Origin of the sequence: Streptomyces sp. NPDC015139, assembly GCF_043079785.1 — a bacterium.
Taxonomy (GTDB): domain Bacteria; phylum Actinomycetota; class Actinomycetes; order Streptomycetales; family Streptomycetaceae; genus Streptomyces; species Streptomyces albidocamelliae.
Window position 1 is genome coordinate 57,672 of record NZ_JBIBUW010000007.1, and the last position, 114,834, is coordinate 172,505.

The window sequence follows — 114,834 nt, forward strand, 5'->3', positions numbered from 1 at the left end:
GCCGTGTCCGCCGGTGGCGGGCCCGGCCGCCAGGGCGGCGGGGGCCGCCAGGGCGGCCGTGGCGAGCAGGGCGGTGGCGCCCACCAGAGTCGTGCGTACGCGCATGTCTTCCCCCAACCTGAGGTGTGCGGTGCGGTCGGGGGAAGGGACCCGGGGGTGTTGCGCGAAGGTTGCCTCGATGTGGACCGGTTGAGTGACTTTCAGCCCTTTTTCAGCACGAGCTCGGTGTTCCGGTCGGCCGCGCTGCCCGCGAGGGTCTTCTTGGCGCCGGGGGCGTTGTAGGACAGCTCGCGGTAGAGGGCGGCGAGGCCGGTCTGGGAGAGGTCGGCGTAGTCGGTGCGGTGCGGGGCGGCGGACTCGATCAGGGTGGTGAACAGGGAGACCGTGCCGTCCTTGTTGTCGACCAGCTCGATGACCCGGGCGAGCTGGGGGTAGTCGACGTGGGAGGCGGTGGAGATCTCCCAGAAGGAGCGGCCGCCGGAGGCCTTGTGCGGGGTGATGACGTTCTTGTGGATGTGCCCGTTCACCCAGGCGAGCACGTTCGTGTGGGCCGTCAGGACCGCGAGCACGTCGGCACCCTCGTGCCGCTTCTCCCCCGGGCGGGCCGGGTCGGGGCGGGTGTTGGTCATCGTCTTGCTGGTGTGGTGGCTGAAGACGACGGCGTAGGAGTCCTTGTTGTCCTTCAGCGTCCGCTCCAGCCACTTCAGCTGGGCGGTGCCGATGGAGCCCTCGTAGTGACCGCCGGCGTCGGTGGTGTCGAGGCTGATGCCGATGACGTCGTCGGAGATGCGGAAGGCGTAGTACTGGGTGCCCGCGTCCAGGTTCGCCGAGGAGTAGCCGTGCCCGACGGGGCCGACGCCCTGGTGGGCCGGGTCCAGGTGGGCCTTGAGGTAGTCGGCCTGGGTGTACGGGGCCCGCTTCTCGTCCGGGGTGACCGAGCGCATGGAGCGGGTGTGGGCCTTGAGGAAGTCCCGGTAGCCGCTGCCCTTGGGGTCCGTGGCCTGCTTGACGGCGTCCTGGAGCTTCTTGGCCTCGGCGGGGGTGGCGGTCATCAGCTTCTTGCCGCCGATGGCCGCCTCGGCGAGGTAGCCGTCGCCGTGAGAGCCGTAGCAGCCGAGCGGGAGCATGTCGTGGTTGCCGACGGTGGAGTACCACGGCAGCTTCAGGCCGGGGCTCTTCACCTCGCGGATCGCCGCGGCCAGGAAGCCCTTGAGGTGAGGGAAGCCGACCGCCTTGTCGTTGTCGCGGGTGGTGGAGTCCGGCTGCCAGTACAGCTTCAGGCCGCTGTTGTGCACGCCCTCGTAGTGCTTGGGATCACCGGAGTTGGGGGTGATGCGGCCACCGCTCATCACCTTCATGAACCACTCCAGTTCGGAGTGGGCGTTGTTGTCGGTGTTGTCGCCGGTGGTCATGACGAAGTGGAGCGGGGCGCCGGTCACGGGGGCGCCGCGCAGCGCGTTGACCCGCTCGACCAGCGAGATCGCGCCGGGCACGGTGAGCGCCTCGTGCGGGCGCCAGGCGTGCGGGTCGTAGGCGCGCAGGTACTCCAGCCGCAGCGGGTGCTGGACGTCCATCAGGTGCAGGTCGGTGAACTGCACGAAGGCGGCGAGGGCCTTACGGCGGCCGGCGCGGCCGGACTTGGGCGTGGCCAGCTCGCTGCGCACGACCCGCTTCCAGCCGGGCCCGTCGCCGAGACGGCGGTAGCCGGAACTGTTCCGCGGGGCGGCGACGGAGGCGACGGTGGTGCCCTTGGTGTAGGGGGCGAGTGGAGCCGCGGCGGCGGCCTGCCGGGAGTGGGCGACGGGCGCCTCCGCCGCGGAGGCCGCGGTGGCGGCCTCGCTGTCGGTGGGGCGCAGGGCGTAGCCGACGCCCGCGGAGAGCGAGACCGCTCCGGCGGCGGCAAGGACGGTACGGCGGTTGACCCCCGAAGCGGAGGTGGCGACAGAGCGTATGCGCGACATGGCGCGATCTCCCCGAGTGCGAACGCGTCGGCAGTGGTCGCGGGCCGTCGCTGGCGCGAACGCCCCGCTCGCTCTGGATGGTTGGCAGCGGGGATGACCTGCGCGTGAACGCGGCGGCAACGCGCAGCGCCGATCACCGTACGTGGATCTCGGGCGGGGAGTGCGGTCATGGACTGGATCGCGGGCGGCCGGGGACCGGTCACGCCCCGTTCATCTACCGGGGTAGGGGACGGTCCCCGGGCGGCAGATGGCCGGGGGCGGGACGTTCGCGCCAGAGCCGCAGCGCCACGTCGACCAGACGGATCCGGGTGAGTCCGGGTACCGCGTCCAGGTCCTGCCAGGCGGCGAAGTCGGTCGATCCGCCGATCTCGTGCCGGAGTTCACCGCCGGTGACCGTTCCCTCGTAGAGGACGCGCACGCCCTGGTGGTCGGTGCGGCGGCGCAGGCGGCCGCCGCGGAAGACGTGGCGGGAGGAGTCGATGCCGAGGAGACCGGTCACCTCGATGCGGTAGCCGGTCTCCTCGGCGACCTCGCGGCGGACGGTGTCGTACGGATCCTCGCCGTGCTCCGTGCCGCCGCCGGGCAGCACCCATTCGGGCGTGCCGTCGGGCCCCGGTGAGCGGGCGAGCAGGATCTGTCCGTCGCGGACGCACACGGCGTAGGCCGCCACCCTCAACTTCCGTCTCATTCCCCGACGTTACCGGTCGGGGTTGGCCGGTGAGTACTCCGGTGCGGACCAGCGCAGGGGCACGGCGGCGGGAGTGCGCACGACTTCGGTCACGGTGAAGCGGACCGTCCGCCCGCCCGCGTCGGAGAACTCGGTGCGGGCCTCGCCGGTGAGCTGGAGGGTGGTGCCCGTCTCCCAGTCGAGGAAGAGCAGCCCCGCGCGCGGGTCGGCGCGCAGGTTCCCGAGGGTCAGGAACATGGCGTTGCCCGGGTAGTCCGGCCAGCTCAGCTCGTCCGGCGAGGCCACACGGACGAAGCCGGGATTGCCGCCGCGATGGCTGGCGTCGGCGCCGGCCGGGTGCACGGTGGCCACGAAGAAGGTGTCGGCACCCCGGACGCACTCCATGCCGGCCCGGTCCAGCCGCCCGCTCCGCCGGGCGGGACCCGGCGTGCGTGCGCCGGTCACCTCGTACGACTCCCTGCGCTGGATGTACTTCGGGCAGTTCGCGAACACCTGGTCGGCCTCGACGGCGAAGCCGCGGGCGGTGGGCCGCAGCCTGCCGTTCAGACGCATGCGGCGGCGGGTGCGCGGATCGAGGGCGATGGTGCCGACGGGCGCGCCCGGGGTGGTGAGGGCCGTCGCGAGAGGGTCGGTCGGGGGTGGCCCTCCCGCGACGGACATCTGCCGGGACCCGGTGGCCCGGACGAACCCCGGAGTGCCCACGACCGGGGAGGCCCACACCCGGCCGGTCGCGGGATCCGCGGCGCCGACGACCAGCAGGGGCTGGAGTTCCAGGAAGGCCGCGGCGACGGGCTTGATGCCCTGGCCCAGGGAGCGGCCCACGTGCTCGGCGCGCTCCCGCACGCCCAGCTGCCGCTGCACGGCGAGCGAGCCCGCGCGATAGCCACCCATGACTAGAAGAAACCGCAGGTCGGAGCGGATCCGTGCGGGGCGGGGGCGTCCTCGGCGCCGTGCGGTACGGAGATCTCCAGGCGGGTGCCGTCCGGGTCGTGGAAGAAGATCCCGCCCGAGGCCGAGCCCTCCCGGTGGGCGACCACGCCCTCGTGGGCGAAGTCCACGCCGGCGGCCCTGAGGGCCGTCTCGTACTCCCGGACCCGGTCGACCGAGTCCGCGGCGAGGGCGAGGTGGTGCAGCCCGGCCCGGCCGCCCTCGTACGGCGCCCGCGCCTGCTGCCAGAGGGTGAGGACGGGCTGGTCGCCGCCGTCGCCCAGGAAGGCGTACCGCCGGTCGTCCTCCTTGCCCTCGGCGAGCAGGGCGAAGCCGAGGACGTCCCGGTAGAAGGCGAGCGAGCGGTCGAGGTCGGTGACGTTCAGGCCGATGTGCGCGGTGCGCAGGGTCATGACTCTCCCCTTCGAGGTTTCTAACCGTCGTAAACAACATTAGACAGTTAGGCCCAGCCGGGTCAACCGGTCACGTACGCTTGACCGGTTAGCAGAGAAGGAGAGCCCCATGTCCACCGCCCGCGACCCCCGCCCGCTCACCGGCGAGCCCCTCGCGCTCGACCTGCTCAACACCCGGTGGAACAAGGAGGGCGCCACCCAGGACCTGCTCGCCGCTCCCGACGGTCTCGCGGTGTGGCTCGCGAGCAACGGGCTGGCCGGAAACCACCCTGCCGACACCGCCGTACTGGACCACCTCCGCGAGGCCCGGGAGGCACTGCGGGCCGCGGTGGACGGCCCTGCGGAACAGGCGGCTCCGCTCGTGGACGCCGTGCTGGGACACGGGCGCATCCGCGCCCGGCTGACCGCCGGCGGCCCGGCCGAGGAGCCCGAGTTCGCCGACCCGTCGTGGGGGCCGGCCTGGCTCGCCGCCCGGAACTACCTGGACCTGCTGACCCGCGCCCCCGACCGGATCCGCGTCTGCGCCGGCGGCGGCTGCGTCCTGCACTTCTTCGACACATCCCGCAACGGCACCCGCCGCTGGTGCTCGATGGCGGCGTGCGGCAACCGGGCGAAGGCCTCCCGGCATTACGCGCGTTCGAAGGAGAACTGAGCAAATACCGGACCATCAGGGCCGGATACGCTCAAATCCCATCGGGGGTTTTCCCCATACATGCATATCGATTCGGTCAACGGGTCCCCAAATCATTGCCCTTCGGTAAAGCTGAGCGCTCTCGTCCGCTCGTTCCTTTACCTGAGGGATGCCGATGACCCACACGCCCGAGCGTGATCCCATATCCGGTCCCAGACGCCTGGCCCGCATAGCCGTGGCCGTGGGTGTGGTGGCCGCTCTCTCCGCGGCCGGGCCGGTCCCCCTGGCCCTCGCCGCGGACACGCCGCCCGCCCCGGCCGCGGACCCGGTCAAGTCCGGGCACGACAAGCTCGGTTCGGACGACGCCGACGTGCTCGCGGAGGCCAAGGCCGCCGGCGACAAGAACGTCACGATGATGATCGCGACGGCCCCGGGACAGACCGAGCAGGTCGCCGAGAAGCTCGACGCGGTCAAGGGCGGCTCGGTGGGCCGCAGCTACGACAAGGTCGGCTACGTCCGCGCGACCGTCCCCACCGCCAAGGCCGACGCGGCCATCAAGGCCGCGGCGGGACTCTCCTCGGTGCACGCCATCGACCTCAAGCAGGAGATCCCGCTCGACGACCCCGCGCCGAGCGGGGACACCGCCGGCAAGTCCGGCGCCGCCAAGGGCACCTACTCCGGACCGGGCAGGAACACCCCGGCGGAGAACCCGTACAACCCGTCCTTCGAGACCGGTGCCGTCGACTTCGTCCAGGACCACCCGAAGGCGGACGGCCGCGGGGTCACCATCGGCATCCTCGACTCCGGTGTCGACCTCGGCCACCCGGCGCTGCAGAAGACCACCACCGGCGAGCGCAAGATCGTCGACTGGGTCACCGCGACCGACCCGATCCTGGACGGCGACGGCACCTGGCGCCGGATGACCAACCCGGTCAGCGGCCCGTCGTTCTCGTACGGCGGCGCCGACTGGAAGGCGCCCGCGGGCGACTACCAGGTCAACCTGTTCCGTGAGTCCGCGACGGCCGGAGGGGACGCCGCGGGCGACGCGAACCGGGACGGCGACACCACCGACGTCTGGGGCGTCCTCTACGACCCGGCCGGCGGCACCGTCCGCGTCGACCTGAACAACAACTTCGACTTCACCGACGACACGCCGATGAAGCCGTACAAGGACGGCTACCAGATCGGTTACTTCGGCACCGACGACCCGAAGACCGACGTCGTCGAGCGGCAGCCGTTCGTCGTGCAGATCCGCAAGGACGTGCCCACCGACCCGTACGGCGGCGACTGGGTCGGCAAGAAGGCCGACTTCGTCAACATCGGCGTCATCGAGTCCGAGCACGGCACCCACGTCGCCGGCATCACCTCCGCCAACGGCCTGTTCGGCGGCAGGATGAACGGCGCGGCCCCCGGCGCGAAGATCGTCTCCTCACGTGCCTGCACCTGGAGCGGCGGCTGCACCAACGTCGCCCTCACCGAGGGCATGATCGACCTCGTCGCCAACCGCGGCGTCGACATCGTCAACATGTCGATCGGCGGCCTGCCGGCGCTCAACGACGGCAACAACGCGCGCGCCGAGCTGTACACCCGGCTCATCGACACCTACGGCGTCCAGCTGGTGATCTCCGCGGGCAACTCCGGGCCCGGCGCGAACACCATCGGGGACCCCGGCCTCGCGGACAAGGTGATCTCCGTCGGCGCCACCATCTCCAAGGAGACCTGGGCCGCCAACTACGGCTCGGCCGTGGAGACCCGGTACGCGATGATGCCGTTCTCCTCGCGCGGCCCGCGTGAGGACGGCGGCTTCACCCCGACCCTGAGCGCGCCCGGCGCCGCCATCAACACCACCCAGACCTGGCTGCCGGGCTCCCCGGTCGCCGAGGCGGGCTACTCGCTGCCGGCCGGCTACTCGATGCTTCAGGGCACCTCGATGGCCTCCCCGCAGGCCGCCGGCGCCTCCGCGCTGCTGCTGAGCGCCGCGAAGCAGAAGCACATCGACCTCACCCCGGCCGTCCTGCGCACGGCGCTGACCTCGACCGCCGACCACATCAAGGGTGTGCAGGCGTACGAGGAGGGCGCCGGCCTGATCAACATCGTGGACGCGTGGGACGCCATCCGTGACGACGCCACCGCCCACGACTACACGGTCAAGGCCCCGGTCGACACGGCGATCGACTACGCCCTGAAGACGCCGGGCTTCGGCACCGGCCTCTACGACCGCGAGGGCGGCCTGAAGGCGGGCCAGAAGAAGACGTACGACGTCACCGTCACCCGCACCTCCGGCCCGGACAAGGCCGTCCGGCACGAGCTGCACTTCGAGAACAACGCCGGGCACACCTTCCGGATCCTCGGCGACGACGTCGTGAAGCTGCCGCTGAACCAGCCGGTGACCGTCAAGGTCCAGGCCGCCCCGGGCTCCGCGGGCATCAAGAGCGCGATCCTGGAGGTCGACGACCCGCGCACGGAGGGCGTCGACAAGCAGATCCTCACCACCGTCGTGGTCGCCTCCCCGGTGGACTTCACCTGGTCGGCGTCGGGTTCGGTGCAGCGCAACGCCACCCGGTCGTACTTCGTGAACGTGCCCGAGGGCGCCAAGTCGCTGGAGGTCGCGATCGGCGGGCTCAAGGACAAGAGCCAGACCCGGTTCATCGCCATCCACCCGTACGGCGTCCCGTCCGACAACACCTCGACGCCCTACTGCTACAACAACTACCTGGACGGCAACGGCTGCAAGCCCGACGTGCGCGCGTACGCCGACCCGCAGCCCGGCGTCTGGGAGGTCGAGGTCGAGGCCCGGCGTACGTCCCCGCTGCTCGACAACCCCTTCCGGCTGGACGTCTCCGTCCTCGGCGCGGCCTTCGACCCGGAGACCGTGACCGTCCCCGAGGCCAAGGTCGGCACCCCGACCGCCGCCTCCTGGAAGGTGACCAACAAGTACGCCGCGCTCGACGGCAAGCTGGTCGGCGGCCCGCTCGGCTCCGCCAAGTCGGCCCGTCCGGCCATCAAGCAGGGCGAGACGCAGACCACCACGGTGGCGGTCCCGGCCGGCGCCAAGTCCCTGGACGTGGCGATCGGCGGCGTCTCCGACACTGCCGCCGACCTGGACCTGACGGTCTACGACGCGAGCGGCAAGCAGGTCGCGCAGTCCGCGGACGGCGACTCGGAGGAGGCGGTCTCCGTACCGTCCCCGGCCGCCGGCACGTACACCATCCAGGTCGTGGGCTACTCGGTCCCGTCCGGCTCCACGGACTACGACTACCGGGACGTGTTCTTCTCCTCCTCGCTCGGTTCCGTCACGGTCGACGGCTCGGCCCCGGTCAAGCTCGGCACCGGTGACTCGGCCACGGTGACCGGCCAGGTCACGGCCGCCGCCGAGGCCCCGGCCGGCCGCGAGTTCTTCGGCCGGGTCCAGCTGGTGAACGCCCGCGGCACGGTCGCGGGCAGCGGCAGCGTGAAGATCGAGAAGGTCACGCCGTAACGGAGTGACGCGCACGGCGGGGGCGGGTGTCCGACCGGACACCCGCCCCTTCCGTATGTGGCGCACCGGCCGCACCGGGGCCGGATGTCCGGCCGACCGCCACGCAGGGGCTCACGACCCGCCTTCCGGGGTGCAGGCCGTGTGCCGGGAACCGGGCAGGGCCCGGACGATCCAGGCGCGGTCGGCGGCCACCCGGGCGTCACCCACCGACCACAGACTCGCGCGCTCCTCGCCGCGGGCGACCCGCACGAGCACGTGCTGTCCGGTGCGGGGCGCCGGTTCCGCGGTGCCGTCGAGCAGGAAACCGACCTCGGCCGGGCCGTGCGCGGGCCGGTAGGAGCGGGTCACGGTCAGCGTGACCCGGCTCCACGAGGAGCCCTGCCGCCGCTGCACCTTCACCACCGTGCCCTCGACCACCAGCCGGGAGCAGGCCAGCTCGCGCTCCGGATCCGCCGGGCGCCCGGCGGCCTCCGGAGTCACCGCCTTCCCCCCGGCGTCGGCGGCGCTCTTCGCGTCCCCGCCGCTGTCGTCCGCGCCGAGGCCCGCCCGCGTGACCAGCCAGCCGAAGCCGACGACCAGCGAGCAGGCCGCGGCACCGGCGAGCGTGCCGAGCGCGATGCGCAGCGCACGGCGGGGGCCGGACGGACGGCCCGGACGCGGGGGCCGGGACGGCCCTGCGGGACGCGTGACGCTCCGCGGCCGTCCACCCGCCGGGCGTCCGGCCGCGGTCGGCGAGGGCGCCGGGCCCTCCGTCGGCGCCGGCGACTCCGGGGACCGGTCCTCGCGCCCCCCGGTCAGGGGTTCCTCGGTCAGCGCCCGGGCCAGCCGGTCCAGGTGCTCCCTCAGCAGCGACACGTCGGCCTCGGCCGCCCGGTGCTCGGCCAGGAAGGCGGGGTCCCGTCGGGCGTCCGCCGGCAGGGGGTCGCCGGTGATCGCCGCCATCAGGGCGTCCATGCCGCCGTACTCCCCGGCACTCTCCGCGCCCCGCGCACTGTCGTGTCCGGCGGTCACGTCACACCACCTCGTCGTCGTGCAGCCGCTCGCGCAGCGCGCGGACCGCCGTGTGCAGCCTGCTCTTGACCGTGCCCTCGGGGATGCCCAGCTCCTCGGCTATGCCCCGCACCGGCAGGTCGGCGAAGAAGCGCAGGACGACCACCTGCCGCTGCGCGGCGGGCAGTTCGTCCAGGCCCCGGGCGACGGCGAGGGAGAGCAGGCTGGTCTCCTCGCCGGAGGGGTGCGCGGGCTCGTGCAGCGCGGCCAGCCGCTCCCCCAGCCGTTCCCGGCGCCGCTTGGCCCGGTGCCAGTCCATGGCGAGGTTGGAGGCGACCACCGCCGCCCACGCCGACACGTCCCGCGGTGCCTCGCGGCCGCTCGCCGTCCGCTCCAGCAGCCGCAGCCGTACCTGCTGCACCCCGTCCGGCAGGTCCGACTGCGGCACCCCGCCCAGCGCGAGCACCGCCCGCACCCGGCGTTCCTGGGCCGCGTCCAGCGGATCGTCACCGGCACGTTCCGCACCGGCGTACGCCCCCTGGTCGCGGCGCGCCCCTCCGCGCAGCACAAGCCACCCCCTCACGCGTTTGCCCCTACGACGCCGCAGCCGGGCGGAACGTTCGGGCGCGCCCGGGATTTCCCCGCCGCCCGCAGAGGTGTACGTCACACCTCCGTGTGGCCGGAACCCGGACGGGCAGGAACCGCACAGCACAGCTTCCGGCGCGGACGGCTTGATGAGCGAATTTCTCCAGCTCAGCGGGGTGTCCGACGGAGTTGTGGAACCGTCCGCCGGGTGCCCGTGTCCCATTCTTCGGGCACGCGGCGCAAAGAATTGGACAGGTGGACCGGGGTCGGCCGCATGATGGAAAAGCCCCGGTCATGCGAGAGACACAAAGAGGGAGACGCTGTGAGGGTCGGAATCGTCGGAGCCACCGGTCAGGTCGGCACGGTCATGCGCAGGATCCTCGTGGAGCGGAACTTCCCGGTCACGGAGCTGCGCCTGTTCGCCTCGGCCCGCTCGGCCGGGACGGTGCTGGACGGCGTGACGGTGGAGGACGCGACGACCGCCGACTACACCGGCCTCGACATCGTGATCTTCTCCGCGGGCGGCGCGACCTCCCGGGCGCTGGCCGAGAAGGTGGCCTCGCAGGGTGCCGTCGTGATCGACAACTCCTCCGCCTGGCGCAAGGACCCCGAGGTCCCGCTGGTCGTCTCCGAGGTGAACCCGCACGCGATCGCCGACCGCCCCAAGGGCATCATCGCCAACCCGAACTGCACCACCATGGCCGCCATGCCGGTTCTGAAGGTGCTGCACGAGGAGGCCGGCCTGGAGGCGCTGATCGTCGCCACGTACCAGGCGGTGTCCGGTTCCGGTCTCGCGGGCGTGGCCGAACTGCACGGCCAGGTGCAGAAGGTCGCCGCCGAGGCCGACAAGCTGACCCACGACGGCGCGGCGGTCGACTTCCCCGAGCCGCAGGTCTACAAGCGCGCCATCGCCTTCAACGTCCTCCCGCTCGCGGGCAGCATCGTCGACGACGGTCTGAACGAGACCGACGAGGAGCAGAAGCTGCGCAACGAGTCCCGCAAGATCCTGGAGATCCCCGACCTGAAGGTCTCCGGCACCTGCGTGCGCGTCCCGGTCTTCTCCGGCCACTCCCTCCAGGTCAACGCCCGTTTCGCCCGCCCGATCCCCCCCGAGCGCGCGACCGAGCTGCTCGCGAAGGCCCCCGGCGTCGCCCTCTCCGAGATCCCGACCCCGCTGCAGGCGGCCGGCCAGGACCCCGCGTACGTCGGCCGGATCCGCCGCGACGAGACGGTGGACAACGGCCTCGCGCTGTTCATCTCCAACGACAACCTCCGCAAGGGCGCCGCGCTGAACGCGGTGCAGATCGCGGAGCTGGTGGCGGCGGAGCTGTCCGCGAAGAAGTAGGGCGCGCACGGCGTGTGCGGGAAGGGGCGGTCACGGCGACGTGACCGCCCCTTCCCCGTTCCCCGGCCCCGCCCGCACCGCCACACCCACCGCCACACCCACCGGCGGGAACCGGACATCGCCTTACCCCTCGATCGCATGGAAGGATGGCGCAACCGACACATAACGAGGAGATGACCGCGTGCCTGGCACAAACCTGACTCGCGAAGAGGCACAGCAGCGGGCCGAGCTGCTGACCGTTGACTCGTACGAGATCGATCTCGACCTCTCCGGCGCGCAGGAGGGCGGTACCTACCGGTCCGTGACCACGGTGCGCTTCGACGTCGCCGGGGACGGCGCGGAGTCGTTCATCGACCTGGTGGCCCCGACCGTCCACGAGGTGGTCCTCAACGGCGACCAGCTGGATCCCGCCGAGGTCTTCGCCGACTCGCGGATCGCCCTGCCGGGGCTGCTCAAGGGACGCAACGTCCTGCGGGTCGTCGCCGACTGCGCCTACACCAACACCGGTGAGGGCCTGCACCGCTTCGTCGACCCGGTCGACGAGCAGGCCTACCTGTACACCCAGTTCGAGGTCCCGGACGCCCGCCGCGTCTTCGCCTCCTTCGAGCAGCCCGACCTGAAGGCCACCTTCCAGTTCACGGTGAAGGCACCGACTGGCTGGACGGTCATTTCGAACTCGCCCACGCCGGAGCCCAAGGACGACGTCTGGGCCTTCGAGCCGACGCCCCGGATCTCCTCGTACATCACGGCCCTCATCGTCGGCCCCTACCACTCGGTGCACAGCGTGTACGAGAAGGACGGGCAGTCCGTGCCGCTCGGCATCTACTGCCGGCCCTCGCTCGCCGAGTTCCTCGACTCGGACGCGATCTTCGAGGTCACCCGGCAGGGCTTCGACTGGTTCCAGGAGAAGTTCGACTACGCGTACCCGTTCGCCAAGTACGACCAGCTGTTCGTGCCGGAGTTCAACGCGGGCGCGATGGAGAACGCGGGCGCCGTCACCATCCGCGACCAGTACGTCTTCCGGTCCAAGGTGACCGACGCGGCGTACGAGGTGCGGGCGGAGACCATCCTGCACGAGCTGGCCCACATGTGGTTCGGCGACCTGGTCACCATGGAGTGGTGGAACGACCTGTGGCTGAACGAGTCGTTCGCCACCTACACCTCCATCGCCTGCCAGGCCGCCGCGCCGGGCTCCCGCTGGCCGCACTCGTGGACCACGTTCGCCAACTCGATGAAGACCTGGGCGTACCGGCAGGACCAGCTGCCGTCCACGCACCCGATCATGGCGGACATCCGCGACCTGGACGACGTGCTCGTCAACTTCGACGGCATCACCTACGCCAAGGGCGCGAGCGTGCTGAAGCAGCTCGTCGCGTACGTCGGCGAGGACGAGTTCTTCCGGGGCGTGCAGGCCTACTTCAAGCGGCACGCCTTCGGCAACACGCGTCTGTCGGACCTGCTGGGCGCCCTGGAGGAGACCTCGGGGCGTGACCTGAAGACCTGGTCGAAGAAGTGGCTGGAGACCGCCGGCATCAACATCCTGCGGCCCGAGATCGCCACCGACGCCGACGGTGTCATCACCTCCTTCGCCGTCCGCCAGGAGGCCCCGGCCCTGCCGGCCGGTGCCAAGGGCGAGCCGACCCTGCGGCCGCACCGCATCGCAATCGGCCTGTACGACCTGGACGCCGCGAGCGGCAAGCTGGTGCGCACCGAGCGGATCGAGCTGGACGTCGACGGCGAACTGACCGCCGTACCGCAGCTGGGCGGCAGGCCCCGTCCGGCGGTCGTCCTGCTCAACGACGACGACCTGTCCTATGCCAAGGTCCGCCTGGACGAGGAGTCGCTGAGGACCGTCACCGAGCACCTCGGCGACTTCGAGGCGTCCCTGCCGCGCGCGCTGTGCTGGGCGTCGGCCTGGGACATGACGCGGGACGCCGAGCTGGCCGCCCGCGACTACCTCTCCCTCGTCCTGTCGGGCATCGGCAAGGAGTCCGACATCGGCGTCGTGCAGTCGCTGCACCGCCAGGTCAAGCTGGCGATCGACCTGTACGCCGACCCGGCCGCCCGCGAGGCGCTGCTGGCCCGCTGGACCGACGCCACGCTGGCCCACCTGCGGGCGGCCGAGCCGGCCGGCGACCACCAGCTGGCCTGGGCCCGGGCGTTCGCGGCGACCGCGCGCACCCCGGAGCAGCTGGACCTGCTGGAGGCCCTGCTGGACGGCACGCAGACCGTCGAGGGGCTGGCCGTGGACACCGAGCTGCGCTGGGCGTTCGTGCAGCGGCTCGCGGCGGTCGGCCGGTTCGACGAGGCCGAGATCGCCAACGAGTACGAGCGGGACCGCACCGCCGCCGGTGAGCGGCACGCGGCCACCGCCCGCGCGGCCCGGCCCACCGCCGAGGCCAAGGCGGAGGCGTGGGCGTCGGTCGTCGAGTCCGACAAGCTGCCCAACGCCGTGCAGGAGGCCGTGATCGGCGGCTTCGTGCAGACCGACCAGCGCGAGCTGCTGGCGGACTACACGGACAGGTACTTCGAGATCCTCAAGGGCGTGTGGGACTCCCGGTCCCACGAGATCGCCCAGCAGATCGCGATCGGTCTGTACCCGTCGGTGCAGGTGTCCGAGGAGATCCTGGCGAAGACGGACTCCTGGCTGGCCGCGGCCGAGCCGAGCGCGGCCCTGCGCCGCCTCGTCTCGGAGTCCCGTGCGGGCGTCGAGCGCGCGCTGCGGGCCCAGGCGGCGGACGCCGCGGCCGCCGCGTAACCGCCGGACCACGACGAAAGGGCGCCCGGTGACCCACCGGGTGCCCTTTCGCATGGGCCGCCACCGGGCCGCCGCGCCCGCTAGCCGCCGGCCCGGGTGGCGGCCGCGTCGTGCAGGGCCCGCAGGACACGGGTCACCGCGGTTCCGCTCTCCGCGCCCCTGCGCACCGCGCCCACCACATGGCGTACGGGCCGGTCCGGGCCCAGTTCGCGCAGGACCACGCCCGTACGGCGGCCGGCCGCCATCCTCGGTACCAGGGCGACGCCCATCCCCGCCTCCACCAGGGCGAGGATCGCGGTCCAGCCGGAGGCGGAGTGACCCTGGTGGGGGCTGAAGCCGGCCGCCTCGCAGGCCCGCCGGGTGATGTCGGACCAGGGTCCGCTGCCGCCGAAGATCCAGGGTTCCGCCGCGAGGTCCGGCAGCCGCAGCCCGTCGGCGCGGGCGAGCGGATGGCCCGGCGGCAGGGCGACGTCCAGCGGGTCGGTGAGCAGGGGCACGCGGGTGAAGCGGGGGTCCGCCGCGCTCGGCGCCTCGGCCGCGAGGGACAGGGCGAGGTCCACCTCTCCCGCGGCCAGCAGCTCGTAGGCCTCGGCGGCCTCCGCCTCCCTGACCCGTACCGAGATCCGGGGGTGCGACTCGCGCAGGGCCCGCACGGCCGGTACGACCAGGGCGGGCACCGCCGTCGGGAAGGCGCCGACGCGTACCTCGCCGGCGTCTCCCCGCGCGTACGCCGCGAGTGCCGCATCCGCCCGCTCCAGCTGCTCGAACACCGCCTCGGCGTGGGCCAGCACCAGCCGGGCCGCGTCGGTGAGCCGCACCCGGCGGCCCTGCGCCTCCAGCAGGGGTACGCCGAGCTGCCGGGCGAGGTTGGTGAGTTGCTGGGAGACGGCGGACGGAGTCATGTGCAGGGCCTCGGCCGTCGCCGTCACGGTCCCCCGCTCGCGCAGGGTGCGCAGGATCCGCAGCTTCCTCAGGTCCCACTCGGCCATGGCGCGCACGTTACCCGTCGTCACCGCGCCGGCCGGCCGCCGGGCTGCCGGGTCCCGCGCCGTGCGGCACAGTCCGGCGACCGGTGCCGGCGCCGAGGACGACGCCGCCCAGGATCAGTGCCAGGCACAGCAGTTGCGGCCATCCGGTGCGCTCGCCGAGTACCGCCCAGGACAGCAGGGCCACGCAGACCGGCTGGAGGTGGTAGACGACGCCGGCGCGGGTGGCGCCGATCAGGGCGACGGCCTTGTTCCAGGCGAAGAAGGCCACGGCGGAGGAGGCCACGCCGACGTAGAGCAGGGGCAGCACCGTCCCGGGGGACGGGGTGAAGCCGCCCTGCACGGCGAGACTGACGGCCTGCGCGGGCAGCAGCAGGACCGTGCCCGTCAGGAAGGTGGTGAACAGGAAGGCGGCTCCGCCGAGTTCCGCGGGCCGGCGGCGCAGCAGCGCGCTGTAGCCGGCGAAGCAGCAGGCGGCGCCGATCATCCACAGAGCACCGGCCGAGAGGTCCGCGTCGCCGCCGACGAGCAGCGTCACGCCCGCGCAGGCGACGATCAGTCCTGCGGTGCGCCGCCCGCCGAGCCGGACGCCGGCCAGCCGTTCGCACACCGCCATGAGCACAGGGGAGGCGGCCATGATCATGCCCATGGTGGCGGCCGGGGTGGTCAGACCGGCCTGGTTCACGAGGGTGTTGTAGACGGCCACGCCGAGCAGCGAGGCGCACAGGACGTAGCGGCCGTGCCGCCGGATCCGGGCCCGCGCCCGCCATGCCTGCCGGGCGCCGAAGGGAGCGACGGCGATCAGTGCGACGACCCAGCGCCAGAAGGCCTGCTGGACGGGCGGGACGCTGTCGTGCAGACCCCGGGAGGTGACGAAGCTGCCGGACCAGACGACCGTGGCGAGGGCGGCGCAGGCGAGTCCGGGGAGCGGGCCGGCGGCCCGGCGGGACGGAAGGCGGGACGGGAGGCGGGGCGGGAGGGTGGGGCGGGGCGGGAGGGTGGGGCGGGGCGAGGCGGTGGTCCGGTGCAGGACGGCGGCCACGGGGGTCCTTTCCGTGCGGGAGTGGGTGCTTCCTCACCGTCCCAGCGCCCGACCTGTCAGGTCCATCGAAACTTTTCGACCGTTCTCTTCAGCTGAACCGAACGGTCGCGGGGGTCGTCGGGCCGAGGTGGCGGGTGACGGCCGTCTCGATCTCCGCCGGTGTCGGCGCGTCGGCGGCCCAGGCCGCGTAGCCGTCGGGCCGCACCAGCACGGTGGTGCGGCGGCCGCCCGCCCGGCGGACCACGGCCAGCCGGTCCGCGCGGCCGGATCCCGCCTCGTACGGCTCCGGCGTGATCAGCACGAACCGTCCGCCGCGCAGCGCCTCGTACAGGCGGCCGCCGCCGGACAGCGTGACGTCCGCGACGCGGGCGCCGGTGAGGGCGTGGGCGCCGCGCGGTGCGGGATAGCGGTAGCCGATGCCGGTGACCTGGCCGGCGACCTTGCGGCGGGCCGGGCCGCACGCGTCGAGGAAAGCGGTGAGCGCGGCGCGGGCCGCCAGCGTCCAGGGGCGCTTGGCCATGGCGAGGCGCACGATCCCCCCGCTGCTGCGCAGCACCGCCCGGCCGACCGGGTGCCGTTCGTCCTGGTAGGTGGCCAGCAGGGCGGGGTCCGCGTGGCCGCCCACCACGGCGGCGAGCTTCCAGCTCAGGTTCGCCGCGTCCTGGAGGCCGGTGTTCATCCCCTGCCCGCCGGCCGGGGTGTGCACGTGCGCGGCGTCGCCGGCGAGGAAGACCCGGCCGACCCGGTAGGCCGGCGCCTGCCGCTCGTCGCTGTGGAAGCGGGACATCCAGCGGGCGTCGTGCATCCCGAAGTCCCGGCCGAGCGCGAGCCGCGTGATCTCCTTGACCTCCGCCAGTTCCAGGGGCTCGTGGTCGGCGACGTCACGGCCGCGGTGCCAGCCGATCACCCGGTAGTAGCCGTCGCCGAACGGCGCGAGGAAGGCGAAGGCGTCGCCGACGGCGTCGACGGTGAGCAGGGTCGGGGGCTTCTCGGCGAGCCGGACGTCGGCGAGCACGACGGACCGGATCACCGACCGGCCCGGGAAGGGCAGCCCGATCGCCTGCCGCACCGCACTGCGCATCCCGTCGGCGCCGACGACGTACGCGGCCCGGACCGTCTCCGTGCGCCCCTCCGGTCCCCGGGCCTCGACCGTCACGCCGGCCGCGTCCTGGGTGAGCCCGGTCAGCTCGGTCTCGTAGCGGAAGTCGGCGCCCGCCTCGACCGCGCGCCGCTCCAGCGCCTTCTCCACCTCGTACTGCGGGAGGACGAGGAGGTGGCGGTAGCGGGAGGGGAGGGCGGAGAGGTCCATGGTCAGCCGGCCGAAGAGACCGAGCCGGTCGAGGGGCTGCCCGACGGCCTCCAGGTCGTCGGCGAGGCCGCGGGCGTCGAGCTGTTCGAGGGTGCGGGCGTGCAGGACGAACGCGCGGGAGAGGTTGCTGATCCGGTGGGGGCGCTTCTCCAGGACGGTGACGGGGACGCCGGCGGCGGCGAGGTCGCCCGCGAGCAGGAGCCCGGTGGGGCCGCAGCCGACGATCACGACGCGGGGCGCCGGGGCGGTGTCGGTGCGGTGGGTGCCGGTGGGTTCGGTGGTGCCGCTCATGATGGCCTCCGGGGTGCCGACGCCTGTAGGTCAACAACTGTTGGTCAACGCTTGTTGGCAAGCGTAGGACGGCGGCGACGTCTGGTCAACACTTGTTGGCCCACGCGTGTTGGCCTACGCTCGTGGGCATGATGGGCAGCACGGAGACGAACCAGGCCGGGGAGCAGTCCGGCGCGCGGACGAAGCAGGCGGGGAAGGAGTCCGGCGACCGCGTCACCGGGCAGGCGCGCCGTTCCGGCGCCACCCGGTCGGCCATCCTCGCCGCGGCCCGGGAGCGCTTCGCCGCCGACGGGTACGAGCGGGCCACCATCCGGGCCGTCGCCAGGGACGCGCGCATCGACCCGTCGATGGTGATGCGCTACTTCGGCAGCAAGGAGGGCCTGTTCGCGGCGGCCGTCGCGCTGGATCTGCGGCTGCCCGACCTGGCACAGGTACCGCGCGAGGACATCGGGCGGACGCTGGTGGGCCACTTCCTGAACCTGTGGGAGGAGAACGAGGAGCTGACGGCCGTCCTCCGGGTGGGTGCCACCAACGAGGCCGGCGCCGAGCGGATGCAGGGCATCTTCCGGGAGCAGCTGCTGCCGGTGGCCCGGCAGGCCTGCCCCGATCCCGAGCAGGTGCCGGCCCGGGCCGCGCTCTGTGCCGCACAGCTGCTGGGTCTCGCGCTGACCCGCTACGTGCTGAGGCTGCCGCCGGCCCGCGCGCTCACCCGGGAGGAACTGGTGGCCTGGCTCGGGCCGACGGTCCAGCGCTACCTGACGGCACCGAACCCCTAGCCGAACCCCTGACCGGTCCCCCGGGCGGTCCCCCGGCCGAAAACACCGAGGGCGCCGGTCTCACCCCGGTACGGCGTGTGCGCGTACCGCGGGTGGGACGGGCGCCCCGGTGGGAGAAGCAGTCGTCAGGCCTTGGCCCGGACGTTGGACGTGGTGTCGTCCTTCTTGCCGTGCGACTTGTCCAGCAGCATCACCAGGCCGGCGATGACCACGAACAGCGCGACCGGGAGGAGCACGTAGAGGCCCAGCGTCTGGATGACGCTCAGGCCGGGGCCGGGGTCGTCGCCGTCGTCGCGGGTCAGCGCGAGCGCGGGGGACGACATGAGCAGCATCATCAGCGTCGTACCGGCGGCCAGGGCGCCGGCGCGCAGGGCGTTCTTCTTGTCCACGGAACTCAAGTTAGCGAACGGTCGTCGGGGCCGCGCGCCCGGGGTGCCCTAGCAGGACCTCCGCACCGGGCGGGACCGCGGCCTCGGGGCGGAAGCCCCGGGCAACGGCAGCACGCCGACCGCACGCCGACACCCCGCCGCACGCCGGCGCCCCGACCGCACGCCGACGGCCCCTGCCGTACGCCGGCGCCCTCCGCCGTACGGCAGTCCCTCCTCCTCACGCGCCCGGCGCGCCCGGCGCGGCCGACTGACCTCACGGACCTGACGGCCGCAGCACCTCCAGCAGGCCCCGCAGCCGCGGCGACGCCGTCAGCTCCTCCAGCGGCACCGGCCTGCCCTCCCGGTCGGCGATCGGCAGCCGCCAGTTGGGATACTGGTCCCAGGTGCCCGGCAGGTTCTGCGGGCGGCGGTCGCCCACGCCGTCCGGCAGCCAGACCCCGATCAGCCGGGCCGGAGTGCGCAGCAGGAAGCGGTGGACCGCGCGGATCTCCTCCTCCTCGTCGGAACCGGGCGGTCCGGCCGCCGGGCTGTCCAGCAGGCCGAGGCTGCCGAGCAGGGCGAGCCACTCCGCCGTGTCCGCCGCGGCCTCGGCGCGTTCCTCGACCGCCGAACGGGTGAGCAGTCCCAGGCGGTCGCGCAGGTCGACGTGGTCGCCGGTGAGCCGGGCGGCGGTGGGCGGCAGGTCGTGGGTGGTGGCGGTGGCCAGACAGTCGGCGCGCCACCGCTCGGGCGGCAGCGGGTGTCCGTCGCCCTCCCAGTCCCGCTCGAACCACAGCACGGAGGTGCCGAGCACCCCGCGCCGCTGCAGCGCCTCGCGCACGCCGGGTTCGACGGTGCCCAGGTCCTCGCCGATGACCACGACCCCGGCGCGGGTGGCCTCCAGGGCGAGGGTCGCGAGCATGGCGTCGGCGTCGTGACGCACGTAGGTGCCCTCGGTGGGCGGGCTGCCCTGCGGCACCCACCAGAGCCGGAACAGGCCCATGACGTGGTCGATGCGCAGCGCGCCCGCGTACCGGAAGAGGGCGCGCAGGAGTTCGCGGTAGGGGGCGTGGCCCAAGGCGGCGAGCCGGTCGGGACGCCAGGGCGGCAGGCCCCAGTCCTGGCCGCGGGCGTTGAAGGCGTCCGGTGGCGCGCCGACCGACATTCCGGCGGCGAACACGTCCTGCTGCGCCCAGGCGTCGGCGCCCACCGGGTGCACCCCGACGGCGAGGTCGTGCACGATCCCGACCGGCATGCCGGCCTCGCGGGCGGCACGCTGGGCCGCCCGCAGCTGGCCGTCGGTGAGCCAGGCCAGGCGGGCGTGGAAGGCCACCCGGCCGGCGAGTTCGGCGCGGGCACGGGCGGTGGCGGGCGAGCGGGGGTCGCGCAGCCCGTCCGGCCAGCCGTGCCAGTCGGAGCCGTGCACCTCGGCGAGGGCGCACCAGGTGGCGTGGTCGTCGAGGGCCTGGCCGTGAGCGGCGCGGAAGTCGTCGTAGGCGGCCTGCCGGCCGGGGCCGAGGGGGACGGCGAGGACCAGTTCCAGTGCCTCCCGCTTCAGCTCCCACACGGCGTCCCGGTCGATGAGCGCGCCCTTGTCGAGTACGTCCTCCCGCAGCCGCCCGGCCCGCTCCAGCAGGGCGGCCAGGCGCGCGCGGTCCTCGACGTAGCCGAACTCGGGGATCTCCTCGATCCGCAGGTGCACGGGGTCGGGGAAACGGCGGGAGGAGGGCCGGTACGGGGAGGGGTCGGTGGGAGCACCGGGCACGGCCGCGTGCAGGGGGTTGACCTGCACGAACCCGGCTCCGGCGGTGCGCCCCGCCCAGCTCGCGAGCTCGGCGAGGTCACCGAGGTCGCCCATGCCCCAGGAGCGGTGGGAGAGCAGGGAGTACAGCTGGACGAGAACGCCCGAGGAGCGTCCGGGCGGGGCGGGGAGGCGGTCGGGGGCGACGACGAGATGGGCCCGGCCGGTGCGCCCGTCGGGCGCGAGGGCGGTGAGCCGGTGGACGCCGAGCGGGAGGCCGGCGGTCCCTGAGCGCTCCTGCCCGTCCTCGGTCAGCACGTCCAGCCGGGTTCCGGGGGGCAGTGCGGCGAGGGCGGCGGGCGGCTCGGCGCCGGCCCACTGCACCACCGTCGGCGGCAGCAGGCGTTCGCGCAGTTCGCGTTCCCGCTCGGCGAGCGCGGCGCGGACGGCGTCCGGGGTGCCCGCGTCGACGCCGAGGGCGGTCAGGGCGGCGGCCACGGCGGAGGCGGGTACCGCGACGGTGCGGTCCGGCGCGGGACTGTAGGAGGTGGCGACCCCGTGCAGCCCGGCGAGCCGGGTGAGGTCCTCACCGGCGGGCGCGGACGCCGCGCCCGTGTCGCCGGGTCCGGCCGCGACGGTTCCGGCCGGCCCGGGCAGCTCCGCGTCGTCGTGCCCCGCGGCCATCTACAGCCCCGGGGCGTAGCAGTCCGGGACCGGGTCGGACTCGCTGGTCAGCGGGGCGGTCTCGGCGAGCGGGGGCTCACTGGTCAGGGGCTCGGCGTCGGGCAGCGGCGGTTCGCTGGTGAGGGGGGCCTGGGTGCAGGCGCTCTCCGCGCTGAAGACGCACAGGCGGACCGTGTCGGTGTCGGCGGACTGCTCCGCCACGGGTTTGAACTGGGCCGGGATCGTGGGTGCGGCCACTGGGGCCTCCTTTTCGATGGTGCGGCTTTTGACGGTTTACGGCAGGCCTACCCAATGACGGCGTCGGCACGCGTGGCCGTTGCCGGAGCACCTGATGGGGTGGCGGTGATCCGTTGCCGGGCCGGTGATCGATAGAGGAGGTGTGAGACTGTTCCGCCCCATGGGGGGCCAGCGGGAGAAGGACGACGGCGCGGACGCGGCGCTGTTGCGGGCCGTCGCCGCGGGGGACGCGGCCGCGATGGCCACCCTGTACGACCGGCACGCGGGCTGGCTGCACGCGCGGCTGACCCGGCGGTGCGCCGACCCGGAGGTCGTGCGCGAGGTGGTGCAGGACACGTTCGTCACGGTGTGGCGGTCGGCGGCCGGGCACCGCGGGGAGGACGCCGGCGGCTGGCTGTGGACGATCGCCGCGCGCCGCCTGGTCGACGCCCGGCGCGCGCAGGAACGGGTCGCGCGGTTCGCCGGGCCTCCGCTGGAGCCCGGTTCCGCCGGGCGGTACGAGCCCGCCGCCGCGCCGTCCGCGGAGGACCGGGTGCTGGCGGGGCTGGAGTACGGCGATGTCGGCGCCGCCCTCGACCGGATCTCGCCCGAGCTGCGCGAGGTGCTGCGCGCGACCGTCGTGGACGGGCTGACCACGCGGGAGGCGGCCCGGCTGCTCGGCATACCCGAGGGCACGGTCAAGTCCCGCGCCCGGCGGGCCCGCGCCGAGCTGCGGGCGGCCCTGGACCTGCTGCACCCGTCCCCGCTGGGAGGCACGGCATGACGAACGGCAACGCGCGCATCTGGCACGTGTCCGACGACCTCGCCGCCCGCTACGCCGAGGGCGTGCTGCCGGAGCCGGACGCGTGGTCCCTGGAGAAGCACGTGGAGGGCTGCGGGGGCTGCGCGGCCACGGTGTCGGAGGCGGTGCGCGGCACGGCCGCCGGGACGGTCCTCGCACAGGTGCGGGACGCGGTCCTGGCCTCGATGCCCCCGGCGCAGGCGGCGCCCGCCGTGCGGCGCAGCAGCCCGCGGAGGCCGCGCGTGCCCCACCGGTTCGCGAGGCTGCTGTGGGCCGCGGGGCCCGCGGTGCGCGGGGCGTGGCTGCCCGCGGTGCTCGTGGTGGCCGCCGGCGCGCTGGCCCTGGCGTACGGCACCGGATACCCCGGGGCGCGGGCACTGCTGCTGGCCGTCGCCCCCGTCGTGCCGGTCGCCGGGGTCGCCCTGTCCTACGGTCCGCACGCCGACCCGCTGCACGAGGTCACCGCGGCCACGCCGGGCGGCGGGCTGCGGCTCGCGCTCACCCGGACGGTCGCCGTCCTCGCGGTGAGCCTGCCGCTGCTGACCCTCACCGGTCTGCTGCTGCCCGCGTCCGGCGCCCCGGCCGCCGCGGCCTGGCTGCTGCCGGGGCTGGCGCTGGCGCTCGGCTCGCTGGCCCTGGCCTCCTTCGTGGGGTGCCGGACGGCTGCCCTGCTGACGGGCGGCGGCTGGCTGCTGGCCGTCCTCGGCCCGGTGCCCGCCGCACCCGGCGGCGCGGCCGGCGCGCGGCTGGCCGAGCAGCTCTCCCGCTGCTTCGACGGCGTCGGCGCGCAGAGCGCGTGGGCGTCGGCGGCCGTGCTGAGCGCCGTCCTGGTGACGGCCCGCCGCCCGGTGTACGACCGCCCGCTCGGCCGGTGACGGCAGGCGGCACACCCGCCCCCGCCGACCTCCGCCCTTCATCGCTTTCCTTGATCCGCCTGGAGAGACCTTGACTTCGATACGTGTGTCCGGCCTGCGGGTCCGGCACCGCAGAACGCTCGCCCTCGACTCCCTCGACCTCGGCCTCGGCCCCGGTGTGCACGGGCTGCTCGGGCCGAACGGGGCCGGGAAGACCTCGCTGATCCGGGTGCTGGCCACCGTCGCCCGGCCGGACGCCGGGCGGGTGGAGATCCTCGGCGAGGACACCGCCGGGCACCGCGGCCGGACGGAGGTCCGGCGCCGGCTCGGCTATCTGCCGCAGGAGTTCGGCCACTACCCGGGCTTCACCGTGCGGGAGTTCGTGGCGTACATGGCCTGGCTGAAGGAGATGCCCGCCGAGCGGGTGCCGGACGCCGTGGAGCGGGCCGTGGCCCGGGTGGGCCTCACGGACCGCATCGACGCGAAGGTGCGGACGCTGTCCGGCGGCATGGTCCGCCGGGTCGGCATCGCGCAGGCCGTCGTCAACGACCCGGCCGTCCTGCTGCTGGACGAGCCGACGGCCGGACTGGATCCGGAGCAGCGGGTGGAGTTCCGCGCGCTGCTGCGGGAGCTGGGTGTCACGGCGACGGTCGTGGTCGCGACGCACCTGGTGGAGGACGTGGCCGCCGCCTGCACCGAGGTCACCCTCCTCGACGCCGGGCGGGTCGCCTACCGGGGCACGCCCGAGGCGCTCTCCGCGCTCGGCGAGACCTCCGGCGGCCCCGGCGACCATCCGATCGAGCGTGGGTACAGCGCCGCACTGCGGGCCCACCGCGCGGCGGGCACGGGCGCGCGGGAGGCGGTGTGATGACCGCGGTCACCGAAAGGAGCGCGCCGGCGGCACGGCGGCGCGCACCGCATCCCGTCCGGGCGGAGGCCGTACGCGGCTTCGCGCCCTTCGCGGGGGCCGCGGTCCTGCTGACGTCCGGCGTGATGCTGGGCGGCAAGGCGGACCGGTGGCAGGGCGACTGGGGGGCGACCGCCGCACTCCTGCACACCGCGCTGCTGATCCTGGTGCCGCTGGCCGCCGCCGCGGGATGCTGGCAGGGCGGGCGTGAGCGGCGGCGCCGTACCGAGGAGCTGTGGGCCACGGCCGTACGGCCGCCGCTGACCGGGTTCCTGGCCTCGGCGCTCCCGACGGCGGCCTGGGTCGCGGCCGGCTACCTGGCCGGTGCGGCTCTGGCGCTGCTCGCGTGTTGGCCGTACGCGCTCGGCGGCGGGCCGCGGCTCGGGCTGCTGCCCGGGGACACGGTGGCCATGGCGTCGGCCTCGCTGGCGGGCCAGGTGCTCGGCCGGGTCGTGCCGACGCGGCTGGCGGCACCGCTGCTGGCCCTCGCCGGGTACGTGGGGCTCGCGCTGCTCCTGCGGGGCCCCTCGGACGCGAGCCATGAACTGAGTCCCGCCCGTGTCGTCGGCGACGCCCAGCTGCCCGTGTGGTGGCAGCCGGCGGCGATGGCCGCCTGGACGGGCGGCCTGGCCCTCGCCGCCGTGCTGGCGTACGCCGCCCGGCGCCGGGCGACGGCCCTGCTGCCGCTGGCCGCCGCCGTGGCCGCGGGCGTGCTGCTCGTGCAGACCGGCGACGGCCTGTGGCGGCACGATCCGCTGACGCGCCGCCAGGTCTGTGACACCTCGACCACGCCGGCGATCTGCGTCAACGCCCGGTACGCGGGTCTGTTGCCGCAGGTCAAGGAGGCCCTGTCGGGAATCACGGACAAGCTGGCGGGGGTGGAGAACCTGCCGGCGCGCTGGGACGACCTGCCGGGCGGGCCCGACGACCGGGCGCACCTGCCGATGGTGACGCCGATGGGGTGGTCGGTCGTACGGGGGCGGCTGACGGATCCGCGGCAGTACGCCTGGGAGGCGGCCGCCGCGCTGGACGGGCACGAGGAGTGCGACGACCCGCGGGTGCTGGAACTGGACGAGCTGGTCGAGCACTACCTGGCGCCCAGCCCCGCCGAGTCGCACTTCGACGACCTGTACCGGCACGGCACCAAGGCCCAGCGTGCCGAACAGCGCAGGAAGGAGGCCGCGCGGGCGCGCCTCGCGGCGATGAGCGGGAAGGAGCGCAGGGCATGGCTGTCGGCGTACTTCGCGACGGCGGGCCGCTGCGACGCCGAGGGGGTGCCGGCCCTGTGAACGCTCCCCCGCCGCACGGTCCCCTCCTGTACGCCCGCTCCCGTTCGCTGCCCCTCGCGCTGGCCGCCCTCGCCGCGACGACCGCCTTCGCGGTGTGGGCCGCCGGGCGGCTGGACGGCTCCCCGGACCCCTACCACCGGGTGGCGATCGTGACGTCGGCCCCACTGCTGGCGTCGGCGGTGATCGGGGCGAGTCTGTACTCGGCCTCGGCCGAGCTGGACGGCACGGCCGTACGACCGTGGTGGCCGCGGCGCATGGCCCAGCTCGCGGCGCTGACCGCGGTCGCGGCGGCGCTGCTGCCCCTGGCCGTCCTCGGGCACCCGGAGACGATCGGGCCGGGCGCGGTGATCCGCAACACGCTGGGCTGCACGGGCGTCACGGCGGCCGCCGCCGTCCTGCTCGGCGCCCGGCTGAGCTGGCTGCCGGCCTTCGCCTACGTCTCCGCCCTGTACCTGGGCTTCCACCGCGTCCGGGGCTGGGGGGCGACGGTGTGGGCGTGGCCGATGCAGCCGGGGGCGGAGCGGGGAGCATGGGCGACGGCCCTGGCCGCGTTCGCGCTGGGCACCGCCTGGTACGCGGTCCGGGGTGCGCGCCCCGAGCGGCAGCGCACCTGAGACGGTGGGCGGGGCAGCCGGCCGCGAGGAGGGGCTGCCCGCCCACATACAACGGGCCCGGAGCGACTAGGCGGAGATGCCGTCGATCCGGGCCAGAGCGTCGTCCGCGCCGTACGGCTGCAAGTAGGGCAGCCAGCGCGGATCCCTGTGACCTGTGCCGATGATGCGCCAGGCCAGACCGGTGGGCGGCGCCGGTTTGTGCCGCAGCCGCCAGCCGATCTCCACGAGGTGACGGTCGGCCTTCACGTGGTTGCAGCGGCGGCAGGAAGCCACCACGTTGTCCCAGACGTGCTTGCCCCCGCGGCTGCGCGGGATGACGTGGTCGACGCTGGTTGCGACGCCACCGCAGTACATGCACCGGCCCCCGTCGCGCGCGAACAGCGCCCGCCGGGTGAGAGGAACGGGCCCGCGGTAGGGGACCCGCACGAATCGCTTGAGCCGGACCACGCTGGGTGCGGGGACTGTGACGGTTGCGCTGTGCAGATAGGCGCCGGATTCCTCGAGGGAGACGGCCTTGTTCTCCAGGACGAGGACGAGCGCGCGGCGGAGCGGTACGACGCCGAGCGGCTCGTACGACGCGTTGAGGACCAGGACATGCGGCACGGGTGCCTCCTTGGGCGTCGGCGGCGCGTGGCTCGCGCCGGGACGATCTGCAGTCAGTCTCCCCTCATGCCTGGTGGAAGCGCCACCATGTCCCGGTAACGGGCTGGGAGTGTTTTCGACCACACCGCATTCATCCCCAGGATCATGACCTGTTCAAGCCAGGGTGAGCCCTGTCTCTCCTGCGCCGCTCCTCGACGGATCGGCCCGGGGCACACACAATCCCCCGTTAGTGTGGTGGTCCTGTCCGACCGGTGATCTTTTCGTGACCTTGCAGACCTTGACCGCCTTGCCGGTACGGACCGCGCAGCACCTTGGAGGTACCTGCCGTGTCGTCCTTGCCCGCCGCCGTGTCGGCCGCCGGTGCATCGCCGTCCCCGTCCCCCTCCGGTTCGACGCCTCCGGCCGTGCCGACGCTCCAGGACGCCCAGGAGAGCGCGACGAACGCGGCGAGCTGGGTCGAGCAGAACTGGTCGACGTGGCTCGCCATGGGGCTGCAGATCCTGCTGATCGTGGCCGTGGCGGTCGCGCTCAGAGCGGTGGTGCGGCGGTCGATCAGCAAGCTGATCGACCGGATGGGCCGCTCCGCGCAGGCGGACGCCGGCGCGCTGGGCGGGCTGCTGGTCAACGCCGAGCGGCGCCGGCAGCGGTCGGCCGCGATCGGGTCGGTGCTGCGCTCGGTGGCGAGTTTCCTGATCCTCGGCACGGCCGCGCTGATGGTGCTGGGCACCTTCAAGATCAACCTGGCGCCGCTGCTGGCCTCCGCCGGTGTCGCCGGTGTGGCGATCGGTTTCGGCGCCCGCAACCTGGTCACGGACTTTCTCTCCGGCGTCTTCATGATCCTGGAGGACCAGTACGGCGTCGGTGACGTGATCGACGCGGGGGTGGCCTCCGGCGAGGTGATCGAAGTCGGGCTGCGGGTGACCAAGCTGCGGGGCGCCGACGGCGAGATCTGGTATGTCCGCAACGGCGAGGTCAAGCGGATCGGCAACCTCTCCCAGGGCTGGGCGACCGCCGGCGTCGACGTGACCGTGAAGGCGAGCGAGGACCTGGACAGGGTCAAGAGCACGCTGGACGAGGTCGCCGAGAAGATGAGCAAGGAAGAGCCCTGGAACGAGCTGCTGTGGGGCCAGATCGAGGTGCTCGGCCTGGACTCCGTGCTGATCGACTCCATGGTGGTCCGCGTCTCGGCGCGGACGATGCCGGGCAAGTCGGTGACGGTGGAGCGGGAACTGCGCTGGCGCGTCAAGCGGGCGTTCGACGCGGCGAGCATCCGGATCGTGGGCGGGGCGACGGCCGTGGAGGACCTGGCGGACACCCCGGACCCGGCGGCGGCGATGGCGGCCCCGTCGGTGTACTCCAACGCGGACTCCCCCCAGTCGGCGGCGGCCTCCCCGATCGCCGCGCAGCGCCCGTCACCACCGGCGAAGTAGGGGCACGGTTCAGCAGGCTCGTTCGGGCGGACACGCGGGGCGTTCCGGCGCACGGGGTGCCCCGTCGTTCTGCCGGGGCGTCCGAAGACCGGTCCCACGACGCGGTCGTGACGCGCCCCGACGAAAGATCGTCTTCACAGGAACCCCGCGTCGCCTCCGCATTTCGTGATCACCTAGGGTCACCTCCACATCGGGCCCTTGCTCTGGAGCGCGACGCCGCCCGGGGGCCCGTCTCGAATGTGGGGAAACATGCGCAAGCTCGCCATAGGCGCCGCCCTGTCCGGCACCCTGGCACTGGCCGGCCTGGCCGCGCCCGCCGCCTCCGCGGCCGACGCGCCGGACCTGACGTTCGCGGGCGTGACCGTGAACAAGGGCAAGGCGGTGACCGTCGGCACCACCGACACGGTGACCGTGCCGGTCTCGTACACCCTGACCCGCCCCAAGGACCTGGTCATCGACCAGGAGAAGAACATCCAGGCGGTGATGCTGTACCGCGGCACGCTGCGGTCGGTCGACAACGAGCTCGGCCCCGACGCCCCGCCCGTCTGCACGACGGCCGCCACCACGGACACGACGGTCACCGAGAACTGCACCGAGAAGATCGTCGTCGACCCCGAGGAGGCGCTGTTCGACGCCGCCGACGCCACCACGTGGAAGGCCGCGGGCGTCTACGGCCACAGCGACAGCGTCTTCTCGGACGACTACCTGCACAGCGAGAACGACGTCACCATGTGGGGCAACCTCGCCTCGGTGAAGGTGCAGCGCGCCGCGCGGCTGACCGTGAACGCCAGCCCCGAGCCCGCGGTCAAGGGCCGGACGCTCACCGTCAAGGGCAGCCTGACGCGGGCCGACTGGGAGCACGGCACGTACCGCGGCTACCAGGGGGTGAAGGTCGTCCTGCAGTTCAAGGCGGACGGCGGCTCCTACGCGAACGTCAAGGGCATCACCTCCGGTACCCAGGGCGCCCTGTCCACCACGGTGAAGGCGACCCGGAGCGGCACCTACCGCTTCGTCTTCGCCGGTACGGCCACGACGGCCGCGAAGACGTCCGCCGGCGACCACGTGACGGTCAAGTAGCCGCCACGACCGCCGAGTAGACCCGGGCCCCGCACGGGCCCGCACGGCCACGCCCCCGAGGTAACGACTCTGTTGCCTCGGGGGCGTTGTCTATTGACGCCCCCTTCGTCCTGGGCTTACGTTCCTCCCACCCCAATAGGAAAGTTTCCTAACAATGATCTCCAGGCGGCCGGTGATCAAGACTGGACGTCCTGCGCAGGTCACTGAGAAGCTGGGCGGCTGGAAAGGCAGGTGTCGACCCCATGGCAGGAACCGCCGGCACGCCGGGCACCCCGCGCGTCCTGCGCGCCATGAACGACCGCGCCGCCCTGGACCTCCTGCTGGAGCACGGGCCGCTGTCGCGCACCCGGATCGGCAAGCTCACCGGCCTGTCCAAGCCGACCGCCTCCCAGCTGCTGGCCCGCCTCGAAGCGGCCGGGCTGGTCCGGGTCACCGGCACCAGCGAGGGCCGGCCGGGCCCCAACGCCCAGCTGTACGCGGTCGATCCCGGTGCCGCGTACGCCGCCGGGCTCGACGTCAGCCCGCACCGCATCCGGGCCGCGGTCGCCGACGTCACCGGCCGCACGGTCGGCGAGCACGAGCTGCCCACCCCGGGCAGACGGCCCGCCCAGCCGGTCGTCCAGCAGGTCACCGAGGCCCTCGACGGCGCCGTGAAGGCCGCCGGGCTCGCCCGGTCCGACGTGCACCGGCTGGTCATCGGCACCCCCGGCGCCTTCGACCCCAACACCGGGCGCCTGCGCTACGCCTCCCACCTGCCCGGCTGGCACTCCCCCACGCTGCTCGACGAACTCGCGGCGGCGCTCCCGATGCCGGTCGAGTACGAGAACGACGTCAACCTCGCGGCCATCGCCGAACAGCGGCTCGGCGCCGCCCGCGGCCACGCGGACTTCGTGCTGCTGTGGAACCAGGAGGGCCTCGGCGCCGCCCTGGTCCTCGGTGGCCGGCTGCACCGCGGCTGGACCGGCGGCGCCGGCGAGGTCGGCTTCCTGCCGGTGCCGGGCACCCCCCTCGTACGCCAGGTGACCAAGGCCAACAGCGGTGGCTACCAGGAGCTGGCCGGCTCCCAGGCGGTACCGAAGCTGGCCCGTGAACTCGGCATCACCGACATCCCGTCGGGGCCGTACACCGACGTGGCCGCCGCACTCGTGGCCCGCGCCGCCGATCACGCGGGCGGCCCGCACCGGGAGTTGCTCCAGACCTACGCGACCCGGCTGGCCACCGGTCTCGCCTCGCTCGTCTCCGTCCTCGACCCCGAACTCGTCGTACTCAGCGGCTCCGCCTTGACGGCCGGCGGCGAGGTGCTGCGCGCCCTCGTCCAGGCCGAGCTGGAGGAACTGGCGGCGGCCCGCCCCCGGCTGGTCGTCGGCGACGTCCACGAGCACCCCGTCCTGCGCGGCGCACTGGAATCGGCGCTCGCCACCACCCGCGACGAGGTCTTCGACACCTCGCGCTGAACCCCGCAACGCCCGGAAAGCACCTCCGCAGCACCTCGGTAGCACCTTCCCCCGCTCACCCACACCGCCCCGGGAGACCTCGCCATGCCCGAAGCCATACCCTCCCTTGCCCGAAAGACGGCTTTTGCCCTGACCGCGTCGCTGGCTCTGCTGGCCACCGCCTGTACCGGCCAGTCCGGCTCGGGCGCCACGGACGACGCCTCCAAGGACACGACGATCAACTTCTGGCACGCCTGGAGCGCCCCGAACGAGGTGAAGGCGGTCAAATCCCTGGTCGCCGGCTTCGAGCGGGCACACCCCAACATCCATGTGAACGTCGTCGGCAACATGACCGACGACAAGATCAACCAGGCGCTGCGCTCCGGCGGCGACCGGGCGCCGGACGTGATCTCCTCCTTCACCACGAACAACGTGGGCAAGTTCTGCTCCTCGGGCGCGCTGGTCGATCTGAACCCCTTCTTCGAGAAGTCGAAGATCGATCCGCGGACGACGTTCCCGAAGCCGATGAACGAGTACACCCAGTTCGACGGCAACCGCTGCACGGTCCCGCTGCTCGGCGACGCCTACGGGCTCTACTACAACAAGACCGCGTTCGAGAAGGCGGGCATCGCGAACCCGCCGAAGACCTGGTCGGAGTTCGCGGCCGACGCCAAGAAGCTGACCATCGCCCGGGGCGACTCCTACCGGCAGCTCGGCTTCATGCCGAACTACCACGGCTGGGAGTCGACGACCGAGCACTACTTCGGGCAGTTCTCGCCGACGTACTTCGGCAAGGACGGCAAGTCGGCCCTGGCCGAGGACCCGGCGTTCCAGAAGGGCTTCACGCTCCAGAAGAAGCTCGTGGACGAACTCGGCGGCTTCCAGAAGCTGGAGAAGTTCCGGGCCACCCTCGGCGACGAGTGGGGCCCCAAGCACCCCTTCCACACCGGCCAGGTGGCCATGCAGCTCGACGGCGAGTGGCGGCTCGGCATGGCAGAGGAGGCCAAGCCCAAGTTCGAGATCGGCGTGGCCCCGCTGCCCGTGCCCGACGACCAGGCCGCGCAGTACGGCAAGGGCTACATCACCGGCACCATCGCCGGCATCGCCGCCAACAGCCACAAGCAGAACGCGGCCTGGGAACTGGTGAAGTACATGACCACCGACACCGACGCGGTGGTCGGCTTCGCCAACGGCATCCACAACGTGCCCTCCACCCTGGCGGCGCTGAAGTCGCCGAAGCTGAAGTACGACCCGCGGTTCAGGACGTTCCTGGACATCGCCGCGAACCCGCACTCCACCACGACGCCCGCCTCCCTCAACGGCGGTGTCTACCTGGTGACGATCCAGCAGTTCGGCTACGACTACGAGAGCGGCAAGGCCACCGATCTGAAGGCCGGTCTGAAGACGACGGCCGCGCAGATCGACACGGACATCGCGCAGGCGAAGTAGCCCATGACCACGCTCACCGCGCAATCGAGGCGCCGGCGCTCGGCGCTGCGGACACTCGCCTTCATGTCGCCCTGGCTGATCGGCTTCGGGGTCTTCTTCGCCTACCCGCTGATCTCCACGGTCTACTTCTCCTTCATGCACTACGACGGCTTCCGGCCGCCGACCTGGAGCGGGGGCAGGAACTGGGCCTACGTCTTCCGGCACTACCCGCTCTTCTGGCCCGCCCTGCGCAACACCCTGTGGCTGGTCGTGATCATGGTGAGCCTGCGCGTGGTGTTCGGGCTCGGCGTCGGCCTGCTCATCACGAGGATCAGGACCGGCACGGGCGTCTTCCGCACCCTGTTCTACCTGCCCTACCTGGCCCCGCCGGTCGCGGCCACCATGGCCTTCGCCTTCCTGCTCAACCCCGGCACCGGACCCGTCGACTCGGTGCTGGAGAAGGTGGGCGTGCCGGCGCCGGGCTGGTTCAACGACCCCACCTGGTCCAAGCCGGCGCTGACCCTGCTGGCGCTGTGGGGCGTGGGCGACCTGATGGTCATCTTCATGGCCGCGCTGCTCGACGTGCCGAAGGAGCAGTACGAGGCCGCGGAGCTGGACGGCGCCTCGGCCTGGCAGCGCTTCCGGTTCGTCACGCTCCCGAACATCTCCCCCATCGTGATGTTCGCGGTGGTCACCGGCGTGATCCAGACGATGCAGTACTACACGCAGCCGCTGGTCGCCGGGAAGGTCGCCTCGGGCGTGATCCAGGGCGCCGGCACCCAGTTCGAGCCGGGCTACCCGGACAAGTCCACGCTCACCCTTCCCCAGCTCGTCTACAACCTCGGCTTCCAGCGCTTCGACTACGGGTCCGCCTGCGTGGTGGCACTGGTGCTCTTCGCCCTGTCGATGGCGTTCACCACGCTGCTGATGCGGCGCCGGGGCGGCCTCCTCCAGGCAGGTGACTGACCATGACCCACGTACTGGACCAGCCGGTCAAGCCGGCGCCCACGGTGCCGTACGGCGCCGAACGCACCGCCCGCCGCCGCGCCCTGCTGGAGTGGATCGCGGTCCACTCCCTCGGCGTCGCCGCCGCGCTGTTCTTCACCCTGCCGTTCGTGTTCGTGTTCCTGACCTCGCTGATGAGCGACAGCCAGGCCCTCAGCCGGGACCTGATCCCGCACACCTGGGAATGGGGCAACTACCGGAAGGTCTTCGACACCCCCGGCTTCCTCACCTGGTGGCGCAACACCCTGCTCTACGCGGGTCTCGGCACCGTCCTGACGGTGGTGTCCTCCGTCCCGGTGGCCTACGCGCTCGCCAAGTTCCGCTTCCGGGGCCGCAATCTGTCCCTCATGCTGGTCATCTCGATGATGATGCTGCCCCCGCAGGTGGTCATCATCCCCATGTACCTGTTCTGGGCGAAGCAACTGGACCTGTCCGGCACACTGTGGCCGCTGATCGTCCCGATGGCGTTCGGGGACGCGTTCTCCATCTTCCTGCTGCGCCAGTTCCTGATGACGATCCCGAACGAGTACCTGGACGCGGCGCGCGTGGACGGCTGCGGGGACCTGCGGACCCTGCTGAAGGTCGTCCTGCCCATGGCCAGGCCCGGGATCGCCGCCGTGGCCCTCTTCCAGTTCTTCTACGCCTGGAACGACTACTTCGGCCCGCAGATCTACGCCTCGGAGAACCCCGGTGCCTGGACGCTGAGTTATGGCCTGGAGTCCTTCAAGGGTGCCCACCACACCGACTGGAACCTCACCATGGCGGCGACGGTGCTGGTCATGGCCCCCGTGATCCTCGTGTTCTTCTTCGCCCAGAAGGCGTTCGTCGAGGGCGTCACCCTCACCGGAGTAAAGGGTTGATCCACGTATGAAACTCACCGTGGTCGGCGGCGGCTCGACCTACACCCCCGAACTCATCGACGGCTTCGCCCGCCTCAGGGACACCCTGCCCGTCGAGGAACTGGTCCTCGTGGACCCGGCGGCGGACCGCCTGGAACTCGTCGGCGGCCTGGCCCGCCGCATCTTCGCCCGGCAGGGCCACGCGGGGCGGATCGTGACCACCTCCGACCTGGACGCGGGCGTGGACGGCGCCGACGCCGTCCTGCTCCAGCTGCGGGTCGGCGGGCAGGCGGCCCGGCAGCAGGACGAGACCTGGCCGCTGGAGTGCGGCTGCATCGGCCAGGAGACCACCGGCGCGGGCGGCCTCGCCAAGGCACTGCGCACGGTCCCGGTGGTCCTGGACATCGCCGAACGCGTCCGCCGCGCCAACCCCCGCGCCTGGATCGTCGACTTCACCAACCCCGTCGGCATCGTCACCCGCGCCCTGCTCCAGGCCGGGCACCGCGCGGTCGGCCTGTGCAACGTGGCGATCGGCTTCCAGCGCAAGTTCGCCGGACTGCTGGGGGTGAGCCCCGCGGACGTCCACCTCGGCCACGTCGGCCTGAACCACCTCACCTGGGAGACGGAGGTCCGGCTGGGCGGCCCGGAGGGCGAGAACGTCCTGTCCAAGCTGCTCGGCGAGCACGGTGACGCGATCGCCGACGACGTCCGCCTGCCGCGCCCGCTCCTGGACCGCCTGGGCGTGGTCCCCTCCTACTACCTGCGGTACTTCTACGCCCACGACGAGGTCGTGCGCGAACTGCGCACCAAGCCTTCCCGGGCGGCGGAAGTCGCCGCCATGGAGGCGGAGTTGCTGCGCATGTACGGCGATCCGTCGCTGGACGAGAAGCCGGCCCTGCTGGCGAAGCGAGGGGGCGCCTACTACTCGGAGGCGGCCGTGGACCTCGCGGCGGCGCTGCTGGGCGGCGGCGGCAGCCCCTACCAGGTGGTCAACACCCTCAACCGGGGCACGCTGCCGTTCCTGCCCGACGACGCGGTGATCGAGGTGCAGGCCGCGGTCGGCCCGTCGGGCCCCGCGCCGCTGCCGGTGCCCGACCTCGACCCGCTGTTCGCGGGCCTCGTCGCGAACGTGACCGCCTACGAGGACCTCGCCCTGGAGGCCGCGCTGCGCGGCGGCCGGGACCGGGTCTTCCGCGCCCTCCTCGCCCATCCGCTGATCGGCCAGTACGCGTACGCCGAGACCCTCACCGACCAGCTGATCGCACACAACCGGGAGCACCTGGCGTGGGCCTGACCGCACCTGAGACCGCGCGCGTCCTCGCCGTCGACGCGGGCAACAGCAAGACCGACGTGGCCGTGGTCACCGCCACCGGAGAGGTGCTGGCCACGGCACGCGGCGGCGGCTTCCGTCCGCCCGTGGTCGGTGTGGCGGCCGCGCTGGACGCGCTGGCCGAACCGGTGGCGCGGGCGTTCGCCGACGCGGGCGTGACGTCCGTCGACCACGTCTCCGCCTGCCTGGCCAACGCCGACCTGCCGGTCGAGGAGGAGCAGCTGGCGACCGCCCTCCGGGCACGCGCGTGGGGGCCGGCGGTGGAGGTCCGCAACGACACCTTCGCGATCCTGCGGGCCGGTGTGTCCGAGCCCCGCGGGGTCGCGGTCGTCTGCGGCGCCGGCATCAACTGCGTCGGTATGCGCCCCGACGGCCGCACGGCCCGCTTCCCGGCGATCGGCCGGATCTCCGGGGACTGGGGCGGCGGCTGGGGGCTGGCCGAGGAGGCGCTGTGGCACGCGGCGCGCGCCGAGGACGGCCGGGGCGGGCCGACGGCCCTGTCCCGCACGCTCCCGGCGCACTTCGGCCTGCCGTCCATGTACGCCCTCATCGAGGCGCTCCACCTGGAGCACATCGGGCACGACCGGCGGCACGAGCTGGCCCCGGTCCTCTTCGCGACGGCCGCCGAGGGCGACGGGCGGGCCCGCGCCATCGTCACCCGGCTCGCGGAGGAGGTGACGGTGATGGCCACCGTCGCGCTGACCCGCCTGGGCCTCCTGGAGGAGGAGACACCGGTCCTGCTCGGCGGGGGCGTCCTGACCGCGGGCCACGCCCAGCTGGACGACTCCGTCCGCGAGCTGCTGGCCGCCCGTGCCCCGAAGGCCGACGTCCGCGTGGTGACGGCGAGCCCGGTCCTCGGCGCGGTGCTGCTGGGCCTGGACCGGCTGCGGGCGGGCGTGGAGGCGCAGGAGCGTGCCCGGGGTCACTGGCAGACGGGACACCCCTGATCACAGGGCCGTGCCGCCCGGAACCGAACACACGCTCCCGGCGTGTACATGAGCGGCGCACGCTGCGATCCGATCAAGATCCAGTGAAGGCCGGTGCGGAATGTCGGTCCGTGCGGCGATACTTGGCGGCGTACGGATGACCATGGGGGAGGTCGAGTGACACACCCGCCGAAGAGCGCGAGCCCGCCAGCGGTGGGGCCCGGCATGCCCGCGGCCCCCGGCATCCCCGCCCAGTCCGCCCGGCCGGCCCCCGCGTCCGCCCCCGTCTCCCCCACTCCGCCCGGCCGCCGTACCGCCTTCGCGGAGGGCGTCGACCGCGTCCGGGCCGCCGCGACGACCGAGCCCGGGCGGCTGCGGATCATCGGAGCCGTACTCGCCCTGCTCGTCGTCGCGTTCGGCGCGGTCACCGCCTGGCAGAGCAGTGAGCGGGCGGCCGCCGCCGACGACGTGCTGCACAGCAGCCAGCCGCTCAGCTCCGGGGCGGCCGCCATCTACCGGTCGCTGGCGGACGCCAACACGACAGCGTCCAGCGGGTTCCTCGCGGGCGGCCAGGAGAGCGCCGCCTCCCGCGACCGGTACGAGAAGGACATCCGCACCGCCGCCTCGGGCCTCGTGACCGCCGCCGCCAACGCCGAGCCCGGCTCGGCCTCCGAGGCCACCATCGCCAAGCTGAACCGGCTGCTGCCCGAGTACAAGGGCCTCATCGAGCGGGCCCGGACCTACAACCGGCAGGGCTATCCGGTCGGCGGTGCCTATCTGCGGTACGCCAACGAGAAGATGCAGACGCGGATGCTCCCGGCGGCGGAGGACCTCTACACCAAGGAGAACCAGCGGCTCGACGCCGACTACGCGGACGCGACGCCGTACCCGTGGGCCGCCATCGCCCTCGGTCTGCTCGCGCTGGCCGCGCTCGGCTGGGCCCAGCACCGCACCTACCAGCGCACCAACCGCGTCCTCAACCACGGTCTGGTGGCCGGCAGCGCCGCCACCGCGGTGGTGCTGCTGTGGCTGGTCGTCGGGCACACGATCGCCCGGTCCGGCCTCGACGGCTCCTACGACAACGGCATCCGCTCGCTGAGCGTCCTGCACGACGCCCGGATCGCCTCGCTGAAGGCGCGCGGCAACGAGAACCTGAGCCTGGTGGCGCGCGGAGCCGAGACCATCACGGTAGGCGGGAAGCCCTACGACGCGTACTACTACGACTTCGACAAGGACATGGCCGTGCTCGGCAAGGGACTGAGCCGGGCGGCGACGCTCGCCGACGACCGGGCGGGCACCACCCCGGTCAAGGCGGCCGAGGGCAACATGGCGGTGTGGAAGCAGCGCCACGCCTCGGCCCGCGCCGAGGACGAGAACGGCAACTTCCAGCAGGCGCTGGACAAGGTGATCGGCGCGAAGGGGGCGACCGGTGAGTGCTTCGACAGCGTCGACGCCAACCTCGCCCGGGCCATCGACCACGAGCAGGCCGAGTTCCAGCGGTCCGCCGGCCACGGACGGGACGCCATGACCGGGCTCCCCGTGGGCGCGGCGGTCCTCGCGGTGCTGGGCGCGGCCGGTGCCGTGGCCGGCATCGGGCGCAGGCTTTCGGAGTACCGGTGACAGGGGGCGCAGCGATGTACGCGGCACGTGCACGGGCCTCCCTGCGGGGCTGGGGCGGGGTCGGCGCGATGGCGGTGCTGTGCGCGCTGGCGCTGGCGTTCGTCCTGCTGCTGCCCCGCACCCAGGCGCCTGCCGGGGACAGCCGGGTGGGGCAGCGGGTGGTCACCGGCAGCCAGGCCCGCGCGGACGGCTGCAAGGACTCCGAGGCGCAGAAGCAGACGCTGTCGCCGTCCGGCGCGGACGGTCCGACGATCGACGCCATCAAGGCCCGTACGGGTGCCAAGCGCAAGCTGGTCGTCGGCGTCGACCAGAACAGTTACCACTGGGGCTACCGCAACCCGAACACCGAGGGCGCGGAACTGGAGGGCTTCGACATCGACCTGGTGCGCCGGATCGCGCAGGACATCCTCGGCGACCCGGAAGCCGTGCAGTTCAAGGCGATACCGACCAGCCAGCGCATACCGGCGATCCAGGACGGCCGGGTGGACATGGTCGTACGGACCATGACCATCACCTGCGACCGTCTGTCGCAGGTGGCGTTCTCGGCGCCCTACTTCAAGACGGGTCAGCAGGTCCTCGCGCCCAAGTCCGCGCCGATCAAGGGTTACGGCGGTTCCCTCGCGCACAAGAAGGTCTGTACGGCGGCCGGTTCGACCGCATACACCAAGCTGGACGCGGACCGGAAGGCCGGCGAGCTGCCCGCCTCCACCGACATCTCCACCACCGTGCCGAACCAGCTCGACTGCCTGGTGCGGCTGCAACTCGGCGAAGTGGACGCCGTGGTGACCGACGGCGCGCTCGCCGCGAGCCAGGCCGCCCAGGACCCGACCGTCGAGCTCAAGGGCGAGGCGTTCACGACCGAGTACTACGGCGTGGCGATGAAGAAGGACGCCACCGATCTGGTACGCCGGGTCAACCGCATCCTGGTGGACTATCACGAGCACGGCTGGCAGGCGTCGTACGACAAATGGCTGTCGGCGACACTGGGGAAGGACTCGGCGGCGTCCGAGCCGCCCGCGCCGCAGTATCTGCGCACGAGCTGAACACCGTGGTGGACGACAGGCCGACCGGACAGCAAGCGAGAGGTGATCGATGGGCGTCACGGACCCCGCCGGGCCGGTGATGGACCGGGACGAGGTGGACCGTGCGCTGGCGCGGCTCGGCCAGGAGCACGAGGCGATCGAGACCTCGCTGCTGGCGCTGCAGGACCATGCGGGCCGCAGACTCCTCGAGGGTGCCGAACTGACCGGTCTCACCAAGGAGCGCTGGCAGGCCGCCGAGGCCCGGATCACCCTGCTGTGGGGGTACTTCGACGCCTACGCGGACGCGTTGCGCGCCGCCCGCGAGATCCGCGCCCGGCGCCGCTGGTCCAGCCGCGAGGACCTGGTGGAGCTGACCGGGCGGCTGCGCGGCGAGTCCGTCACCGTCGCCGGGGACGGCACGCTGAGCGAGACGTTCACGCTGTCCTCCCTGGTGGACCGGATGAACGAGCTGTACGCGACGAGCCTGGACATGGTCGTCGCCGCGGACGCCGTCTGGTCGGCGCTGCCCGCCCGGATCGATTTACTCGCCGCGGAGCTCCAGCGCACCCGCAGGCTCGCGCACTCCGTCGGCGTCCGCCCGGGCGAGCACCCCTCCGGTGACGACCTGGAGCGGATCACCCGCACGCTGACCAAGCTGCGCGAGGACGTCGTCTCCGACCCGCTCGCGTTCTGGGTGCCCGCCGAGGGCAGTTCGGCGCCCGGCGGGGGCCGCCCGGACACCACGGTGTACGACCGGGAGGCGCGCGCCCTGGAGGACGTGCGGCGGGAGATCGACGCCGTGCTCACCGTCCGGCAGGACGCCGAGGCGCGGCTGATCCGGCTGCGGGACGTGCTCTCGCGCGCCGACCGCACCCTCGCCGAGGCCCGTACGGCGCGCGGCGAGGTGCTCGCGAAGATCGCCGCCACCGAGGTGCCGGTGGTCAGCGGTCCGCCGACCGCGCTGCAGGAGCAGCTGGCGACGGCCGCCGAGTACCGCAGGCAGGCGCAGTGGCACCGGCTGTCCCCGCTGCTGGAGTCCCTGGAGCAGAAGGCGGAGGACGAACTGCTGCGCGCCCGCGAGTCGCTGAGCGCGGTCACCGCACCGCTCGCGGTCCGCGCCGAGCTGCGCGGCCGGCTCGACGCCTACCGGGCGAAGGTCGCCCGGCACGGACTCGCCGAGGACCCGTTCCTGATCGAGCGGTACGACGCCGCCCGGCGGATGCTGTGGAGCGCGCCCTGCGATCTGCGGGTGGCCGAACAGGCCGTGCTGCGCTACCAGCGGCTGGCGACCGAGCTGCTCGGCGGGCCGGGCGCGCCGGAGGACCGTAAGGGGGACCAGTCATGAGTCAGCCGGGGCAGACGTGCCAGCGGCCGGGCTGCGAGGGGACGTACGAGGACGTCGGCGGCGGCGAGCTGTACTGCGACACCTGCGGTCTCGCGCCCGTGGTGGCCGCGAACGGCATGGTCGGCTCGCCGCCCACCGGTGTCACCAGGGGCGCGGCGGACAGCGGCAGTTCGCGCAGCGCGCGGACCTCCTCGCAGTCGTCCAAGTCGCGCCGCTCGGTGTCCGGGCGGCTCTCCCGGTCCCTGTCGGGGAAGTCGACCGGCCGCTCGGTGTCGGTGCGCAGCTCCGGCTCCGCGTCCGGTACGTCGACGCGCGGCCGGCTGGGCGCCGGTCTGGTGAGCGTGCCGCAGGTGCCGCGGCCGGACCCGCGCGCGATGGTGCTGGCGAACCCGGAGGTGCCGGAGCGGAAGCGGTTCTGCTCGCGGTCGGACTGCGGGGCGCCGGTCGGCCGGGCCCGGGGCGAGCGGCCGGGCCGCACGGAGGGCTTCTGCACCAAGTGCGGGCACCCGTACTCCTTCGTGCCGAAGCTGAAGGCCGGGGACATCGTGCACGGCCAGTACGAGGTGGCGGGCTGCCTCGCGCACGGCGGGCTCGGCTGGGTCTACCTGGCGGTGGACCGTGCGGTGTCCGACCGGTGGGTGGTGCTGAAGGGTCTGCTGGACACCGGCGACCAGGACGCGATGGCCGCCGCGATCTCCGAGCGGCGCTTCCTCGCGGAGATCGAACACGCCAACATCGTGCGGATCTACAACTTCGTCGAGCACCTCGACCAGCGCACCGGCTCCCTCGACGGCTACATCGTCATGGAGTACGTCGGCGGCAAGTCGCTCAAGGAGATCGCGAACGCCCGCCGCACGCCGGACGGCAGGCGCGACCCGCTGCCGGTGGAGCAGGCCTGCGCGTACGGCATCGAGGCGCTGGAGGCGCTCGGTCATCTGCACAGCCGCAACCTGCTGTACTGCGACTTCAAGGTCGACAACGCCATCCAGACCGAGGACCAGCTCAAGCTGATCGACATGGGCGCCGTGCGCCGCATGGACGACGACGAGTCGGCGATCTACGGCACGGTCGGCTACCAGGCGCCGGAGGTCGCCGAGGTCGGCCCGTCCGTGGCGAGCGACCTGTACACGGTGGGCCGTACGCTCGCGGTGCTGACGTTCGACTTCCAGGGCTACACGAACGTCTTCGTGGACTCGCTGCCCGACCCGGACAACATCGAGGTCTTCCGCCGGTACGAGTCCTTCTACCGGCTGCTGGTCCGTGCCACCGATCCGGACCCGGCCCGCCGGTTCGCCTCCGCGCAGGAGATGTCCGAGCAGCTGACCGGCGTCCTGCGTGAGGTCGTCTCGCTGCAGACCGGGCAGGCGCGGCCCGCGCTGTCGACGCTGTTCGGGCCCGAACTGCGGGTCACTGACGCGGAGTTGTTCCCACGCCTGGCAGAGGACGTGTCCCGGCTGGGGAGCCGGCCGGGAGGCACCGCCGGGTCCGCGCCCGCCCTGCCGCCGCCGTCCCTGGTCAGGCCCGTCGACGTGCCGGCCGCCGCGCTCGCCCTGCCGGTCCCGCTGGTCGACCCGAACGACCCCGACGCCGGTTTCCTGGCGGGCCTGATGGCCTCCGCCCCGGCCGAGCTGATCAGCGCGCTGGACGCGGCGCCCGCCCGGACCGTGGAGACCCGGCTGAGGCTGATCCGGGCCCGGCTGGAGAGCGGCGACCAGGGGGCCGCCGTGTCGGCCCTGGCCGAGCTGGACGAGGAACGGCCGGACGACTGGCGAGTGGTGTGGTACCGGGGTGTGACCGCCCTGGTCACCGGTGACCACGAGGGCGCCGCGCTCGCCTTCGACGCGATCTACGACGCCTTCCCCGGCGAGGCCGCGCCCAAGCTGGCGCTCGGTCTGTGCGCGGAGGTGCTGGGCCAGTTGGACAACGCCGCCGAGTACTACCACCTGGTGTGGGCGACCGATCCGAGCTTCGTGAGTACGGCCTTCGGCCTGGCCCGGGTGCAGCTCGCGGCCGGGGACCGGCACAGCGCCGTGACGACGCTGGAGTCGGTGCCGGAGTCCTCCATCCACTACACGGCCGCCCGGGTCGCCGCCGTCCGGGCGCGGCTCAGACAGCGCACGGCGACCGCCGGTGACGTACCGTTCCTGGACGACCTGACCGCCGCCGCCGGACAGGTCGAGGCGCTCCAGGCGTACGGTCTCGACCCGGCGCGCCGCGAGCAGTTGTCGGTGGAGGTGCTCGGCTGCGCGCTGGACTGGATACTCTCCGGAGGCCAGGGCACCGCCCCGCCGGCCGCCGGCGGACGGGTGCTGCTGGGCAGCGGCCTGGACGAGCGGGGTCTCCGCTTCGGCCTGGAGCGCGCCTACCGCACGCTGGCCCGGCTGGCGCCCGGCGGCGACGAGAGGATCGAACTGGTGGAACGGGCCAACCGTTACCGCCCCCGGACGTGGGTGTAGTTGATGTCGCAGATGCCCCAGCAGGCCGCACTGCCGAAGTGCCCGAGCTGCGCGGAACCCGTCGAGACGGGTGACCTGTTCTGCGGAGCGTGCGGTCACGACCTATCGGTGGTGCCCGCCGCGCCGCAGGACCATCCGACGCTCACCATGACCGGGTCCGCCGCGGCCGGGGACGGCGTGGACTGGCCGGCCCCGGAGCCGACCGGCTCCGGCGCCACCCCGCCCGCGGCGCATCTGCCGACCGACCTGCCGGGCACCGACTCGGGCGGCAAGCCCCTGCCCGCCGACGGGGAACCGGCCACGCCCGGGGTCCGCTTCGACCGGCCGGCCGAGCCCGACGAGTACCCGTTGCAGGCACCCGACCCGCGGGCGTCCGCCGATGTCGCCGCGGCCGCCGTACCGGCCGCCGAGCCGGCGCAGGTGTGTGTGGCCTGCCGGGCGGGCCGGGTGGACAGCGACGGCTACTGCGAGAACTGCGGGCACGCCCAGCCCCGCGAACGCGACCACATGGAGCGGGAGTCGGGTCCGGTCGCCGCCGTCAGCGACCGCGGGCTGCGCCACCACCGCAACGAGGACTCCTTCGCCGTGGCTCACACCACGCTGCCCGACGGCACGCCCGCGGCGCTGGCCGTCGTCTGCGACGGGGTCTCCTCGGCGACCCGGCCCGACGACGCCTCGATGGCCGCCTCCCGGGTGGCCGGGGACACCCTGCTGGCCGCCCTGCCACGGGGCACCCATCCGCAGGCGGCCATGCACGAGGCGATCGTCGCCGCGGCGCAGGCCGTCAACGCGCTCGCCGAGGAGCCGGCCACGGCCCGCGAGCACTCCCCGCACCAGAACGCCCCGGCCTGCACGATCGTCGGCGCGGTCGTCACCTCCGGGCTGCTGGTCGTCGGCTGGGTCGGCGACAGCCGCGTCTACTGGGTACCCCGCGACGCCGACGCGCCCCCGGCCCGGCTGACCGAGGACGACTCCTGGGCCGCGCAGATGGTCGCCGCCGGCCTGATGAGCGAGGCCGAGGCGTACGCCGACGAGCGCGCGCACGCCATCACCGGCTGGCTCGGCGCGGACGCCTACGAACTGGAGCCGCACACCGCCTCCTTCAAACCGGACCGCCCCGGTGTCCTGGTGGTGTGCACCGACGGCCTGTGGAACTACGCCGAGACGGCCGAGGAGATGTCCGAGATCGTGCCCCCGGACGCGGCGGTACGACCGCTGCACAGCGCCCGGGTGCTCGTGGGGCACGCCCTGGACGGCGGGGGCCACGACAACGTAACAGTGGCGGTCCTGCCGTTCCCGGCGCCTCCGCAGGGGGCAGTATCGGCCTGAGGCCGTACAAAACGGCGTGCACGACGCCGTGGGGGACGGGGAAGCGGCGGCGGGCCGGAGGGGACCGGCCCGTCCACACCACCGCCTCGCGTCAGCGGGGTGCTGTCTAGGGGGAGTCGAACAAGCATGGCCATTTTCGCCAAGTCGAACGTGCCGCAGTTCTCGATGGACGTCTACCAGAACGAGTACCTGCCGGAGGGCGGCCGCGAGGTCAACGCCATCGTCACCGTGACGGCGACGGGCGGCGGCACCGTGGGCAGCGCGATCGCCGCGCCGGTGTACACGGCGGGCGGGCGCCCCTCCGCCGCGGTGGCGATCATGGTCGACTGCTCCGGCTCCATGGACTACCCGCCGACCAAGATGCGCAACGCCCGGGACGCCACCGCCGCCGCGGTCGACACCCTGCGCGACGGCACCCATTTCGCGGTGATCGGCGGCACGCACGTGGCGCAGGAGGTCTATCCGGGCGGCGGGCGGCTCGCGGTCGCCGACGCCGCCACCCGCGAGCAGGCCAAGCGGGCCCTGCGGCGGCTCAGCGCGGGCGGCGGTACGGCCATCGGGACCTGGCTGCGGCTCGCCGACCGGCTGCTGTCCTCCGCGGACGTCACCATCCGGCACGGCATCCTGCTCACCGACGGCCGCAACGAGCACGAGTCGCCGGAGGACCTGAGGGCCGCGCTGGAGGCGTGCGCGGGCCGGTTCACCTGTGACGCGCGGGGCGTGGGCACCGACTGGGAAGTGAAAGAAGTCACAGGGATCGCCTCGGCGCTGCTCGGCACCGCCGACATCGTGGCCGATCCGGCGGGGCTGGCCGCCGACTTCACGCGGATGATGGAGACGGCGATGGGCAAGGAGGTCGCCGACGTCGCCCTGCGGGTGTGGACGCCGGTCGGCACCACCATCCGGTACGTCAAGCAAGTCGCCCCCACCGTGGCGGACTTGACCGGCAGACGCACCGAGGCCGGGCCGCGCGCCGGGGACTACCCCACCGGGTCCTGGGGTGACGAGTCCCGCGACTACCACCTGTGCGTGGAGGTCCCGGCGGCCGGTCTCGGCCAGGAGATGCTCGCCGCCCGGGTCTCGCTCGTCGTCCCGCAGCCGGACGGGTCGGTGCACAACCTCGGCGCCCAGGGTCTCGTACGGGCCGTGTGGACCGACGACATGGCGGCCTCCACGTCGATCAACCCCCAAGTCGCCCACTACACCGGGCAGGCCGAACTGGCACAAGCCATCCAGCAAGGACTCGATCTGCGCAAAGCGGGCGATTTCGACGGAGCAACGGCGAAACTGGGGCGCGCTGTTCAGCTCGCCAATGTCTCGGGGAACGCGGATACTGCGAAACTGCTTGCGAAGGTGGTGGACGTGGTCGACGCCGCGACAGGTACTGTGCGGTTGAAGACGAGGGTCGCGGAGGCGGACGAGATGACTCTGGAGACCCGGTCCACAAAGACTGTTCGTGTAAAGAAGTGACGCTGGAAGCGATCCGAGCCATCCAGACCGACCCTTAGGAGAAGGGGAAGCACCGACATGCCGACCTGCCCGAACGGACACCAGTCGGGTTCCGACGACTGGTGCGAGGTCTGCGGTCACCGCATGGCCGGTGCCGTACCTCCGCCCCCTCCGCCGCCCCCGCCCGCCGGCGGTTACGGCTTCCCTCCGCCGCAGGGCGGCCAGCCCGGCGGCCGCCCGCAGCCGGGCGCGCCCGAGCCGGAACTGTGCCCGCAGTGCCGTACGCCCCGGGAGGGCGGTGCGCCGTTCTGCGAGGAGTGCCGGTGGAACTTCCTGACCAACACGGCCACCTCGTACACGCCGGCCGCCCCGCGCCCGACGCAGCCCCGCTTCGAGCCGCCGAGCGCGACGTACGGCGGCGGTGACTCGTACGAGTACCAGGGCTCTCGGCCCTCGCAGATGAACCGGCCCGCCGAGCCGATCCCGTCCTTCGGCAGCGAGCCGTCGGGCCCGACGCCGTTCGGCGGCGAGCGCCGCCCGGCCGGCCCGCCGACCTCGCCGGGTCCCTCGGGCCCGCCGCAGGGCTTCGGCGGCGGCCCCGGCCAGGGCCCCGGCGGCCCGTCCGGCTACGGCGGTCCCGGCCAGGGCCCGGGTGCCGGTGGCCCGTCCGGCTACGGCGGTGGTCCCGGTCAGAATCCCGGTTTCGGCCAGGGGCCCGGCGGCCCCTCCGGTCCGCCGCCCTTCGGCCGTGAGCCGTCCGGCCCGCCCCAAGGCGGCCCCGGCGCCCCCGGCCCCTCGGCGTTCGGCGGCGACCCGTCGCGTCCGAACCCGTCCGCCGCTCCCGGCGGTGCCCCGCAGGCGTACCAGCAGTCCGGGCCGCCCGCCCCGCCCGCGTTCCCGCAGGAGACCGGCCGCCCCGGCGGCCCGTCCGCCGGCGGCGCGCCCTTCGGCGGCGGTGACGACGACTGGGTGCTCTCCCCGCCGTCGTCCACCGGTCCCTCCGGCCCGTCGGGTCAGGGCGGCGGCTACGGCTACCCGCAGCCCGGCGGCACCCAGGCCCCGTCCGGCCCCGGCTTCCCGCAGCAGCGGGCCACCTGGACCGCGACCATCGGTCCGGACCGCGACTACTTCATGGCGATGATGCACCGCTCCGGCCCCGAGGCCGCGGGTCTGAACCTGCCCGCGTACTCCCCTGAGCAGCAGCGCACGCTCACCGGCAACCAGCTCACCATCGGCCGCCGCCGGCACTCCACCGGCGACACCCCCGACGTCGACCTGTCGGTGCCGCCGGAGGACCCGGGCGTCTCGCACCAGCACGCGGTGCTGGTGCAGCAGCCGGACGGCACGTGGGCGGTCGTCGACCAGAACTCGACGAACGGCACCACGGTGAACATGGGTGAGGAACCGATCCAGCCGTTCGTGCCGGTCCCGCTGCAGGACGGCGACCGGGTGCACGTGGGCGCCTGGACGACGATCACGATCCGCCGGGGCTGAGAACCGCCGGGCGCCCGGGTCCACGGGGCGCGCCCGTCAGGGCAGCGCCCACAGGTACGGCCCCTCGGGGTCGTCCAGCCAGGCCCGGGCGTGCTCGCCGTCGACCGTGACGCCGTACCGTCCGCGGTCCGGCTCCCCCTCGCGCTCCCACAGCGCGTGGGCCGCCGGCGGATCGAGCGCGCCCCGGGTCAGCGCGAGCAGGAAGCGGAACGGCTCCTGCTCGCGGGCCCGGGCCGGCAGTCCGCTCAGGGACACCTCCTCCGGCTCCGCCCGGCCCTCGCCGCGCAGCGGTACGAAGAAGGCGGCCGAGGGCAGGAAGCGGCCCTCGGCGTGCTCGGCGTCCCGCACGGTGAGCGCCAGCAGACCGGTGGCCAGCGGGGTGAGGATCCGGGCGCCGGGGCGGCACTGGGCGAGCCAGGCGCGCGGCACGGTGGGCAGCGCGCAGGTGGCGATGATCCGGTCGAAGGGGGCGCGCTCGGGCACCCCGCGCGCTCCGTCGCCGGTGACGACCGGCGGACGGTGGCCGGCGGCGGCCAGGTGCTGCCGGGCCGACTCGGTGATCTCCGGTTCGAGGTCGATGGTGGTGACGAGGTCGTCGTCGCCGAGCCGGTGGGCGAGCAGCGCCGCGTTGTAGCCGGTGCCCGCGCCCACCTCCAGGACCCGGTCGCCGTCCCCGACGCGCAGGGCGACCAGCATCCGCGCCATCAGGGAGGGCTGGCTGCTGGAGGAGAGCAGTTCGCCGTCGCGCAGCCGGGTGGCCAGCGGCACGTCCTCGTAGGCGCCGCGCACCCAGCGTTCCCTGGCCCCCGGGTCGGGGCTCTCGCCCCAGCGGCGCTCGTAGCCGCCCCTGCCCGCCACGTAGTAGTAGGGCACGAACAGGTGCCGTGGCACCTCGGCGAACGCCTCCCGCCACACCGGGTCCTCCGCCCAGGCGCCGTCGGCGTCGATCTCCCGCACCAGCGCGGCCCGCTCCGCGGCGGCGAGGCCGTCGATCTCCGTGTCGTAGGCGCCCATGGGTCCACAGTAGGGTCGCGCCGCCCGCTGCGGTCCTAAGTCCCGAGTCCTCGGTCCGCGGGTCTGAGACCATGGAGGGGTGAATGAGATTCGGCGCGGCACGCTTCAGGAGCAGACCTTCTACGAGCAGGTCGGCGGGGAGGAGACCTTCCGCCGGCTCGTCCACCGTTTCTACGAGGGTGTCGCCGGGGACCCGCTTCTCAAGCCGATGTACCCCGAGGAGGACCTGGGTCCGGCCGAGGAGCGGCTCACCCTGTTCCTGATGCAGTACTGGGGCGGCCCCACCACGTACAGCGAGAACCGCGGCCACCCCCGGCTGCGCATGCGCCACGTCCCGTTCGTCGTGGACCGGGCGGCGCACGACGCCTGGCTGCGGCACATGCGGGTGGCCGTCGACGAGCTCGGTCTGTCCGAGGAGCACGAGCGGACGCTGTGGAACTACCTGACCTACGCGGCCCAGTCGATGATCAACACCCCGGAGTGATCAGGCGTCTTCCGCGCTGATCACGGGTCGCTGACCGGTCGTCACTGAAGGCCGGATTCCGGTCACCCGTCGCCGGAAACCGGTCACGATCCGGTATAGACCGGCCGACGACCGGTTACCCCGGACCGGGCACCTCTGCCAGCATCGCCCGAAGGTTCGGAAGTCCGGACACACGGGGGCCGGGTGACGGGGTTCGTCTTCTCACGCGCGCGTGCGCATCGCCTGCTGCTGGGTGCCGCGTTGCTCACGGTGGTGCTGACCACCACGGTACTGGCCACGCTCACCGCGTACTCGGGGGCGATCGGCGACGCGTCGCTGCGCCACGTGCTGGCCGACGCCCGCAACGCGGCCGACACCTCACTGGTCGTCAAGGCCGACGTCCCCGCCGGCGAGCGGGCCGCCGCCGACACCGCCGTACGCGAGGGCGCCGCACGGACCTTCGACGGTCTGCCGGTGACCGTACGGACCCTGCGCCGCTCGGGGCCGTACGCGCTCCCCCGATCACCCCGGTCGCCCGCGAGCCGCTCCGACGACCCCGACCTGACCTACTTCGCCGCCCTGGACCGGCGTCAACTGCGGCTGACCGAAGGCCGGTTGCCGCGCCCCGCCACCGACCCGGCCGAAGTGGCGCTCCCGGAGGCCGCCGCCCGCACCCTGCGGCTGCGGCCCGGCGACCGGCTCACCCTGGCCGACCGGCTGGACGGCCCGGCGGTCCGGGTGCGGATCACCGGCGTGTACCGGCCCGCCTCGGTGACCGCGCCGTACTGGCGGCTGGACGACCTGCTCGGCCGCGGGGTGAAGAAGGCCGGCTTCACGACGTACGGCCCGCTGCTCACCGACCCCGCCGTACTCACCGGGGGCCGGATCAGCGCGGGTTCGACGGCCTGGCTGGCGACGGCGGACTTCACGTCGGTGACGACCGCCCGGATCGGCAGGCTGCGCGACGCCGCCCGGGAGGGCAGCGCGGCCCTGCGCAGCCCCACGGCCCTGCGCGGTACGACCGTCTCGCAGACCGCGCTGCCGGACGTCCTGGACCGGGCGGACCGTTCGCTGCTGGTCGCCCGGTCCACGCTGCTCGTCGTCGCCCTGCTGCTCGTCCTGCTCGCCGGGTACGCGCTGCTGCTGGTGGCCCGGCTGCTCAGCACCGAACGGACCGAGGAGACCCGGCTGCTCAGGGCACGCGGCGCCGGGCGCGCCCGGATCGCCGGCCTCGCCGCCGCCGAGGCCCTGCTCCTCGCGGTCCCGGCGGCCGTGTGCGCCCCGCCGGTCGCGGGGCCGCTCACCGCCCTGCTGGCCGGACACGGCCCGCTGGCCCGCCTCGGTCTGCGCCTGGACCTCCCGGCCGCGGGCCGGCCCGCCGTCTGGCTGGTCGCGGCCGCGGTGGCCCTGGGCTGCGCGCTCGCGGTCACCGTGCCGGCCGTCACCGGTACCGGGGGGCAGGTACGGGACCGGGCGCGGCGCACGCGGCCCGGTCCGTCCCGGGCGTGGTCGCCGATCGGGAAGTACCGCCGCCGGACGGCACGCGCGTCCGTGCCCCGGGCCGTCCCCGCCCCGCTGCGCGCGGGCGCCGATCTCGGACTGCTCGCGATCGCCGGGGTGGCCTACTGGCAGCTCGGCCGGCAGGGCTCCGGCGCCGTGGCCGCCGACCGGACGGGAACCCTCGGCATCGACCCGCTGCTGGTGGCAGCGCCCGCGCTCGCGCTGCTCGCCGGGACCGTGCTCACGCTGCGGCTGCTGCCCCCGGTGGCCCGGCTCGCCGAGCGGTGGGCGGCCGGCGGGCGCGGGCTGCCGGCCGCGCTGGCCGGCTGGCAGTTCAGCCGGCGCACCGCACGCGGTGCCGGCCCGGTGCTGCTCCTCGTCCTCGCCGTCGCGCTCGGCATGCTCGCCGTCGGCCAGGCCGCCTCCTGGGACCGCTCGCAGGACGACCAGGCCGACTTCCGCGCCGGTGTGCCGGTGCGGGTGTTCTCCGCGGGCGAGGGCGGGCTCGGCCGCACCGACCTGTACGCCGGCCTGCCGCACGTCCGCGAGGCCGCCCCGGCCGTCCGGGTCTCCCAGCCGCTGTCCGGCGACCGCACGGCGGCCGTACTGGCCCTGGACACCCGGCACGCGGCGGATGCCGTGCTGATGCGCCCCGACCTGGCGGACCGGCCGGTCCGGCCGATGCTGGCCGGCCTCGCCCCCCGCGGATCCCCCGCCGGAACCCCGGTCCCCGCGGGCACCGCCCGGCTGCGGCTGACCGCGCGCCTGCACAGCTCCACCGGGCCGGGCACCGCCACCGAGGTGACGGTGACGCTGACGGACCGGTACGGAGTGCCGTACCAGGTGCCGTTCGGTCAGCTCCCCGCCGACGGACGCGAGCACACCCTGACCCTCGGCCTCGGCGCCCCGGCCGGCCCGCTGACCCTCACCGGGCTCCGGCTGGACCTGGCGCAGCCCGCCGACCGTGCCGAGCGGCACCGGCTCACCCTCGGCGGACTGACCGCGGCCGGCCGCGACGGCCGGGAGCACCGGCTCGCGCTCCCCGCCCAGTGGACCACCGACGCCCGGGCGGGCGGTGCCGCCGTACCCAGCGCGGCGACCAGCCCCACCCGCCCCCGGGTCACCGGCACCCGGCCGCCGACCTTCACGTACAGCACCGGCTACCTCCCCGACGCGGACATCTGGACCGTCGCCTCGCTGACCGTCCGGTTCCGGGCCACCCAGCCCGCACCGGCCGAGGTCCGCGCCGTCGCCACCGACCGCTACCTGGCCTCGGCGAACGCCCGCCCCGGCCAGCGGGTCGACCTGACCGTCGGCGACCGGACGCTGCCGGTGCGGATCGTCCGCGCGGTACGGGCGCTGCCCGCCACCGCCGACCCGGCCGACACCGGTGCCCGCGACGGCGGTGCCGTGCTGCTCGACCTGCGCGCCGTGAACCAGGTGCTCCAGGCCCGGTACGGCGAGAGCGTGCCGCCCACCGAATGGTGGCTCACCACCGCACCCCGCGACGCCGCGCGGGTCGCCGCCACCGTACGGAACCTGCCGGACGTCGGCCCGGGACAGGTGGTGGTGCGCGACGAGATCGCCGCCGAACTGCGCGACGACCCGTTCGGCGCGGGCCCCGCGGCCGCGTTCACGGCCGCGGCCGTGGTGGCGGCGGCGCTCGCCGCGGTCGGCTTCGCGGTCGGCGCGGCCGGGGCCCGGCGGGCCCGCCGCCCGGAGTTCGCGGTGCTGCGGGCCCTCGGGGCGCCACGCGGCCAACTGGCCCGGACGGTCGCCGCCGAACAGGCCGTGCTGGTGGGCCTGGCGCTCGCGGTGGGCCTCGGCCTGGGCACCGTACTGGCCCGTGCCGTACTGCCGTTGATCGTCCTGACCGGCGAGGCCGCCCGGCCCGTACCGGACGTCCTCGTCCGGCTCCCCGCCGGACAGGTGGTGCTGCTGCTCGCCGGCGTCGCGGCGGCCCCGCTCGCCGTGGCGGCGGTGACCGCCCTGCGCCGCGCGGACCCGGCGCGGGACCTGCGCGTACCGGGAGGTGAGTGAGATGAGCCGACCGGCGCCCCGCCCGGTGGCCCCGTGGGTACGGACCCGGCTGCGGGCCGCGCCCGGTGCCGCCGCCGCGCTCGCGCTGCTGGTCGCCCTGACCGCGTGCCTGGCCGGCGCCTACCCGCGCGCCGTCGACCGGTACGAGGACGCGGGCCTGCGGACCGCGCTGCGGCAGGCCCGCCCGGAGCACACCACCGTCCGCGTCACCGCGCCCCAGCCCGACCTCGGTCTGCCGGCCCGGCAGCGGGCCGAGGCGATGCGCGCCGCCGCCCTGGAACGGCAGTACGTAAAGGTGCTCGGCGCGGCCGGCGGCCCGCTGACCGTCGACCGCGCCCAGTCCGCGTACGGGGTCGCCGCCACCGTCAGCCCGGAGGTGCCCGACCCGTTCCTGCCGCGCCCCTCCGGACTGCCCGCCCGTGTCCGGCTGGTCGCGCCCAGCGGCCTGGCCGGCCACTCCCGGGTCCGCGCCGGCCGGCTGCCGCGCGCCGCCCGCCCCGTGGGCTCCGCCACCGCCGAGGTGGAGGCCGCGGTGACCGCCGCCACCGCGAAGAGCATGAACATCGAGGTCGGTTCGGTCGTCCACGTACCGGCCCCCGGCCGGAGGCCGCTCGCGGTCCGCGTCACCGGCGTCCTCGCCCCGCGCGCACCCGACGGCGCCTACTGGTCGACCGAGCCGCTGCTGCGCACGCCCGAACTGGTGACCCTGCCGACCCCCGGCCCGGACCCGGTGACGTACTGGCGCGGCGCGCTGCTGCTCCCTCAGGACGCGGCCCCCGCCCTGCTCGGCACCAGCACCGACCCGGTCCGCTACTGGTACCTCGCGCCCGCCCTGCGCGGTCTGCGCGCCCATGACCTGGACCGGCTGAAGTCGGCCGTGGCCGCCCTGGAGTCGGGGCCCGCGCTGCGCCGCGCCCGCTCCGTCACCGACTCCGGCACCGACGTCTCAACCGAACTGGACGACACCCTCACGCTGTTCGCCCGGCTGCGCTCCGGCATCTCCCCGCTGGTGTCCGTCGCCGCGGCGGGGACCGCCACGGTCGTCGCCGTGGTCCTGCTGATGACGGGCGGCCTGGCCGCCGACCGGCGCCGCGCCGAACTCGCCCTGCTCCGCGCCCGCGGCGCCTCCCTGCCCGGACTCACCGGGCGGCTGCTGGCCGAGACCGCCGTGGTCGCCGTACCGGCGGGCGCGCTCGGCCTGGCGGCGGCCCTGCCGGCGGTACCCGAGGGGCGCCTGTGGCCCGCCGCCGTCACCGCCGCGGCCGTCACGCTCACCGGCTGCGCCGCCCTGCCCCTGCGCGCCGCCCTCGCCCACCGCACGGTACGGGTCACCGCCCCGCGCGAGGACGTGGCGGGCGTACGGCCCTCCCGGCGCCGTACCGTCGCCGAACTGACCCTGCTGGTACTGGCGGTCGGCGCCGTGGCCGCCCTGCGCCGCCGCGGCACCTCGGGCGACCAGCTGATGGCCGTGGCGCCGGTGCTGATCGGCGTCGTCGCGGCCCTGGTGCTGCTCCGTCTGTACCCCCTGCTGCTGCGCCGGCTCACCGGTCCGGCGGGGCGGCTGCGCGGCGCGGTGGGCCACCTCTCGCTGGCCAGGGCGGGCCGCACCTCGGCCTCCGCGGTCCTGCCGCTGCTGGCCCTGCTGACCGCGCTCACCACGGCGGCCTTCGGCGGCTCGGTGCTGGCGGGCGTGGCCGACGCCCGCGACCGTGCGGCGCTCCTCACGGTCGGCGCCGACGCCCGCGCGGACGCCGACGGCCCGCTCCCGGCCACCGCCCCCGGCCGGGTGCGGGCCGTGCCCGGGGTGCGGGCGGTGGCCCCGGTCAGCATCGACTACCAGGCCAAGCCGGAGGACGGCCAGGATTCGGTACCGCTGGTGGGCGCCGACCCGCGCTCCTACGGGGAGTTGACCGCCCGCACCGGACTCGGCGCCGTACCCGCCGGCCGGCTGGCGGGCCGCACGGGCACGCTGCCCGCGGTGGCCTCCCCGTCGGTCGCGTCGGCGTACGGCACCCGGCGTCCCTTCCTGGTCCGGCTGGAGGACGGCAGTGCGGTCACCGTGCGCATCGTGCTGGTCCGCGACCGCACCCCGGCCGTCTCCGGCGGTGACTTCCTCGTCGTGGACCGCGCCGGGCTCGCCGACCCGGCGAACCGTCCCACGGCCCTGCTGGTGACCGGCGCGCACCTGGACACGGCCGCGCTGCGGCACGCCGTCGGCGGCTCGGCCGGAATCCACGTCCGCGCCGAGGAACGCGCCCGCTACGCCGACTCGCCCCTCCAGACCGGTGCCGTCCACGTCTACACGGCGGCGGTGGCGGCCGGCGCCGGCTTCGCGGTCCTCGCGCTGCTCCTGGGCCTGCTGCGCGCGGCACCCGAACGGGCCGCGCTCCTCGCCCGGCTGCGCACGATGGGCCTCACCCGCGCCCAGGGCCGCCGGCTGCTCGTGCTGGAGTCCCTGCCGCAGGCCCTGCTCGCCGCGCTCGGCGGCGTCCTGACCGGCTGGTCCGCCATCCGTCTCCTCTCCCCCGGCATCGACCTCACGGCCATCGCCCTGCCCTCGGCCCGGACACCGCTCACCGAGGCCGAGCTGCACGCCGACGCCTGGTCCCTGACGGTCCCGGCGCTGCTGGTCCTGGTCGCGTCGGTGACCGTGGCGGCCCTCCAGGCGTGGTGGACGGGCCGACAGGGCTCGGTACGCGAGCTGCGGGCGGGGGAGCCGGGATGAACAAGGGCGGACACGGACCACGCGGGCACGGACCGCGCGGGCACGGCCGGACACGGCGGAGGGCCAGCCACCGGACCGCGCCCCGCACCCACGGAACGCAGGAGACCCCATGACGGCGAACCCGAGCCTCTCCGAGCTGGCGAACCGCGTCACCGAGGCCAGGGACCGCCCGGTCTACGGCCACGACGCCCTGATCACCTGCGACCGCCTGGTCCGCGTCTTCACCGCGGACGGCGTCGAGGTCCAGGCCCTCCAGGGTCTCGATCTCCTCGTCCACGAGGGCGAGTTGATGGCCCTGGTCGGCGCGTCCGGCAGCGGCAAGTCCACGCTGATGAACATCCTCGCGGGCCTGGACACCCCGACCGCCGGAGCCGCCCGGGTCGCCGGCCGCGACCTGCTCACCATGACCGCCCGCGACCGCCTCGCCTACCGCCGCGAGGTCGTCGGCTTCGTCTGGCAGCAGACCTCCCGCAATCTGCTCCCCTATCTCACCGCGGCCCAGAACGTCGCCCTCCCCCTCCAGCTCTCCGGCACCCGCAGGGGCCGGCGCGCCCGCGCCGAACGGGCCCTGGAACTGCTGGAGTTGCTGCACGTGGCCGACTGCCGCGACCGGCACCCGCGCGAGCTGTCCGGCGGTCAGCAGCAGCGCGTCGCCATCGCCGTGGCCCTGGCGGGCGGGCCCTCGGTCCTGCTCGCGGACGAACCCACCGGCGAACTCGACTCCCAGACGGCCGCGCGGATCTTCGAGGCGTTCCGCACGGCCAACGAGACCCTCGGCACGACGATCGTCATCGTCACCCACGACCAGGCGGTGGCGGGCGAGGTCCGCCGCACGGTCGCCATCCGCGACGGCCGCACCTCCACCGAGGTGCTGCGCCGCAGCGAGATCGACGCCACGACCGGCCACGAGACGGTCGTCGCCCGCGAGTACGCCATGCTCGACCGGGCGGGCCGGCTGCAACTGCCCGCCGACTACCTCCGCGCCCTGGACATGCGCGAGCGCGTGGCCCTGGAACTGGAGGCCGACCACATCGGGGTATGGCCGGACGACACGCGCCGATCCGCCGGCGGGGCGGGGGATGCCGTCGGGTGACCGGGGGACGCGCCCGCTCAGCGCACGCTGACGCCCAGCGAGCCGAGACCCGCGCGGCGGACGGCGACGGAACCGTACGGCGTACGCAGCCTGAGCCACGCCCCCGAGGAGAACAACCCGGTGTCCTCCGCCCCGGTTCCTGACCGCAGGAAGCCCAGGGACTGCGCCGCGTGCACGGCCCGCACCGGCAGCCGGGTGCCCCCGACCTCGCGGGACCAGATGTCCCGGCCGATCCGGTCCAGCTCGGCACGGGTACGACCCTCGGGCGCCAGCTCCTCCGTGCGCGACCGGAACTCGGAGACCGCCGCGGCGACGGTCGCCCGCAGCGCGTCCGGGGCCGGCAGCCCGGGCTCGGGCTGCCAGCCGCCGCGGGGCGGCAGCACACCGGACCACGGCGGACCGGTGACCGCGCCCGGAACGGCGGCCGTGGCCGCGCGCTCGTCGACGGACTCCAGGAACTCACCGGCGGAGACGGTCACGTCGAGGGTGACGTCGAGCCCGTCCTCGTACGGCTTCGCCAGCCGGACCGCGCGGACCGTCAGCACCTCGAACGACGGCGGCCGCCCGAAGACGGCGAGTGCCGTACCGGCCGCCTGGAGGCGCACCGCGGCTCCGCGGTCGTAGCGCAGCAGCCGGGTGAGGAAGGCGGCGAGGTCCGCCGCCTCCGTCTCGTCGGCGAGGTGCAGCACCGTCATGCGGCGACGGCCTTCTCTCCGGGCTTGGCGGCCCCGTCCGTGTACTCCTGGAGGAACTCGCGTTCCTCGGCGGTGATCCGGCGCGGCCGCTGGGTCTCGAAGTCGAACGGTACGACGACCGTCGAGGCCCGCACGTAGACCTGGTCGTCGTCCTTCACCTCGTAGGCGATGGTGAAGGACGCGGCCCTGATCTCGGTGATCCACAGCTCGATGTCCACGGGTTCGTGCCGGTGGACGAGCTGCATCTTGTAGTCGATCTCATGGCGCGCCACCACGGACCCCTGCTTGAACTCCTTGTCCGGGCGGAACAGGAAGTTGATGCGGGCTTCCTCCAGGTACCGGATGAAGACCGCGTTGTTGACATGGCCGTAGGCGTCCATGTCCGACCAGCGCAGTGGACAGCGATAGACGTGCCGCAAGATCGATCAGCCCCGGGTCAGCTTCTTGTAGGTGGCGCGGTGCGGACGCGCGGCGTCGGCACCGAGTCGCTCGATCTTGTTCTTCTCGTACGACTCGAAGTTGCCCTCGAACCAGAACCACCGCGACTCACCCTCGTAGGCGAGGATGTGGGTGGCGACCCGGTCCAGGAACCACCGGTCGTGGGAGACGACGACGGCGCAGCCGGGGAAGTCCAGCAGGGCGTTCTCCAGGCTGGAGAGCGTCTCGACGTCGAGGTCGTTGGTGGGCTCGTCGAGGAGCAGCAGGTTGCCGCCCTGCTTGAGGGTCAGCGCCAGGTTGAGGCGGTTGCGCTCACCACCGGACAGGACGCCGGTCGGCTTCTGCTGGTCCGGGCCCTTGAAGCCGAAGGCGGACACGTACGCCCGGCTCGGCATCTCGACCTGGCCGACGTTGATGTAGTCGAGCCCGTCGGACACGACCTCCCACAGCGTCTTCTTCGGGTCGAGGTTCTCGCGGCTCTGGTCGACGTAGGAGATCTTGACGGTCTCGCCGACCTTGATGTCACCGGAGTCCGGCGTCTCCAGACCCTGGATCATCTTGAACAGGGTCGTCTTGCCGGCGCCGTTCGGGCCGATGACGCCCACGATGCCGTTGCGCGGCAGCGTGAAGCTGAGGCCGTCGACGAGGATCTTCTCACCGAAGGCCTTGTTCAGCTTGTCGACCTCGACGACCACGTTGCCCAGACGCGGGCCCGGCGGGATCTGGATCTCCTCGAAGTCCAGCTTCCGCATCTTGTCGGCCTCTGCCGCCATCTCCTCGTAGCGGGCGAGACGGGCCTTGGACTTGGCCTGGCGCCCCTTGGCGTTCGACCGCACCCACTCCAGCTCTTCCTTGAGCCGCTTCTGCCGCTTGGCGTCCTTCTGGCCCTCGACCTTGAGACGGGTGGCCTTGGTCTCCAGGTACGTGGAGTAGTTGCCCTCGTACGGGTAGGCGCGGCCGCGGTCGAGCTCGAGGATCCACTGGGCCACGTTGTCCAGGAAGTACCGGTCGTGGGTGATCGCCACGACGGTGCCCGCGTACTTGGCCAGGTGCTGCTCCAGCCAGTTCACCGACTCGGCGTCGAGGTGGTTGGTGGGCTCGTCGAGGAGCAGCAGGTCGGGCGCCTCGAGCAGCAGCTTGCACAGCGCGACGCGGCGCTTCTCACCACCGGAGAGGTTGGTGACGGGCCAGTCGCCGGGCGGGCAGCCCAGGGCGTCCATGGCCTGCTCCAGCTGGGCGTCGAGGTCCCAGGCGTTGGCGTGGTCCAGCTCCTCCTGCAGCTTGCCCATCTCGTCGAGCAGCGCGTCGGAGTAGTCGGTCGCCATCAGCTCGGCGATCTCGTTGAACCGGTCGAGCTTGCCCTTGACCTCGGCGACACCCTCCTGGACGTTCTCCAGGACGGTCTTCGAGTCGTTCAGCGGGGGCTCCTGCAGCAGGATGCCCACGCTGTAGCCCGGCGACAGGAAGGCGTCACCGTTGGACGGCTGCTGCAGTCCCGCCATGATCTGCAGGACGGTCGACTTACCCGCGCCGTTCGGCCCGACGACGCCGATCTTCGCCCCCGGCAGGAAGCTCAGGGTGACGTCGTCGAGGATCACTTTGTCGCCGTGCGCTTTGCGCGCCTTGCGCATGGTGTAGATGTACTCAGCCAAGAGAAACCGTCCGGCAGCTTGAAATCTGGCAGTGGGCAGATACACCCCATCTTGCCTGACCGCCACCCCTGGATGGAAACCCGATCAGTCCGGCCGCCCTGACCTGGGGCTTCGCCGGGGCCGCCTGGAGGCCCGCCGGTCACTGCCGGTCACCACCGGTCGCCCTCGCTCGCCCTCGCACGGCCCGGGAACGGCCTGGCTCGGCAGCCCGCTCCCTCTGTAAGTGCGTGCAGCTGGGGTGCGTCCGTCAAGGGCAGCGCTCGGGGGAGTGGCTGTGGGAGCCAGGACGGGACTGCTGGTGTACGCCGACGGCGACGTGCCGGGACTGCTGCGGCACGTGGGCGCGGCAGATCCCGACCGGACGGCCGGCATGATGCGGCGGCTGCATCCGGGGGAGGCGTGGTGATCCCGGACTCCGAGATGGGACGGCTGCACAAGACCGGTCTTGCCCAGGAGTTCGACATGCGAGGCAGCAGCTCCACGTATACCTACGACCTGGACAGCGACAGGAAACCGACAGTGAGCCCGCCGGACCAAGGACGAGAAGGTACCCGCGGCGACGTCTCCCGCGGCGACGAGGAGAACCGGTGACGATCACACGAGGCGGCCCCCTCATCGCGGCGCTGGCTGCCACCCTCTTGCTTGCCGCGTGCTCCAGCCCGGACCCGGACGATCGCGGCGTGACCGATGGGCGCACCTCGCACTGGGACGAGAACGCCGGCGCGCCCGAGGCGTCGGCCTTCATGAACGTGAAGGCGCCCAGGGGTGCAACCGAGGTCAAGGGGGCCGTGCAGATCAACCCTCAGGAGGACATCTACCTCCTCTCGTTCGTCACCAGTGAGAAGAACGTCGAAGGCATCGCGAAGGACCTTCTTTCCGGCGAGCCGCTGAAGGCGAAGAAGGTCGACTTCGCCCCGGATGGAGAGTTCTTCAAGCACCTCGGGCTGGCCGAGCCGCAGACGGTGAAGGGAGCTCGCTCGGGCGGGGTCTGCCCCTCGTGCGTGACGGACGATCGCCGCAAGAAGGTGCAGTGGATCGACATCTACGTCCAGGCACTCAAGGGAGATCAGGCCAGGGTCTACCTGAAGGCGTTCTGAGATCAGTCCCGGCCGAGCACGGCACCCAATTCGGGGAGCTGGGTTCGGGAAGTCGAGTGACTTGGCGTGCCTTGCCATTGCTGTGCTCGCACGGCCAACAGCAAGGCGAGGAGGCCGACACGGCACGTACCGGCCCACGGCTCGTCCTGCACACGAGCGGCGACCGGAGTTGGGGCCGCCGGCCATCCGGTGATCTCGGCGAAAGCGCCCGAATCCGGTGGCGGCCCCGGATAGCCTGCTGAACCTGTGCGGTGGGGGGTCGTACGGGACCGCGTGTCGACGCCGATGCCCCTGTTCGCGCTGCTCGGCCGGACCGGCGCCCGCATCTTCGGGCGCCGGCTCACGTCACGGGACCAGGAGGCTCGCCATGACCACGACGCTCTCAAAGGGTGGCAACGCCCCGCTGCCGGCAGCACCCTGCCACGTCACGCTCACCGCGGCCCGCGTGGGCATCGACGTCTGCGCCGTGCTGCTCGCCCAGGACGGCAAGGTGCGCGGTGACGACGACCTCGTGTTCTACAACCATCCCGCGCAGGACGGTGTCCACCTCACGGGTGCGACCATGATCGCGGACCTGACCGCGATACCGGCCTCGGTGGACCGCGTCGTGATCGTCGCCAGCACCGATCCCTCCCTGCCCGGCGGCCGGTTCGATGCGGGCAGCACCCCGAGGGCGGACATCCGGTGCGGTGACGTACAGCTGGCCTTCGTCCCGCCGCCGCTGCTCAACGGGGAGACCGCGGCGGTGCTGGTGGAAATCTACCGCCGTGCGGGCGCGTGGAAGGTCCGGGCGGTCGGCCAGGGCTGGGACACCGGGCTTGCGGGACTGGCCACGGACTTCGGTGTGGTGGTCGACGAGGAGGCCCCCGCGCCTCCCGCCGCACCGCGGCAGGGCAACGGGGGCGGCGGGGCGGTCCCTGCGCCGGCCATCAGTCTGAGCAAGGTCCAGCAGTCGGCACCGGGGCTCGTCAACCTCTACAAGGCCGCGCAGGTCTCCCTGGACAAGGCCGGTGTCATGGGCCGGCGTGCGGCCGTCTACCTGGTCCTCGACCACTCCGCGAGCATGCACGGCTTCTACCGCAACGGCACCATGCAGCACCTCGCGGAACAGGCCCTTGGGCTGTCGGCGAACCTCGACGACGACGGCCGGGTGCCCCTGGTGTTCTTCTCCCACCGCGTCGACCTCGTCACCGAGATCGGTCTGGACACGTACCAGGGGCTGATCGACCGCCTGCACGGAGGCCTGGACTGGGGCGGTACCAGTTACGCGCCGGCCATGCAGGCCGTCATCGACCACTACCGGTCGAGCGGCGCCACGGACCCCGCCTTCGTGATCTTCCAGACCGACGGTGAGCCGTCCGACCGCAGAGGGACCCGGGAACTGCTGCGCGCCTCCAGCTCCCTGCCGATCTTCTGGCAGTTCGTCGGGTTCGGACCCGGCCGGAACATGCGGTTCCTGCGCAGCCTGGACACCCTCGACGGCCGGGTCGTCGACAATGCCGGCTATTTCGGCGCCGGCCAGCATCCCCTCACGCGCTCCGACGACGACCTGTACGACTGCCTCATGAAGGAGTTCCCCGAGTGGCTCGCCACCGCGCGCACGGCCGGAGTCATCCGGTAGGGCGCGGCGAACGGGCGGCGTGTGTCACCGCTCGTCGGTGGATGCGGCCACCGGGGCGGGCGCGGCGGTCGTGACGTCCGTCCTGGTGGCGGGGATGCGCTTGCCCAGGGTGATGAACAGGAGCACCAGACCCACGGTCAGCAGGATGTGGCCGAGACCGGCGACACCGGCCGTCGCGGCGCCGCTGGAGCGCCCGAGCACCGTCAGCGTCCCGTGCAGGGTCATGGTGCCGACGGTCAGCACCAGGCCGGCGTTGTACGTCCAGAAGAACCAGCGGAACAACGGGAGCGCCGTCAGCGCGAACAGCTTCTCCAGCGCCAGGACGATGAGGAAGAACAGCATGCCGAGAGCGAGGACATGCGTATGCACGACGGCGAGCTGGGTGTCGCCGGTGAAGTCCTCCGCCTTGGTGATCTCGCGGTAGTACAGACCGCTGATCAGCCCGACGATCATGTAGATGTGGGCCGTGTTGAGGATCTTTCTCATCTCTGGTCGCCCCCCGGAGCGCTGGTCGGTGATGTCCCAACCTTGCGCACGGGCCCCCCGGTCATCAACCGGGTTACGAGAACGATCCGTTGACCGGGCCGGGCCGGTCAGTCGAGCGGCTGCTCGCGGTTGCGCAGCAGCACCAGTACCGCACCGCCGATGACGACCAGACCGATGGCCACGCCCGCGATCAGCGGGGTGATCGCCGAGCCGCCGGTGGCGGCCAGGTCGGTGGTGTCCGGGGCGGCACCGCCCACCGTGGCGGGGCTGGGCAGGCTGCGGACCTCTGCGCTCTGGGTCGTGAGGGTGCCCTGCGTCCTGCAGTCCAGGACACCGGTGAAGCGGTGACTGAGGCCGTTCGGGCCGGTGACCGTGAAGTCGTAGGCCTGGTCCTCCTGGAGCGGGACGGTCACCGTGCGGGAGGCACCCGCGGGGATGGTGTGCTCGGCGCCCATCAGCTCGAAGGTGAACGGCTGGTCGCCCTTGTTGGCCGCGATGATGTCGACCCCGCCCTCGGCGCAGTTCTTCCGCGCCGACACCGCCGGTACGGCGCCCTTGGCCGCCCAGGTGGCCGTCGCCGTCGCGGAGACCGTGGACTCGCTGGATCCGGCGAGGATCTGGGTCTGGCTGCGGCTCTCGGAGGCGAAGGCCCGGCCGACCGGCACGGTCGTCGACGCCTGAAGGGTCAAGTCGGCGGTGCCGTCCGCCGCGTCCTCGGGGATGTCGAAGTAGACCCGGCTGCCGTCCCGCACCGAGGTGACGACCTTGCCGGTCGCGTCGATGATCCGCACTCCGCTGGTGTCCGCGTCCACCGGCGGGACGACCGTGGCCGCACCGGCGTTGGTGTGCACGGTCAGCGGTCCCAGCAGGTCGCCCGGCCGGCCGGAGATCGCGGGCGGGTCCAGGGTGAGCGAGGCCTGCGGCTCACCGCTGTTCCGGGCGCTCTTCTCCAGGTAGTCGGCGAGCTTCTCGGCCTGCGGGTCGACGGCGTCGACCGCGGCGCCGTCCGAGTACCGCCAGATGGCCACCTGGGTGCCGGCCGCCGCGTCCTGCTCGCTGAGGGCGCCGACTCCCGCCTGCCGGGCGAGCGAGGCGAGATCGTTCACCTGCGGGTAGGAGTGCTGCAGGATCCAGTGGATCTTTCCGGCGTCCTTGTTGGCGCCCAGCGAGGTGCCGCTCCAGGGCGTCTCCTGGTACCGGGCGTCCCGCTGGGTGGGGTTGTGCAGGTCGACGCAGTACGTCTGGAGGGTGCCGCCGCCGTCCACGGACATCTCGAACAGGCCGGCGTCGACCCGCTGATCGCCGCCGTCCGCGTGTATCACGGCCTCGCCGTAGACCTTGAGACCGTTGATGGTGGCCGCCGCCCCGCCCTGCGTCTGCGGGCTGACGTCGGCCACGGCCGTACCGGCGCCGGACAGCACACCGGCGGCCACGAGACCGGACACCGCGGTGGCGGCGGCCACACGGACCGTTCCGGTGGACCGGCAGAACCCAACGAGCGCAGCAAGCACAGAATTCCCCTTCGAGCAGGACCCGTTGAACGTGGGGGACGGTCCCACCAGCAGAATCGGCAGCCCCTAGGGGCACGCCCGGCATCCTATGGATCGGACGGAGCCTCACCTGCCGGTCGGATCATCCGATGGCCGATCCGATCCGCAATCGTTATCGCGGATACGGTTCATGAGCTGCGCTTATCGACAAATCCACCCATGGCGCGCCCTCGAACGACGGTGCGCCGAACCGGCCCTGACGTCATGTCACCGCTGCCGGTTCCTGCTCGGCGGGTGGTGCCGCCGTACCGTCCGTGGCGGGCGCGGGAGGTGGTGTCTCCCAGTTCGGCTCCGGTCGTGCCGCCGTCGCCGCCGACTCCGGTTTGGCCGCACGGTGGAAGACCGCGGTGCCCCGCGACAGATCGTGTCCGATCGCCATGGCGTCGATGTCGGCGGAGGCCCACTGCTGCTGTCCGTCACGCACTTCCGTGCGCACCTTCAGCCGCCCCTGGATCAGCAGGGGCTGCCCCACCTCCACCGACGCGGCCACGTTGACCGCGAGCTGCCGGTTGGCCCACACCGTGAAGAAATTGGTGTGCCCGTCCGTCCAGACGCCCTTCTCCCGGTCCCAGTAGCGGGCGGTCGCCGCCAGCCGGAACCGGGCCGACGGACCCGTCGGCAGCTCCCGGTACACCGGTGGCGTCGCCACGTTGCCCACCACGCACACGATGGTCTCGTTCATCGTCCTCGCTCCCCTCCCCCGCCCGGTCCCGGCCGGACAGGTCACCCACCCGGTCCCTGCCGGGCCGGCCGACACGCGCACGGGCCCTTCCCGTACGGCTGCCGTGCCTGTGCGTACGACCGCCGTGCGATCGCCGCGACCTCAGACTGCCTCCGCCGGGCCGGGCCCGCCGAGCGCTGTGGACGAGCCCCTCGCCTGTGGAAAAGCCCGCCACTCGCACGGGTGACACCGCCCCCCGGGCCACCTCTTCACCGACCCCCGGACGCGGTCGTGGGCGACCCCGAGAGTCCGGGACCGCCCACGACGGGAAAAGGACCGCCTCCCCGCGGGAGGCCCGCCTCACCCCACGCCCACGCCCGCCCCGGCGCCGGCACCGGTGCCGGCCCCCACGACGCGCCCGTACTGCTCGCGCACCTCCCGGTACCGCAGCAGTTCCGCCGCCACCGGGTCCAGGACGCGGGCCCGGCCACAGCTCGCGGAGGCTTCCCGCAGGCGCCGTTCCGCGTCCTGGCCGTAACGCCGCGCGGGGGCCCGGGCCGCCATCCGGCAGGCCCACTCCACCAGCGGGCCACCGACGATCCCGCAGACCATCAACAGCACCGGCACGCCCAGGTTGGGGGCCATGACCCCGACGATCTGCCCCACCAGCCACAGCCCGCCCACGACCTGCAGCAGCGTCATCGACGCCTGGACCAGCACCGCGAGCGGCCACCAGCCCGGCCTCGGCGGCCGGCCCGGCAGCGCGGCCTTGGCCGCCAGTTCGTCCAGCGCCTCCGACAGTCCCTGCGACCCGCGTACGGCCGCCTCGCGCACCGCCTGAGCCCACGGCACGGGCAGCCCGGCCGAGGCCCGGTCGGAGACCGTGCGGACCGCCTGCTCCACCCGCTGGCGGGCGGTGGCCTCCTCGTCGGCCTGGTTACGGATCTGGATGCGGCCCGTGTTGGGCTCGCCGCGGCCCTGGTACCAGCGCCACAGCCGCAGCCACGGTGTGCCGCAGGCCCGGTTGGCGTTGCGCAGCCAGGCGCGCTCGGCGGCCTCGCCCGCCGCGGTGGCGCCCACCGCGTCCGCGAGCCGCGCGGCGAACTCCTCGCGTGCCTCCTCGCTGAGGCCGGCGCGCTGTCCGGTGGCGTAGACGGGCCGCAGTTCGGCCGCCGCGAGGTCCACGTCGGCCGCGACCCGGCGGGCCGCCGCACCGCGTTCGGCCACGAACTCGCCGAGGGCCTCGCGCAGATCGCCGACACCGTCACCGGTGAGGGCGGACAGCGCGAGCACGGTGGCGCCCGGTTCGCCGTACTCGCCGAGCGCGACCCCGTCCTCGTCCAGCAGCCGCCGCAGGTCGTCCAGGACCTGGTCGGCGGCCTCCCCGGGCAGCCGGTCGACCTGGTTGAGCACGACGAACATGACCTCCGCGTGCCCGGCCATGGGCCGCAGGTAGCGCTCGTGCAGGACCGCGTCGGCGTACTTCTCGGGGTCGACCACCCAGATCACCGCGTCGACCAGCTTGAGGATCCGGTCGACCTGTTCGCGGTGCTGCACGGCGGCGGAGTCGTGGTCGGGCAGGTCGACCAGGACGAGGCCGCGCAGCTGCGCCTCGGCCTCGGGGCTCTGCAGCGGACGGCGGCGCAGCCGCCCCGGGATGCCCAGCCGGTCGATGAGGGCCGCCGCGCCGTCGCTCCAGCTGCACGCGATGGGCGCGGCCGTGGTCGGGCGCCGTACGCCGGTCTCCGAGATGGCGACTCCGGCCAGGGCGTTGAACAGCTGGGACTTGCCGCTGCCGGTCGCGCCCGCGATGGCTACGACGGTGTGCCTGCCGGAGAGCTTGCGGCGGGCGGCGGCCTCGTCCAGGACACGGCCCGCCTCGGCGAGGGTACGGCTGTCCAGGCGGGTGCGGGAGAGGCCGACGAGTTCGCGCAGGGCGTCCAGACGGGACCGGAGGGGGCCGTCGTACGCCAGCGGCGTGGGGACCTGACTGCCCGGGGCACGGCTCGGGGTCTCCAGTGCGGAGGCGCGTTCGGCGGCGAGCGCTGCGGCGTTGGCCTCCGTGACCCGCCGGGCGATCAGCCCGTCGTCCCAGGCTTCCTCGGACTCGGCATCCGCGTCGGCATCGACGGTCGTGGCGGTGGCGGCACTGTTACCGGAGGCGTCGTCGGCCGACCGCTTCTTCGCGGACTCCTTGGCGGCGGGGCGGGCCTTGGGCGCTTCCTCGACGGACCGGGACTTCGACGTCTCCGTGGACCGCGACTTCGGCGCGTCCTCGGAACGACGCGGCTTCCGCGAGTCCTGCGCGGGACGGGATTTCGGCGCCCGCTCGGTGAGCGGGGCCTTGGACGCGTCCTTGCCGGCGATCCGGGAGTTCGACGCCTCCTCGCCGGCGGCCGGGGAGTCCGGCGCCTCGTCGGCGGACCGGGGCTTCGTCTCCTCGTCGGCGGCCCCGGACTTCGGCGTTTCGCCGGTGGCCCGGGACTTCGCCCCCTGGTCGGTGTCGGTGCTGCCGGACGTCGGCGGCTCTTCGCCGGACCGGAGCTTCGGCGCCGCCTCGGCGGACCGGGAGTCCGGCGCCTCCCCCGCGAGCGGGGACTCCGGCGCCTGCGGACCGGCGCCCGGCTTCAGCGCCTCGCCGGGGGGCGTGAGCGCCGGTGCCTCTCCGACGGGCTCGAGGGCGGGTGCCTCGTCCGCGGGCGGCTTTACGGCCGGGGCCGCCTCGGCGGCCGGTTCTTCCTCTGCGGCCGGCGACTTCGGAACGTCCTCGGCGAGCCGGGAAGCCGGTGCGGTGTCGGCGGACCGGGAAGCCGGTGCGGTGTCGGTCGGCCGGGGCGTGGACAGCTCCCTCAGGGGCCGGAACGAGAGCGAGCCGGCACCGGCGGAGGCCCTCGGTACCTCGCCGGTGGGCCGGAGCCTCGGCGTCTCCTCGGCGGAGCGGGACATCGGCGCGGGGAGCAGCCGCGGCCGGATGCCCGTCTCGGGACTGTGCCCGCGCGCGGGACCGACCGAGGCCGCGTTCTCGCCCGTACCGCGCGCGTTGCCGTTCTCGTCCTCCACGCGCGCGTGCTGCCCGCGCTCCCACTCACGGACGGCGGCGGCCGAGGCGTCGGCCGCGGCGCGGGGCACGGAGCCCGGGCGGTCACCGGCACGGCCGTCCGGCGACCGGTCCTCCGCCGAGCCCGCCCGGCCGCCGCTCGGCGGACGGGCAGCGTCGGCATCCCCGTGGTCATTCCGCGAGGGGCCCTCGCCGGTGCCCTCCTTGCCGGCGTCCAGCAGGAGCTGCCCGACGGTGCCGTCCCTGCCGTCCGTGCCGACGTCCTCCGCGGCGCTCGCACCCGAACCCGTCGGCCCGTCGCCCGCCTCGCCGGACCCCGCATCGCTCCCCGGCCCGGCCTGCGAACCCACGCCGGGTCCGGCTCCGGTGCCGGCGGCCGGAACCGTGCCCGGACTCGGCTGGCCGTTGCCGGGCTGACCGTGGCCCGGGTGACCGTTGCGCTGCACGGGTCCCCTGTCGTCGCCGTGCTCCATGCGCCCCATGTGGTCGGTGTGCTCCGTGTGGTCCTGATCAGTGACGGCGGTCACCGGTCACCTCTCCTTCTGCAGTACGGACAGCGCGGCGATGAGCTCGGCCTGCGGCTCCGCCCGGACGTCCAGGGCGTCGAGTGGCGCGAGGCGCCGCTCGCGTTCGGCGTGCATGACTCGGTCCACGTGCTCCGTGAGCAACCGCCCGGCCCGGTCGCGCAGGCGCAGGGCGCCGTGCGCCCCGAGCCGCTCGGCCAGCCCCTCGCCGGCGTTGCGGGCCCGGCGCCCGCCGAGCAGCGCGGTGGCGACCACGGCGGCGACGACCTCCGCGTCGGGCGCGGCCGTACGTTCCAGATGACGCACTTCTTCCTCCGCGTGCTCCTCCAGCTCGCGCCGCCAGCGCCGTACGGCGAGCCCGATACGGTGCTCGGCGCGCTCCACGGAGGGGTCGCGGCCGGTGAGTCCCGGGGCGCTCGCGGCGGGTTCACGACGCCAGGCCTCGTCGACGCGCTCGTCGGCGGCGGTGACGGAGCACAGCAGCAGCGCGGCCAGGCTCTCCACGAGGGCGTCGAGGAGTTCCCCGGCCGTGCAGTCCAGCGGGAAGGCGCGCCAGCGCTTGAGGGCGTCCCCGGCGAGCACGGCGCCGGACTGGAGACGGCCGCGCACGCGTGCCTGCTCGTTGTCGTAGGCGGCGTCCACCGCGGAGGTGAGCCGCAGGGCGGCCGCGTACTGCGCGGCGGCGGCACTGGCCAGCTCGGACATGCGGGGCTTGAGCGAGTCGAGCACGCCATGGATCGTCCGGGCCATGACCTGCTGCCGGGCGGTGGAGTCCTGGGCGTGGTGCACGAGCCACGTGCGCAGGGCCGCGACGGCGGTGCCGGGCAGCAGCCCCGCGCCCCAGGCGGACTCGGGCAGCTCGGGCACGGTGAACCGGGGCACGTCCCCGAGACCTGCCTTGGTGAGCAGGGCACCGTACTGCCGGGAGACCTCCGAGACCACCTGGTGCGGCACCCGGTCCAGCACGGTGATCAGGGTGACGTCGTACTCCTTGGCGGTGCGCAGCAGGTGCCAGGGGACGGCGTCGGCGTAGCGGGCGGCCGTGGTCACCATGATCCACACGTCGGCGGCGCAGATCAGTTCGGCGGCGAGCCTACGGCTGTCGGACAACAGGGAGTCGACGTCCGGTGCGTCGAGGAGGGCGATGCCGGGCGGGAGGCTGTCGGCGGTCTCGATACGCAGGACGCGTCCGCGCCCGGCGTCCTGGCCGGGCAGCGCGAGGTCGTCCGAGACCTCCCGGAGCGGCTCCCACACGCGCGCCAGATCGGGCAGCACGCGCACGCCGCTGAACCAGTGATGATCCTCCGGGTGGCAGACGAGCACCGGCGTCCGGGTCGTCGGCCGCAGCACGCCCGCCTCGCTCACGCGGCGTCCGACGAGCGAGTTGACGAGCGTCGACTTGCCGGCGCCGGTGGAGCCGCCGACGACCGCGAGGAGCGGTGCGGCGGGCTCCCGGAGCCGGGGTAGCAGGTAGTCGTCGAGCTGTGCGAGCAACTCGTCGCGGTTGGCACGCGCGCGTGGCGCTCCGGCCAGGGGCAGCGGAAAGCGTGCGGCGGCGACACGGTCGCGCAGAGCGGAAAGTGTGTCGAGCAGCTGAGGCCGTACGTCCAAGGTCACCACATGCGAAGAATGCCCAATTTTAGGGGAATTCTGAAGCATATAGACATGTCTGCGCGCCGACGGGACAGATCAGGCACAAGGGATGACCGGGACACGGGCCCAGTCCAGGCATAACGAGTGCACAACACCCGGTGCGTCCCGCGCCAAAAGCGGTGCACGATTCGTACCTGCCTGCGATTATCAGGACCGCTTCACCGAACCTCCACATCAAGTCACGGAGGCGAAGCGGCAGGGTCAAGGAACCGGGAGCCCTATCCTTGTCCCCGGCAACGTCACGGATCAGCCCTCACCGGGGCACCAGGTACGAGGCCACCACACCGGCCCCCGTAGCTCAGTGGATAGAGCAGGCGCCTTCTAAGCGCTTGGCCGCAGGTTCGAGTCCTGCCGGGGGCGCCAGTCTCCGCCCTCCCTCTGGGAGGGCGTTTTTGCTGCTCGGAATGGGTGACGCGCGACACGCCGAAGCCCCGGGCCCACCCTTGATGATCAGGGCGAGACTCCGGGGCTGTCCGGCTGTCACCGGGTTTTCGCGGGTGGCCGTGTCGAATACGTGTCGAAGTCCTCGGGGGCCGGCCGGGCCGGGTCAGCCGCCGTCGGGCGCCCCAGGGAGATCCCCCGCAGCCTCCAGCCGCCGCTTCAGATCGGGCAGCTGACCGTCGACGCACCGCGCGTAAGTGGCCAGAAGGACGGCGACGCTGTTCCCGGCCCGCTCCGCCACCTGAGCGGGCGGAATCCCGTCGTTGAGCCACTTCGTCAACCGCGTGTTCCGGTTGTCGTACACACGCCGCCCGGTCGGCGATTCGAAGACGTGCGTCGGCAACACGGCCTGGCGGGCACTGCGCCAAGCCCGGCGGATGACGGAGCCGGCCAGGATGCCACCGGTCTCACCTTGGAAGAGAAGATCACCCGGTTGGAGGTGCTCGTCGAGGATGTGTTGCCGCAGGACGCGCGTCAGAGCGGGATGCCCCGGCACCGTACGCGTCTCTCCCTCGGCACGGCCCTTCAGATCGCGCTGTTCGTGGATCTCCCCCGTGTCCGTCCACTGCTTCCCGACCTCTGGTGTGGCCGTGTGGAACAGCAGTTCGCACCACTGATCCTCGGCGTCGGGGTGCGGCAGCGTCACGTCCTCCACGCGCATGGCCACGGCTTCTTCGGGCCGCGGACCGCAGTAGTACAGCGTCGCGAAGAACGCGTGCAGCCTCTTGCCCCCGCGCGGCCGGCGCCGGATCCAGTCGAGGATCGCCGCCGCCTGCTCAGGATTCAGCAGGGACCGCTTGTCCACGGCGCTGGTGGTCTTGGTGGCGGCCGTCGTCTCCTTCCCCTTGGGCAGGGGGCCGGCCCGGAGGATGCGCCGCCTGACGGCGTGCTTCATGACGACGTTGAGGATTCGCCGGTTGCGCTTCCGCGACCAGGCCGCCGCCTGCTTTCCGTCCAGGCGCGTGTCGATGGCACGGAGGACCTGGTCGACCGTCTCCGGGTCCTCCCAGGCCGAGACCGGCAGGGAATGCCGCTCGACCCACCTGAGGATGTTCACCACGTCCCGTGGGGCCTGCGCCCGGCGGTTCGCGTTGAACCCCCACTCACGCAGAGCGGTGCGCACGGCCGCCGGCTCGAACTGGGCGGGCTGCGTCCGGAGCAGCGCCACGGTGGTCGCCGTCAGGGCCTTGGCGACGTTCTTCCGGCTGTTGCCGCCGAGTTGGGCCCAGCGGGCATCCACGTACTCGACAGCGAACGTGCGGTGGATCTGTACAAGCGTGGCATGGCTCGCTTGCTTCTGTTCACCGGAGCCACCAGCCCGACAACCCGCGAACGTATGCCGAGGGGTGAGGCCGTTCACTATCGAGAGCGAGCCATCGAACTCGGTGTCCCTGGTTCGGCGATCCTGGTGGAGACCCACGCTCGCAACACTGGTGAGAACATCCGGCTCTCCAGGGCAGAGCAGCACTGGCCCAACCTCGCTCCTAAAGCGGAGGCCGACGGGCCCGTGCCCTTCTGGGCTCCCCATCCCTCGGGCGTTGGGGTTGTCCACGAAGGGGCGCAGGGTCAGCGGCAGGGCGCACAGGGATGGTTCGGACTCCGGCGTCGGCACCGTCGACCAAGACAGATCAAGGACCAGTGATCGCCTTGATCGTGTACGGGTACGACTCTTGCTGCCACGTGGTCGTGAACACGGCCGTCGGACGCGCTGCGACCTGTGGCACGCGGCCGTCCGTCGTGAGCGTCTTCGCGCTGCCGAAGGTGCCGGAGCGGCTGATCAGCCGGGCGGTGGCCTTCGTGACGCTGTACGGCGGCGTGGAGATGGCCGTGGTGGTCTGCGACACCAGCATGCCGTCGCCGTCGTCGTCCAGGGCGAGGTCGGGGCGGTCGCCGGCGCCCAGCGACGTGATGGCGCCGAGGGTGCCGCCGGCGGAGAGTTTACGGCCGTACAGCTCGCGCTTGCCGGCGTTGTTGCGTACCCACACGATCATCGAGTCGCCGTCCAGGTCCGTCCCGAGGGTGTGGTGGAAGTCCACGTTCTCCGTGGATGTCGAGATACGCAGCGGGTTCGACAGCGTGCCGGTGTGGCTCCAGCGCGAGGCCCAGACCTGCGAGCGGTCGCCGCCGCCGGAGTGGTAGCTGATCACCGCGTCGCCGTCCCGGTCCACGCCGACCCGAACCATGCCGAAGCCGCCGTATGCCGCGATCGGCGTGGTGAGCACCTTCGCCGCGGAGATCGAGGTCGCGGTCATCCGCTTGGCCACCACCTCGGAGCCGCGTACCCAGGCGACGACGAACTGACCATTGCGGTCCACGCCGATGGCCGGCGGCTCCGCCGAGCCCGAGCCGAGCGTGTGCACCGCGCCGAGCGTGCCGTCGAGCTTCAGCCGGCGGGCCACCGCGTACCAGCTGCCGTCGCGGATCTCCGTCCACGCCACCATCGAGCTGCCGCCGGGCGTCACGGCGACCGAGGGCGTGGTTGCGGGCGACCCGGGGGTGGAGAGCATCTGCAGCGAGCCGACGAGGCTGCCGGAGGACGCGACCCGGCGGCCGACGACGGTGCTGTCCTGCTGCCACACCACCGACGAGTCGCCGGTGTCATCGGAGTCGGCCTGCACCCAGCTGATGGCGCGGCCGTCCGGGGACAGGGTGCGGGTCGCACCCAGGGTGCCGTTTGCGTACTTCACCCGGGTCTGTACGCGGAAATAGGAGCTGTTCGCATTGTCCATGGCCGCCCAGGCGAGGAGCGTATCGCCGGAGCGGTCGATGGAGACCTGGGGGTCGTCCTGGCCTGACCAGCCGGACGCGGTGACATTCCACGCGGACGTCCACGCGGCGTCGGCGTTCACTACGAGCGTCGCGGTGAGCGCGATTCCGGCCACGGTCGCCACGGCGCCTGCGCCGATGAGGCGGCGCTTTGCCGAACGCCGGTGACGTGCTGCCTGAAGTACCACTCTCGTATCCCTTCCAGGGCTGCCACGGACTCCACGGCAGCGAGGCTGTCCTGTACGACTGCTCAGTAGTACAGCGGCGTTGCGTGCGCATACGTCACACGAGCAGCACAGGCCCCCTGCCTGATGACCTCAGTACCTGTAGCGACCTGTAGCCGGGCCGATGCGGATCCGCCCAGCAGGCGTCGATACCTTCGGTGCTGCGGGTGAGGTGGGATGGGCAGGACGAGCCGGTGCCTCTGCGGGTGCCTCCGCGGGTTGGCTGACCTAAGAAGCGACAGAGCAGATCTGACATCACCAGCTGACATCAACGGCGGCGAACGGTGGTGCACCGAAGCAGTCGCATCTGGATCGCCGAGTGACCACCACGCCTCGTTTCGGCACGCCGCTCCCCAGAGTGTGCGAACTCCTAAAGCGATGGTCACTCCCCATCGAGCTCACGCGCCGGCGAGCCGGAGCCGTGCCAGACGTGTGCCGGATCAAGCGGGGTACCCCGGGGAACAATCGACACCGGAATCGCAATCGAGGGACTCACTTCTCGGCCCGCTGAGTGATGGCCGCCTCGGTGCGGTCTCCCAGGAACTCGTACCAGCGGCGTTCGAGACAGACGTAGCGCACGTCTGCCTCGACGAGGCTGAGGAAACCCGACACCGTCTCGGTGAGACGCTGTTGCAGCCCGGGGTCGGCCAGCGTTCCGTCTTCGGCGAAGGCCTGGTAGCTGTTGGCCACGCTGAACATGTCCGGGTAGACGCGGGTGCCCAGGTGTTCCAGAGGAATCCTCAGAGCCCACAATCCGCGGTTGCCTCCGACCAGCGACGGCGAGGCGGAGACGAGCAACGCGTGCTTGGTTTTGGACGGCTGCGGCCTGACACGCGAGACCCAGTCGATCGCGTTCTTCAGTACCCCTGGCACGGAGGCGTTGTACTCCGGCGAGGAAATGACGAAGGCGTCGCTCTGCTCAAGCCGGTCGCGCAGGGCGAGAGCGCCGTGCGGCAGCCCTGCGCCGGCCTCCATGTCGCCGTCGTACAAGGGCATCTCGAAGTCGCGCATGGTGACGAGGTCGACGGCGGCACCGGTGTCGGAGATGAGCCGGGCCACGAGGGAGGCGAGGCGGGCGTTCGTAGAATCGGCCCGCAGGGCCGCGCCGAAGACCAGGAACCGCAGCGGGCCGGGAAGCGAGTCCGTGGGCATGGATCCGTCCTTCCGTCGCGGGCAAGCCCCTCCAGGAGGGCGCCCCACCGACAAGTGTGGTTCCTCAGCTGGCGTCTCGCGACAGGGCCAGGCACCGACAGGTCCGAGCCGGTCAGGACAATGGCTCGGCCACTGGAGAGATGGTGCGCGGTCGGTCCTCCTGGCCATCGATGGAGCCAACGCACGCCCAGGCCGGGTGATCAGCACCTTGGGTCACTCGCCGGGGCCGTACCTCTGTAAGGACTGGCAGCTGGGCCGTACGAGGCCAACCGACGCCAACCAACAACGACAGAAGCCCACGGCATCCGACGAGGTCAGAGCCATGGGCTTCCTCTGTTCCGCTGGTCAGTGGGACCGGTGGGAGGGCGTTTTTGCTGCTCGGAACGGGTGACGCGCGACACGCCGAAGCCGGTGTCCCGGACGGGCCGGCATCCTCGGCCGAGGCTGAAAATCACCCGGTCGGAGCTCTCCGTCCGCGCCGGTGTCCCCGCCGGCGCCCGCCCCCGGCCTGCCGTTACAGTCGCCCTCGGGATCTTCGGGAGCGTCGAAGGGGTGGGATCGCGTGCGACTGCGTTGTGTGGTGCTGGACGACTTCCAGGGCGTGGCCACCGGCATGGCCGACTGGTCGGTGATCGAGGACAGGGTCGAGGTGGTCGCGCTGCGCGAGCACCTCGACGGGGAGGACGCCCTCGCCGCGGCCCTCGCCGGCTTTGACATCGTCGTCACCCTGCGCGAACGCGTGCCCTTCCCCGGCTCCCTCATCGCCCGCCTCCCCCGCCTGAAGCTGCTCGTCGCCTCCGGCATGCGCAACAGCGTCATCGACTACGACGCCGCCCAGGCGCACGGCGTCACCGTGTGCGGCACGGCGAGTTCGGGGACCCCGCCGGTCGAGCTGACCTGGGCGCTGCTGCTGGGTCTCGCCCGGGGCATCGTCGAGGAGAGCACCGCGCTACGGGCGGGCGGCCCCTGGCAGTCCACCGTCGGCGCCGACCTGCACGGCAGCCGACTGGGCCTGCTCGGGCTCGGCCGCATCGGCAGCCGGGTGGCCCGTGTCGGGCTCGCCTTCGGCATGCGGGTCAGCGCGTGGAGCCAGAACCTCACCACGGAGCGCGCCGAGGAGGAAGGCGTCGAACTAGCCGCATCAAAAGAGGAGTTGCTCGCGGAGAGCGACTTCGTCTCCGTGCACCTGGCCCTCGGCGACCGCACCCGGGGCCTGGTCGGCGCCGCGGAACTCGCGGTGATGAAGCCGACCGCCTTCCTGATCAACACCTCCCGCGCGGCCATCGTCGATCAGGAGGCCCTGCTCGCGGCGCTCCACGAGGGCCGGATCGCGGGCGCCGGCGTCGATGTCTTCGACGTCGAGCCGCTGCCCGCCGGCCACCCGCTGCGCACCGCGCCCCGCCTGCTCGCCACGCCCCACCTCGGCTATGTGTCGCGGGCCAACTACACGACCTACTACGGCCAGGCGGTGGAGGACATCCAGGCCTACCTGGCCGGCTCACCGGTACGGCGGCTGCCCTGAGCGCCCGTCAGGACGTCGTCACGCGCGTGTAGACGCCTTCGCTGCGGCGCAGATGCCCCAGGTCCACCAGGTAGCGGCGGAGCGTCACATGGTCGGTGTCGTCGGAGTCCTCGCACCAGCCCCGCAGCCGCTCGTTCACCACGCGCTCCGGGTACTCCACGCCCGGCTCGAAGCTCCGCTCGGCGATGTGCCGCAGCACCTGCTTCTTGCGGGTCCATTGGGCGGGCAGCCGGACGAGCCGGCCGCCGCGCACGAAGGTGTCCAGTACGGCGTCCCCGGACGGCCGCGGGGACCGCTCGGTGCGGGCCAGCTCGCGCAACAGGCCGTAGGAGACGGTGAGTCCGCCGTCCGGACGCTCTGTCACGGCGCCCTGCTCGCGCAGCCTGAGCAGCGCGAGGGCCGTGTCCTTCGCCGGGAGCCCGGCCGCCTCGGCGACCTGCCCGGCGCTGTCCGCGCCCAGCACCACGGCCGCGAAGGCCCGCAGCCGCCGCTCCTCGGCGAGCAGGCCGATCAGCTGCCGGGACCGTTCGGCCGGCTCGGGAGGGTTGTCGGTGTCCATGGCCGGAGGCTAGGTCAGCGCCCGGGCCCGCCGCCCCCGAATTACGCCGGGTGCGGGGCCGGGGGTGTGGCCTCCCGCCGGGTGGCTGCCGTTAAAAGGGTGATCCCCCGCCGATCACCGTGACCAGGTACGTGTGCCGCCGTTGAACGGGGAGTGCGGTGGCTGGCCTGCTGCTGCGCCTTACCGAGCAACAAAAGGAGAACGTGATGTCTCGCATCGCGAAGTCAGCCGTTGTCGCCCTCGGCACCGGTGCCGTGGTGGTCGGCGGGGCCGGGCTGGCTCTGGCCGACGCGGGTGCCCATGGTCTGGCCGCCGGCTCGCCCGGCGTGCTGTCCGGCAATGCCGTCCAGGTTCCGGTCCACGTCCCGGTCAACCTCTGCGGCAACACGGTCGACGTCGTCGGCCTGCTGAACCCCGCCTTCGGCGACAACTGCCTCAACCACAGCGGTGGCGACAGCATGCCGGGCAACCCCGGCCCCAGCCACGACGGCGGCTACGGCAACTGATCCGGCCGTACGAGAAGGAAGGGCCCCGGCACTCCGAGCGCCGGGGCCCTTCCCTTTCCTCTTCCCGCTCCCGTTCGCGTCTCAGGCGTAGCGGTAGATCCCGCTCATGTCCTCGAGCTGGTCCGGGGTGTCGTTCCACGGCGGGAGTTTCTGATGCCGGGCCACCACCCGCTCGTGCTGCTCGTCGCGGGCGCCGGGCGGCTCGGCGGGCAGGTAGCGGTGGCTGCGGTGGGCACGCTGCCAGCGGTACCACTGCAGGTCCAGGAAGGCGTGGTGCAGCCAGAACACCGGGTCGTTGACCGAGGCCCCGCCGAGCATCGCGCCGCCGACCCAGCGGTGCACCCGGTTGTGGTTGTGCCAGGACGCGCTGCCGGAACCCGACCCCCAGCCCTCCAGCTTGTTGCGGAAGCCCTTGCGGACCGTCGAGTTCCAGGGCCAGGCGTCGTAGACCGGGTCGTCCAGCGCCCCCTGGAGTTCCTTCCTGGTGGGCAACTGGATGGGGGAGGCGGAGCGGCCCAGGTCCCGGGCGAGGAACCGGCCGTCCGTGACGCCCTCCTTGATGGTCCAGTGCCCCGACGCGTAGGCGAAGGGACCGGTCATGACCTGCCGGTCGGAGCGCCGGCCGTTGCCGCCGAGCAGATCCTTCGTCCAGGGCACGGAGGTCGTCGAGCGGTCCCGGGTCCAGTCCCAGTACGGCACCGTCACCGAGGAGTCGATCCGGCGCAGCGCCCGCTCCAGGTCCAGCACGAACCTGCGGTGCCAGGGCAGGAAGGACGGGGCCATGTGGGCGGTACGCAGACCGTCCTCGCCGTCGGCGGTGTAGTACTGGATGTGCATGCGCACGAAGTCGTCGTACTCGCCGCGCCGTTTCAGGGCCAGCAGCGCGTCGACGAACCGCCGCCGCTCCGTCGCGGTGAGATTGCGGACGTTCTTACGCACGTACGCCATGCCGACCCCCCATCGCCATGTGCAGGTGACCGCCGGGCTGCTCGCCGCCGACCGGGCCGGGTGCCAGGTCGCGCAGCCGCTGGCGGGGGCCGATCTGGTCCACGGCCGCGCGCGTCGCCTCCAGTGGCGTCGCGTACGACGTGTAGTGGTCGACCATGCTCAGCCAGCTGCCGTCGGCGCGGCGCATCAGGTGCAGCGGGCGGCCGTCGATGGTGATCTGCCATTCGACGTCGGTGGCCTTGCGTCCCCCGGTCGGCACCAGGAAGCCCTGGATGCGGCGGCCCCGGTAGGTCTCGTCGAAGGAGTCGCCGTCGGGTTCCTCGTTCACGGGCACGGGCCGGGAGGCGGCGACGACCGGTGCCAGCGCAAGCGCCGCGGCCGAGGCGATCAGGCCCCGCGTCACCTCCCTGCGCGACGGTCTGCCCGCTCCCCCTGACACCTGCTGTTGTTCCGCGCCCACAGCCACGCCACCGGCACCGACGACCATCGCGCACTCCTCGTCCGGATTACAGATCTTGTCCGGAGTGGTAACCGCTGAAGGCCGCGCGGAGTCACCGTCGGAGGGCCATCCGGTGGTACGACGACGGCTAACGGGCGAATGCCGCACGGCAGTACGGGCGATACGGCGAGCGACGGGCCCCGAGGGAACGACCGGCAAAGCGGCCTGCGCAACGGCCGACGAGACGCGCACGGAACGGTCGATGGGACGGCCCACGGAACGGTCGGCGGGGCTGCCGATGCGGCGGTGACACGCGGGGGGGGGAGGTGACCTCCGAGAAGCCTCGGTCCCCGACGGCGCCCCGGCCGATGCGGCGGCCGGGGTGCAGTCGGTGCGCCCGTGCCGGACGCGGATCGGCGGACCGGGGCCAGGGCCTGCGGCAGGCCCGCCGGGCTCCTGGCCCCGCGCGCCCTACAGACCTGGCCCCGACTCCAGGTTCGCGTTGGAGACGTTCTGGAGGACCGGGGTGAGGATGCCGGCCTGGGGCAGCTTGGGCCGCGGGAGGCCGAAGTTCCCCGCGTCGGGGCTCGTCAGGGGTGCGTCCACGGACAGGCCGGGGGCGAGCGCGCGCAGGTCGGAGGCGGGCGCGTCGAGGCCGACGTGGTCGAAGCCGCCGTCACCGAGGACATGGGGCAGCGGGGACCTGGCGTCCACCCCGGGCAGGCCGCTGCTGACGGGCAGCTGGGGCAGCGTCCGCTCCGGGAGCAGCCGGCCCGTGACGTACCGGGGTCCTTCCGGGGCACCCGGCTTCACCAGCGGCACCTGCGCGCCGAGGCGGGGCAGCTCCATGTCGAGGGCCGTGGAGACGCCGCCCAGAGGCACGGGGACGGGGACCGCGCCCGACGCCGCCGCGGGACCGGCGGCTCCCACGGTGGCAGCGATGCCCGTGACGACGGCGGCAAGGGTTCCTCGGGTGGTCGACTTCATCTCAGGTACGGTCCCTTTCAGGGTGCGGGAGGTTCGGCGTCCGTACCGCGTAACGAGCCGAAAACGCCACCAGTGCACAATTCCCCCGGGTGCCGTAATAGTCAGCTCGTCCAGAAGTCCCACCAGCGCGTCAGCACGAGCATGCCGATCACCCCGATGTGCAGCACCGGAACCACCCAGGTGAACTCGGCGAAGAACGTCCGCAGCCAGGCCGGAGCGGGCAGGAAGCCGTGGCGCACGCAGAGGGACGTCACGTACCAGAAGAGCAGGATCGTCGCGATCCAGGCCAGGCAGCACCACAGGCACAGCGCGTCGATCCGGTACAGCGACTCGAACTGGAGCCAGGTGACGAAGCCGATCCCGAACAGGCAGCCGGCCTCGAAGACCAGCCAGTACCAGCGGGGGAAGCGGGCCCCGGCGAGCAGACTCACGCCGACGCAGACGACGATCCCGTAGGCCACCAGGCCCAGCATGGGGTTCGGGAAGCCGAACACCGAGGCCTGGTCGCTCTTCATCACGCTGCCGCAGGACACCACCGGGTTCAGGCTGCACCCGGGCACGAAGGCGGGGTTCTTCAGCAGCTTGAACTCGTCGAGGGTGATGACCCAGGAGGCGAGCAGACCCGCCGCCCCCGTGAGCACGACCAGCAGGGCGAAGGCACGGCCGCCGCCCGCGTGGCGTTGCATCAGGTGCGCAGGCCGCGGGCGGGCAGGAAGACGTGGGCGGCGGCGTCGGTGGTCTCCGGGGAGCCCGCGAACACGGCCAGCTCCGGTCCCTGGACCGGCCGGCGGGGGCCGGTGGAGGGACAGATCCGCGTGGTGAACATGAAGTAGGTGTAACCGAGCTTCTCGACCGCCCGCACCCACTCGGCGGGCGGGGTGACCTGGCTGCTGACGTTCGGCAGCTGCAGGACGATCTGCCCGGCCACGACGAGCATGCTGACCTTGAGGCCCGGCCGGGTGGTGCCGTCGACGGGCTCGCCGCCGATGGGCAGTCCGACGTCGCCGAGGAGCCGCTCCACGGCGGCGGACGCGGCCTCGGGACCGTCGGGGCCGTCGCCCAGGGAGCAGGCGAGGAGACAGGGTGTCCTGCCGTCCCCCTCCTCGTTCCTGGCCATCCAGGCGAGCAGGACGAGCGTGCCGAGGTCGGCGGCGCGGAAGGGACGGGTTTCACTTGTCGCTGAGGTCACCGCGCGACCATACCGACGGGCCGTGGGGCGACCTGACGGCTTCTCACCCGTCCGGAGCAGTGGCCCGGAGCGCTCCACACGAACGAGGGAAGCCGTCCCGGACACGGCGCGGGCCGGTTCCGCGGCTGCGGTACCGGCCCAGTTGTGCGGGGCGAGGAGGTTCAGCGCAGGGGAAGACCGCCGAGCAGGCCCGGCTTGTTGAGCGTGGTCGTGGCGTCCTTGACGGTGCTCAGCACGGAGTCCTTGTTCTCGGTGTCGAGCGCGTCCGACTGGTGCTGGAGCGGCATCAGGTCCTGGACGGTGGGCGGGTGCTCGGCGATCGAGGCCAGCCCGCCGTTGAGGCTCATGGGCGGCAGGTCGTGGGCGGTGGACGCGAACGCGGGCGCGGCGGCACCGGCGAGGGCCACGGAACCGGCGACGACGACGGCGGCCTTCAGGGACTTCATCGTGCTCCTTTCTTCGGCGACTCACGTCACCCCGGGGAATGTCCGGCGCCGTGCCTAACGAGTCGCGACCGGGCCGGAAACCCTCGGGTCACAAGACATATGAGATCCCCTAGGAGCCCTCAGCCGGCTTCACCTCGGCGTGCCTCACCTCGGCGTCCCAGCCGTCACACCCGGGGGCGTGACGGCTGGGACGCGGGGGTACGGCGTCAGCCGGCCGGCAGTTCCGGGGCCGCGGACGTGCTCGTCGACGGCAGGGCGGGCAACGACGGCACGGCCGCGTCCGGCACCGCCGCGGCGGCGACGGAGACCGGTGACGGCAGGGTGGAGGGGGTGCCGCCGAGGACCGAGTCGATCAGGTCGAGGAGGCCGTCGACCAGACCGTCGGCCGAGGAGAGCACCTGGTCGAGGTGGGCGGTGATGGCGTCGACCAGGTTGTCGATCGCCTTGTCCAGTGCGGCGAGCAGGTCGTCCACGGCGTCGCGGGCCGCGGGCTTGGCGTCGTCACGGTACTTCGCGGCCACCGACTGCGAGGGGCTGGCCGCCGCGTCCGGCGCCACGGACTGGCTCGGAGAGGCGGACGCGGACGCGGAGGAGGACGCGGCGGGCTTGGCGGCCGCGGGCTTGGCCGCCGCGGGGGTGGAAGCCGCAGGCTTGGCGGCTGCGGGGGTCGACGCGACGGGCTTGGCCGCCGCCGGAGTCGACGCAGCGGGCGTCGAAGCCGCCGGAGTGGCGGCCGCGGGCTTGGCCGCCGCGGGAGTGGAAGCCGCGGGCTTGACGACAGCCGGGGTCGACGCAGCGGGCTTGGCCGCCGCCGGAGTCGACGCAGCGGGCGTCGAAGCAGCGGGCGTCGAAGCCGCCGGAGTGGCGGCCGCGGGCTTGGCCGCCGCGGGAGTGGAAGCCGCGGGCTTCACGACAGCCGGGGTCGACGCGACGGGCTTGGCCGCCGCCGGAGTCGACGCAGCGGGCGTCGAAGCCGCCGGAGTGGCGGCCGCGGGCTTGGCGGGAGTCGTCGGCTCGGCGGAGGTCGTCGGCGCGGTGGAGGCACCGGTGGAGGCCGGGGTGGAGGCCGCCGGTGCCGTGGGCGTCGCGGTGGGGGCGGCGGGCGTGGCCGTCGCCGACGGGGCGACCGCGGACGCCGGGTGCGCCGCGGCCTCGGCGAGGGCCTTCTTCGCCGCGTCACCCAGTCTCCGGGCCTCGGCGGCGGGCAGCTTGCCCTTCTCCAGCGACTGTTCGAGCAGGTCGAGCACCGGCCTGGGGACGGTACCGGTGTGGTCCAGTGCTCTGACCTGGGCCAGCAGCTTCTCGGCCGCGGGGGCGAACGCGGGCGAGGCGGCTCGCGTGTGTTCCTGGGACGAGTCGGCGGCGACGACGGCGGGGCCGGTGATGCCGACCAGGACGGCGGCGCAGAGGACAGTGGACGCGAGACGCCGGGGCGGCAGACCACGCATGAGTGTTCCTTCCGGTGAACTGTGGGGACCTGAGCCCACCGTCCGTTCACCGACGACTCACTGCAACCGCGCGAACACGCCGCGTGACCCATTCGGGGGAGCGCAAAACCGGCCGGCCGCCCCGCGAGGAGATCGCGGGGTGACCGGCCGGCCGAAGGGGGGTGCCCCGACGTCAGTCGCTGTAGCAGGCGTTGCCGAACGCCGGGTTCAGCAGAGCGATGACGTCGACGGTGTTGCCGCAGACGTTGATCGGCACGTGGACCGGAACCTGAACGGCGTTGCCCGACAGCACGCCCGGCGAGTTGGCGGCAGCGCCGTGGGCACCGGAGTCGGCGGCGGCCACACCGGCACCACCGGCGACGGCCGCGACGGCGGCGGAGGTCAGGACCAGGCCCTTCGCGATACGCGACATGGAGAGGAGCTCCTTGGGATCGACACAACATTCGGGCGGATGCCCGGCGCTGTGTCAACGCGTGGCGCCCCCAGGGGTTGTGCCGCCAATGGAGTGATGTGCGCGGGGGCCACTCACGCCTATGGAAGGAAGCCCGGGCGATTCCGTCACAATTGCCCACTTCCTCCCTCGGGAGCGCCGGTGCGTACACGCGCTCTCCCCTCCGCCCTCCGGCGCACGCCGACACGCCCGGCCGGTGCGCCGTCGTGTTCGATCCCGGCGCCGCTTCGCGGCGGGGTGGTGACCAGCCGGGCTTGCGGCTCGTTTTCACGGGGACGCGGCGTGGGCCGGCGCACTCCGCGTCCCGGTGGACGCCCGGCAGTCAGGCGCGTCCCCGGCCGCCCGTCCCGAGCGCCCCGTGAGCGAGGAACCCGCGTATGCACCAGTCAGCACCCGATCCCCGAGCGCGGGTCCTGCACGTCGCCCAGCCCGTCGACGGCGGTGTCGCACGGGTCGTACTGGATCTGGCGCGGGCCCAGCTCGCGGCGGGCCTGCAGGTCACGGTGGCCTGCCCCGGCGGCGAACTCGGCGCGGGACTGCGCGAACTGGGGGCGGACGTCCGGGACTGGCGGGCCGCCCGGTCCCCGGGGCCGGGCCTGCCGGGAGAGGTACGACGGCTCGTACGCCTGATCGACGAGGTACGGCCCGAACTGGTGCACGCGCACAGCGCGAAGGCGGGACTGGCCGGCCGGCTGGCCGTCCGTGGGCGGGTACCGACCGTGTTCCAGCCGCACGCATGGTCGTTCGAGGCCGTCGGCGGACCGACCGCCGCCCTCGCCCTGCGCTGGGAGCGCCGGGGAGCGCGCTGGGCCGACCGGGTGGTGTGCGTCAGCGAGGCAGAGCGCGCGACCGGATTGCGCGCCGGAGTGCGCGCCCGGTACACGGTCGTCCCGAACGGCATCGACACCGCCCGCTTCTCCCCGGCACCGGCCGGGGGCGGCACCGGGCCGGGCCCCCTGGTCGTCTGCGTGGGACGGCTGTGCCGGCAGAAGGGCCAGGACGTACTGCTGCGCGCCTGGGACGACGTCCTCGCCGCGCATCCGGGGGCCCGGCTGGTGCTGGTCGGGGACGGGCCGGAGCGCGAGGCGTTACGCCGTCGCGCCCACCCCTCCGTACGGTTCACCGGCGCGGTCGCCGACGCCGTGCCCTGGTACCGGGCCGCCGATCTGGCGGTGCTGCCCTCGCGCTGGGAGGGCATGGCACTCGCCCCGCTGGAGGCGATGGGCTGCGGCCGGCCGGTCGTGGTCACCGACGTCGACGGCGCCCGCGAGAGCCTGCCGGCCGCCCTCGCCGCGCGCTGCCTGGTGCCGCCCGACGACCCCGGGGCGCTGGCCGGGGCGATCACCCGTCTGCTGTCCGACCCGCCGCTGTGCGCGGCGCTCGGCGGGCAGGGGCGCCGGCACGTCCTCGCCACGCACGACGTGCGGCACACCGCGGAACGGATCGCGGGCCTCTACCGCGAACTCCTCGGCGCCGCCCAGGAGGCACGCGGCCGGGACGGTGGCGCGTCGGCCGCGTCCGTGCCCTCGGAGCGCAGGGAGTCCATCCACTCGTGACCACGGAAAGCACCGTCTCCTCCCCCGCCACCCGGTCCCGGGGCCGCGCACCGGCGTCCGCCCCCCTCCGGCCGGCCCACGCCGGCGGCGGCTTCCGGTTCCCGCCGCGGCGGCGGCCCGCGCGGCCCGCGTCCCCGGCGCCCCTGCTCGCCGCCGACCTGCTCGCCGCGCTGGCCGGCACGGCCGCCCTGGACGGGGCCGCCGGCCGGCCGCTGCCGGCCGCCGCCCTGCTCACCGGCACCCTGGTGCTGCGCCCGCGCTCCGCCCGTCCGCGGCCGGGTGTGCTGGAGGAACTGCCCCTGGTGTGCGGACGGACGGCGGTGGTCTGGCTCGGGCTGGCCGCCCTGATCGCCGCCCACGCCCCCGAACGCGCCCTGTCCGCGCGGACCCTGCTGCTGGGCTGGGCGCTGCACGCGGCAGTGGCCTGCGCGGGCCGGGCCGTGGTGCACTGGCGGCGCCGGGTCGCGCAGCTGCGTCACCCGCACACGGCGCTGGTGATCGGGCCCGCCGCGACCGCGCAGCGGGTGGCCGCCGCACTCCTCCGGTACCCGCGCTGCGGTGTGCGGCCCGTCGGCGTCGTCGCGGAACACCCGGACGGCAGCAGCGGGTTGCCCCTGCTCTGCACCGGCGAGGAGGTCGAGCGGGCGCTCATCCAGAACGGGGTGCGGGTCGTGCTCACCGTCGACCCCGCCGTGCGGACCGAGAAGGGGCCGCTGCTGCGGGCGCTCGCCGAATCGGGCTGCACGGTCTGGGAGGTGGACGCGGACTGCCCGTCGTACGAGATGCGCGACCAGCTCGCCGGGTTCTCGGTGCGTCGGCTGGAGCTGGGGTCCCGGCGGCGGACGAGCGTCGCCAAGCGGGCGCTGGACATGGTGGTGTCCGGGGCGCTGCTGGTGCCGGCCGCTCCGCTGCTGCTGGTGTGCGCGGTGGTGCTGCGGCTCACGGCCGGGCCCGGGGTGGTCTTCCGGCAGGAGCGCATCGGCAGGGACGGGCGCCCCTTCACGCTGTTGAAGTTCCGCACCCACCGTCCGGTCGACGAGCAGGAGTCGGCCACCCGGTGGAGCGTGGCCGGCGAGCGGCGGATGAGCCCCTTCTGCCGCTTCCTGCGCCGCACCTCGCTGGACGAACTGCTCCAGCTGTGGAACGTGTTCCGGGGCGACATGAGCCTGGTCGGCCCGCGCCCGGAACGGCCGTACTTCGTCGTCCAGTTCAGCGGTCTGCACGCCGGTTACGCGGCCCGGCACCGCATGCCGGCGGGCATGACCGGGCTCGCCCAGATCAACGGGCTGCGCGGGGACACCTCCATCGAGGACCGGGCCCGCTTCGACAACGCCTACATCGACAACTGGTCGCTGTGGCAGGACATCTGCATCCTGCTGCGCACCGCGGCCGCGCTCGTGCGCTCGACGGGAAGCTGACCCATGGCCCTCGCCCCGCCGCTCCGCCGGCCCCCGCGGTTCCGCCCGGTGCTGGCCGTGGTGGCCGTCGTCGCCGCTCTCGCGCTGCCGGTCACGCCCGGCGGCGAGGGCGGCGCGGGTCCCGCCGACGCGCTGTCCGCGCTGGTCGTCGGCTTCTGCGCGGTACGGCTGCTGCGCGACCGCCGCCGTCCGCTCGACCGCGCCGCGGCCCTCGTCCTCGGGCTGCCGGTGACCGGCCTGACGCTCGCCGCGATGAACGCGGTCGCACCGGGCGCCGGGATCAGCGGCCTCGGCCGCTACCTCCAGATCTTCGTGCTGGTCCCGGCGGCCGTCGTGCTGCTCGTGCGCGACCGGTCCGACTTCCGGCTGCTGGCCTGGTCGTTCGTGGCCCTCGCGGGCTGGCAGGGCGGGATCGGGGTGCACCAGTACCTCACCGGGACCGGCGCCTCCTACCAGGGCGAGGACGTCCGCGCGGTCGGCACCTTCGGGGCGAGCGACGTGATGGGCATGGCGACGGTGGTGGCCTTCGGGCTGGTGTGCGCGGTGGGCCTGGCGCTCGGCCGCTCGGCGGGCCGGGAGCGCGGTCTCGCCGCCGGCTGCGCCCTCGCCCTGCTCCTGCCCCTCGCCCTGTCCTTCAGCCGGGGCGCGTGGATCGCCACCGCCGTCACGCTCACCGTGCAGCTGACGCTGTCCGGGCTGCGCCGGGCGCTCCGGGTCGGCGCGGTCGTGGTGGCCGCCTGCGTCGTCCTGGTGGGCGGGCTGGGCGTGGGTACGGCGATGCTGCAGGAGCGGATCGACAGCATCGGGCAGGTCGCCGACGCGCCCGACCAGTCGGTCACCGACCGGTACACGATGTGGGCGGCGGCCGCCGACATGTGGCGCGAGCACCCGCTGACCGGGGTCGGACTGAAGGGCTTCCCGGAGTACCGGGACGGGCACGCCTCGCTCGCGCTGTCCTCCGGCAGCGACACCGAGGGCGCGGGTGCCGCCTTCCGCAGGCAGCCGCTGCTCTCCCCGCACAACATGTACCTGCTGGTCCTCGGCGAACAGGGACTGATCGGGCTGCTGTGCCTCGCGGGCGGCTGGCTGGCCCTGCTGGTGTGCGCCCTGCGCGGACTGTGGCGGGTGCGCACGGCCGGCGGGACGGATCTGGAGTGCCCGCTGATCGCCTGCGGACTGCTGGTCTGGCAGCTGGTGGACTTCGCGTACGCCGACATCGGCGGCCCCTCCACCGTGCTGACGGCGGTGTGCTTCGGTCTGGTCGCCTGGTGGGCCCTGGTGGGCGGCGACCGGGCCGGCACCGGTCCGGGCACCGCCGTGCCGGGCGGGCTGCGGGCGCCGGCCGGGCAGGCGGCACTGAGATGAGCGACACCCGCGGACCCGGACGGCCGCCGGGCCCCGAGACCGGCAGGGCGCGCGCGTCCGGCGCCCCGCACGGACCGGCGGCGGACGCCGTACGCCTGCCGCGGTCCGACGCGGGCACCGGCGGCCTCACCCTGCCGAAGGCCCGTTCCGGGGAGCCGGCCGGCGCTCCCGAACACGCCCCGCCCACCGGCCGTTTCCTGGCCAGGGCCACCCTGCTCACGGCCTCCCTCACGGTCGCGGCGGCGTTGCTCGGGCTGGTGCGGGACCAGTCGCTGGCCCGTCTGTTCGGGGCCGGCCGGGGCACCGACGCCTTCCTGGTCGCCTGGACCGTGCCGGAGTTCGCGGCCACGCTGCTGATCGAGGACGGGCTGGCGTTCGCGCTGATCCCGGCGTTCAGCCTGGCCCTGGCCCGCCGTGCGCAGGGCGCCGCGGGGGACCCGGTCCGCTCACTGGTGGCGGGCACGCTGCCCCGGCTGGCGCTGGCGTTCGCGGCGGTGGGCGCGCTGCTCGCGCTGGCGGCACCGCAGTTCGTCGGGGTCCTCGCGCCGGGCCTGCCCGATCCGGGTCTCGCCGTGGACTGCACCCGGCTCACCGCGACCTGCGTGCTGAGCTTCGGCCTCGCCGGGTACTGCAGCGCGGCCCTCCGGGCGCACCGCCGCTTCCTGGCGCCGGCCGCCATCTACGTCGCCTACAACATCGGGATCGTCACGGCGATGTACGCCCTCGGCGGCCGCTGGGGGGTGCGCTCGGCGGCGGTCGGGGTCGCGGCGGGCGGCTGCCTGATGGTTCTGGTGCAGCTGCCGTCCCTGCTCGGGCAGTTGAGCCGCCGCCGTACCACCCGGGCGCGCCCCGGGGACACCGCCGAGACGCGGCCGATGGACGTGCCGCTGCTGGCGAGCGTGCTGCTGTTCGCGCTGGGCCGGCAGTCGCAGGTGCTGATCGAGCGGTTCCTCGCCTCCGGGCTGCCCGCCGGTGCCATCTCGCATCTGAACTACGCGCAGAAGGTCGCGCAGATCCCGATGACGCTGTCGACGATGCTGTGCACGGTCACCTTCCCGGTGGTGGCGCGGGCGCTGGCCGAGGGCGACACCGAGCGGGCCCGGGCCCGGGTGGAGCGGGACCTGGCGGTGGCCGCCGCCGTGGTGCTGCTGGGCGCCGCCGCGGTGATCGCCTGCGCCCCGCAGCTGATCGGCCTGCTGTTCCAGCGGGGCGCGTTCACGGCCGCGGACACCGCGGCGACCGCCGCGGTGATGCGCGTGTACGCGCTCGGGCTGCTCGGCCAGACGCTGACCGGGGTCCTGATCCGCTCGTACTTCTCGGCGGGCCGCGCCACCTGGTACCCGGCCGGTGCGATGGCCGTGGGCCTGGCCGTGACCTTCTGGATCGGCGACTGGGCCGTCGGCACCCGGGGCGTCACCGGGATCGCCGCCGCCAACGCCGCCGGCATCACGGTCACCGCCGTCCTGCTGCTGGCCGGCACGGGCCGCCGCGGTGTGCCCCTGCGGACCCGGCAGGTGCTGGGCGGGCTCGGCCGGCCGCTGGTGGCGGCCGCGGCCGCCACCGGGGCCGGCGCCTGGGTCGCGACCCTGCCTCCGGCGCCGCTCGCCGGTCTCGTGGCCGGCGGCGCCACCGTCACCGTCGTGTTCGCCCTGCTGGGCTGCGCCCTGGGGGCCCAGGGTTTCGCACCCGCACTCCGTCTCGTACGCACCCGCACCCGAAGGGTCGCCCATGCCGTCTTCCGCTGAGCACGCCGTCCCCGTCCGGCCGGCCACCACCGGACCGGTCCCCTGGATCGCCATGTACCACTCCGTCGGCGACTGCGCCGACGACCCGTACCGCATCACGGTCACTCCCGAGCGCCTGGACCGGCAGCTGCACTGGCTGCGCCGGCGGGGTCTGCGCGGGGTGTCGGTGGCCGAACTGCTCGCCGCGCGGGCGCGCGACGGGGGACGCGACCTGGTGGGCCTGACCTTCGACGACGGCTACGCCGACTTCCTCGACAACGCCCTGCCCCTGCTGGAGCGCTGGGGATGCACCGCCACCCTGTTCGTCCTGCCCGGCCGGCTCGGCGGCGACAACGCCTGGGATCCGCTGGGCCCGCGCAAGCCGCTGCTGACCGCCGACGGCATCCGGCGCGTGGCCGACGCGGGGGTGGAGATCGGCTCGCACGGCCTCACCCACGTCGACCTCACCCGGGCCGACGACGCCCTGCTCACCGCCGAGACCGCCGAGAGCCGGGCCCTGCTGGAGGAGCTGACCGGGCGGCCGGTCACCGGCTTCTGCTACCCGTACGGCACGGTCGACCGGCGGGCGGTGGACGCCGTGCGGGACGCCGGGTACGGCTACGCCTGCGCCATCGACCCCGGCCGGCTGAACGGCCCGCACGTCCTGCCGCGTGTCCACGTCGGGCAGAACGACACCGCCGTACGCCTGTTCCTCAAGCGGCGGCTGCACCGGTTGCGCCGGCGGCCCGTGGAGGGGCTGTGAGGGCGCTGCACATCATCACCGGGCTCGGTGTCGGCGGTGCCGAGCAGCAACTGCGGCTGCTGCTGCGGCATCTGCCGGTGCGCTGCGACGTGGTGACGCTGACCGACCCCGGCCCGGTCGCGGCCGGGCTGGCCGCGGACGGGGTGCGGGTGGTGGACCTCGGCATGACCGGGAACCGGGACCTGGCCGCGCTTCCCCGGCTGGCCCGCATCGTCCGGCGCGGCCGTTACGACCTGGTGCACACGCATCTGTACCGGGCCTGTCTGTACGGGCGGATCGCCGCCCGGCTGGCCGGAGTCCGCGCCGTCGTCGCCACCGAGCACTCCCTCGGGGACTCGCAGATGGAGGGCCGTCCGCTCACGGCGGGCGTGCGCGGCCTGTACCTCCTGGGCGAACGGCTGGGCCGGTCGACCGTCGCCGTCTCCCCCACGGTCGCCGAACGGCTCGGCCGCTGGGGCGTGCCCGGGCCGCGGATCACGGTCGTCCCCAACGGCATCGACCGGGCGCGGTTCGCCTTCGACCCGGCGGCCCGCCGGCGGGTCCGGGACGAACTCGGTCTCGGGGCCGACGCGTTCGTCGTCGGCGGCATCGGCCGGCTCGCCCCCGGGAAGCGCTTCGACGTCCTGATCCACGCCCTGGCCGGGCTGCCCGCCGACTGCCGGCTGCTGCTGGTCGGCGGCGGCCCGGAGGAAGGGGCCCTGCGGCAGGCGGCACGGGCGGCGGGGGTCGCCGACCGGGTGCTTTTCGCCGGCGAGCGGCCGTACCTGCCCGACGGCTCGCCCGGACCCGCCCTGCCCGCGCTGGCCTCCGCGATGGACGTGCTGGCCTCGCCGTCCCCCGAGGAGGCGTTCGGGCTCGCGGCGGTGGAGGCGCTCGCGGCCGGGCTGCCGGTGCGCTACACCTCCTGCCCCGCCCTTCAGGACCTGCCGCCCGAGGCCGCCCCGGACGCGGTGCGCGTCCCGTGCGACGCCGGCGCCTACGCCCGCGCGCTCGCCGCCGTCCGCGCCGCCGGCCCCGGCCCGCGCACCGCCCCCGAGGCGGCCCGTCACTACTGCATCACCCGCAGCGCCGCCCGCCTCATGGAGGTCTACACGGCGGCGCTCGCCCCCGCGTCCACCCGAGTCCCCGTCCAGCAGGGAGCAAGACCGTCATGACCGACCATCACAGCCGGCGCCACCGTCCCGCCCGCCTCGCCCGCGTCCGCGCGCTGCCCCCCTGGTCGCTGGTGGCCGCCGGGGTCCTCGCGGGCGGGCTGCTGGGCGGTGCGTACGGCGGGCTGAAGGCGCCGACGTACACGGCGACCAGCTATGTCGTCGTCGTACCCACGGACCGGTCGGACACGTCCTCGGCGCTGGGCTTCGCGCAGGCCTACGGCCGGGTCGCCACCCAGCTCGCGGTGCTCGGCGACGCGCAGGGGGCGGCCGGGGTGCCGGTGGACACCCTGCGGGAGAGCGTGCGCACCGCGACCTCGCCGGACGCCCCGATGGTCGCCGTCTCCGCCACCTCCGCCCGCCCCGCCCAGGCGGCCGCCATGGCCAACGCGGTGGCCGCCGCGCTCACCGCGCAGGCGAACGGCACCAAGGCCGACACGCACGTCCAGCTGGTGCAGTTCTCCCGGGCCGTGCGGCCGGCCTCGCCCACCTCGCCCTCGGCCGGGCTGACCGGTCTGGTCGGGGCCAGCGGGGGCGGCCTGCTCGGCGGGCTGGCGCTGCTGGTACGGCCGCGGCGCCGCCCGGAGGAGGAACTGCTGCGGCCGGCGTCGGTACCCGCACCGGCCGTGGCCGCCGACGCCCGCGGCCGGCTGTGACGGCGACGCGCACGGCGCCCGCCACCCGGGCCGCCGTCACCGCCGAACTCGTCACCGACGAGGAGGTCTTCGCGGCCCTGGCCCCGGCCTGGGGACGGCTGCACGCGCGGTGTGCCGCCGCGACCCCGTTCCAGAGCCACGCCTGGCTGCACTCGTGGTGGCTGTCGTACGGCAGGCGCGGCAGGCTGCGGCTGCTCCTCGTACGCTCCGGCGGTGAACTGCTGGCCGCGGCCCCGCTGATGCTGGTCCGCCGGCCGCTGCCCGCGCTGGTACCGCTCGGCGGGCCGATCTCCGACTACGCGGACGTGCTGCTGGACGACGGCGACGACGGGCGCGTGGCCGACGCGCTCACCGAGGCGCTGGCGGACGCGGCACGTACGGCACTCGTCGACTTCCGCGAGGTGCGCCCGGGCGGCACCGTGCAGCGGGTCCACGACCGCTGGCGCGGACCGCGCCGCACGCTCGCGGACTCGCCGTGCCTGGAGCTGCCCGCCCTGCCCATGGACGAACTGGTGGCGCGGCTGCCGTCGCAGAAGGCCCAGCGGGTGCGGGCCAAGCTGCGCAAGCTGGACGCGCTCGGCGTGACCCGGCGCACGGTCGGCCCCGAGGAGGTGGACGCCGCGCTCGGCCGGCTGCTGGAGCTGCACCGGTTGCAGTGGCAGGGGCGGAAGGTGACGTCCGAGCACCTCCAGCCGCGGTTCCGCGCGCATCTGGTGCGGGCGGTCGGTCCGATGGTGAAGTCCGGGAACGCGGTGGTCACCGAGTTCCTGATCGACGGCGAGGTGGTCGCCGTCGACCTGACCCTGCTGTCGCGCAGCCTGGTCGGCGGCTACCTGTACGGCGCGCATCCCGGCCTCCGGGAGCGAAAGGCGGACGTGGCGGCGATGCTGCTGGACGCGTGCGCGGAGCACGCGGCGGGCGGCGGCCCGGGCGGGCGGGGCACGCTGAGTCTGCTGCGCGGCGACGAGCCGTACAAGCACCACTGGCGTCCCGAACCGGTCGTCAACCAGCGGCTGCTGCTGGCCCGGCGGCGCACCGCCCCGCTGCTGACGGCCGCGCTGTGCGACGCGGCCGCCCGGCACCGGGGCAGGGAGGTGCTGCGCCGGTGGCGGGAACGGGGGCGGGGCTAGCGGTTCGCCGACCACCGGCCGAGGGGCAGGCAGAGTTTCCGGCCGAGCAGGGACTCGATCCAGTCGCCGAGCTCCAGCGGCGAGCAGTCGGCGGGTGCCGGCCGCGGCGGGGTCGGGACCGGCTCGGACGGGGTGCGTTCGCCGGTGAGGCCGTACAGCGCCGTCCGGTAGACCTGCGACGCCCTGGGGTTGGCGGCGCACTGCCACACGCCGTGCGGGCAGTAGTCGGTCAGCGTGTTGTACACCGGTCCGTGCTCGTCGAACCAGGCGAGCATGCGCCGCATGTACTCGGCGTCGTCACCGTTGCGGAAGAGCCCCCACTCCGGATACGAGACGGGCTTGCCGTGGGCTCTGGCGAAGTCCACGTGCTGCTGGAGCCCGTAGGGCTCGGACACCTGCTCGTCGAACGACATGCCCGCCGGCTGGTCGTAGGAGTCCATGCCGATGATGTCGACGGTGTCGTCCCCCGGGTAGCAGTCGGTCCACGGCACCGCGTCCCGGCCGCGGGATGGCGTGAAGTCGAACCGGAACCTCTGGCCGGGCACCGCGCGCATGACCGTGACGATCCGCCTCCAGTACGTCTTCCAGGCCTCGGGGTCCGGTCCGCAACGGTGGGTGTAGGTGATGCCGTTCATCTCCCAGCCGAGCACGATCACCGTGTCCGGGACGTCCAGCCGCACCAACTGTTCGGCCAGGGTCCGGAAATGGCGGTCGAACGCGCCTGCCGCGGCCTGGCTCAGCAGCCCCCGTACCTCGTCGTCGGACAGGCCCTCCTCGTTGCGCTCCTGCATCGGCACGTTGAGGACGAGGGTCCGGTCGGACTTCTGCCGCCGCCACTGCGCCCACGCGTCGAGGAAGCCGGGCGGCCCCTCGATGTCGCGCCAGGTTCCGCCGGGCAGGTAGGTGTGGGCGACCTTCAGCTCGGTCCCGCCGAGCCAGGCGCTCATCGCGGCCATGCGGGCCACCCCGAGCGGCCCGGAGTCGAGGAAGGCGCCGAAGGGCGGGACGGTGTCGGCGGCGCTGCCCGCCGCCGGGGCGGGCGCGGACGGTTCCACGGTCCGTGCGCCCCCCGCTCCGGGTCCGGGAGCGGCCGCCAGCACGAGCGACGCGGCGACCGCCGCCGCGATGCCGGTCAGCCGCCCGAGGCGGCGCCGCCGCCGCTGTGGAGCCGCGTACTGCTGAGGAGCCCTGTGCCGAGGAGCCACGCTGCTCCTCCCTCCGCTCGACTGCGTTCCCGCATTGCTGTCCCTGTTATTGACGGACGGTCATACCGATATGAATTCCGCCCGGCGCGGTTACGGCTTCCAGGTGACCCGAACCCCCGCACGGGCGAACGGACGAGAAGGTGAGCAGCTGCTGATGCACGACCTGCTGGTGGTGGGCGCGGGCCCCTACGGCCTGTCCATCGCGTCGCACGCCACGGCGGCCGGACTCGACGTCCGCGTACTCGGACGGCCCATGCAGACCTGGCGCGAGCACATGCCCCGCGGCATGTTCCTGACGTCGGAGTCCTGGGCGTCCGACCTCTCCGACCCCGAGGGCCGCTGGCGCCTCGACGTCTTCCGCGCCTTCCGCGGGGAGCGGTCCCGGCACGCCGAGCCGATCCCGCTGGAGGTGTTCGCGGAGTACGGCACGTGGTTCGCCCGCAACGCCGTGCCCATGCTCGAGCAGCGGACCGTGACCCGGTTGGCGCCGCGCACCGGCGGCTTCGAGGCCGTCACCGAGGACGGCGGGACGCTGACCGCGAGGACGGTCGCGCTGGCCGTGGGCGTCCTGCCCTTCGCCGAGATCCCGGCCCCCCTGCGCGGCCTGCCCCCGGCCCTGGTCTCCCACAGCAGCGACCACGCCTCCCTCGACCGCTTCCGCGACCGGGACGTCACCGTGGTCGGCGGCGGCCAGTCGGCGCTGGAGACCGCCGCGCTCCTCGCCGAACAGGGCACGCGGGTGCGGGTCCTGGTAGTGGCCGACCGGCTGCGCTGGAACGAGGTGCCGCCGCCCCGGGAGCGTCCCTGGTGGCGTGCGGCCCGCTCCCCGCACAGCGGGCTCGGCACCGGCTGGCGGAACGGGTTCTACGCCGGGCGGCCCGACCTGTACCGGCGGCTGCCCGAGCGGACGCGGGCCCGGATCGCGTCCCGGGCGCTGGGCCCGGCGGGTGCCTGGTGGCTGCGCGAGCGGGTGGAGCAGCGGGTGGAGATCCTGCCCGGACGCACGGTGGTCGCGGCGCACGAGGTGCCGGGCGGGCTGCGTCTGGAGACGGCGGTCCGGCGGGGCGGTGGCGGGGTGCTGGAGACGGGTCATGTGATCGCGGCGACCGGCTTCCGCGCCACGGCCGACCGGCTGCGCCTGCTCTCCCCCGAGCTGCGCGCGCTGCTGGCGGCGGGCGCCGACGGGGCACCCGAGGTGGGGCTGGAGTTCGAGTCGTCGTACCCCGGGCTCTTCCTGGCCGGTCCGGTCACCGCGGCGGGCTTCGGCCCGGCGATGCGCTTCGTGCACGGCGCGGCCTTCACGGCGGGCACGCTGGTACGGGGGGTGCGGCGGCGGCTGCGCGCGGGACCGGCCGGCTGGCGGATCCCGGCCGGCCGGACCGGCGGAGCGCCGCACGCGGTACGGCACTGAGGACGCCGGAGGTCGCGGGGTGCCGGGCGCTCGGGACCGGCACCCGGCGCCCTACCGACGGGAGGTTGCCCGGCCGCGGCGGTACAGGATCGTCCCGGCCGCGATCAGCGCGGCGCTGGCGGCCGAGGTCGCGAGCATGGCCCGGGCGTCACCGCCGGTGTGCGGGAGGCTGGGCCGGTGGTGATGCCCACCGTGGGGCGGGGTGTCGTCCTCGCCGTATCCGGGTGGGGTGGGGTGGTCGTCGCCACCGTAGGGGGGCGGCGTGTGGTCGTCGCCACCGTACGGAGGCGGGGTGGAGTGGTCCTCGTCGCCGTACGTCGGCGGCTTCGAGTGGTCCTCGCCGCCGTAGGGGGGCGCGGTCGTGTGGTCGTCACCGCCGTACGAGGGCGGAGTCGACGGCGGGGCCGTGTGGTCCTCGTCGCCGTACGACGGCGGCTTCGAGTGGCCCTCGTCGCCGTAGGACGGGGGCTTCGAGTGGTCGTCACCGCCGTAGGACGGCGGGGTCGTGTGGTCCTCGTCGCCGTACGTGGGCGGCTTCGAGTGGTCCTCGTCGCCATAGGACGGCGGCTTCGAGTGGTCCTCGTCGCCGTACGAGGGCGGCGACGAAGGCGGCGTCGACTCCTCGTCCCCGTACGACGGCGGGGTCGAGTAGTCCTCGTCCTCGTCGCCGTACGAGGGCGGCTCGGACCGGTCGCCGCCGGAGCGGGGGTGGTTTCCGTGGGCGCGGGTGCCGGCCCCGTCGGAGTCACCTCGGGTACGGTGCAGGCTCCTGCCACCGTTGTCCTGCGCGTCGTCGTCGTTCGCGCAGGCGTTGGCGAAGGCCGGGTTCAGGGCGGCTGCCACGTCCACGGAGTTGCCGCAGACGTTGACCGGGACGTTCACCGGAACCTCGACGCTGTTGCCGGACACCAGGCCCGGCGAACCCTGGGTGACGCTCTGCGCCTCCGTGTCGGCGAGCGCTGCGCCGCCGCACAGGGACAGCATGCCGGTCGCGGCCGCGGCCACGACCATGCCCTTACTGAGGGTCTGTCGCAATCTCGTTGTCTTCCTGCTCGTAGAAGTGGAAAAGCCGGCCTCGGAGCGCAGAGTCGAAAGCGATCGACGATCCGAGGCCGGCGGTACACAGCCGGAGGCTGGTGAGTTGTGGTGCGTCTCAGTCGTTGGCGCAGCCGCTGCCGAGCGCCGGGTTGAGCAGACCGATGACGTCGACCGAGTCACCGCAGAGGTTGACCGGCACGTGGACCGGAACCTCGATGACGTTGCCGGACAGGACGCCCGGGGAGTTGGCGGCGGCGGCGTCGGCGCCGGAGTCGGCGAAGGCCGGAGCGGCCATGCCGAGGGCCAGGAGGGCGCCGGCGACGAGAGCAACGCTCTTCTTCATGGATGTTCCCTTCTCTGGGGTCATGCCCCAATGACGGCCAGAACCGTGCAGACACGACGTGGACGGTCGTGGCACGGAACGAGGGATTGACGGAATTCGCCATTGCGGAACGCGAACTGATGGATTATCACTCGATCGCACCCGCTATGCCCCGTACAGCTCCCTCGAAATGAACGTGGAAAAGGCCCGGGCAGCCCGCAGACAAAAGCAGCGGACGGCCCGGGCCCGACCAGGTCGGCTCAGCCTTCGCCGTTGGACGAAAGAACCGACAGGTCTTCCAGAACGTGGGAGACCGCACCGTCCCGCTTGGTGTTCGACGAGTTGTCGTCGCACTGCTGCTGGAGGTGGTCCGACAGGATCGGGATGTCCTGGGCGGTGACGCCGATGAGGGCGTCGACCGCGACGTCGACGTCCTCGACGCCGACACACGGCTTGTTGAGCGTGCCCTGCACCAGCGACAGCTGCGGGCTCATGTTGCCCTTCGTCGCGGAGTTGCCGAACGACGACACGGCGCCGTTGCCGTTGGCGACGGTCGGTCCGTCGTCGTTGCCGATGGCAAGCGCCTGCGGCGCGGCCGCCACCGCCATTCCCACGACAGAAGCGGCGGTCGCAGCGGCGACCATTGCCTTCTTGAGCACTTCGCGTTCCTTTCCTCGTAGCGACGCATGTCCTACGGCGACATCAACCCGGCCCACCAGGAATGGTTGCGCCCATTCACCCGGTTGGCCCGCACAGCCGTGGACGGGGCCGGAAATCACCAAAGCCTAAAAGCGCACCACCAGTCCGCGCTGTCCGCCGTGGGAGTGAACGGGAGAAACCACACGGGGCCGGGGGAGTTGTCCAGAACGCTCCGGTGGACGGGGTTTCCTCAGAAAGGACTGGCCAGTGATCAGGAAGATTGTTGCCACTGCGGCCGTCGCCGCTTCCGCCATGGGCGCCTCCGCTGCCGCGGCACCGCAGGCGCTGGCGATCGGGAACGACAGCGGGCCGACCGCCGCGAACGGCAACGGTGCTTGGCAGAGCTACGGCAACTCGGCCACGTACGGGAACATGAGCCCCCAGATCGCGCTGATCCAGGGCTCGTTCAACAAGCCGTGCATCGCGGTCAACGACATCCCGGTCGGCGTGGGCGCCCTCATCGGCGTCAACGTCCAGGACCTTCCGATCCTGTCGGACCACATGCAGCAGCAGTGCACCGAGAACAGCACCAACGCCAAGCGCGACGGTGCGCTGGCGCACCTGCTGGAGGACGTGTCTGTCCTGTCGCAGAACTCCGAAGCCGGTAAGTGACCGATCCCGGTCCGTGCAGCGGGTCGCCGAGCAACTCGGCGGCCCGCTGCGGCGTTTCAGTGGCGGTAGAGCGTCTCGATCGTCTCCGCGTACGCGGCCGTCACCGCCTGCCGTCTGACCTTCAGCGACGGGGTCAGCAGTCCGTTCTCCTCGGTGAACTCCCCCGCGACGAGGGCGAAGGCGCGGATGGACTCGGCGCGGGAGACCGCCTCGTTGGCGTAGTCGACGGCCTTCTGCACCTCGGCCCGCAGCCGTTCGTCGCCGGCGAGTTCCGCGACGGGGGTGTCCGCCGGCAGTTTGCGCACCGCCAGCCAGTGGCCGAGCGCCTCCGGGTCGAGGGTGACGAGGGCGGCGACGAAGGGGCGGTTGTCCCCGACGACCACGCACTGGCCGACGGGTGAGCGGCTGCGCAGCCGGTCCTCCAGGACGGCCGGGGAGACGTTCTTGCCGCCGGAGGTGACGAGGATGTCCTTCTTGCGGCCGGTGATGGTGAGATAGCCGTCCTCGTCGAGCGAGCCGAGGTCGCCGGTGGCGAACCACTCGTCGGTCAGCACGGCGTCCGTGGCCGCCGGGTTGTTCCAGTAGGACCCGAAGACGATCCCTCCCTTGATCAGCACCTCGCCGTCGTCGGCGATGCGTACGGCGGCCCCCGGGACGGGCAGGCCGACGGTGCCGGGGCGGGGGCCGAGCGGGGGCACCAGGGTGGCGGCGGCGGAGGTCTCGGTCAGGCCGTAGCCCTCGTGGACGATGATCCCGGCGGCGTGGAAGAACAGGTTGAGGTTGCGGTCGAGGGGGGAGCCGCCGCTGATGGCGTACCGCATGCGGCCGCCCAGCTCGGCGCGGATGCGCCGGTAGACCAGCAGGTCGTACAGGGCCCAGGCGGCGTACAGGCCGGGGCCGGGGCCCTTGCCGGTGCCGAGGAACTTCCGCAGGTACGCCTCGGCGAAGCGGACGGCGATCCGCTCGGCGCGGTCGAAGGAGGCGGCGCGGCCGATCTTCTCGGCGGTGGCGCGCCCGGTGTCGTGGATCTTCTCGAAGAGGTACGGCACCCCGACCAGGAAGGTGGGCCGGAACTCCTTGAGCACGGGCCTCAGTTCGTCGGGACGGACGCTCGGGAAGTGGCCGATCTCGATGCGGGCGAGCAGGCAGGCGAGTTGCAGGGTGCGGCCGAGGATGTGGGCGAGCGGCAGGAACAGCAGGGTGGAGGCGGTCCGGCGGGTGACGGCCTGGAAGACCGGATGCAGCAGCTCGACGGTGTTGGCGGCCTCGGCGTGCAGGTTGGCGTGCGTGAGGACGCAGCCCTTGGGCCGGCCCGTGGTGCCGGAGGTGTAGCAGATCGTGGCGACGGTGTCGGGGGTCGTTCCGGCGCGGCGCTTGGCGAGGTCGTCGTCGGGGACGTCCGCGCCGAGGGTGGTGAGGTCGGCGAGGGCGCCCGCGTCGAGCTGCCACAGGCGTGGAGGGCGGGTGTGGCCGGCCGTGCCGGCGGTGACGGTGGCGGCGTTCTCCACGGTCTCGGTGACGGCGAAGCGGGCGCCGGAGTCGCGCACGATCCACTCCACCTGCTCGGCGGAGGAGGTCGGGTAGACGGGGACGGACTGGCCGCCGGCCGCCCAGATCGCGAAGTCCAGGACGGTCCACTCGTAGCGGGTGCGGGACATCACGGCGACCCGGCCGCCCGGTTCGAGACCGGCGGCGATCAGTCCCTTCGCGACGGCGGCGACCTCGGTGGCGAAGGCGGCCGCGGTGACCGGGTGCCAGGCGCCCTGTAGGCGGCGGCGCAGGAGCACCGCGTCGGGGGTCTCGTCCGCGTGCGCGAACGGCAGGTCGGCCAGGGACCCGATGGTGAGCGCGGGCGCGAGGGGCGCCGCCCGCACCTCGCGCACGACACCCCTGGCGTCCCGCACGAGTTCCACCGCGCTCCGGGCCGCCAGATCGGTCCGCCGCCGTGCCCGCTTCAGTTCCCTGCGTACGCCCATGACGGCTCCCGGTCGCGGCTCGTGCCCTGCCAAGCTCCTTACCGGTGCGTCAACTTACTCGTAAGTAAGGAAAGGTCAATGGGGCGTGCGCGATCTCCCGGGCGGCCGGGCGGGGTCAGGAGACGATGTCCTTGCGGGCGAAGCCCCTGAACGCCAGGGCGAAGAGCACGAGGGCGTACGTCACGGAGATCGCCGCGCCCTGGATCATGCCGGACCACTCCGGACGGGGCTGGACGGCGTCGGCCCAGGCGAACTGCCAGTGCGCGGGCAGGAAGTGGCGCCAGTCGCCGAGCGCGGTGACGGCGTCCAGGACGTTGCCGACGATGGTCAGGCCGACCGCCCCGCCGACCGCGCCCAGCGGGGCGTCCGTCTTCGTGGACAGCCAGAACGCGAGCCCCGCGGTGACGAGTTGGGACACGAAGATGTACGCGACCACGACCACCAGGCGCTGGGCCGCCGTACCCGCGTCCAGCACGCCGCCCGTGGGGATCTGCAGCGGGCCCCAGCCGTAGGCGGCCGTGCCGACCGCGAGGGCCACCACCGGCAGCAGGACCATCGCGGCGAGGCTCAGCCCCAGCGCGACGACGAGCTTGGACCACAGCAGCCGGGCCCTCGGCACGGGCGCCGCCAGCAGATAGCGCAGGGAGGACCAGCCGGCCTCGGAGGCGACCGTGTCCCCGCAGAACAGGGCGACCGGGATCACCAGCAGGAAGCCGGCCGAGACGAACAGGTTGACCGCGGCGAAGTTGGCGCCGGACGCGGTGGCCGTGTCCATCAGGGTGACCTGGTTGTTGCGGCCCCCCGGCTCGCCGCCGATGGCGAAGGCGATCAGCAGCACGAACGGCAGCACGGCGAGGACCGCGCCCATGACCAGGGTGCGGCGCCGCTTGAGCTGGCGGACCAGCTCCACCCGCAGGGGCAGGGTGCGGCCCGCGCGGTAGCCGGACGCCGTCTCGGCGCGCTCGGCGAGCGTGCTCATGCGGTACCTCCGATCAGGGTCAGGAACGCGTCCTCCAGCCGGCGGTGCGGGCCGACGGAGGCGACCGGCACCTCCAGCCGCACCAGCTCCACGACCAGCCGCTCGGCCGTGCCGCCGGGTTCGAGCCGGACGAGCAGCCCGTCGTCGGTGCGTACGGCGGAGGCGACACCGGGCAGCGCGGCCACCTTCTCCGCGACCGGCTCCTCCACGGGCGTGGCGGTACCGACCAGCAGGGTGTCGCCGGAGCCGACGATCTCCCGGACCGGGCCGGCCTGGACGAGCCGGCCGCGGTCCATCACCACCAAATGGGTGCAGGACTGTTCCACCTCGGCGAGGAGATGGCTGGAGACGATCACCGTGCGGCCGCCGGCCGCGTAGCGGATCATCACCTCGCGCATCTCGCGGATCTGCGGCGGGTCGAGGCCGTTGGTGGGCTCGTCGAGGATGAGCAGGTCGGGCAGTCCGAGCATGGCCTGGGCGATGGCGAGGCGCTGGCGCATGCCCTGCGAGTAGGTGCGCACCGCGCGGGCGAGGGCGTCACCGAGGCCGGCGATCTCCAGGGCCTCCTCCAGGTGCGCGTCCTCGGCCGGACGGCCGGTGGCCCGCCAGTACAGCTCCAGGTTCTCCCGGCCGGACAGGTGCGGCAGGAAGCCCGCGCCCTCCACGAACGCGCCGACCCGGGACAGCACCGAGGCGCCCGGCCGGACGGCGTGCCCGAAGACGCGGATCTCGCCGTCGTCCGGGGTGATCAGACCCATCAGCATGCGCAGGGTGGTGGTCTTGCCGGCGCCGTTGGGGCCGAGCAGGCCGAGCACCTGGCCCTTCTCCACCCGGAAGGACAGCTCGCGCACCGCGTACCGGTCGGCGGATTTCGCGTACCGCTTGGCGAGGCCGGTGATCACGAGCGGGACGTCGGTGAGCTCCGGGTCGGGTCCGGGGGCGGCCGTACGGCGGCGCGTGGTCAGCAGCAGCGCCAGGGCGGCCGCGGCACCGGCCGCGGGCAGCCACCAGACCCAGGAGGGCAGGGGTGCCGCGGCGGTGCTGACGGCCGGGGCCGTGGGCACGGCGAGGTCTCCCTTCAGGGAGACGCTGTAGGTCGCGGGGGCGGCCGGTGAGGCGTAGCCGAGGTCGGTGGAGGCGAGGACCAGGCGGAGCCGGTGGCCGCGCTGCACCTCGTGGTCGATCGCCGGGAGGGTGAGCGTGACGTCCCTGCCCGCTTTCGCGCCGGTCACCCGGACGGGCGCGACCAGCTGGGAGGGCAGGACCTGGCGGGTGCCGCCGGGGCCGACGTCGTACACCTTGCCGAACAGGACCGCGTCGTCGCGGGTGGAGGTGACGTGGACGGTGGCGGTCGGGGCGCCGGTGATCCGCAGGTCGCGGGTGAGCGGCGCCGAGTCGAACCGCGCGTACTGCCCGGGGAAGTCCAGGGAGACCCCGACGCCGAGCGCGGAGAGCTGACCGAGACCGCCCGAGCCGCCGAGGCCGGGCAGCGCGGAGACGCCGGGCGGGCTGGCGCCGGCCGGGTTGGCGACGCGCTGTGTGCCTCCGGTGAGGGCGACGGTACGGGGGTGGTCGTGCAGGCCCGGGTAGGCGGGGGCGGTCGCGCCGCGGTGCTGGGCGGTGCCGTCGGTGGAGTCGACGCCTCCGGTGCGGGTGATCCGGAAGGCGGGACCGGTGGCGGTGCCCTTGTCGCCCTTCAGGTACCGGTCGAACCAGCTCTCCACGCGCCCCTGTACCCGTCCGGTCTCCATGTCCCCGCCGTCGTGTCCGCCGGCGATCCAGTCGACGTCCACCGGGGCGCCGTTGGCCCTGATGGCCTTCGCGGCGGCGTCGGCCTGGTCGAGGGTGAACAGGGAGTCGGTCTGGCCCTGCATCAGCAGGGTGGGCACCTTGACGCGGTCGCCGACGGCGGACGGCGAGCGCTCCTCCAGCAGCGCGCGGGCTGCCGCGTCCGGGGTGCCGGACTCGGCGACCCGGTCGTACATCCGGCACAGGGCGGGCTCGAAGCGGGCGCAGCCGCCGCCGGTGTTGAAGAACATCCCGGTCCACAGCTTCTTGAAGACGCCGCCCGGGAACAGGGCGTCCGCGAGGTTCCAGTAGGTGATGGCCGGGGCGATGGCGTCGACGCGGTCGTCGTGTCCTGCGGCGAGCAGCGCGATGGCGCCGCCGTAGGAACCGCCGGCCATCCCCACGCGCGGGTCGCCGGGCTTGTCGAGGCGGACCTGGGGCTGCCCGGCCAGCCAGTCGACGAGCCGGGAGACGTCGGCGACCTCGGCCTTCGGGTCGTTGAGGCCGATCTTCCCGGTGGAGCGGCCGAAGCCGCGCGCGGACCAGGTGAGGACCGCGTACCCGTGCCGGGCGAGGTCCTCCGCCTGGGTCCGCATGTCGTCCTTGCTGCCGCCGAAGCCGTGGCCCAGCAGGACGGCGGGGTGGCGGCCGGCGTCGGCCGGGGCGAAGAAGGAGGTGTCCAGGCGCACACCGTCGAAGGTCATGATCCGGTCGCTGACGCGCACGGACCGTGTGCCCTCGGAGCCGACGGCCGCCGTCGCCCACGTACCGGCGCCGACGAGCACCACGACGGCGGCCGCGGCGGCGATCAGCCGGCGCGGCCGCTTCGGCAGCCCCCGCAGCGCGGGTACGCCCTTCCTCATTCGCCCCCGGGGGGACGGGCGAAGATCCATGCGTCAACCGTACGGGGCGGCGCCGACAAGCGATGCTGCCGCCGGTCTGAACCGGGGACCCTCCTCGCGGAGTACGGGCCGGGCCCGGCGTACGCCAGGCGCGGTACGAAATCCCGTGGTCATGCCTGCGGGTGCTCCGGGTGCTCCGGGACCTGAGTGTCCTCCGGGATGGACACCAGCCAGCGGGTGTCGCGGCGCGGGCGGAGGTAGAAGGCCCAGTAGAGGGTGGCGACGGCGGTGATGCCGCCGGTCCAGATCAGGTAGCTCGCCTCCTGCTGGGTGAGGATGTAGGCGAGGACCACGATCAGCAGGATCGGCAGCGCGGGCCACAGCGGCATCCGCCAGGCGGGGGTGTGCTTGTGGGAGCCGCGGCGGGCCAGCAGGGCGGCGACCGCGACCAGCAGGTACATGGCGGTCACGGAGACGCCGGTGACGCCGTACAGGGTGTCCAGGTTGACGAAGCAGAGCAGCGCGCCGGGGACTCCGACCGCGAGCGTGGCGACCCAGGGGGAGCCGAAGCGGCCGAGCTTGGAGAAGACGGTGTTGACCGGGCCGGGCCAGGCCTTGTCGCGGGCCGAGGCGAACAGCACGCGGGAGTTCTGGATGACCATGACGATGCCGGCGTTGATGATCGCGAGGGCCACGCAGAGGCTGACGAAGGTGCCGACCGCGGAGTTGGACCAGGCGGTGACCATGGAGCTGATGTCTCCGCCGGTCAGCTCCTTGAGGTCGGAGGCGCCCATGGTGATGGCGGCGACCGGCACCAGGATGATCACGGTGGAGATGGCCAGGGTGGCGAGCACCGTGCGGGCGACGTTGCGGCGCGGGTGCTCCAGTTCCTCGGAGAGGTAGACCGCGGTGGAGAAGCCCTGGGTGACGAAGAGGGCGATGGCGAGGCCGGAGACCACCAGCATCGCGGTCACGGTGTCCGTGTGCCCGCCGGAGCCCGCGACCTGCATCGAGGTCAGGCTGCCGAGCCCGCGGTGGCTGTGGGAGAAGCCCAGCAGCGCGACGACACCGGCCGCGATGACCTCCAGGACCAGGAAGATGCCGGTGATCCAGGCGTTGGCGCGCAGGTCGAGCAGGCCGGCGAGGGTGGCGAGCAGCATGACGCCGGCGCCGGTCATCGCGGGGTCGAGGTGCACGATCGGGGCCAGGTAGTCGGCGGTGCCCATCGCGATGACGGGCGGCACGATCATGACGACCAGCAGGGAGAGGACGAAGACGAGCCAGCCGGCGAGGCGTCCGGCCATCGTCGACACCATGGCGTACTCGCCGCCCGCGCTGGGGATGAGGGTGCCCAGCTCGGAGTAGCAGAACGCCACGGCGATACAGAGGAGGGAGCCGATGGCGATCGTCAGGGCGGTGGCGGTGCCGAGGGAGCCGAACAGGTCGGGGACGACCACGAAGAGCGTGGAGGCCGGTGTGACGCACGAGAGGGTCAGGAGGGTGCCGCCGACTACGCCGATGGAGCGCTTGAGCTTCTGGGGACTGTCGGGGGCCTCTACGAGGGGAGCCTCGACAGGGCGGAGCGTGTCGGTCATGCGGCGAAATCCGATCGACTCGTGCGACTGGGGGTGGGCTCGGGAGCGCTATCGCCTCCGGCGGATCGTCGTACGTTCGTCTCGTCCGCTCCCGGTGCTGCCATAGGGAACCCCGACGAAAACCACTGCGTCAATGGCTGTTTACCTTCGAAATCCGCAGTTGTGGAACGATCTCCTCTGCATCACTTTCACAGGCCGTTACGCCCAATAGACGCATCCATCAAGACTCAGGCGTGCGTGACCTTGCTTTCGAAGGTCATTCTTCGTTCAATCCTTCGCCACCCGATTCGTCCAGCACTAACGAGAATCGCAGCCGGGGCGTCAAAAAAAAGTCAGGCCGTCCGGAATCCGGACGGCCTGACGGGGACCGGAGGCGACCTCCGGGCGGCACTCAGTGGTTGCGCGGGAAGCCCAGGTCCACGCCTGCCGGGGCGTCGGCCGGGTCGGGCCAGCGCGTGGTGACGACCTTGCCGCGGGTGTAGAAGTGCGTGCCGTCGTTGCCGTAGATGTGGTGGTCGCCGAAGAGCGAGTCCTTCCAGCCACCGAAGGAGTGGTAGCCCACCGGCACCGGGATCGGCACGTTCACGCCGACCATGCCCGCCTCGATCTCCAGCTGGAAGCGGCGGGCGGCGCCGCCGTCCCGGGTGAAGATCGCGGTGCCGTTGCCGAACGGCGAGGCGTTGATGAGCGCCACGCCCTCCTCGTAGGTCTCGGCGCGCAGCACGCACAGCACCGGGCCGAAGATCTCGTCCTGGTACGCCTTGGCGCTCGTGGGCACCTTGTCGAGCAGCGAGATGCCGATCCAGTGGCCGTCCTCGAAGCCGTCCACGGTGTAGCCGGTGCCGTCCAGGACCACCTCGGCGCCCTCGGCGGCGGCGCCCTCCACGTAGGAGGCCACCTTGTCGCGGTGCGCCTTGGTGATCAGCGGGCCCATCTCGGAGGCCGGGTCGTTGCCCGGGCCGATCTTGATCTTCTCGGCGCGCTCGCGGATCTTGTCCACCAGCGTGTCGCCGATGCCGCCCACGGCCACGACCGCGGAGATGGCCATGCAGCGCTCGCCGGCCGAGCCGTACGCCGCCGAGACCGCCGCGTCGGCCGCCGCGTCCAGGTCGGCGTCCGGCAGGACCAGCATGTGGTTCTTGGCGCCGCCCAGGGCCTGCACGCGCTTGCCGTTGGCGGAGGCGGTGGTGTGGATGTAGCGGGCGATCGGGGTCGAGCCGACGAAGGAGACGGCCTTGACGTCCGGGTGCTCCAGCAGCCGGTCCACGGCCACCTTGTCGCCGTGGACGACGTTGAAGACGCCGTCGGGCAGACCGGCCTCGGACAGCAGCTCGGCGATCTTCACGGCGGCCGACGGGTCCTTCTCCGACGGCTTGAGCACGAAGGTGTTGCCGGTCGCGATGGCGATCGGGAACATCCACATCGGAACCATCGCCGGGAAGTTGAACGGCGTGATGCCGGCGACGACACCGAGCGGCTGGCGGATGGACGCCACGTCCACGCGGCTGGCGACCTGCGTGGACAGCTCGCCCTTCAGCTGGACGTTGATGCCGCAGGCCAGGTCGACGATCTCCAGGCCGCGCGCGACCTCGCCGAGCGCGTCGGAGTGCACCTTGCCGTGCTCGGCGGTGATCAGCTCGGCGATCTCGTCGCGGTGGGCGTCGAGCAGCGCGCGGAACCTGAACAGGATCGTGGTGCGCTGGGCCAGCGAGGACTGGCCCCAGGTCGCGAAGGCGTCCTTGGCCGCCGCGACGGCCGCGTCCACCTCCTCGACCGATGCGAACGCGACCTTGGTGGTGACCGCGCCGGTCGCCGGGTCCGTGACCGGCCCGTACGCACCCGACGCGCCTTCGGCGGTCTTCCCGCCGATCCAGTGGTTGACGATCTTCGTCATGCCCAGAGACTCCTTATTACAGATGGCGGCGTCGGGTCGAGACGTGCCGTTCGTACAGCTCTCGTGCCTTGACCGCCGACGGTCGGGTCGCGGTCTCGGCCACAGGAACATCCCACCAGGCCTGCGCCGGAGGCGCGCCCGACACAGTGTCGGACGTTTTGGTCTCCACGTAGACACATGTGGGAGTGTCGGCGGCCCGCGCCTCGGCGAGCGCCTCGCGCAGATCGCCCACGGTCCTCGCGCGCAGCACCCGCATGCCCAGGCTGGCCGCGTTGGCGGCGAGGTCGACGGGGAGCGGGGCGCCCGTCAGGGTGCCCTCGTCGGTCGGGAACCGGTAGGCCGTGCCGAACCGCTCGCCGCCCACCGCCTCCGACAGGCCGCCGATGGACGCGTACCCGTGGTTCTGCAGGAGCAGTACCTTGATCGCGATTCCCTCCTGCACGGCGGTCACGATCTCCGTCGGCATCATCAGGTACGTGCCGTCGCCGACCAGCGCCCACACGTTCCGCTCGGGAGCGGCGAGCTTCACGCCGATCGCGGCCGGGATCTCGTAGCCCATGCAGGAGTAGCCGTACTCCAGGTGGTACTGGTCGGACGACCGGGCCCGCCACAGCTTGTGCAGGTCGCCGGGGAGGGAGCCGGCCGCGTTGATGATGATGTCGGACTCGTCGACCAGCGCGTCGAGGGCGCCGATGACCTGCGGCTGGGTCGGACGTACGTCGGGTTCGTCCGCCTCGAAGCAGGCGTCGACCCGCTGCTCCCAGCGCTCCTTGTCCTCGGTGTACTCGGTGACGTAGGAGCCGGCGACCCGGTGCTCGTGCATCACGAGTGCCTCGGTCAGCTCGCCCAGGCCGCTGCGGGCGTCCGCGACCAGGGGGAGTCCGGCCAGCTTGTGGCCGTCGAAGGGCGCGATGTTGAGGTTCAGGAAGCGGACGTCCGGGTTCTCGAAGAGGGTGCCGGACGCGGTGGTGAAGTCCGTGTACCGGGTGCCGATCCCGATGACCAGGTCCGCCGTGCGGGCCAGCTCGTCGGCGGTCGCCGTGCCGGTGTGGCCGATGCCGCCGACGTCCTGCGGGTGGTCGTGGCGCAGGGCGCCCTTGCCGGCCTGGGTGGAGGCGACCGGTATCCGGGTGGCCGCGGCGAACTCGGCGAGGGCCGCCTCGGCACGGCTGTGGTGGACCCCGCCGCCGGCGACGACGAGGGGCCTGCGGGCGGCCCGGACCGCGCGGACCGCCTCCGCCAGTTCGGTCGGGTCGGCACCCGGCCGGCGGACGGTCCACACCCGCTCGGCGAAGAACTCCTCCGGCCAGTCGTACGCCTCCGCCTGCACGTCCTGCGGCAGGGCGAGGGTGACCGCGCCGGTCTCCACGGGGTCGGTGAGGACCCGTACGGCCTGCAGCGCGCTGGGGATCAGCTGCTCGGGGCGGGTGACGCGGTCGAAGTACCTCGACACCGGCCGCAAGGTGTCGTTGACGGAGACGTCGCCCGCGTACGGCACCTCCAGCTGCTGCAGGACGGGGTCGGCGGGGCGGGTGGCGAAGACGTCCCCGGGCAGCAGCAGGACCGGGAGGTGGTTGACGGTCGCGAGGGCGGCGCCGGTGACGAGGTTCGTCGCGCCGGGGCCGATCGACGTCGTGACCGCGTGCGTGGACAGCCGGCCCGACTGACGGGCGTAGCCGACCGCCGCGTGCACCATGGACTGCTCGTTGCGGCCCTGGTGGTAGGGCATGACGCGGGCGTACTCGATCAGCGCCTGGCCCAGCCCGGCGACGTTGCCGTGGCCGAAGATGCCCCAGGTGGCGCCGATCAGCCGCCGCCGTTCGCCGTCCCGTTCGGTGTACTGGGCGGCGAGGAAGCGGACGAGTGCCTGCGCGACCGTGAGCCTCGTCGTCGAGGTGGTCATCGGTACCCCCCTGTGCTCTCTACGTGGTCGGGGTGGAAGCAGATCCGCCACTCCCGCGTCGCGCCGGGTCCGGCCATGACGTTCAGGTAGTACATGGCGTGGCCGGGCTGGGCGATCGACGGGCCGTGCCATCCGTCGGGGACGAGGACGGCGTCACCGGAGCGGACCTCGGCGAGGACGTCGCTGCCGCCCTCGCGCGAGGGGAATACGCGCTGGTACCCCAGACCGTTCGGACCCTCGATCTCGAAGTAGTAGATCTCCTCCAGCTCGGACTCCTCGCCCGGCCGGTGCTCGTCGTGCTTGTGCGGCGGGTACGAGGACCAGTTGCCACCGGGGGTGATCACCTCGACGGCGATCAGCCGGTCGCAGTCGAAGGAGTCCGCGGAGGCGAAGTTGCGCACCCGGCGGGCGCAGGTGCCGCTGCCGCGTTCCTCGACGGGGACCTCCGGCGCGGGGCCGTAGCGGGCGGGGAGTCGTCGCTCGCACTTCGCTCCTGCCAGGGCGAAGCGGCCTCCCGCGCCGGAGGCGATCTGGACCCGGGCGTCCCGGGGTGCGTACGCGAAGTCGGAGACCGACGCGAACACAGTGTCCCGGCCCAGGAGTTGATACTCGCACTGCTCGGTTGACGCAGTCTCAATTTGTACGGTACATCCGCCTTCCAGCGGAAGCACGATCCATTCACTGTCGCCGGTGGGGAACGTATGACGGCCGCCCGGCGCCAACTCGACGACGCGCAGGCTGCTGTGCGCCCAGCCGGCCGACTCGGGGCCGATGTCGACGGCGTACCGGGCGTTCGCGGTGGCACCCCGGGGCAGATGCAGGTCGGTGCTGGTCATGCGGTCCTCACAGCAGTCCTACGGCGGTGTCCACGGCGGCGGCCACGTCGCCGTCCGCCGGGTACAGCAGCGAGCGGCCGACCACCAGGCCGCGCACGGTGGGCAGTCGGAGCGCACCGCGCCACTTCTCGTAGGCCGCCACCTGGTCCTCCGGGGAGTCGCCGATGTCGCCGCCGAGCAGCACGGCCGGCAGCGTGGACGTCTCCATGACCCGGGCCATGTCGTCGGGGTTCTCGGTGACCGGCACCTTCAGCCAGGTGTAGGCCGAGGAGCCGCCGAGGCCGGAGGCGATGGCGATGGACCGGGTGACCGCCTCGGCCGACAGGTCGTTGCGCAGCTTCCCCTCCGGGGTGCGGCGGCTGATGAACGGCTCCACGAAGACCGGCAGCCGGTGTGCCGCCATGGCGTCGATGGCGCGGGCGGTGGACTCCAGCGTGGTCAGGGAGCCCGGGTCGGCGTAGTCGACGCGCAGCAGCAGCTTGCCGGCGTCGAAGCCGAGACGGCTGATGTCCTCGGGCCGGTGGCCGGTGAAGCGGTCGTCCAGCTCGAAGCTCGCGCCCTGGAGGCCGCCGCGGTTCATGGAGCCCATGACGACCTTGTGGTCGAGGGCGCCGAGCAGGAGCAGGTCGTCGAGGATGTCGGCGGTGGCGAGGACGCCGTCCACACCGGGCCGGGACAACGCGAGGCAGAGGCGTTCGAGCAGGTCGGCGCGGTTGGCCATGGCGAGCCCACGGTCGCCGACGCCGAGCGCGCCGCGGGCGGGGTGGTCGGCGGCGACGATCATCAGCCGGCCGCTCTCGCCGAGCAGCGGGCGCCGGGCCCGGCGGGCGGCGGCCTCCTCGATCGCCTCGGGGTGGCGGGTGCGGATGCGGACCAGCTCGGCCACGTCCACCCGGGGACGCCGGTCGGCCCCGTCGCCGCCGTGGGGGTACGTGCCCGCCACGCGGCCGGCCCTCACAGCACCGCTCCGGCGTCGAGCGCGGCGGCCACCTCGTCCGGGGTCGGCATCGCGGAGGAGCACTCCAGGCGGGAGGCGACGATGGCGCCGGCCGCGTTGGCGTACCGCATGACCGTCTCCAGGTCCCAGCCCGCGAGCAGGCCGTGGCAGAGGGAGCCGCCGAAGGCGTCCCCGGCGCCGAGGCCGTTGAGCACCTCGACCGGCAGCGGCGGGACCTCGGCCGACTCGCCCGCGCGGTCGACGGCGAGCACTCCCTTGGGTCCCTGTTTGACGACGGCCAGCTCGACGCCGGCGTCCAGCAGGGCGCGGGCGGCGGCGTGCGGTTCGCGCACCCCCGTCGCGACCTCGACCTCGTCCAGGTTGCCGACGGCGACCGTGGTGTGGCGCAGCGCCTCGGTGTAGAAGGGGCGGGCGGCGTCCGGGTCGGTCCAGAACATGGGGCGCCAGTCCAGGTCGAAGACCGTCGTGCCGGACTTCGCCCGGTGGGCGAGGGCGGCGAGGGTCGCCGTGCGGCTGGGCTCCTCGCTCAGGCCGGTGCCGGTGACCCAGAAGATCCGGGCGTCGCGGACGGCGTCCAGGTCCAGTTCGGCCGCGTCGATCTCCAGGTCGGGGGCCTTCGGCCGGCGGTAGAAGTAGAGCGGGAAGTCGTCCGGGGGGAAGACCTCGCAGAAGGTGACCGGGGTCGGGAGCCCGGGCACGGGGGTCACCCAGCGGTCGTCGACGCCGAAGCCGCGCAGCGCCTCGTGCAGATAGACGCCGAACGGGTCGTCCCCCGTTCGAGTGATCACGGCGGTGCGTCTGCCGAGCCGGGCGGCGGCGACCGCGACGTTCGTCGCCGACCCGCCGAGGAACTTGCCGAAGGACGACACCTGGGCGAGCGGGACACCGGTCTGCAGTGGGTAGAGGTCCACTCCGATCCGCCCCATGGTGATCAGGTCGTAGGCCATCGGCTTCCCTTCGTCACGGCTCTCCCCGGCTTTGTAGTCCCGCACGCCGGACCCTGTCAATGTTTTGTCCAGACATTCGGACCAGCCCTTGACACCCCATAGCCCCGCCCGCACGCTGGCGGCCATGACGTCGTTGTCGCCCTCCTCACTGTCCCGCATCCGCATCGGATCGGCGCCCGACTCCTGGGGCGTCTGGTTCCCCGACGACCCCCGGCAGGTGCCCTGGCAGCGCTTCCTGGACGAGGTCGCCGCCTCCGGCTACGAGTGGATCGAGCTGGGTCCCTACGGCTACCTGCCCACCGACCCCGGGGTGCTCGCCGAGGAGACCGCCCGGCGCGGCCTGAAGGTGTCGGCCGGCACGGTCTTCACCGGTCTGCACCACGGCGAGGAGGTGTGGGAGGAGACCTGGTCCCACGTCTCCGGGATCGCGGACCTCACCCGGGCGATGGGCGCCCGGCACCTGGTCGTGATCCCGTCCTTCTGGCGCGACGACCGGACGGGGCAGGTGCTGGAGCCCGCCGAACTGACGCCCGGGCAGTGGCGGAACCTCACCTCGCTGACCGAGCGGCTCGGCCGGGAGGTGCGCGAGCGGTACGGCCTCACGATCGTCGTCCACCCGCACGCCGACACCCACATCGACAGCGAGGAGAACGTCACCCGCTTCCTCGACGGCACCGACTCCGGCCTGGTGTCGCTGTGCCTGGACACCGGGCACTACGCCTACTGCGGCGGGGACAGCGTCAAGCTGATCGAGACCTACGGCGAGCGGATCGGCTATCTGCACCTCAAGCAGGTGGACCCGGAGGTCCTGGCCGACGTGCGGGCCAAGGGCACGCCGTTCGGCCCGGCGGTGGCCCAGGGCGTGATGTGCGAGCCCCCGTCCGGTACACCTGAGCTGGGACCGGTGCTGGAGGCGGCGCAGCGGCTCGGCGTGGAGCTCTTCGCGATCGTCGAGCAGGACATGTACCCCTGCGAGCCGGACCGTCCGCTGCCGATCGCCCGGCGGACCCGGGCGTTCCTGCGCTCGTGCGGGGCTTAGGGCCTGTCGTTTGGATCACGCCCGCGTCGCGGGGCGTGGCACGCACATCCGCGGCGTTGTCGTCGGTTGTCGACGCGCCACGCCGCCGTGCGGACGGAAGTCTCTGCTCCAGCTCTGTCACAAACACCCCCCTTGTGTCACACATGTCGCGTGTACGCGGGTGCTCGGTCACACCCGGTCGACAGGCCCTGCCCGCCGGTCACTCTGCGTCGTTCACCGGGCACAGGCTTGGTGATCGCCAGCGCAGCGCCCGGCTCCCCCGACGGCCGTCCTCGGTCGCCGCCGCGGCGCGCGCAGGGAGGTGCAACTCATGACCGACCGAAGGCTCTGGTCCTACAAGGAGATCGCGGCGCACATCAAGGTGCAGCCGGACACCGTGCGGTCCTATCGCAAGCACGGGCTGCTGCCGTCGCCCGACCATGTGGAGGGCGGCAAGCCCTACTGGTACGCCGACACCGTCCGGGCCTGGGTCGCCTCCCGTCCCGGCAACCGGGGCCGAAGAGTGGACTGATCGACGGCCCGGCGTCCGTGCCGGGCGGCCACCGCCGTGCGGCGCCGGGCTCAGGCCCGGCGCCACGGCTCGATGACCGTGACCCCCGCCCCCGCCGCCGTGCCCATCGCCGCGAGCGCCGCCGGGGCCGCGTCGAGGGGGATGGTGGAGGTCACGAGGAGGTCGGGGCGCAGGGCGCCCGAGCGGACCAGACGGAGCATGGCGGGGTAGGTGTGCGCGGCCATGCCGTGGCTGCCGAGGAGTTCGAGTTCCAGGGCGATGGCGCGGGCCATCGGCACCGGGGTCGTGCCGTCGGCGGAGGGCAGCAGGCCGACCTGGACGTGCCGGCCGCGGCGGCGCAGGCCGTTCACGGAAGCCGCGCAGGTGGCGGGGGAGCCGAGGGCGTCGAGGGAGAGGTGGGCGCCGCCGCCGGTCAGCTCGCGGATCGCGGCGGCCGTGTCGGGCACACCGGTGGCGTCCAGGCACTCGGCGGCGCCGAACTTCCGTGCCAGGCCGAGCGCTGCCGGGGAGACGTCGACGGCGATCACCCGGGCTCCGGCGGCGGCCGCGATCATCACCGCCGACAGGCCGACCCCGCCGCAGCCGTGCACCGCGACCCACTCCCCCGCGGCCACCCGGCCCTGCTGCACCACGGCACGGAAGGCGGTGGCGAAGCGGCAGCCGAGGCCGGCCGCGGTCGCGTGGGCCATGTCGTCGGGGACGGCGACGAGGTTGACGTCGGCGTGGTCGAGGGCCACGTACTGCGCGAACGAGCCCCAGTGGTGGAAGCCCGGCTGCGTCTGGCGCTCGCACACCTGCTGGTCGCCCGCCGCGCAGGACGGGCAGGTGCCGCAGGCGCACACGAAGGGCACGGTCACCCGGTCGCCCGGCCGCCATCCGGTGACCCGCGCGCCCACCGCCTCGACGACGCCGGCCAGTTCGTGCCCGGGCACGTGCGGCAGGGTGATGTCGGAGTCGTGGCCCATCCAGCCGTGCCAGTCGCTGCGGCACAGCCCCGTCGCCTCGACCCGCACCACCACCCCGTGCCCGGCGGGCTCGGGATCGGGGACCTCCCGCACCTCGGCCGGCTCGCCGTACCGCTCGAAGACCACCGCTCGCATGTGCCTCACCCTTCCCCGGTCAACGGACGAGTCCACTGTGCCCGGCCCGCGGAGGCCGGGCGGGACCGGCCCCCGCCGGGGCTCACACCGGTACGGGCTCCTTCTCCTCGGCCACGGCGGCCGGTTCGCCCTCGCTGAGGCCGAACCGCTGGTGGAAGCGGCGCAGGGGGGCCGGAGCCCACCAGGTGGCGCGGCCGGTGAGCCGCATGATGGCCGGGACGAGCAGGCTGCGCACCACCATCGCGTCCATCAGCACGGCGAGCGCGATGCCGAGGCCGAGCATCTTGGTGTTGGTCACCCGCGAGGTGCCGATGGCGACCATCACCACCGCGAGGATGACCGCGGCGGCGGTGATCAGCCCGCCGGTGCGCTGGAGGCCGTGGCGCACGGCTTCGTCGTGGTCGCCCGTGCGGTCGTACTCCTCCTTGATGCGGGAGAGCAGGAACACGCCGTAGTCCATGGAGAGGCCGAAGGCCACGCAGAACATCAGGACGGGCAGGGTCGTCTCGATGGAGCCGGGGCTGGTGAAGCCGAGCGCGCCGGAGAGGTGGCCGTCCTGGAAGACCCACACCACCGCGCCGAACATCGCCGTCAGGCTGAGCGCGTTGAGCACCACGGCCTGCAGGGGTATCAGCACGCTGCCGGTGAGCAGGAAGACCAGCAGCAGGGTGACCACGGCGATGAACAGGGCCGCCCACGGCAGACGCTCGGATATCGCGTGCTTGGTGTCGACCAGCACGGCGGCCGTGCCGGTGACCCGGGTGTCGAAGGGGGCGTGCAGCGAGCGCAGGTCGCCCACCAGGCGCTGGGCCGGTTCGTCGACCGCCTCGCCCTTCGGCTGGACCGTGAAGTAGGCCGCGTCGCCCCGGACCAGGGGACCGTCGACACGGGCGACCTCGGGCAGGGCGGCCACCCGCTGGCGGTAGGAGGCGTACTGGGCCTCCGTGCCCTTGCCCTCGGCGAGGATCTCCAGGCCGCCGCCGGGACTGCCCGGGAAGCCCTCGCGGATGTGCTGCTGCACGACGTGGGACTCGGCGGTCGACGGGAGCTGACGGTCGTCGGCGGTGCCGAACTTCACACCGGTGAAGGGCAGTCCGAGGAGGACGAGCAGGGCGGTCGTGCCGAGCGCGAAGAGCGGGGCGCGGCGCATGACCAGGGACGCGGCGCGGGCCCAGGCGGTGCCGTCGGCGGACGCGGACGCGCGGCCGCGCCGGAAGAGGCGGCGCAGGTCCAGGGAGTTGACCCGGTGTCCGAGCAGGACGAGCGCGGCGGGGAGCAGGATCAGTGCGGCCGCGGCCGCGAGGAGCACCACGGCGATGCCGGCGTAGGCGAAGGACCGCAGGAAGTACTGGGGGAAGACCATCATGGCGGCCAGGGACACCGCGACCGTGAGCGCGGAGAAGAGCACCGTGCGGCCGGCCGTGCGCAGGGTCGTGCCCACCGCCGTGAGCGGATCGGCGCCGGTGGACAGCTCCTCGCGGTACCGCCGGACGATGAACAGGGCGTAGTCGATGGCGAGGCCGAGGCCCAGGGCCGTGGTGAGGTTCAGCGCGAAGACCGAGACGTCGGTGAAGGAGGTCAGACCGCGCAGCACCGCGTTCGTCCCGAGGATCGCGACGATGCCGAT

At 73.4% G+C, this 114,834-nt stretch carries 97 protein-coding genes, 1 tRNA gene and 1 pseudogene (2 of these 99 running past the window's edge); 49 read left to right on the plus strand and 50 right to left on the minus strand.

Annotation, left to right across the window (positions count from 1 at the left end; translation table 11 throughout):
• The 5 genes from ACF08B_RS20245 to ACF08B_RS20265 form a co-directional block, all read right to left on the minus strand.
• Positions 1–105 carry the 5' end (the start) of a serine hydrolase domain-containing protein gene (locus ACF08B_RS20245; RefSeq protein WP_392318609.1) on the minus strand. It extends 1,038 nt beyond the left edge of the window, so 105 of the gene's 1,143 nt are visible here — the first part of the coding sequence; it begins with the start codon at positions 103–105; the stop codon falls past the left edge of the window.
• 95 nt (positions 106–200) lie between these two features.
• The gene (locus ACF08B_RS20250; protein WP_392318610.1) at positions 201–1,961 is read right to left on the minus strand and encodes a TIGR03767 family metallophosphoesterase; all 1,761 of its coding nucleotides are present in this window, start codon (positions 1,959–1,961) and stop codon (positions 201–203) included.
• A gap of 214 nt (positions 1,962–2,175) precedes the next feature.
• Positions 2,176–2,649: an NUDIX hydrolase gene (locus ACF08B_RS20255; RefSeq protein ID WP_260148360.1), complete on the minus strand. Its 474-nt coding sequence runs from the start codon at positions 2,647–2,649 to the stop codon at positions 2,176–2,178.
• Positions 2,650–2,658: 9 nt separating this feature from the next.
• Positions 2,659–3,540, minus strand: coding sequence for a pyridoxamine 5'-phosphate oxidase family protein (locus ACF08B_RS20260; RefSeq protein WP_392318611.1), 882 nt, complete (start codon positions 3,538–3,540; stop codon positions 2,659–2,661).
• Between the two features lie 2 nt (positions 3,541–3,542).
• Positions 3,543–3,989: a VOC family protein gene (locus ACF08B_RS20265; RefSeq protein WP_392318612.1), complete on the minus strand. Its 447-nt coding sequence runs from the start codon at positions 3,987–3,989 to the stop codon at positions 3,543–3,545.
• 109 nt (positions 3,990–4,098) lie between these two features.
• On the opposite strand from ACF08B_RS20265, the gene ACF08B_RS20270 reads away from it, so the two are divergent.
• Both ACF08B_RS20270 and ACF08B_RS20275 read left to right on the plus strand, forming a co-directional pair.
• A complete protein-coding gene (locus tag ACF08B_RS20270; protein ID WP_392318613.1) occupies positions 4,099–4,641 on the plus strand; it encodes a CGNR zinc finger domain-containing protein in 543 nt (180 codons plus the stop codon).
• A 154-nt stretch (positions 4,642–4,795) separates the two neighbouring features.
• Entirely contained in the window at positions 4,796–8,098 is a 3,303-nt protein-coding gene (locus ACF08B_RS20275; RefSeq protein WP_392318614.1) for a S8 family serine peptidase, read from the plus strand.
• Positions 8,099–8,209: 111 nt separating this feature from the next.
• On the opposite strand, the gene ACF08B_RS20280 is transcribed toward ACF08B_RS20275, so the two are convergent.
• Both ACF08B_RS20280 and ACF08B_RS20285 read right to left on the minus strand, forming a co-directional pair.
• On the minus strand, positions 8,210–9,109 hold the full coding sequence (locus ACF08B_RS20280) for a hypothetical protein (protein WP_392318615.1): 900 nt from the start codon (positions 9,107–9,109) through the stop codon (positions 8,210–8,212).
• 1 nt (position 9,110) lies between these two features.
• The gene (locus ACF08B_RS20285; RefSeq protein ID WP_093477622.1) at positions 9,111–9,656 is read right to left on the minus strand and encodes a sigma-70 family RNA polymerase sigma factor; all 546 of its coding nucleotides are present in this window, start codon (positions 9,654–9,656) and stop codon (positions 9,111–9,113) included.
• Between the two features lie 339 nt (positions 9,657–9,995).
• Between ACF08B_RS20285 and ACF08B_RS20290 the strand changes: the two genes are divergently transcribed.
• On the plus strand, positions 9,996–11,018 hold the full coding sequence (locus ACF08B_RS20290) for an aspartate-semialdehyde dehydrogenase (protein WP_392318616.1): 1,023 nt from the start codon (positions 9,996–9,998) through the stop codon (positions 11,016–11,018).
• Positions 11,019–11,199: 181 nt separating this feature from the next.
• Positions 11,200–13,776 carry an aminopeptidase N gene (pepN, locus tag ACF08B_RS20295; RefSeq protein ID WP_392318617.1) on the plus strand — a complete coding sequence of 859 codons (2,577 nt, stop codon included), beginning with the start codon at positions 11,200–11,202 and terminating at the stop codon, positions 13,774–13,776.
• Positions 13,777–13,856: 80 nt separating this feature from the next.
• Here pepN and ACF08B_RS20300 read toward each other — a convergent pair whose 3' ends face one another.
• The 3 genes from ACF08B_RS20300 to ACF08B_RS20310 all read right to left on the minus strand — a co-directional run bounded on the left by ACF08B_RS20300 (position 13,857) and on the right by ACF08B_RS20310 (position 17,404).
• Positions 13,857–14,765, minus strand: coding sequence for a LysR family transcriptional regulator (locus tag ACF08B_RS20300; protein WP_392318618.1), 909 nt, complete (start codon positions 14,763–14,765; stop codon positions 13,857–13,859).
• 10 nt (positions 14,766–14,775) lie between these two features.
• Positions 14,776–15,804 carry a DMT family transporter gene (locus ACF08B_RS20305; RefSeq protein WP_392318619.1) on the minus strand — a complete coding sequence of 343 codons (1,029 nt, stop codon included), beginning with the start codon at positions 15,802–15,804 and terminating at the stop codon, positions 14,776–14,778.
• A gap of 88 nt (positions 15,805–15,892) precedes the next feature.
• Positions 15,893–17,404, minus strand: coding sequence for an FAD-dependent monooxygenase (locus ACF08B_RS20310; RefSeq protein ID WP_392318620.1), 1,512 nt, complete (start codon positions 17,402–17,404; stop codon positions 15,893–15,895).
• A 128-nt stretch (positions 17,405–17,532) separates the two neighbouring features.
• Here ACF08B_RS20310 and ACF08B_RS20315 point away from each other — a divergent pair, with 128 nt between their 5' ends.
• Positions 17,533–18,180 carry a TetR family transcriptional regulator gene (locus ACF08B_RS20315; RefSeq protein ID WP_392318621.1) on the plus strand — a complete coding sequence of 216 codons (648 nt, stop codon included), beginning with the start codon at positions 17,533–17,535 and terminating at the stop codon, positions 18,178–18,180.
• Between the two features lie 125 nt (positions 18,181–18,305).
• Here ACF08B_RS20315 and ACF08B_RS20320 read toward each other — a convergent pair whose 3' ends face one another.
• The 3 genes from ACF08B_RS20320 to ACF08B_RS20330 all read right to left on the minus strand — a co-directional run bounded on the left by ACF08B_RS20320 (position 18,306) and on the right by ACF08B_RS20330 (position 21,210).
• A complete protein-coding gene (locus ACF08B_RS20320; RefSeq protein ID WP_392318622.1) occupies positions 18,306–18,569 on the minus strand; it encodes a hypothetical protein in 264 nt (87 codons plus the stop codon).
• A 253-nt stretch (positions 18,570–18,822) separates the two neighbouring features.
• Positions 18,823–20,973, minus strand: coding sequence for a 4-alpha-glucanotransferase (gene malQ / locus ACF08B_RS20325; RefSeq protein WP_392318623.1), 2,151 nt, complete (start codon positions 20,971–20,973; stop codon positions 18,823–18,825).
• Entirely contained in the window at positions 20,974–21,210 is a 237-nt protein-coding gene (locus ACF08B_RS20330) for a hypothetical protein (protein ID WP_392318624.1), read from the minus strand. It abuts the gene before it with no gap.
• Positions 21,211–21,370: 160 nt separating this feature from the next.
• Between ACF08B_RS20330 and ACF08B_RS20335 the strand changes: the two genes are divergently transcribed.
• The 5 genes from ACF08B_RS20335 (at position 21,371) to ACF08B_RS20355 (ending at position 25,655) form a co-directional block, all read left to right on the plus strand.
• The gene (locus ACF08B_RS20335) at positions 21,371–21,973 is read left to right on the plus strand and encodes an RNA polymerase sigma factor (RefSeq protein ID WP_093477615.1); all 603 of its coding nucleotides are present in this window, start codon (positions 21,371–21,373) and stop codon (positions 21,971–21,973) included.
• The gene (locus tag ACF08B_RS20340) at positions 21,970–22,866 is read left to right on the plus strand and encodes a zf-HC2 domain-containing protein (RefSeq protein WP_392318625.1); all 897 of its coding nucleotides are present in this window, start codon (positions 21,970–21,972) and stop codon (positions 22,864–22,866) included. Before ACF08B_RS20335 ends, ACF08B_RS20340 begins: the two co-directional genes overlap by 4 nt.
• A 70-nt stretch (positions 22,867–22,936) precedes the next feature.
• Positions 22,937–23,713 (plus strand): ABC transporter ATP-binding protein, encoded by a 777-nt coding sequence (locus tag ACF08B_RS20345; RefSeq protein ID WP_392318626.1) that lies wholly within the window; start codon positions 22,937–22,939, stop codon positions 23,711–23,713.
• Entirely contained in the window at positions 23,713–25,041 is a 1,329-nt protein-coding gene (locus ACF08B_RS20350) for a hypothetical protein (RefSeq protein ID WP_392318627.1), read from the plus strand. Before ACF08B_RS20345 ends, ACF08B_RS20350 begins: the two co-directional genes overlap by 1 nt.
• Positions 25,038–25,655 (plus strand): hypothetical protein, encoded by a 618-nt coding sequence (locus tag ACF08B_RS20355; protein ID WP_392318628.1) that lies wholly within the window; start codon positions 25,038–25,040, stop codon positions 25,653–25,655. The genes ACF08B_RS20350 and ACF08B_RS20355 overlap by 4 nt, the downstream gene beginning before the upstream one ends.
• 66 nt (positions 25,656–25,721) lie before the next feature.
• Here the strand turns inward: ACF08B_RS20355 and ACF08B_RS20360 are convergent, their stop codons facing one another.
• The gene (locus tag ACF08B_RS20360) at positions 25,722–26,258 is read right to left on the minus strand and encodes an HNH endonuclease (RefSeq protein WP_033526416.1); all 537 of its coding nucleotides are present in this window, start codon (positions 26,256–26,258) and stop codon (positions 25,722–25,724) included.
• Between the two features lie 326 nt (positions 26,259–26,584).
• On the opposite strand from ACF08B_RS20360, the gene ACF08B_RS20365 reads away from it, so the two are divergent.
• The 15 genes from ACF08B_RS20365 (at position 26,585) to ACF08B_RS20435 (ending at position 46,441) form a co-directional block, all read left to right on the plus strand.
• Positions 26,585–27,688, plus strand: coding sequence for a mechanosensitive ion channel family protein (locus ACF08B_RS20365; RefSeq protein ID WP_392318629.1), 1,104 nt, complete (start codon positions 26,585–26,587; stop codon positions 27,686–27,688).
• Between the two features lie 249 nt (positions 27,689–27,937).
• Positions 27,938–28,765 carry a hypothetical protein gene (locus tag ACF08B_RS20370; RefSeq protein ID WP_392318630.1) on the plus strand — a complete coding sequence of 276 codons (828 nt, stop codon included), beginning with the start codon at positions 27,938–27,940 and terminating at the stop codon, positions 28,763–28,765.
• A 242-nt stretch (positions 28,766–29,007) separates the two neighbouring features.
• On the plus strand, positions 29,008–30,219 hold the full coding sequence (locus ACF08B_RS20375; protein ID WP_392318631.1) for an ROK family protein: 1,212 nt from the start codon (positions 29,008–29,010) through the stop codon (positions 30,217–30,219).
• 84 nt (positions 30,220–30,303) lie between these two features.
• Entirely contained in the window at positions 30,304–31,647 is a 1,344-nt protein-coding gene (locus tag ACF08B_RS20380; RefSeq protein WP_392318632.1) for an ABC transporter substrate-binding protein, read from the plus strand.
• A gap of 3 nt (positions 31,648–31,650) precedes the next feature.
• Positions 31,651–32,592, plus strand: a complete 942-nt coding sequence (locus ACF08B_RS20385) for a carbohydrate ABC transporter permease (protein ID WP_392318633.1) — start codon at positions 31,651–31,653, stop codon at positions 32,590–32,592.
• A gap of 2 nt (positions 32,593–32,594) precedes the next feature.
• The gene (locus tag ACF08B_RS20390) at positions 32,595–33,491 is read left to right on the plus strand and encodes a carbohydrate ABC transporter permease (protein WP_392318634.1); all 897 of its coding nucleotides are present in this window, start codon (positions 32,595–32,597) and stop codon (positions 33,489–33,491) included.
• A 7-nt stretch (positions 33,492–33,498) separates the two neighbouring features.
• Complete coding sequence (locus ACF08B_RS20395) at positions 33,499–34,764, plus strand: 6-phospho-beta-glucosidase (RefSeq protein WP_392318635.1); 1,266 nt, start codon at positions 33,499–33,501, stop codon at positions 34,762–34,764.
• A complete protein-coding gene (locus ACF08B_RS20400; RefSeq protein ID WP_392318636.1) occupies positions 34,755–35,747 on the plus strand; it encodes an N-acetylglucosamine kinase in 993 nt (330 codons plus the stop codon). The genes ACF08B_RS20395 and ACF08B_RS20400 overlap by 10 nt, the downstream gene beginning before the upstream one ends.
• A 204-nt stretch (positions 35,748–35,951) precedes the next feature.
• On the plus strand, positions 35,952–37,346 hold the full coding sequence (locus tag ACF08B_RS20405) for a hypothetical protein (RefSeq protein WP_392318637.1): 1,395 nt from the start codon (positions 35,952–35,954) through the stop codon (positions 37,344–37,346).
• 14 nt (positions 37,347–37,360) lie between these two features.
• Positions 37,361–38,389: a glutamate ABC transporter substrate-binding protein gene (locus ACF08B_RS20410; protein ID WP_392318638.1), complete on the plus strand. Its 1,029-nt coding sequence runs from the start codon at positions 37,361–37,363 to the stop codon at positions 38,387–38,389.
• A 49-nt stretch (positions 38,390–38,438) separates the two neighbouring features.
• Positions 38,439–39,713 (plus strand): hypothetical protein, encoded by a 1,275-nt coding sequence (locus tag ACF08B_RS20415; RefSeq protein ID WP_392318639.1) that lies wholly within the window; start codon positions 38,439–38,441, stop codon positions 39,711–39,713.
• The gene (locus tag ACF08B_RS20420) at positions 39,710–42,169 is read left to right on the plus strand and encodes a tetratricopeptide repeat protein (protein ID WP_392318640.1); all 2,460 of its coding nucleotides are present in this window, start codon (positions 39,710–39,712) and stop codon (positions 42,167–42,169) included. The genes ACF08B_RS20415 and ACF08B_RS20420 overlap by 4 nt, the downstream gene beginning before the upstream one ends.
• 3 nt (positions 42,170–42,172) lie before the next feature.
• On the plus strand, positions 42,173–43,498 hold the full coding sequence (locus tag ACF08B_RS20425) for a PP2C family serine/threonine-protein phosphatase (RefSeq protein ID WP_392318641.1): 1,326 nt from the start codon (positions 42,173–42,175) through the stop codon (positions 43,496–43,498).
• Positions 43,499–43,624: 126 nt separating this feature from the next.
• Positions 43,625–44,968 (plus strand): VWA domain-containing protein, encoded by a 1,344-nt coding sequence (locus tag ACF08B_RS20430; protein ID WP_392318642.1) that lies wholly within the window; start codon positions 43,625–43,627, stop codon positions 44,966–44,968.
• 57 nt (positions 44,969–45,025) lie between these two features.
• Positions 45,026–46,441: an FHA domain-containing protein gene (locus tag ACF08B_RS20435; protein ID WP_392318643.1), complete on the plus strand. Its 1,416-nt coding sequence runs from the start codon at positions 45,026–45,028 to the stop codon at positions 46,439–46,441.
• 36 nt (positions 46,442–46,477) lie between these two features.
• On the opposite strand, the gene ACF08B_RS20440 is transcribed toward ACF08B_RS20435, so the two are convergent.
• Entirely contained in the window at positions 46,478–47,455 is a 978-nt protein-coding gene (locus ACF08B_RS20440; RefSeq protein WP_392318644.1) for a methyltransferase domain-containing protein, read from the minus strand.
• 79 nt (positions 47,456–47,534) lie between these two features.
• Here ACF08B_RS20440 and ACF08B_RS20445 point away from each other — a divergent pair, with 79 nt between their 5' ends.
• From ACF08B_RS20445 to ACF08B_RS20460, 4 genes are all read left to right on the plus strand, one after another.
• A complete protein-coding gene (locus ACF08B_RS20445) occupies positions 47,535–47,939 on the plus strand; it encodes a globin (RefSeq protein WP_073894039.1) in 405 nt (134 codons plus the stop codon).
• A gap of 183 nt (positions 47,940–48,122) precedes the next feature.
• Positions 48,123–51,458, plus strand: a complete 3,336-nt coding sequence (locus tag ACF08B_RS20450) for an FtsX-like permease family protein (RefSeq protein WP_392318645.1) — start codon at positions 48,123–48,125, stop codon at positions 51,456–51,458.
• A 1-nt stretch (position 51,459) separates the two neighbouring features.
• A complete protein-coding gene (locus tag ACF08B_RS20455; protein WP_392318646.1) occupies positions 51,460–54,183 on the plus strand; it encodes an FtsX-like permease family protein in 2,724 nt (907 codons plus the stop codon).
• A gap of 109 nt (positions 54,184–54,292) precedes the next feature.
• Positions 54,293–55,276 carry an ABC transporter ATP-binding protein gene (locus tag ACF08B_RS20460; RefSeq protein WP_392318647.1) on the plus strand — a complete coding sequence of 328 codons (984 nt, stop codon included), beginning with the start codon at positions 54,293–54,295 and terminating at the stop codon, positions 55,274–55,276.
• Between the two features lie 17 nt (positions 55,277–55,293).
• Here the strand turns inward: ACF08B_RS20460 and ACF08B_RS20465 are convergent, their stop codons facing one another.
• Genes ACF08B_RS20465 through ettA form a run of 3 tightly spaced genes read right to left on the minus strand, consistent with a single transcriptional unit; the run spans position 55,294 to position 58,061 of the window.
• On the minus strand, positions 55,294–55,971 hold the full coding sequence (locus tag ACF08B_RS20465; RefSeq protein ID WP_392318648.1) for a hypothetical protein: 678 nt from the start codon (positions 55,969–55,971) through the stop codon (positions 55,294–55,296).
• Entirely contained in the window at positions 55,968–56,390 is a 423-nt protein-coding gene (locus ACF08B_RS20470) for an acyl-CoA thioesterase (protein ID WP_392318649.1), read from the minus strand. Before ACF08B_RS20470 ends, ACF08B_RS20465 begins: the two co-directional genes overlap by 4 nt.
• Before the next feature lie 6 nt (positions 56,391–56,396).
• Entirely contained in the window at positions 56,397–58,061 is a 1,665-nt protein-coding gene (ettA, locus tag ACF08B_RS20475) for an energy-dependent translational throttle protein EttA (RefSeq protein ID WP_392318650.1), read from the minus strand.
• Between the two features lie 274 nt (positions 58,062–58,335).
• Between ettA and ACF08B_RS20480 the strand changes: the two genes are divergently transcribed.
• The 4 genes from ACF08B_RS20480 to ACF08B_RS20495 all read left to right on the plus strand — a co-directional run bounded on the left by ACF08B_RS20480 (position 58,336) and on the right by ACF08B_RS20495 (position 60,779).
• Positions 58,336–58,467: a hypothetical protein gene (locus ACF08B_RS20480; protein ID WP_392318651.1), complete on the plus strand. Its 132-nt coding sequence runs from the start codon at positions 58,336–58,338 to the stop codon at positions 58,465–58,467.
• A complete protein-coding gene (locus ACF08B_RS20485; protein ID WP_392318652.1) occupies positions 58,461–58,652 on the plus strand; it encodes a hypothetical protein in 192 nt (63 codons plus the stop codon). The genes ACF08B_RS20480 and ACF08B_RS20485 overlap by 7 nt, the downstream gene beginning before the upstream one ends.
• Positions 58,649–59,158 carry a hypothetical protein gene (locus ACF08B_RS20490; protein ID WP_392318653.1) on the plus strand — a complete coding sequence of 170 codons (510 nt, stop codon included), beginning with the start codon at positions 58,649–58,651 and terminating at the stop codon, positions 59,156–59,158. The genes ACF08B_RS20485 and ACF08B_RS20490 overlap by 4 nt, the downstream gene beginning before the upstream one ends.
• Before the next feature lie 367 nt (positions 59,159–59,525).
• Positions 59,526–60,779 (plus strand): VWA domain-containing protein, encoded by a 1,254-nt coding sequence (locus tag ACF08B_RS20495; RefSeq protein ID WP_392318654.1) that lies wholly within the window; start codon positions 59,526–59,528, stop codon positions 60,777–60,779.
• A gap of 24 nt (positions 60,780–60,803) precedes the next feature.
• Here the strand turns inward: ACF08B_RS20495 and ACF08B_RS20500 are convergent, their stop codons facing one another.
• The 5 genes from ACF08B_RS20500 to ACF08B_RS20520 form a co-directional block, all read right to left on the minus strand.
• Positions 60,804–61,265 carry a DUF2871 domain-containing protein gene (locus tag ACF08B_RS20500; protein WP_392318655.1) on the minus strand — a complete coding sequence of 154 codons (462 nt, stop codon included), beginning with the start codon at positions 61,263–61,265 and terminating at the stop codon, positions 60,804–60,806.
• Positions 61,266–61,372: 107 nt separating this feature from the next.
• Positions 61,373–62,728, minus strand: a complete 1,356-nt coding sequence (locus ACF08B_RS20505) for a Cys-Gln thioester bond-forming surface protein (RefSeq protein ID WP_392318656.1) — start codon at positions 62,726–62,728, stop codon at positions 61,373–61,375.
• Positions 62,729–63,017: 289 nt separating this feature from the next.
• Positions 63,018–63,497, minus strand: coding sequence for a single-stranded DNA-binding protein (locus ACF08B_RS20510; protein ID WP_392318657.1), 480 nt, complete (start codon positions 63,495–63,497; stop codon positions 63,018–63,020).
• 339 nt (positions 63,498–63,836) lie between these two features.
• Positions 63,837–66,107 (minus strand): GTPase, encoded by a 2,271-nt coding sequence (locus ACF08B_RS20515; protein ID WP_392318907.1) that lies wholly within the window; start codon positions 66,105–66,107, stop codon positions 63,837–63,839.
• A gap of 957 nt (positions 66,108–67,064) precedes the next feature.
• Complete coding sequence (locus ACF08B_RS20520; protein ID WP_392318658.1) at positions 67,065–68,678, minus strand: dynamin family protein; 1,614 nt, start codon at positions 68,676–68,678, stop codon at positions 67,065–67,067.
• A 320-nt stretch (positions 68,679–68,998) separates the two neighbouring features.
• Here ACF08B_RS20520 and ACF08B_RS20525 point away from each other — a divergent pair.
• Positions 68,999–69,074: transfer RNA gene (locus tag ACF08B_RS20525), tRNA-Arg, on the plus strand.
• A 184-nt stretch (positions 69,075–69,258) separates the two neighbouring features.
• Here ACF08B_RS20525 and ACF08B_RS20530 read toward each other — a convergent pair.
• Positions 69,259–70,392, minus strand: coding sequence for a tyrosine-type recombinase/integrase (locus tag ACF08B_RS20530; RefSeq protein WP_392318659.1), 1,134 nt, complete (start codon positions 70,390–70,392; stop codon positions 69,259–69,261).
• A gap of 18 nt (positions 70,393–70,410) precedes the next feature.
• On the opposite strand from ACF08B_RS20530, the pseudogene ACF08B_RS20535 reads away from it, so the two are divergent.
• Positions 70,411–70,611, plus strand: a pseudogene (locus ACF08B_RS20535) (YdcF family protein); the annotation flags it as partial.
• Positions 70,612–70,780: 169 nt separating this feature from the next.
• On the opposite strand, the gene ACF08B_RS20540 reads toward ACF08B_RS20535, so the two are convergent.
• Together ACF08B_RS20540 and ACF08B_RS20545 are read right to left on the minus strand one after the other, a co-directional pair.
• On the minus strand, positions 70,781–72,034 hold the full coding sequence (locus tag ACF08B_RS20540) for a hypothetical protein (protein WP_392318660.1): 1,254 nt from the start codon (positions 72,032–72,034) through the stop codon (positions 70,781–70,783).
• 600 nt (positions 72,035–72,634) lie between these two features.
• Complete coding sequence (locus tag ACF08B_RS20545) at positions 72,635–73,294, minus strand: NADPH-dependent FMN reductase (protein WP_392318661.1); 660 nt, start codon at positions 73,292–73,294, stop codon at positions 72,635–72,637.
• A gap of 562 nt (positions 73,295–73,856) precedes the next feature.
• On the opposite strand from ACF08B_RS20545, the gene ACF08B_RS20550 reads away from it, so the two are divergent.
• Positions 73,857–74,816, plus strand: coding sequence for a D-2-hydroxyacid dehydrogenase family protein (locus ACF08B_RS20550; protein WP_392318662.1), 960 nt, complete (start codon positions 73,857–73,859; stop codon positions 74,814–74,816).
• Positions 74,817–74,823: 7 nt separating this feature from the next.
• Here ACF08B_RS20550 and ACF08B_RS20555 read toward each other — a convergent pair whose 3' ends face one another.
• Entirely contained in the window at positions 74,824–75,375 is a 552-nt protein-coding gene (locus ACF08B_RS20555) for a DUF2087 domain-containing protein (protein WP_392318663.1), read from the minus strand.
• Between the two features lie 206 nt (positions 75,376–75,581).
• Here ACF08B_RS20555 and ACF08B_RS20560 point away from each other — a divergent pair, with 206 nt between their 5' ends.
• Positions 75,582–75,881 carry a chaplin gene (locus ACF08B_RS20560; RefSeq protein WP_392318664.1) on the plus strand — a complete coding sequence of 100 codons (300 nt, stop codon included), beginning with the start codon at positions 75,582–75,584 and terminating at the stop codon, positions 75,879–75,881.
• Positions 75,882–75,962: 81 nt separating this feature from the next.
• On the opposite strand, the gene ACF08B_RS20565 is transcribed toward ACF08B_RS20560, so the two are convergent.
• From ACF08B_RS20565 to ACF08B_RS20600, 8 genes are all read right to left on the minus strand, one after another.
• Positions 75,963–76,829, minus strand: a complete 867-nt coding sequence (locus tag ACF08B_RS20565) for a tyrosinase family protein (protein WP_392318665.1) — start codon at positions 76,827–76,829, stop codon at positions 75,963–75,965.
• Positions 76,813–77,316 (minus strand): tyrosinase cofactor, encoded by a 504-nt coding sequence (locus ACF08B_RS20570; protein ID WP_392318666.1) that lies wholly within the window; start codon positions 77,314–77,316, stop codon positions 76,813–76,815. Before ACF08B_RS20570 ends, ACF08B_RS20565 begins: the two co-directional genes overlap by 17 nt.
• A 423-nt stretch (positions 77,317–77,739) precedes the next feature.
• Entirely contained in the window at positions 77,740–78,255 is a 516-nt protein-coding gene (locus ACF08B_RS20575) for a hypothetical protein (RefSeq protein WP_392318667.1), read from the minus strand.
• A 101-nt stretch (positions 78,256–78,356) separates the two neighbouring features.
• The gene (locus ACF08B_RS20580; RefSeq protein ID WP_392318668.1) at positions 78,357–78,941 is read right to left on the minus strand and encodes a vitamin K epoxide reductase family protein; all 585 of its coding nucleotides are present in this window, start codon (positions 78,939–78,941) and stop codon (positions 78,357–78,359) included.
• Positions 78,941–79,444, minus strand: coding sequence for a DUF5949 family protein (locus tag ACF08B_RS20585; RefSeq protein ID WP_392318669.1), 504 nt, complete (start codon positions 79,442–79,444; stop codon positions 78,941–78,943). Before ACF08B_RS20585 ends, ACF08B_RS20580 begins: the two co-directional genes overlap by 1 nt.
• 161 nt (positions 79,445–79,605) lie before the next feature.
• A complete protein-coding gene (locus ACF08B_RS20590; protein WP_093477547.1) occupies positions 79,606–79,890 on the minus strand; it encodes a hypothetical protein in 285 nt (94 codons plus the stop codon).
• A 206-nt stretch (positions 79,891–80,096) separates the two neighbouring features.
• Complete coding sequence (locus ACF08B_RS20595) at positions 80,097–81,338, minus strand: hypothetical protein (protein WP_392318670.1); 1,242 nt, start codon at positions 81,336–81,338, stop codon at positions 80,097–80,099.
• 172 nt (positions 81,339–81,510) lie between these two features.
• Entirely contained in the window at positions 81,511–81,750 is a 240-nt protein-coding gene (locus ACF08B_RS20600) for a chaplin (protein ID WP_093477544.1), read from the minus strand.
• Positions 81,751–82,166: 416 nt separating this feature from the next.
• Here ACF08B_RS20600 and ACF08B_RS20605 point away from each other — a divergent pair, with 416 nt between their 5' ends.
• The 8 genes from ACF08B_RS20605 (at position 82,167) to ACF08B_RS20640 (ending at position 91,552) form a co-directional block, all read left to right on the plus strand.
• Complete coding sequence (locus ACF08B_RS20605; RefSeq protein WP_392318671.1) at positions 82,167–83,345, plus strand: glycosyltransferase; 1,179 nt, start codon at positions 82,167–82,169, stop codon at positions 83,343–83,345.
• Between the two features lie 320 nt (positions 83,346–83,665).
• Complete coding sequence (locus ACF08B_RS20610) at positions 83,666–84,763, plus strand: exopolysaccharide biosynthesis polyprenyl glycosylphosphotransferase (protein WP_392318908.1); 1,098 nt, start codon at positions 83,666–83,668, stop codon at positions 84,761–84,763.
• 3 nt (positions 84,764–84,766) lie between these two features.
• Positions 84,767–86,128, plus strand: coding sequence for an O-antigen ligase family protein (locus ACF08B_RS20615; protein WP_392318672.1), 1,362 nt, complete (start codon positions 84,767–84,769; stop codon positions 86,126–86,128).
• A complete protein-coding gene (murJ, locus tag ACF08B_RS20620) occupies positions 86,125–87,873 on the plus strand; it encodes a murein biosynthesis integral membrane protein MurJ (RefSeq protein ID WP_392318673.1) in 1,749 nt (582 codons plus the stop codon). The genes ACF08B_RS20615 and murJ overlap by 4 nt, the downstream gene beginning before the upstream one ends.
• 52 nt (positions 87,874–87,925) lie before the next feature.
• Positions 87,926–88,615, plus strand: coding sequence for a polysaccharide deacetylase family protein (locus tag ACF08B_RS20625; protein ID WP_392318909.1), 690 nt, complete (start codon positions 87,926–87,928; stop codon positions 88,613–88,615).
• Positions 88,612–89,769 (plus strand): glycosyltransferase, encoded by a 1,158-nt coding sequence (locus ACF08B_RS20630; protein ID WP_392318674.1) that lies wholly within the window; start codon positions 88,612–88,614, stop codon positions 89,767–89,769. The genes ACF08B_RS20625 and ACF08B_RS20630 overlap by 4 nt, the downstream gene beginning before the upstream one ends.
• Positions 89,766–90,422, plus strand: a complete 657-nt coding sequence (locus tag ACF08B_RS20635) for a lipopolysaccharide biosynthesis protein (RefSeq protein WP_392318675.1) — start codon at positions 89,766–89,768, stop codon at positions 90,420–90,422. Before ACF08B_RS20630 ends, ACF08B_RS20635 begins: the two co-directional genes overlap by 4 nt.
• Positions 90,419–91,552 carry a GNAT family N-acetyltransferase gene (locus ACF08B_RS20640; protein ID WP_392318676.1) on the plus strand — a complete coding sequence of 378 codons (1,134 nt, stop codon included), beginning with the start codon at positions 90,419–90,421 and terminating at the stop codon, positions 91,550–91,552. The genes ACF08B_RS20635 and ACF08B_RS20640 overlap by 4 nt, the downstream gene beginning before the upstream one ends.
• On the opposite strand, the gene ACF08B_RS20645 is transcribed toward ACF08B_RS20640, so the two are convergent.
• Positions 91,549–92,757, minus strand: a complete 1,209-nt coding sequence (locus tag ACF08B_RS20645; RefSeq protein WP_392318677.1) for a glycoside hydrolase family 26 protein — start codon at positions 92,755–92,757, stop codon at positions 91,549–91,551. The genes ACF08B_RS20640 and ACF08B_RS20645 overlap by 4 nt on opposite strands.
• Before the next feature lie 154 nt (positions 92,758–92,911).
• Between ACF08B_RS20645 and ACF08B_RS20650 the strand changes: the two genes are divergently transcribed.
• On the plus strand, positions 92,912–94,168 hold the full coding sequence (locus ACF08B_RS20650) for an NAD(P)-binding domain-containing protein (protein ID WP_392318910.1): 1,257 nt from the start codon (positions 92,912–92,914) through the stop codon (positions 94,166–94,168).
• Positions 94,169–94,219: 51 nt separating this feature from the next.
• Here the strand turns inward: ACF08B_RS20650 and ACF08B_RS20655 are convergent, their stop codons facing one another.
• The 3 genes from ACF08B_RS20655 to ACF08B_RS20665 form a co-directional block, all read right to left on the minus strand.
• Positions 94,220–95,203, minus strand: coding sequence for a chaplin family protein (locus ACF08B_RS20655; RefSeq protein WP_392318678.1), 984 nt, complete (start codon positions 95,201–95,203; stop codon positions 94,220–94,222).
• 118 nt (positions 95,204–95,321) lie between these two features.
• A complete protein-coding gene (locus tag ACF08B_RS20660; protein WP_392318679.1) occupies positions 95,322–95,549 on the minus strand; it encodes a chaplin in 228 nt (75 codons plus the stop codon).
• Positions 95,550–95,788: 239 nt separating this feature from the next.
• Positions 95,789–96,187 carry a rodlin gene (locus tag ACF08B_RS20665; protein ID WP_392162493.1) on the minus strand — a complete coding sequence of 133 codons (399 nt, stop codon included), beginning with the start codon at positions 96,185–96,187 and terminating at the stop codon, positions 95,789–95,791.
• Positions 96,188–96,434: 247 nt separating this feature from the next.
• Between ACF08B_RS20665 and ACF08B_RS20670 the strand changes: the two genes are divergently transcribed.
• Positions 96,435–96,839, plus strand: coding sequence for a rodlin (locus tag ACF08B_RS20670; RefSeq protein WP_392162494.1), 405 nt, complete (start codon positions 96,435–96,437; stop codon positions 96,837–96,839).
• 56 nt (positions 96,840–96,895) lie between these two features.
• Here ACF08B_RS20670 and ACF08B_RS20675 read toward each other — a convergent pair whose 3' ends face one another.
• The 9 genes from ACF08B_RS20675 to iolC form a co-directional block, all read right to left on the minus strand.
• Entirely contained in the window at positions 96,896–98,815 is a 1,920-nt protein-coding gene (locus ACF08B_RS20675; protein ID WP_392318680.1) for an AMP-dependent synthetase/ligase, read from the minus strand.
• 115 nt (positions 98,816–98,930) lie between these two features.
• Positions 98,931–99,794 carry an ABC transporter permease gene (locus tag ACF08B_RS20680; protein ID WP_392318681.1) on the minus strand — a complete coding sequence of 288 codons (864 nt, stop codon included), beginning with the start codon at positions 99,792–99,794 and terminating at the stop codon, positions 98,931–98,933.
• Positions 99,791–102,445 (minus strand): CocE/NonD family hydrolase, encoded by a 2,655-nt coding sequence (locus tag ACF08B_RS20685; RefSeq protein WP_392318911.1) that lies wholly within the window; start codon positions 102,443–102,445, stop codon positions 99,791–99,793. The genes ACF08B_RS20680 and ACF08B_RS20685 overlap by 4 nt, the downstream gene beginning before the upstream one ends.
• Before the next feature lie 149 nt (positions 102,446–102,594).
• On the minus strand, positions 102,595–104,019 hold the full coding sequence (locus tag ACF08B_RS20690; protein WP_392318682.1) for an APC family permease: 1,425 nt from the start codon (positions 104,017–104,019) through the stop codon (positions 102,595–102,597).
• A 391-nt stretch (positions 104,020–104,410) separates the two neighbouring features.
• Entirely contained in the window at positions 104,411–105,913 is a 1,503-nt protein-coding gene (gene mmsA, locus ACF08B_RS20695) for a CoA-acylating methylmalonate-semialdehyde dehydrogenase (protein ID WP_392318683.1), read from the minus strand.
• Between the two features lie 16 nt (positions 105,914–105,929).
• Positions 105,930–107,816: a 3D-(3,5/4)-trihydroxycyclohexane-1,2-dione acylhydrolase (decyclizing) gene (gene iolD / locus ACF08B_RS20700; protein WP_392318684.1), complete on the minus strand. Its 1,887-nt coding sequence runs from the start codon at positions 107,814–107,816 to the stop codon at positions 105,930–105,932.
• Positions 107,813–108,652, minus strand: coding sequence for a 5-deoxy-glucuronate isomerase (iolB, locus tag ACF08B_RS20705; RefSeq protein WP_392318685.1), 840 nt, complete (start codon positions 108,650–108,652; stop codon positions 107,813–107,815). Before iolB ends, iolD begins: the two co-directional genes overlap by 4 nt.
• Before the next feature lie 7 nt (positions 108,653–108,659).
• Positions 108,660–109,595 carry a deoxyribose-phosphate aldolase gene (locus ACF08B_RS20710; RefSeq protein ID WP_392318686.1) on the minus strand — a complete coding sequence of 312 codons (936 nt, stop codon included), beginning with the start codon at positions 109,593–109,595 and terminating at the stop codon, positions 108,660–108,662.
• Positions 109,596–109,606: 11 nt separating this feature from the next.
• Entirely contained in the window at positions 109,607–110,557 is a 951-nt protein-coding gene (gene iolC / locus ACF08B_RS20715) for a 5-dehydro-2-deoxygluconokinase (RefSeq protein ID WP_392318912.1), read from the minus strand.
• A gap of 124 nt (positions 110,558–110,681) precedes the next feature.
• Between iolC and ACF08B_RS20720 the strand changes: the two genes are divergently transcribed.
• Entirely contained in the window at positions 110,682–111,596 is a 915-nt protein-coding gene (locus ACF08B_RS20720; protein WP_392318687.1) for a sugar phosphate isomerase/epimerase family protein, read from the plus strand.
• A gap of 310 nt (positions 111,597–111,906) precedes the next feature.
• The gene (locus ACF08B_RS20725) at positions 111,907–112,107 is read left to right on the plus strand and encodes a helix-turn-helix transcriptional regulator (protein ID WP_392318688.1); all 201 of its coding nucleotides are present in this window, start codon (positions 111,907–111,909) and stop codon (positions 112,105–112,107) included.
• Positions 112,108–112,157: 50 nt separating this feature from the next.
• Here the strand turns inward: ACF08B_RS20725 and ACF08B_RS20730 are convergent, their stop codons facing one another.
• Together ACF08B_RS20730 and ACF08B_RS20735 are read right to left on the minus strand one after the other, a co-directional pair.
• Positions 112,158–113,207, minus strand: coding sequence for a zinc-dependent alcohol dehydrogenase family protein (locus tag ACF08B_RS20730; protein ID WP_392318689.1), 1,050 nt, complete (start codon positions 113,205–113,207; stop codon positions 112,158–112,160).
• 82 nt (positions 113,208–113,289) lie between these two features.
• On the minus strand, positions 113,290–114,834 hold the 3' portion of the coding sequence (locus ACF08B_RS20735) for an MMPL family transporter (RefSeq protein WP_392318690.1). The gene runs 642 nt beyond the window's last position; 1,545 of the gene's 2,187 nt are visible here — the last part of the coding sequence; its start codon lies beyond the right edge, outside the window; the stop codon is at positions 113,290–113,292.

What these genes read in the sequence shown, in the direction of transcription:
- ACF08B_RS20250 (WP_392318610.1), bottom strand. Translation starts at nt 1,961, where the DNA reads ATGTCGCGCATACGCTCTGTCGCCACCTCCGCTTCGGGGGTCAACCGC.
- ACF08B_RS20255 (WP_260148360.1), bottom strand. Translation starts at nt 2,649, where the DNA reads ATGAGACGGAAGTTGAGGGTGGCGGCCTACGCCGTGTGCGTCCGCGAC.
- ACF08B_RS20260 (WP_392318611.1), bottom strand. Translation starts at nt 3,540, where the DNA reads ATGGGTGGCTATCGCGCGGGCTCGCTCGCCGTGCAGCGGCAGCTGGGC.
- ACF08B_RS20265 (WP_392318612.1), bottom strand. Translation starts at nt 3,989, where the DNA reads ATGACCCTGCGCACCGCGCACATCGGCCTGAACGTCACCGACCTCGAC.
- ACF08B_RS20270 (WP_392318613.1), top strand. Translation starts at nt 4,099, where the DNA reads ATGTCCACCGCCCGCGACCCCCGCCCGCTCACCGGCGAGCCCCTCGCG.
- ACF08B_RS20275 (WP_392318614.1), top strand. Translation starts at nt 4,796, where the DNA reads ATGACCCACACGCCCGAGCGTGATCCCATATCCGGTCCCAGACGCCTG.
- ACF08B_RS20300 (WP_392318618.1), bottom strand. Translation starts at nt 14,765, where the DNA reads ATGGCCGAGTGGGACCTGAGGAAGCTGCGGATCCTGCGCACCCTGCGC.
- ACF08B_RS20310 (WP_392318620.1), bottom strand. Translation starts at nt 17,404, where the DNA reads ATGAGCGGCACCACCGAACCCACCGGCACCCACCGCACCGACACCGCC.
- ACF08B_RS20315 (WP_392318621.1), top strand. Translation starts at nt 17,533, where the DNA reads ATGATGGGCAGCACGGAGACGAACCAGGCCGGGGAGCAGTCCGGCGCG.
- malQ (WP_392318623.1), bottom strand. Translation starts at nt 20,973, where the DNA reads ATGGCCGCGGGGCACGACGACGCGGAGCTGCCCGGGCCGGCCGGAACC.
- ACF08B_RS20335 (WP_093477615.1), top strand. Translation starts at nt 21,371, where the DNA reads ATGGGGGGCCAGCGGGAGAAGGACGACGGCGCGGACGCGGCGCTGTTG.
- ACF08B_RS20340 (WP_392318625.1), top strand. Translation starts at nt 21,970, where the DNA reads ATGACGAACGGCAACGCGCGCATCTGGCACGTGTCCGACGACCTCGCC.
- ACF08B_RS20350 (WP_392318627.1), top strand. Translation starts at nt 23,713, where the DNA reads ATGACCGCGGTCACCGAAAGGAGCGCGCCGGCGGCACGGCGGCGCGCA.
- ACF08B_RS20370 (WP_392318630.1), top strand. Translation starts at nt 27,938, where the DNA reads ATGCGCAAGCTCGCCATAGGCGCCGCCCTGTCCGGCACCCTGGCACTG.
- ACF08B_RS20375 (WP_392318631.1), top strand. Translation starts at nt 29,008, where the DNA reads ATGGCAGGAACCGCCGGCACGCCGGGCACCCCGCGCGTCCTGCGCGCC.
- ACF08B_RS20380 (WP_392318632.1), top strand. Translation starts at nt 30,304, where the DNA reads ATGCCCGAAGCCATACCCTCCCTTGCCCGAAAGACGGCTTTTGCCCTG.
- ACF08B_RS20385 (WP_392318633.1), top strand. Translation starts at nt 31,651, where the DNA reads ATGACCACGCTCACCGCGCAATCGAGGCGCCGGCGCTCGGCGCTGCGG.
- ACF08B_RS20390 (WP_392318634.1), top strand. Translation starts at nt 32,595, where the DNA reads ATGACCCACGTACTGGACCAGCCGGTCAAGCCGGCGCCCACGGTGCCG.
- ACF08B_RS20395 (WP_392318635.1), top strand. Translation starts at nt 33,499, where the DNA reads ATGAAACTCACCGTGGTCGGCGGCGGCTCGACCTACACCCCCGAACTC.
- ACF08B_RS20405 (WP_392318637.1), top strand. Translation starts at nt 35,952, where the DNA reads ATGCCCGCGGCCCCCGGCATCCCCGCCCAGTCCGCCCGGCCGGCCCCC.
- ACF08B_RS20410 (WP_392318638.1), top strand. Translation starts at nt 37,361, where the DNA reads ATGTACGCGGCACGTGCACGGGCCTCCCTGCGGGGCTGGGGCGGGGTC.
- ACF08B_RS20415 (WP_392318639.1), top strand. Translation starts at nt 38,439, where the DNA reads ATGGGCGTCACGGACCCCGCCGGGCCGGTGATGGACCGGGACGAGGTG.
- ACF08B_RS20420 (WP_392318640.1), top strand. Translation starts at nt 39,710, where the DNA reads ATGAGTCAGCCGGGGCAGACGTGCCAGCGGCCGGGCTGCGAGGGGACG.
- ACF08B_RS20425 (WP_392318641.1), top strand. Translation starts at nt 42,173, where the DNA reads ATGTCGCAGATGCCCCAGCAGGCCGCACTGCCGAAGTGCCCGAGCTGC.
- ACF08B_RS20430 (WP_392318642.1), top strand. Translation starts at nt 43,625, where the DNA reads ATGGCCATTTTCGCCAAGTCGAACGTGCCGCAGTTCTCGATGGACGTC.
- ACF08B_RS20435 (WP_392318643.1), top strand. Translation starts at nt 45,026, where the DNA reads ATGCCGACCTGCCCGAACGGACACCAGTCGGGTTCCGACGACTGGTGC.
- ACF08B_RS20440 (WP_392318644.1), bottom strand. Translation starts at nt 47,455, where the DNA reads ATGGGCGCCTACGACACGGAGATCGACGGCCTCGCCGCCGCGGAGCGG.
- ACF08B_RS20455 (WP_392318646.1), top strand. Translation starts at nt 51,460, where the DNA reads ATGAGCCGACCGGCGCCCCGCCCGGTGGCCCCGTGGGTACGGACCCGG.
- ACF08B_RS20460 (WP_392318647.1), top strand. Translation starts at nt 54,293, where the DNA reads ATGACGGCGAACCCGAGCCTCTCCGAGCTGGCGAACCGCGTCACCGAG.
- ACF08B_RS20465 (WP_392318648.1), bottom strand. Translation starts at nt 55,971, where the DNA reads ATGACGGTGCTGCACCTCGCCGACGAGACGGAGGCGGCGGACCTCGCC.
- ACF08B_RS20495 (WP_392318654.1), top strand. Translation starts at nt 59,526, where the DNA reads ATGACCACGACGCTCTCAAAGGGTGGCAACGCCCCGCTGCCGGCAGCA.
- ACF08B_RS20500 (WP_392318655.1), bottom strand. Translation starts at nt 61,265, where the DNA reads ATGAGAAAGATCCTCAACACGGCCCACATCTACATGATCGTCGGGCTG.
- ACF08B_RS20510 (WP_392318657.1), bottom strand. Translation starts at nt 63,497, where the DNA reads ATGAACGAGACCATCGTGTGCGTGGTGGGCAACGTGGCGACGCCACCG.
- ACF08B_RS20545 (WP_392318661.1), bottom strand. Translation starts at nt 73,294, where the DNA reads ATGCCCACGGACTCGCTTCCCGGCCCGCTGCGGTTCCTGGTCTTCGGC.
- ACF08B_RS20555 (WP_392318663.1), bottom strand. Translation starts at nt 75,375, where the DNA reads ATGGACACCGACAACCCTCCCGAGCCGGCCGAACGGTCCCGGCAGCTG.
- ACF08B_RS20560 (WP_392318664.1), top strand. Translation starts at nt 75,582, where the DNA reads ATGTCTCGCATCGCGAAGTCAGCCGTTGTCGCCCTCGGCACCGGTGCC.
- ACF08B_RS20565 (WP_392318665.1), bottom strand. Translation starts at nt 76,829, where the DNA reads ATGGCGTACGTGCGTAAGAACGTCCGCAATCTCACCGCGACGGAGCGG.
- ACF08B_RS20570 (WP_392318666.1), bottom strand. Translation starts at nt 77,316, where the DNA reads ATGGTCGTCGGTGCCGGTGGCGTGGCTGTGGGCGCGGAACAACAGCAG.
- ACF08B_RS20575 (WP_392318667.1), bottom strand. Translation starts at nt 78,255, where the DNA reads ATGAAGTCGACCACCCGAGGAACCCTTGCCGCCGTCGTCACGGGCATC.
- ACF08B_RS20580 (WP_392318668.1), bottom strand. Translation starts at nt 78,941, where the DNA reads ATGCAACGCCACGCGGGCGGCGGCCGTGCCTTCGCCCTGCTGGTCGTG.
- ACF08B_RS20590 (WP_093477547.1), bottom strand. Translation starts at nt 79,890, where the DNA reads ATGAAGTCCCTGAAGGCCGCCGTCGTCGTCGCCGGTTCCGTGGCCCTC.
- ACF08B_RS20595 (WP_392318670.1), bottom strand. Translation starts at nt 81,338, where the DNA reads ATGCGTGGTCTGCCGCCCCGGCGTCTCGCGTCCACTGTCCTCTGCGCC.
- ACF08B_RS20600 (WP_093477544.1), bottom strand. Translation starts at nt 81,750, where the DNA reads ATGTCGCGTATCGCGAAGGGCCTGGTCCTGACCTCCGCCGCCGTCGCG.
- ACF08B_RS20605 (WP_392318671.1), top strand. Translation starts at nt 82,167, where the DNA reads ATGCACCAGTCAGCACCCGATCCCCGAGCGCGGGTCCTGCACGTCGCC.
- ACF08B_RS20615 (WP_392318672.1), top strand. Translation starts at nt 84,767, where the DNA reads ATGGCCCTCGCCCCGCCGCTCCGCCGGCCCCCGCGGTTCCGCCCGGTG.
- murJ (WP_392318673.1), top strand. Translation starts at nt 86,125, where the DNA reads ATGAGCGACACCCGCGGACCCGGACGGCCGCCGGGCCCCGAGACCGGC.
- ACF08B_RS20625 (WP_392318909.1), top strand. Translation starts at nt 87,926, where the DNA reads ATGTACCACTCCGTCGGCGACTGCGCCGACGACCCGTACCGCATCACG.
- ACF08B_RS20635 (WP_392318675.1), top strand. Translation starts at nt 89,766, where the DNA reads ATGACCGACCATCACAGCCGGCGCCACCGTCCCGCCCGCCTCGCCCGC.
- ACF08B_RS20650 (WP_392318910.1), top strand. Translation starts at nt 92,912, where the DNA reads ATGCACGACCTGCTGGTGGTGGGCGCGGGCCCCTACGGCCTGTCCATC.
- ACF08B_RS20660 (WP_392318679.1), bottom strand. Translation starts at nt 95,549, where the DNA reads ATGAAGAAGAGCGTTGCTCTCGTCGCCGGCGCCCTCCTGGCCCTCGGC.
- ACF08B_RS20675 (WP_392318680.1), bottom strand. Translation starts at nt 98,815, where the DNA reads ATGGGCGTACGCAGGGAACTGAAGCGGGCACGGCGGCGGACCGATCTG.
- ACF08B_RS20680 (WP_392318681.1), bottom strand. Translation starts at nt 99,794, where the DNA reads ATGAGCACGCTCGCCGAGCGCGCCGAGACGGCGTCCGGCTACCGCGCG.
- ACF08B_RS20685 (WP_392318911.1), bottom strand. Translation starts at nt 102,445, where the DNA reads ATGAGGAAGGGCGTACCCGCGCTGCGGGGGCTGCCGAAGCGGCCGCGC.
- ACF08B_RS20690 (WP_392318682.1), bottom strand. Translation starts at nt 104,019, where the DNA reads ATGACCGACACGCTCCGCCCTGTCGAGGCTCCCCTCGTAGAGGCCCCC.
- mmsA (WP_392318683.1), bottom strand. Translation starts at nt 105,913, where the DNA reads ATGACGAAGATCGTCAACCACTGGATCGGCGGGAAGACCGCCGAAGGC.
- iolD (WP_392318684.1), bottom strand. Translation starts at nt 107,816, where the DNA reads ATGACCACCTCGACGACGAGGCTCACGGTCGCGCAGGCACTCGTCCGC.
- iolB (WP_392318685.1), bottom strand. Translation starts at nt 108,652, where the DNA reads ATGACCAGCACCGACCTGCATCTGCCCCGGGGTGCCACCGCGAACGCC.
- iolC (WP_392318912.1), bottom strand. Translation starts at nt 110,557, where the DNA reads ATGGCCTACGACCTGATCACCATGGGGCGGATCGGAGTGGACCTCTAC.
- ACF08B_RS20720 (WP_392318687.1), top strand. Translation starts at nt 110,682, where the DNA reads ATGACGTCGTTGTCGCCCTCCTCACTGTCCCGCATCCGCATCGGATCG.
- ACF08B_RS20725 (WP_392318688.1), top strand. Translation starts at nt 111,907, where the DNA reads ATGACCGACCGAAGGCTCTGGTCCTACAAGGAGATCGCGGCGCACATC.
- ACF08B_RS20730 (WP_392318689.1), bottom strand. Translation starts at nt 113,207, where the DNA reads ATGCGAGCGGTGGTCTTCGAGCGGTACGGCGAGCCGGCCGAGGTGCGG.